This window comes from Kordiimonas laminariae (assembly GCF_023008165.1).
Lineage (GTDB): Bacteria > Pseudomonadota > Alphaproteobacteria > Sphingomonadales > Kordiimonadaceae > Kordiimonas > Kordiimonas laminariae.
This window is the reverse complement of record NZ_JAKQZA010000001.1, coordinates 173,014-286,812: the sequence shown is the minus strand read 5'-3', so window position 1 is coordinate 286,812 and position 113,799 is coordinate 173,014. Positions and strand designations below refer to the sequence as shown.

The 113,799-nt window shown below is 46.3% G+C and carries 116 protein-coding genes (2 of these 116 cut by a window edge); 85 read left to right on the top strand and 31 right to left on the bottom strand.

Annotated features, from left to right (window positions below; all coding sequences use genetic code 11):
• Positions 1-205 carry the 5' end (the start) of an alkene reductase gene (locus MF542_RS01360; protein WP_247015156.1) on the bottom strand. It extends 926 nt beyond the left edge of the window, so only the first 205 of its 1,131 coding nucleotides appear in the window; its start codon is at positions 203-205; its stop codon lies off the left edge, out of view.
• 31 nt (positions 206-236) lie between these two features.
• Between MF542_RS01360 and MF542_RS01355 the strand changes: the two genes are divergently transcribed.
• The 10 genes from MF542_RS01355 (at position 237) to MF542_RS01310 (ending at position 7,546) form a co-directional block, all read left to right on the top strand.
• On the top strand, positions 237-527 hold the full coding sequence (locus tag MF542_RS01355; RefSeq protein ID WP_247015154.1) for a hypothetical protein: 291 nt from the start codon (positions 237-239) through the stop codon (positions 525-527).
• Positions 528-625: 98 nt separating this feature from the next.
• Positions 626-1,576, top strand: coding sequence for a LysR family transcriptional regulator (locus tag MF542_RS01350; protein WP_247015152.1), 951 nt, complete (start codon positions 626-628; stop codon positions 1,574-1,576).
• Between the two features lie 109 nt (positions 1,577-1,685).
• Positions 1,686-2,195 (top strand): hypothetical protein, encoded by a 510-nt coding sequence (locus MF542_RS01345; protein WP_247015150.1) that lies wholly within the window; start codon positions 1,686-1,688, stop codon positions 2,193-2,195.
• A 33-nt stretch (positions 2,196-2,228) separates the two neighbouring features.
• Positions 2,229-2,885: a PspA/IM30 family protein gene (locus tag MF542_RS01340; RefSeq protein WP_247015148.1), complete on the top strand. Its 657-nt coding sequence runs from the start codon at positions 2,229-2,231 to the stop codon at positions 2,883-2,885.
• Positions 2,886-3,041: 156 nt separating this feature from the next.
• Positions 3,042-3,683 carry a YqiJ family protein gene (locus tag MF542_RS01335; RefSeq protein ID WP_247015146.1) on the top strand — a complete coding sequence of 214 codons (642 nt, stop codon included), beginning with the start codon at positions 3,042-3,044 and terminating at the stop codon, positions 3,681-3,683.
• A 64-nt stretch (positions 3,684-3,747) separates the two neighbouring features.
• Positions 3,748-5,499 (top strand): flotillin family protein, encoded by a 1,752-nt coding sequence (locus MF542_RS01330; RefSeq protein ID WP_247015144.1) that lies wholly within the window; start codon positions 3,748-3,750, stop codon positions 5,497-5,499.
• 49 nt (positions 5,500-5,548) lie between these two features.
• Positions 5,549-5,704, top strand: a complete 156-nt coding sequence (locus tag MF542_RS01325) for a hypothetical protein (RefSeq protein ID WP_247015142.1) — start codon at positions 5,549-5,551, stop codon at positions 5,702-5,704.
• Positions 5,705-6,085: 381 nt separating this feature from the next.
• On the top strand, positions 6,086-6,463 hold the full coding sequence (locus MF542_RS01320; protein WP_247015140.1) for a DUF6404 family protein: 378 nt from the start codon (positions 6,086-6,088) through the stop codon (positions 6,461-6,463).
• A gap of 9 nt (positions 6,464-6,472) precedes the next feature.
• Positions 6,473-6,844 carry a DUF6404 family protein gene (locus tag MF542_RS01315; RefSeq protein WP_247015138.1) on the top strand — a complete coding sequence of 124 codons (372 nt, stop codon included), beginning with the start codon at positions 6,473-6,475 and terminating at the stop codon, positions 6,842-6,844.
• A gap of 78 nt (positions 6,845-6,922) precedes the next feature.
• Entirely contained in the window at positions 6,923-7,546 is a 624-nt protein-coding gene (locus MF542_RS01310) for a LysE family translocator (protein WP_247015136.1), read from the top strand.
• 6 nt (positions 7,547-7,552) lie between these two features.
• Here the strand turns inward: MF542_RS01310 and MF542_RS01305 are convergent, their stop codons facing one another.
• Positions 7,553-8,446, bottom strand: coding sequence for a LysR family transcriptional regulator (locus MF542_RS01305; protein ID WP_247015134.1), 894 nt, complete (start codon positions 8,444-8,446; stop codon positions 7,553-7,555).
• A gap of 113 nt (positions 8,447-8,559) precedes the next feature.
• Here MF542_RS01305 and MF542_RS01300 point away from each other — a divergent pair, with 113 nt between their 5' ends.
• From MF542_RS01300 to MF542_RS01290, 3 genes are read left to right on the top strand one after another with little or no spacing between them, the layout of a single operon-like run.
• Complete coding sequence (locus MF542_RS01300; protein ID WP_247015132.1) at positions 8,560-9,168, top strand: glutathione S-transferase N-terminal domain-containing protein; 609 nt, start codon at positions 8,560-8,562, stop codon at positions 9,166-9,168.
• Positions 9,165-9,548, top strand: a complete 384-nt coding sequence (locus tag MF542_RS01295; RefSeq protein ID WP_247015130.1) for a nuclear transport factor 2 family protein — start codon at positions 9,165-9,167, stop codon at positions 9,546-9,548. Before MF542_RS01300 ends, MF542_RS01295 begins: the two co-directional genes overlap by 4 nt.
• Positions 9,548-9,772, top strand: a complete 225-nt coding sequence (locus MF542_RS01290) for a tautomerase family protein (RefSeq protein ID WP_247015128.1) — start codon at positions 9,548-9,550, stop codon at positions 9,770-9,772. The genes MF542_RS01295 and MF542_RS01290 overlap by 1 nt, the downstream gene beginning before the upstream one ends.
• 14 nt (positions 9,773-9,786) lie before the next feature.
• Here MF542_RS01290 and MF542_RS01285 read toward each other — a convergent pair whose 3' ends face one another.
• Complete coding sequence (locus MF542_RS01285) at positions 9,787-10,422, bottom strand: hypothetical protein (protein ID WP_247015126.1); 636 nt, start codon at positions 10,420-10,422, stop codon at positions 9,787-9,789.
• Between the two features lie 63 nt (positions 10,423-10,485).
• Here MF542_RS01285 and MF542_RS01280 point away from each other — a divergent pair, with 63 nt between their 5' ends.
• Complete coding sequence (locus tag MF542_RS01280; protein WP_247015124.1) at positions 10,486-11,157, top strand: substrate-binding periplasmic protein; 672 nt, start codon at positions 10,486-10,488, stop codon at positions 11,155-11,157.
• A 64-nt stretch (positions 11,158-11,221) separates the two neighbouring features.
• Here MF542_RS01280 and MF542_RS01275 read toward each other — a convergent pair whose 3' ends face one another.
• From MF542_RS01275 to MF542_RS01265, 3 genes are all read right to left on the bottom strand, one after another.
• Complete coding sequence (locus tag MF542_RS01275; RefSeq protein WP_247015122.1) at positions 11,222-12,448, bottom strand: multidrug effflux MFS transporter; 1,227 nt, start codon at positions 12,446-12,448, stop codon at positions 11,222-11,224.
• Between the two features lie 119 nt (positions 12,449-12,567).
• Positions 12,568-13,038: a nuclear transport factor 2 family protein gene (locus MF542_RS01270; protein WP_247015120.1), complete on the bottom strand. Its 471-nt coding sequence runs from the start codon at positions 13,036-13,038 to the stop codon at positions 12,568-12,570.
• Between the two features lie 62 nt (positions 13,039-13,100).
• On the bottom strand, positions 13,101-14,033 hold the full coding sequence (locus MF542_RS01265) for a TIGR01777 family oxidoreductase (RefSeq protein WP_247015118.1): 933 nt from the start codon (positions 14,031-14,033) through the stop codon (positions 13,101-13,103).
• Positions 14,034-14,209: 176 nt separating this feature from the next.
• On the opposite strand from MF542_RS01265, the gene MF542_RS01260 reads away from it, so the two are divergent.
• A complete protein-coding gene (locus tag MF542_RS01260; RefSeq protein ID WP_247015116.1) occupies positions 14,210-14,530 on the top strand; it encodes a hypothetical protein in 321 nt (106 codons plus the stop codon).
• 268 nt (positions 14,531-14,798) lie between these two features.
• Here MF542_RS01260 and MF542_RS01255 read toward each other — a convergent pair whose 3' ends face one another.
• Both MF542_RS01255 and MF542_RS01250 read right to left on the bottom strand, forming a co-directional pair.
• The gene (locus tag MF542_RS01255; protein WP_247015114.1) at positions 14,799-15,818 is read right to left on the bottom strand and encodes a tetratricopeptide repeat protein; all 1,020 of its coding nucleotides are present in this window, start codon (positions 15,816-15,818) and stop codon (positions 14,799-14,801) included.
• Positions 15,819-17,064: 1,246 nt separating this feature from the next.
• Positions 17,065-17,787, bottom strand: a complete 723-nt coding sequence (locus MF542_RS01250) for a helix-turn-helix domain-containing protein (protein ID WP_247015112.1) — start codon at positions 17,785-17,787, stop codon at positions 17,065-17,067.
• Positions 17,788-17,937: 150 nt separating this feature from the next.
• Here MF542_RS01250 and MF542_RS01245 point away from each other — a divergent pair, with 150 nt between their 5' ends.
• The 6 genes from MF542_RS01245 to MF542_RS01220 all read left to right on the top strand — a co-directional run bounded on the left by MF542_RS01245 (position 17,938) and on the right by MF542_RS01220 (position 23,167).
• Positions 17,938-18,918, top strand: coding sequence for a DUF1376 domain-containing protein (locus MF542_RS01245; RefSeq protein ID WP_247015111.1), 981 nt, complete (start codon positions 17,938-17,940; stop codon positions 18,916-18,918).
• A gap of 35 nt (positions 18,919-18,953) precedes the next feature.
• On the top strand, positions 18,954-19,508 hold the full coding sequence (locus tag MF542_RS01240; protein WP_247015108.1) for a hypothetical protein: 555 nt from the start codon (positions 18,954-18,956) through the stop codon (positions 19,506-19,508).
• 136 nt (positions 19,509-19,644) lie between these two features.
• Positions 19,645-20,322, top strand: a complete 678-nt coding sequence (locus tag MF542_RS01235) for a PAS domain-containing protein (protein WP_343264610.1) — start codon at positions 19,645-19,647, stop codon at positions 20,320-20,322.
• Positions 20,323-21,033: 711 nt separating this feature from the next.
• A complete protein-coding gene (locus tag MF542_RS01230; RefSeq protein WP_247015106.1) occupies positions 21,034-21,573 on the top strand; it encodes a PAS domain-containing protein in 540 nt (179 codons plus the stop codon).
• 133 nt (positions 21,574-21,706) lie between these two features.
• Entirely contained in the window at positions 21,707-22,258 is a 552-nt protein-coding gene (locus MF542_RS01225) for a hypothetical protein (RefSeq protein WP_247015104.1), read from the top strand.
• 177 nt (positions 22,259-22,435) lie between these two features.
• Positions 22,436-23,167: a hypothetical protein gene (locus MF542_RS01220; protein ID WP_247015102.1), complete on the top strand. Its 732-nt coding sequence runs from the start codon at positions 22,436-22,438 to the stop codon at positions 23,165-23,167.
• 2 nt (positions 23,168-23,169) lie between these two features.
• Here the strand turns inward: MF542_RS01220 and MF542_RS01215 are convergent, their stop codons facing one another.
• Positions 23,170-23,538: a VOC family protein gene (locus MF542_RS01215; RefSeq protein WP_247015100.1), complete on the bottom strand. Its 369-nt coding sequence runs from the start codon at positions 23,536-23,538 to the stop codon at positions 23,170-23,172.
• Between the two features lie 321 nt (positions 23,539-23,859).
• Between MF542_RS01215 and MF542_RS01210 the strand changes: the two genes are divergently transcribed.
• From MF542_RS01210 to MF542_RS01190, 5 genes are all read left to right on the top strand, one after another.
• Positions 23,860-24,306, top strand: a complete 447-nt coding sequence (locus tag MF542_RS01210) for a helix-turn-helix domain-containing protein (RefSeq protein WP_247015098.1) — start codon at positions 23,860-23,862, stop codon at positions 24,304-24,306.
• Positions 24,254-25,558, top strand: coding sequence for a DNA-packaging protein (locus MF542_RS01205; protein ID WP_247015096.1), 1,305 nt, complete (start codon positions 24,254-24,256; stop codon positions 25,556-25,558). Before MF542_RS01210 ends, MF542_RS01205 begins: the two co-directional genes overlap by 53 nt.
• Positions 25,558-26,727, top strand: coding sequence for a phage portal protein (locus tag MF542_RS01200; protein WP_247015094.1), 1,170 nt, complete (start codon positions 25,558-25,560; stop codon positions 26,725-26,727). The genes MF542_RS01205 and MF542_RS01200 overlap by 1 nt, the downstream gene beginning before the upstream one ends.
• Before the next feature lie 75 nt (positions 26,728-26,802).
• Positions 26,803-27,312, top strand: coding sequence for a hypothetical protein (locus MF542_RS01195; protein WP_247015092.1), 510 nt, complete (start codon positions 26,803-26,805; stop codon positions 27,310-27,312).
• Positions 27,313-27,453: 141 nt separating this feature from the next.
• Positions 27,454-28,398 (top strand): HK97 family phage prohead protease, encoded by a 945-nt coding sequence (locus MF542_RS01190; protein WP_247015091.1) that lies wholly within the window; start codon positions 27,454-27,456, stop codon positions 28,396-28,398.
• A 16-nt stretch (positions 28,399-28,414) separates the two neighbouring features.
• On the opposite strand, the gene MF542_RS01185 is transcribed toward MF542_RS01190, so the two are convergent.
• Positions 28,415-29,089, bottom strand: a complete 675-nt coding sequence (locus tag MF542_RS01185) for a hypothetical protein (RefSeq protein WP_247015089.1) — start codon at positions 29,087-29,089, stop codon at positions 28,415-28,417.
• Between the two features lie 331 nt (positions 29,090-29,420).
• On the opposite strand from MF542_RS01185, the gene MF542_RS01180 reads away from it, so the two are divergent.
• From MF542_RS01180 to MF542_RS01140, 9 genes are all read left to right on the top strand, one after another.
• The gene (locus MF542_RS01180) at positions 29,421-30,512 is read left to right on the top strand and encodes a phage major capsid protein (RefSeq protein WP_247015087.1); all 1,092 of its coding nucleotides are present in this window, start codon (positions 29,421-29,423) and stop codon (positions 30,510-30,512) included.
• Positions 30,475-34,287: a hypothetical protein gene (locus tag MF542_RS01175; RefSeq protein WP_247015085.1), complete on the top strand. Its 3,813-nt coding sequence runs from the start codon at positions 30,475-30,477 to the stop codon at positions 34,285-34,287. The genes MF542_RS01180 and MF542_RS01175 overlap by 38 nt, the downstream gene beginning before the upstream one ends.
• A 116-nt stretch (positions 34,288-34,403) precedes the next feature.
• Complete coding sequence (locus MF542_RS01170) at positions 34,404-34,598, top strand: hypothetical protein (protein ID WP_247015083.1); 195 nt, start codon at positions 34,404-34,406, stop codon at positions 34,596-34,598.
• 3 nt (positions 34,599-34,601) lie between these two features.
• Positions 34,602-34,829, top strand: coding sequence for a hypothetical protein (locus MF542_RS01165; protein WP_247015081.1), 228 nt, complete (start codon positions 34,602-34,604; stop codon positions 34,827-34,829).
• Positions 34,826-35,263 (top strand): hypothetical protein, encoded by a 438-nt coding sequence (locus tag MF542_RS01160; RefSeq protein ID WP_247015079.1) that lies wholly within the window; start codon positions 34,826-34,828, stop codon positions 35,261-35,263. Before MF542_RS01165 ends, MF542_RS01160 begins: the two co-directional genes overlap by 4 nt.
• Positions 35,264-35,275: 12 nt before the next feature.
• Entirely contained in the window at positions 35,276-35,557 is a 282-nt protein-coding gene (locus MF542_RS01155) for a phage fiber-tail adaptor protein (protein WP_247015077.1), read from the top strand.
• 1 nt (position 35,558) lies between these two features.
• Positions 35,559-36,197: a head-tail connector protein gene (locus MF542_RS01150; protein WP_247015075.1), complete on the top strand. Its 639-nt coding sequence runs from the start codon at positions 35,559-35,561 to the stop codon at positions 36,195-36,197.
• On the top strand, positions 36,194-36,526 hold the full coding sequence (locus MF542_RS01145) for a phage head closure protein (RefSeq protein WP_247015073.1): 333 nt from the start codon (positions 36,194-36,196) through the stop codon (positions 36,524-36,526). Before MF542_RS01150 ends, MF542_RS01145 begins: the two co-directional genes overlap by 4 nt.
• A complete protein-coding gene (locus tag MF542_RS01140) occupies positions 36,523-36,933 on the top strand; it encodes a DUF3168 domain-containing protein (protein WP_247015071.1) in 411 nt (136 codons plus the stop codon). Before MF542_RS01145 ends, MF542_RS01140 begins: the two co-directional genes overlap by 4 nt.
• Here the strand turns inward: MF542_RS01140 and MF542_RS01135 are convergent.
• The 4 genes from MF542_RS01135 to MF542_RS01120 form a co-directional block, all read right to left on the bottom strand.
• Positions 36,921-37,265, bottom strand: coding sequence for a hypothetical protein (locus MF542_RS01135; protein WP_247015069.1), 345 nt, complete (start codon positions 37,263-37,265; stop codon positions 36,921-36,923). The two genes, MF542_RS01140 and MF542_RS01135, sit on opposite strands and share 13 nt — an antisense overlap.
• Before the next feature lie 123 nt (positions 37,266-37,388).
• Positions 37,389-37,856 (bottom strand): hypothetical protein, encoded by a 468-nt coding sequence (locus MF542_RS01130; RefSeq protein ID WP_247015067.1) that lies wholly within the window; start codon positions 37,854-37,856, stop codon positions 37,389-37,391.
• Between the two features lie 97 nt (positions 37,857-37,953).
• Entirely contained in the window at positions 37,954-38,376 is a 423-nt protein-coding gene (arfB, locus tag MF542_RS01125) for an alternative ribosome rescue aminoacyl-tRNA hydrolase ArfB (protein ID WP_247015065.1), read from the bottom strand.
• A gap of 21 nt (positions 38,377-38,397) precedes the next feature.
• On the bottom strand, positions 38,398-38,907 hold the full coding sequence (locus MF542_RS01120) for a hypothetical protein (RefSeq protein WP_247015064.1): 510 nt from the start codon (positions 38,905-38,907) through the stop codon (positions 38,398-38,400).
• Positions 38,908-39,051: 144 nt separating this feature from the next.
• Here MF542_RS01120 and MF542_RS01115 point away from each other — a divergent pair, with 144 nt between their 5' ends.
• The 13 genes from MF542_RS01115 to MF542_RS01060 all read left to right on the top strand — a co-directional run bounded on the left by MF542_RS01115 (position 39,052) and on the right by MF542_RS01060 (position 48,979).
• Positions 39,052-39,456, top strand: coding sequence for a phage major tail protein, TP901-1 family (locus tag MF542_RS01115; RefSeq protein WP_247015062.1), 405 nt, complete (start codon positions 39,052-39,054; stop codon positions 39,454-39,456).
• Between the two features lie 10 nt (positions 39,457-39,466).
• Positions 39,467-39,814 carry a GTA-gp10 family protein gene (locus tag MF542_RS01110; RefSeq protein WP_247015060.1) on the top strand — a complete coding sequence of 116 codons (348 nt, stop codon included), beginning with the start codon at positions 39,467-39,469 and terminating at the stop codon, positions 39,812-39,814.
• 71 nt (positions 39,815-39,885) lie between these two features.
• Complete coding sequence (locus tag MF542_RS01105) at positions 39,886-40,026, top strand: hypothetical protein (RefSeq protein ID WP_247015058.1); 141 nt, start codon at positions 39,886-39,888, stop codon at positions 40,024-40,026.
• Entirely contained in the window at positions 40,023-40,916 is an 894-nt protein-coding gene (locus MF542_RS01100) for a hypothetical protein (protein ID WP_247015056.1), read from the top strand. Before MF542_RS01105 ends, MF542_RS01100 begins: the two co-directional genes overlap by 4 nt.
• A gap of 25 nt (positions 40,917-40,941) precedes the next feature.
• On the top strand, positions 40,942-41,451 hold the full coding sequence (locus MF542_RS01095) for a hypothetical protein (protein WP_247015055.1): 510 nt from the start codon (positions 40,942-40,944) through the stop codon (positions 41,449-41,451).
• 1 nt (position 41,452) lies between these two features.
• Positions 41,453-42,043: a DUF2163 domain-containing protein gene (locus tag MF542_RS01090; RefSeq protein WP_247015053.1), complete on the top strand. Its 591-nt coding sequence runs from the start codon at positions 41,453-41,455 to the stop codon at positions 42,041-42,043.
• On the top strand, positions 42,043-45,411 hold the full coding sequence (locus MF542_RS01085; RefSeq protein ID WP_247015051.1) for a phage tail protein: 3,369 nt from the start codon (positions 42,043-42,045) through the stop codon (positions 45,409-45,411). The genes MF542_RS01090 and MF542_RS01085 overlap by 1 nt, the downstream gene beginning before the upstream one ends.
• Entirely contained in the window at positions 45,411-45,953 is a 543-nt protein-coding gene (locus MF542_RS01080; protein ID WP_247015049.1) for a hypothetical protein, read from the top strand. The genes MF542_RS01085 and MF542_RS01080 overlap by 1 nt, the downstream gene beginning before the upstream one ends.
• A gap of 24 nt (positions 45,954-45,977) precedes the next feature.
• Entirely contained in the window at positions 45,978-46,160 is a 183-nt protein-coding gene (locus MF542_RS17875; RefSeq protein WP_425531239.1) for an OapA N-terminal domain-containing protein, read from the top strand.
• Positions 46,115-46,417 (top strand): hypothetical protein, encoded by a 303-nt coding sequence (locus MF542_RS01075; protein ID WP_247015047.1) that lies wholly within the window; start codon positions 46,115-46,117, stop codon positions 46,415-46,417. The genes MF542_RS17875 and MF542_RS01075 overlap by 46 nt, the downstream gene beginning before the upstream one ends.
• On the top strand, positions 46,414-46,941 hold the full coding sequence (locus tag MF542_RS01070) for a D-Ala-D-Ala carboxypeptidase family metallohydrolase (RefSeq protein ID WP_247015045.1): 528 nt from the start codon (positions 46,414-46,416) through the stop codon (positions 46,939-46,941). Before MF542_RS01075 ends, MF542_RS01070 begins: the two co-directional genes overlap by 4 nt.
• A 13-nt stretch (positions 46,942-46,954) precedes the next feature.
• Positions 46,955-47,359: a 3TM-type holin gene (locus MF542_RS01065; RefSeq protein WP_247015043.1), complete on the top strand. Its 405-nt coding sequence runs from the start codon at positions 46,955-46,957 to the stop codon at positions 47,357-47,359.
• Between the two features lie 51 nt (positions 47,360-47,410).
• Positions 47,411-48,979 carry a hypothetical protein gene (locus tag MF542_RS01060; RefSeq protein ID WP_247015041.1) on the top strand — a complete coding sequence of 523 codons (1,569 nt, stop codon included), beginning with the start codon at positions 47,411-47,413 and terminating at the stop codon, positions 48,977-48,979.
• A gap of 177 nt (positions 48,980-49,156) precedes the next feature.
• Here the strand turns inward: MF542_RS01060 and MF542_RS01055 are convergent, their stop codons facing one another.
• Together MF542_RS01055 and MF542_RS01050 are read right to left on the bottom strand one after the other, a co-directional pair.
• Positions 49,157-49,984 carry a response regulator gene (locus MF542_RS01055; protein ID WP_247015039.1) on the bottom strand — a complete coding sequence of 276 codons (828 nt, stop codon included), beginning with the start codon at positions 49,982-49,984 and terminating at the stop codon, positions 49,157-49,159.
• A gap of 194 nt (positions 49,985-50,178) precedes the next feature.
• Complete coding sequence (locus MF542_RS01050) at positions 50,179-50,883, bottom strand: hypothetical protein (RefSeq protein WP_247015037.1); 705 nt, start codon at positions 50,881-50,883, stop codon at positions 50,179-50,181.
• Positions 50,884-51,034: 151 nt separating this feature from the next.
• Between MF542_RS01050 and MF542_RS01045 the strand changes: the two genes are divergently transcribed.
• Complete coding sequence (locus MF542_RS01045; protein WP_247015035.1) at positions 51,035-52,135, top strand: calcium-binding protein; 1,101 nt, start codon at positions 51,035-51,037, stop codon at positions 52,133-52,135.
• A gap of 276 nt (positions 52,136-52,411) precedes the next feature.
• Positions 52,412-53,161, top strand: a complete 750-nt coding sequence (locus MF542_RS01040; protein ID WP_247015033.1) for a 4'-phosphopantetheinyl transferase family protein — start codon at positions 52,412-52,414, stop codon at positions 53,159-53,161.
• Here MF542_RS01040 and MF542_RS01035 read toward each other — a convergent pair whose 3' ends face one another.
• Positions 53,162-53,809 carry a suppressor of fused domain protein gene (locus tag MF542_RS01035; RefSeq protein WP_247015031.1) on the bottom strand — a complete coding sequence of 216 codons (648 nt, stop codon included), beginning with the start codon at positions 53,807-53,809 and terminating at the stop codon, positions 53,162-53,164. It abuts the gene before it with no gap.
• A gap of 154 nt (positions 53,810-53,963) precedes the next feature.
• Between MF542_RS01035 and MF542_RS01030 the strand changes: the two genes are divergently transcribed.
• The 6 genes from MF542_RS01030 (at position 53,964) to MF542_RS01005 (ending at position 60,997) form a co-directional block, all read left to right on the top strand.
• The gene (locus tag MF542_RS01030; protein ID WP_247015029.1) at positions 53,964-54,791 is read left to right on the top strand and encodes a flagellin; all 828 of its coding nucleotides are present in this window, start codon (positions 53,964-53,966) and stop codon (positions 54,789-54,791) included.
• A 104-nt stretch (positions 54,792-54,895) separates the two neighbouring features.
• Complete coding sequence (locus MF542_RS01025) at positions 54,896-56,680, top strand: CIA30 family protein (RefSeq protein ID WP_247015027.1); 1,785 nt, start codon at positions 54,896-54,898, stop codon at positions 56,678-56,680.
• 146 nt (positions 56,681-56,826) lie between these two features.
• The gene (gene kdsA, locus MF542_RS01020; RefSeq protein ID WP_247015025.1) at positions 56,827-57,669 is read left to right on the top strand and encodes a 3-deoxy-8-phosphooctulonate synthase; all 843 of its coding nucleotides are present in this window, start codon (positions 56,827-56,829) and stop codon (positions 57,667-57,669) included.
• Positions 57,670-57,678: 9 nt separating this feature from the next.
• Positions 57,679-58,188 carry a KdsC family phosphatase gene (locus MF542_RS01015; RefSeq protein WP_247015023.1) on the top strand — a complete coding sequence of 170 codons (510 nt, stop codon included), beginning with the start codon at positions 57,679-57,681 and terminating at the stop codon, positions 58,186-58,188.
• Positions 58,185-58,934 (top strand): 3-deoxy-manno-octulosonate cytidylyltransferase, encoded by a 750-nt coding sequence (kdsB, locus tag MF542_RS01010; protein ID WP_247015021.1) that lies wholly within the window; start codon positions 58,185-58,187, stop codon positions 58,932-58,934. Before MF542_RS01015 ends, kdsB begins: the two co-directional genes overlap by 4 nt.
• Positions 58,934-60,997 carry a capsular polysaccharide biosynthesis protein gene (locus MF542_RS01005; RefSeq protein WP_247015019.1) on the top strand — a complete coding sequence of 688 codons (2,064 nt, stop codon included), beginning with the start codon at positions 58,934-58,936 and terminating at the stop codon, positions 60,995-60,997. Before kdsB ends, MF542_RS01005 begins: the two co-directional genes overlap by 1 nt.
• A gap of 3 nt (positions 60,998-61,000) precedes the next feature.
• Here the strand turns inward: MF542_RS01005 and MF542_RS01000 are convergent, their stop codons facing one another.
• Positions 61,001-62,083: a hypothetical protein gene (locus tag MF542_RS01000; RefSeq protein ID WP_247015017.1), complete on the bottom strand. Its 1,083-nt coding sequence runs from the start codon at positions 62,081-62,083 to the stop codon at positions 61,001-61,003.
• A 104-nt stretch (positions 62,084-62,187) separates the two neighbouring features.
• Entirely contained in the window at positions 62,188-62,583 is a 396-nt protein-coding gene (locus MF542_RS00995; RefSeq protein ID WP_247015015.1) for an FAD synthase family protein, read from the bottom strand.
• Positions 62,584-62,720: 137 nt separating this feature from the next.
• On the opposite strand from MF542_RS00995, the gene MF542_RS00990 reads away from it, so the two are divergent.
• The 13 genes from MF542_RS00990 (at position 62,721) to MF542_RS00930 (ending at position 74,562) form a co-directional block, all read left to right on the top strand.
• Positions 62,721-64,682 carry a LicD family protein gene (locus tag MF542_RS00990; protein WP_247015013.1) on the top strand — a complete coding sequence of 654 codons (1,962 nt, stop codon included), beginning with the start codon at positions 62,721-62,723 and terminating at the stop codon, positions 64,680-64,682.
• Between the two features lie 259 nt (positions 64,683-64,941).
• Positions 64,942-65,847, top strand: coding sequence for a sulfate adenylyltransferase subunit CysD (cysD, locus tag MF542_RS00985; protein ID WP_247015011.1), 906 nt, complete (start codon positions 64,942-64,944; stop codon positions 65,845-65,847).
• The gene (gene cysN, locus MF542_RS00980) at positions 65,847-67,769 is read left to right on the top strand and encodes a sulfate adenylyltransferase subunit CysN (RefSeq protein ID WP_247015009.1); all 1,923 of its coding nucleotides are present in this window, start codon (positions 65,847-65,849) and stop codon (positions 67,767-67,769) included. The genes cysD and cysN overlap by 1 nt, the downstream gene beginning before the upstream one ends.
• Positions 67,770-67,860: 91 nt before the next feature.
• Positions 67,861-68,358 (top strand): DinB family protein, encoded by a 498-nt coding sequence (locus tag MF542_RS00975; protein ID WP_247015007.1) that lies wholly within the window; start codon positions 67,861-67,863, stop codon positions 68,356-68,358.
• 120 nt (positions 68,359-68,478) lie between these two features.
• Positions 68,479-69,087, top strand: a complete 609-nt coding sequence (locus MF542_RS00970) for a hypothetical protein (protein WP_247015005.1) — start codon at positions 68,479-68,481, stop codon at positions 69,085-69,087.
• A 47-nt stretch (positions 69,088-69,134) separates the two neighbouring features.
• Entirely contained in the window at positions 69,135-69,746 is a 612-nt protein-coding gene (locus MF542_RS00965) for a hypothetical protein (RefSeq protein WP_247015002.1), read from the top strand.
• Positions 69,747-69,826: 80 nt separating this feature from the next.
• A complete protein-coding gene (locus MF542_RS00960; RefSeq protein WP_247015000.1) occupies positions 69,827-70,228 on the top strand; it encodes a DUF7684 family protein in 402 nt (133 codons plus the stop codon).
• Positions 70,229-70,269: 41 nt separating this feature from the next.
• Positions 70,270-70,614, top strand: a complete 345-nt coding sequence (locus MF542_RS00955) for a nuclear transport factor 2 family protein (RefSeq protein WP_247014998.1) — start codon at positions 70,270-70,272, stop codon at positions 70,612-70,614.
• Positions 70,615-70,836: 222 nt separating this feature from the next.
• Positions 70,837-71,472: a hypothetical protein gene (locus tag MF542_RS00950; protein ID WP_247014996.1), complete on the top strand. Its 636-nt coding sequence runs from the start codon at positions 70,837-70,839 to the stop codon at positions 71,470-71,472.
• A 185-nt stretch (positions 71,473-71,657) separates the two neighbouring features.
• Positions 71,658-72,821: a Na/Pi symporter gene (locus MF542_RS00945; protein WP_247014994.1), complete on the top strand. Its 1,164-nt coding sequence runs from the start codon at positions 71,658-71,660 to the stop codon at positions 72,819-72,821.
• 3 nt (positions 72,822-72,824) lie between these two features.
• On the top strand, positions 72,825-73,034 hold the full coding sequence (locus MF542_RS00940; RefSeq protein WP_247014992.1) for a hypothetical protein: 210 nt from the start codon (positions 72,825-72,827) through the stop codon (positions 73,032-73,034).
• A gap of 127 nt (positions 73,035-73,161) precedes the next feature.
• A complete protein-coding gene (locus tag MF542_RS00935; protein WP_247014990.1) occupies positions 73,162-74,058 on the top strand; it encodes an alpha/beta hydrolase fold domain-containing protein in 897 nt (298 codons plus the stop codon).
• A gap of 60 nt (positions 74,059-74,118) precedes the next feature.
• Positions 74,119-74,562: a DUF805 domain-containing protein gene (locus MF542_RS00930; protein WP_247014988.1), complete on the top strand. Its 444-nt coding sequence runs from the start codon at positions 74,119-74,121 to the stop codon at positions 74,560-74,562.
• Here the strand turns inward: MF542_RS00930 and MF542_RS00925 are convergent.
• Positions 74,559-76,124: an LTA synthase family protein gene (locus MF542_RS00925; protein WP_247014986.1), complete on the bottom strand. Its 1,566-nt coding sequence runs from the start codon at positions 76,122-76,124 to the stop codon at positions 74,559-74,561. The two genes, MF542_RS00930 and MF542_RS00925, sit on opposite strands and share 4 nt — an antisense overlap.
• Positions 76,124-77,395, bottom strand: coding sequence for a capsule biosynthesis protein (locus MF542_RS00920; protein ID WP_247014984.1), 1,272 nt, complete (start codon positions 77,393-77,395; stop codon positions 76,124-76,126). Before MF542_RS00920 ends, MF542_RS00925 begins: the two co-directional genes overlap by 1 nt.
• Before the next feature lie 493 nt (positions 77,396-77,888).
• Here MF542_RS00920 and MF542_RS00915 point away from each other — a divergent pair, with 493 nt between their 5' ends.
• The 7 genes from MF542_RS00915 to MF542_RS00885 are packed head-to-tail and all read left to right on the top strand — an operon-like array spanning position 77,889 to position 85,232.
• Positions 77,889-78,908: a KpsF/GutQ family sugar-phosphate isomerase gene (locus MF542_RS00915; RefSeq protein ID WP_247014982.1), complete on the top strand. Its 1,020-nt coding sequence runs from the start codon at positions 77,889-77,891 to the stop codon at positions 78,906-78,908.
• Between the two features lie 28 nt (positions 78,909-78,936).
• A complete protein-coding gene (locus tag MF542_RS00910; RefSeq protein WP_247014980.1) occupies positions 78,937-79,719 on the top strand; it encodes an ABC transporter permease in 783 nt (260 codons plus the stop codon).
• On the top strand, positions 79,716-80,366 hold the full coding sequence (locus tag MF542_RS00905; protein ID WP_247014978.1) for an ABC transporter ATP-binding protein: 651 nt from the start codon (positions 79,716-79,718) through the stop codon (positions 80,364-80,366). Before MF542_RS00910 ends, MF542_RS00905 begins: the two co-directional genes overlap by 4 nt.
• 24 nt (positions 80,367-80,390) lie before the next feature.
• A complete protein-coding gene (locus MF542_RS00900) occupies positions 80,391-81,560 on the top strand; it encodes a KpsE/RkpR family capsule polysaccharide export protein (protein WP_247014976.1) in 1,170 nt (389 codons plus the stop codon).
• Positions 81,553-83,187: a polysaccharide biosynthesis/export family protein gene (locus tag MF542_RS00895; protein ID WP_247014974.1), complete on the top strand. Its 1,635-nt coding sequence runs from the start codon at positions 81,553-81,555 to the stop codon at positions 83,185-83,187. Before MF542_RS00900 ends, MF542_RS00895 begins: the two co-directional genes overlap by 8 nt.
• Before the next feature lie 6 nt (positions 83,188-83,193).
• Positions 83,194-84,189, top strand: a complete 996-nt coding sequence (locus MF542_RS00890; RefSeq protein WP_247014972.1) for a glycosyltransferase family 2 protein — start codon at positions 83,194-83,196, stop codon at positions 84,187-84,189.
• Positions 84,186-85,232: a hypothetical protein gene (locus tag MF542_RS00885; protein WP_247014970.1), complete on the top strand. Its 1,047-nt coding sequence runs from the start codon at positions 84,186-84,188 to the stop codon at positions 85,230-85,232. Before MF542_RS00890 ends, MF542_RS00885 begins: the two co-directional genes overlap by 4 nt.
• On the opposite strand, the gene MF542_RS00880 is transcribed toward MF542_RS00885, so the two are convergent.
• The 4 genes from MF542_RS00880 to galE all read right to left on the bottom strand — a co-directional run bounded on the left by MF542_RS00880 (position 85,222) and on the right by galE (position 89,830).
• Positions 85,222-85,806, bottom strand: a complete 585-nt coding sequence (locus MF542_RS00880) for a hypothetical protein (RefSeq protein ID WP_247014968.1) — start codon at positions 85,804-85,806, stop codon at positions 85,222-85,224. The genes MF542_RS00885 and MF542_RS00880 overlap by 11 nt on opposite strands.
• On the bottom strand, positions 85,799-87,607 hold the full coding sequence (locus MF542_RS00875; RefSeq protein ID WP_247014966.1) for a hypothetical protein: 1,809 nt from the start codon (positions 87,605-87,607) through the stop codon (positions 85,799-85,801). The genes MF542_RS00880 and MF542_RS00875 overlap by 8 nt, the downstream gene beginning before the upstream one ends.
• Positions 87,600-88,742 (bottom strand): glycosyltransferase, encoded by a 1,143-nt coding sequence (locus tag MF542_RS00870; RefSeq protein ID WP_247014964.1) that lies wholly within the window; start codon positions 88,740-88,742, stop codon positions 87,600-87,602. The genes MF542_RS00875 and MF542_RS00870 overlap by 8 nt, the downstream gene beginning before the upstream one ends.
• Before the next feature lie 98 nt (positions 88,743-88,840).
• Positions 88,841-89,830 carry a UDP-glucose 4-epimerase GalE gene (gene galE, locus MF542_RS00865; protein WP_247014962.1) on the bottom strand — a complete coding sequence of 330 codons (990 nt, stop codon included), beginning with the start codon at positions 89,828-89,830 and terminating at the stop codon, positions 88,841-88,843.
• A gap of 187 nt (positions 89,831-90,017) precedes the next feature.
• Between galE and MF542_RS00860 the strand changes: the two genes are divergently transcribed.
• The 9 genes from MF542_RS00860 (at position 90,018) to MF542_RS00820 (ending at position 105,328) form a co-directional block, all read left to right on the top strand.
• Positions 90,018-91,247 (top strand): glycosyltransferase, encoded by a 1,230-nt coding sequence (locus MF542_RS00860; RefSeq protein WP_247014960.1) that lies wholly within the window; start codon positions 90,018-90,020, stop codon positions 91,245-91,247.
• Positions 91,248-91,494: 247 nt separating this feature from the next.
• Positions 91,495-93,849 (top strand): calcium-binding protein, encoded by a 2,355-nt coding sequence (locus tag MF542_RS00855; RefSeq protein WP_247014958.1) that lies wholly within the window; start codon positions 91,495-91,497, stop codon positions 93,847-93,849.
• Positions 93,850-94,126: 277 nt separating this feature from the next.
• Entirely contained in the window at positions 94,127-95,959 is a 1,833-nt protein-coding gene (locus MF542_RS00850; protein WP_247014957.1) for a type I secretion system permease/ATPase, read from the top strand.
• A 1-nt stretch (position 95,960) separates the two neighbouring features.
• Positions 95,961-97,328: an HlyD family type I secretion periplasmic adaptor subunit gene (locus MF542_RS00845; RefSeq protein WP_247014955.1), complete on the top strand. Its 1,368-nt coding sequence runs from the start codon at positions 95,961-95,963 to the stop codon at positions 97,326-97,328.
• A gap of 66 nt (positions 97,329-97,394) precedes the next feature.
• On the top strand, positions 97,395-99,551 hold the full coding sequence (locus MF542_RS00840) for a DUF6212 domain-containing protein (RefSeq protein WP_247014953.1): 2,157 nt from the start codon (positions 97,395-97,397) through the stop codon (positions 99,549-99,551).
• A gap of 1 nt (position 99,552) precedes the next feature.
• Entirely contained in the window at positions 99,553-101,553 is a 2,001-nt protein-coding gene (locus MF542_RS00835) for a glycosyltransferase family A protein (protein ID WP_247014951.1), read from the top strand.
• Between the two features lie 112 nt (positions 101,554-101,665).
• A complete protein-coding gene (locus MF542_RS00830; protein ID WP_247014949.1) occupies positions 101,666-102,727 on the top strand; it encodes a DegT/DnrJ/EryC1/StrS family aminotransferase in 1,062 nt (353 codons plus the stop codon).
• Positions 102,724-104,613, top strand: a complete 1,890-nt coding sequence (locus MF542_RS00825) for a hypothetical protein (protein WP_247014947.1) — start codon at positions 102,724-102,726, stop codon at positions 104,611-104,613. Before MF542_RS00830 ends, MF542_RS00825 begins: the two co-directional genes overlap by 4 nt.
• Positions 104,614-104,647: 34 nt before the next feature.
• Positions 104,648-105,328, top strand: a complete 681-nt coding sequence (locus MF542_RS00820) for a sulfotransferase (RefSeq protein WP_247014945.1) — start codon at positions 104,648-104,650, stop codon at positions 105,326-105,328.
• A gap of 16 nt (positions 105,329-105,344) precedes the next feature.
• On the opposite strand, the gene MF542_RS00815 is transcribed toward MF542_RS00820, so the two are convergent.
• The 6 genes in view from MF542_RS00815 to rfbC are tightly spaced (at most 42 nt apart) and all read right to left on the bottom strand, a layout consistent with a single transcriptional unit that may run on beyond the window.
• Entirely contained in the window at positions 105,345-108,278 is a 2,934-nt protein-coding gene (locus tag MF542_RS00815) for a rhamnosyltransferase WsaF family glycosyltransferase (RefSeq protein ID WP_247014943.1), read from the bottom strand.
• A gap of 42 nt (positions 108,279-108,320) precedes the next feature.
• Complete coding sequence (locus tag MF542_RS00810) at positions 108,321-110,588, bottom strand: glycosyltransferase family 2 protein (protein ID WP_247014941.1); 2,268 nt, start codon at positions 110,586-110,588, stop codon at positions 108,321-108,323.
• 15 nt (positions 110,589-110,603) lie between these two features.
• Entirely contained in the window at positions 110,604-111,482 is an 879-nt protein-coding gene (gene rfbA, locus MF542_RS00805) for a glucose-1-phosphate thymidylyltransferase RfbA (RefSeq protein WP_247014939.1), read from the bottom strand.
• 42 nt (positions 111,483-111,524) lie between these two features.
• Positions 111,525-112,424 carry a dTDP-4-dehydrorhamnose reductase gene (rfbD, locus tag MF542_RS00800; protein WP_247014937.1) on the bottom strand — a complete coding sequence of 300 codons (900 nt, stop codon included), beginning with the start codon at positions 112,422-112,424 and terminating at the stop codon, positions 111,525-111,527.
• Position 112,425: 1 nt separating this feature from the next.
• A complete protein-coding gene (rfbB, locus tag MF542_RS00795; protein ID WP_247014935.1) occupies positions 112,426-113,475 on the bottom strand; it encodes a dTDP-glucose 4,6-dehydratase in 1,050 nt (349 codons plus the stop codon).
• Between the two features lie 15 nt (positions 113,476-113,490).
• On the bottom strand, positions 113,491-113,799 hold the 3' portion of the coding sequence (gene rfbC, locus MF542_RS00790; RefSeq protein WP_247014933.1) for a dTDP-4-dehydrorhamnose 3,5-epimerase. It continues 255 nt past the right edge of the window; only the last 309 of its 564 coding nucleotides appear in the window; its start codon lies beyond the right edge, outside the window; the stop codon is at positions 113,491-113,493.

Here is a 113,799-nt window from a genome sequence, read left to right as displayed (position 1 = left end):
TAATGGTTGCTTCGGAAATAATCATCGCAGCACTGGAGCGCTGTTCATAATATTCGCGCATTAAATCTGTTGGAACACGGTCACTTCCGGTGCGGGAGCGGGTTAGAGGTGCCATTACCACACGGTGGTTCAATTCAAGGCTTCCTGCCTTGAAAGGGGTGAACAAAGTATCTGTATTTGCTTCAAATGTTGTTTCTGAAGTCATGTCCTATCTCCGGATTCTGGGGGGATTCACAATGGTTTTTGTCAAAGAAGAATCTTCTGTGCGTTTCAGGATTGTCTCTATTAACGGGCTGATCACAAAACTGATCAATGGAATGATGACGGCTGCTGAAATCGCGCTCCTGAATAGGATCGAGGTTTCAGGAAACAGCGCAGCATTTGTGCTGGCAAGCAGTGCAACGGTTGGTGTTACAAACACCCACATCAACATAAGGACTGCGGTACGCGGCGGTTTTTGCTGTGCTTTTTTACCAGACATTGTTTTTCTCTCTGACGAGTGGATCAAATCAATATCTGCTAGATAGGGTAGGTTTATTAATGTTATAATAGGCAATAATTTGATATTTGTATTGCGTTTTGTGCAATAATAGATTTTTGCAGTTTATGAAAAGCGAGCCATAGTATGGATCAGTTTGCAGCCCTGAAGGCGTTTGTCATTGTTGGTGAAGAAGGCAGCTTTGTGAAAGCTGGCGCGGTGCTCGGTGTGGCAACATCTTCTGTTACGCGTCAGGTGAATAATCTCGAAGAGCATTTGGGGGTGAAGCTCTTACATCGTTCTACGCGCAGCGTAACGCTTACAGATGTGGGGGAGAAATATCTGGCTGATGTAAGCCGTGTTCTTGAAGATCTGGATCAGGCGAACCGCAGCGTTATGGATGCAGGCACCGGGCCAAGGGGGTTATTGCGGGTAAGCGCGCCGCTTGAGTTTGCGAGAGTGCATATTGCACCATTTTTAAAGGAATTTGGTGACCTGTACCCGGATCTTGAGCTTGAACTGGACCTATCCAACCGAGTGATTAATCTCGCGGAAGAGCGCATTGATGTAGCGATAAGGGTTGGGCAAATTGAATCCATGTCTCTTATCGCGCGCAGGCTTGCAGGGCATAGACGTATTCTTTGTGCCTCTGAAGACTATTTCCAGCAGTATGGTATCCCTGAGCAGCCGCAGGACCTGAAGCGGCATAACTGTATTTCTTTTGTCAGCAAGGCTGGCGGCAGAAACTGGCATTTTGAACGGGATGGTGAGCGGCACACTGTAAAAGTAAAAGGGAATATGCGGGCCAATAATTCCGAAATCTTGCGGCAATCAGCCCTTTTAGGAGGCGGGCTTATTCTGGCACCAGATTGGCTGGTTGGGTGTGATGTAACCTGTGGGCAGTTAAAACAGGTGCTGGCGGATTGGGAAGTTACCACGAATACCAAGAACGGGGACGTAAGTGCGGTTTACCTACCACATCACCGTGGATCACAGAAGATCAACGCTTTCGTTGATTTTCTTAAGGCGAAATATGAACCCACACCTTATTGGCTTAAAAGTGTACAGGGCTGCGATTTATTGTCCTCATCTGAATAAAATCTCAAAAATTGTATTTTGACCTCTTGAAAGCGTGTATGCAAATGCATACATATAACCTATAAGTTTTGTTAATGCGCACTAAGGGTGCATGACGAAGGGGGTTGAGATGGGGGCGAAATCCGTTCCATTAAGTGTACGTCTGCCGCAGGCAGATGCCGAATATATCGCCGGGCTTAAAGCGGGTGATGCCGTTACCATGAGCGAAAAAGTCCGCTTTTTGGTGGGGGAGGCCCGGCGGTATGCCGAAGAAGGTAAATCATTTGAGGGGCTGGTGAAGCAGCAGCACGGTATGCTGGAGCCGCTTGAAGATGCTATCGCAAAACAAGAAGGGGAAACTGGTGAGACATCAGCGCTTTTAAAGGCACTTATCCAGTATATTCCTACCCTTGTTGCTTCCCTTGAAGCCGTTGAATTTAATGGAAATATAGATTTGAAGGCAACGCTTTCTAACGTTGAAGCTGAAGCTGCAAATCTTACCAAAGCTTTTCTTGATCAACTGGCGCGATTAGCTGTGACCGAGGAGGCGCCTTGTATGAACCCGAGCGTTGCACGGGATATAATAGAACCGCTCGACGAGTTGTTCACACTTAAGAATTCCGCGCCATCTGGCGCTTGATTAACACTCTGGAAATAAAGAAAGGATCGGGATATGGCAAATCTTGCTTCCCGTGTGGGGCGACTGATTTCTGGTAGCATTAATGCAGCTGTGGATGCAGTTGAAGATATGTCACCTCTTATGGTGATGGAACAATCTGTACGTGAAGTGGATGAGGCAATTGCCGAAGTTCGTACAGAAATGGGAAAAGCAACCGCAGATAGGCATTTGGCGAATAAGAAGCTTGCTGAAAATAGTGGTAAACATGAAGAATTAGCGTCTCATATTGAAGTCGCTATCAAAGAAGGCCGGGATGATCTGGCAGAAGCCGCTATCAGCCGGCAGATGGATATTGAAGCGCAGATACCTGTGCTTGAAGAAGCGGTTTCAGAAGCGTCTGACCGTGAAGGTGAGCTTGAGAAATATATTGATGCTCTGAGAGGGAAAAAAGCAGAAATGCTTGAAGAGCTTCAAGTTTTCAAAACCCGGATGGCGGAACAGCCGGAAAATACAGTTATTGATGCTGGTGGTAACCCTTCTGCAGCCCACGATGTAAATCGGAAGGTGGATAATGCGTCGAGTGCCTTTGATAGGATTTCTGGTGCTTTAAGCACGGGCGATGTGAAAAACGGTGCTGATATTGCGGAGCTGGCACAGCTTGCTCGCAAATCTGAAATAGAGAAGCGACTGGCTGCTCTCAAGAACGAATAAGCCTCAAGGGGGCTTGAAGTCGCCGTCACTGTGGTGAGTATCTGCGGCTTCCAATCAACCCAATGCTCAGAGAGGGTTGGTTATGGGTACCCAATATTCAGGGGATTTATGGGTACCCAATCATCTTCATGATCATATAAATGAATAGGCTAATGAATGATCGATTTTGTTTTACAGGCTGAAAATCTACCATTTGCTGTAGCACTTGCACTTCTTGTTTTGATCGGTTTGATCGAGGGCGTAGGCATGCTTTTGGGCTTCGCGGTTTCTGGCCTTTTGGATAATCTGTTTCCGGATGCTGACCTGGATATGGACGCCGATATCGGTGATCACGGTGCCTTTGGCGAACTTCTTACATGGCTTCGTGTGAAGGAAGTTCCAGTGATTGCAATATTGATCGCGTTTCTAACCAGCTTTTCGATTGTGGGTTTTGCCATTCAGCAGGTGCTGTTCAGTATAACAAGTTGGATGCTGCCTGCGGTTGTCGCTGCTGTGATTGCGGTGTTTGCAAGTCTACCTGGTGTAAGGCTGTTCGCTGGTGTGCTTGCGAAGATTATGCCCCGGGATGAAACATCTGCGATCTCTCGTAATGAATTTATTGGCCATACTGCAACCATCACACTTGGTGTAGCAGCAACTGGTTCACCTGCGGAAGCAAAGTTCCGCGATAAACACGGCACCACTCATTATTTAATGGTGGAGCCAGATAATAAGGGCGAAGAATTTTCGCAGGGATCAGATGTACTGATCGTGCGGGAAGAAGGAGCCCGTTTCTTTGCGATCCCTGCAGAGAAATAAAAACACACATGAATAAAGCACTGCTGTGGCAGTGAACCTTCTCACTCTTTTTTGGGGAATATATATGCTTGAGAATCTAACAAATATTGGCATTTATGCAGCTATTGGTCTGTTTGGCCTTCTAACTATCGGTATCATCTTCGCTCGTCTTTATAAACGCGCTAGCAAAGAGGTAAGCTACGTTCGAACAGGTATGGGCGGGCAGAAGGTTTTCATGGATAAAGGTGGCCTTGTGTTTCCGGTGCTCCATGAAACAATTCCGGTAAATATGAATACACTCCGTCTAGCGGTTCAGCGTGCGAATGAGCAAGCGCTTATCACCCGTGACCGTATGCGTGTTGATGTGATCGCAGAATTTTATGTGCGGGTTCAACCCACACAGGAAGCTATTGGAAACGCAGCTCAAACCCTTGGTGCTCGTACCATGTACCCAGAACAACTTAAGGACTTGATTGAAGGTAAGTTTGTGGATGCGCTTCGCTCGGTTGCTGCTGAAATGTCCATGGAAGAATTGCACGAGAAACGCGTTGAGTTTGTACAGAAAGTACAACAGGCGGTTTCGGAAGACCTCCTGAAAAATGGTTTGGAGCTTGAATCTGTATCTCTGACTGGTCTTGATCAGACAGGTATGGAGTTTTTTAATCCGAACAATGCGTTTGATGCTGAAGGTTTAACACGCCTTACAGAGGAAATCGAACAGCGCAAGAAGATCCGCAACGATATTGAACAGGATACGGCGGTTCAAATCCGTAACAAGAACCTACAGGCGGAGAAGGAAACGCTTGAGATCGCAAAGGAAGAAGAATACGCGAAACTTGCGCAGGAACGTGAAGTGGAAATCCGCCGTGCAGCTCAAATGGCAGAAATTGCTAAAGAGCAAGCTGATAAAGAGCGTGATGCTCAGCAGGCGAAAATTGTTGCTGAACGTTCTGTCGAAGAAGAGCGCATCGAAAAAGAACGTGTGGTGAAAGAAAAAGATATCGCCAAAGCACGAGCTGTTGAAACGCAGGATATTGAACGCCGTAAAGCTGTTGAGCTGGCTGAACAGGAACGCGATATTGCTATTAGTCAGAAATCTCGTGAACAGTCTGAAGCTGCTGCGGAAGCAGATGCTGCCCGCGCAATCGCAGTGAAAGCGGAAGAGCAGGTATCCACCGCCCGCGATACTGAAGTCGCTGACCGTATGAAGCAGATAGAGCTGATTGAGGCTGCAAAAGAAGCGGAACGTGAAGCGCTTGCGATCACCATCGCTGCGGAAGCTGAGAAGAACGCTGCGAAAGATACAGCAGAAGCCAAGCGTGAAAAAGCACGTGGTGATGCTGACCAGGCGCGGATTACAGCAGAGGGTGAAGCTGAAGCTGAGAAGATGCGCGCGCAAGCTGCTGAGGTGAGTTACGCCGTGGAAGCTGCGGGTACCCAAGCGCTTAATGAAGCGGCGAACCTATTGTCGAATGATCAGATTGATATGAAGGTGAAGCTTGAGCTAATCGATAACCTGGAAAGTATCATTCGTGAGAGCGCGAAGCCGATGGAAAACATCGATGATATTAAGATCATCCAGCTCGATGGCCTGAATGGCGCGACAGCTGCTGGTGCTGCAAACATTGGTGGCGGTGAAAGTGCCCCGTCTGGTGGCGGTAATCTAGCCGATCAGGTTGTATCATCAGCGCTGAAATACCGTGCGCAGGCCCCCCTTGTAGATAGCCTGATGAAAGAAGTTGGCTTGAATGCTGGGGACTTAAACGGCTTAACCGATGGTTTTAAGGAAGCTCCTGCTTCATCCGATACACCAAAACGTATTGATGCTGCGGAGTAACCATTAACCTTCCCCGCCCCCTTTGGGCGGGGAAATATAAGAGGGATGTATGGCAGATGTTTTAGGTGAGGCAGTTAAAGGCCTTTTGGAGTTCTTATTACAGCTCGTCGTAGAGTGGCTGTTTAACTTTAGGGAACGCCCAGTTATCTCAACGGTCCTGATGCTTATGGTTATCACCTCTATTGGATATGTAATCTGGGTTTAGTGGCACGAAAAACTTAGGGTTTCATGGTGTTTTGAATAAGTTTCAATTTTTTGCATCTGTGATTTGACATATCGAAAAAACCGGATGAAAGTCTCGCATGTGAATTATCGCTCAGGTTTAGGGAGCTTGAGAGTTCAGTTTCGAAAATCGTGCGTAGTATTGAGTTTGATTTTCGTATTGCAGCCGCTGTTTTGAGGGGGCTGCCGGGGGTGCTCATCGGTGGGAATTGGTTGTCTTTGAGCACCTCCAACTATTTTGGTTGGTATTCATTCTCTTTCTTTTAGCAGGTGTACCCAAGAAGAACTTTCACTTGGCTGTGATTTGCTTATTGATCTCAATAATTTACAGCTTAGGCGTTATTTATGCGCCTTTGAGAAATTTATGAAACAAGATCCATATGATGCACGTGTGCAAGTTGCTATTGAACTCCTTCAGGCTAAAGGGGTGAAGCCTTATGAAAGCTATAGTTTGCCACAGCGCCTCTTGAGGTTTTATGGGTATCCAACACGGCCAATGTATTTCTTGCATCCGGTATGGGTTGGGGTGCAAGTGGGGATATTGTACGCTTTATTGATGACGTTGGCATACGCTATTCTTAGTCAGGAGATTAGCTACGGAATTGCTGTGCCTATCTGGAGTATCTTCTTTGGTACCTTTATGGCTATATTTTTCAAAAGAAGGCGCGAAAAGCTCAATTTACCTGCATGGGAAGATATCCCTGTCAAAGACCCTGTTTCAACGGATGTTGTGAATAAGTAAGTATTCTGAATGACAAATAAAGAAGTTTATGACGCGAGAATTGCTGTAGCTATCAAGCTATTGGAAGAAAAAGGGCTTCCCTCATATCAAGCTTATTCTCCATTGCGGCGCTTGCTTCGAAAGACGGGGGTTATCTTTCGTCCCTTTTATTTTCTAAGTAAACAGCAAATGACGTGGTTGATGTGCTTATATTCTGTTGTTTTGAGCGCTATTGCCAACATACTTAACGGTCGTCCTCCTGAGAGGGTTTTTACCACAGCTGTGCTTTTAACGGTTATTGGATATTTTATATTTCGCAGCTATTTTGGCTGGCGTTTAAAGCAGCTTGATTTGCCTGCTTGGGAAGATATTCAAGCTCACGATGTTTCTCAGCCCAAATAAGGATACGTTCTTTGTTGAAGGCTTGACAGATCGTGATGAGCACGGCTGAATGGCTTTCGCTGTTGAAGGAGTTGCCTTATGCCTATTGAAACCATTCTTGCTTTTACTCTTGCTTCTGTGCTTCTCGCATTCGCGCCAGGGCCGGATAATCTTTTTGTGCTTACACAGTCTGCGCTCAAAGGTGTTAAGGCGGGTATTTTTGTTACCTTTGGTTTGGCAACGGGGCTTATTGTTCACACAGCAGCCGTTGTGCTGGGCTTGGCGGCGCTCATTCAGGTGTCGGTGGTTGCTTTTACGGTGTTGAAGCTTGTGGGTGCTGCTTATCTTTTATATCTGGCGTGGGGGGCATTTCGTGCAAAGCCTGAAATTGCAGGCGAAGGCGAAGATACAGGGCTTACTGGTTTTCAGTATTATCGCCGCGGTATTATTATGAATGTTACGAACCCGAAAGTATCAATATTTTTCTTGGCATTTTTACCTCAATTTGTTGACCCTTCGGTAGGCAGCCTTACCATGCAGATGCTTACGCTCGCCTTTGTATTTTTCCTTGTGACAATTGTGGTTTTCTCGCTTTTTGCTCTGCTTTCAGGGTTTCTGGGTTCTCGGCTTGCCAGATCAGAGAAGGCGCAAAATATTATGAATAAAATCGCTGCATTTGTTTTTGCGGGATTGGCAGCCAAGCTTCTGGTTTCTAAAGCCTGAACCGTTTTAGAAACCTTTTTCTCTAATTTCAGTGAGGCGTTCCCACAGCGTGCGCGCCACAGTGCCGGGGCTTTTGTCCCGCCACCGCAACAGGTGTAACTGTGAACGCCTGGGCGGATAGCCTTCTATGTTCAGTGGAACCAGAGCTCCTGTTTTGAGTTCGTCCCTGATGAGGTATTCAGGGATGCCGCCCCATCCCATCTTTTCCAACAGTATTTCTTTTTTGGATGCAAAGTCAGATACAGTCCAGCGCAGGCCACCGGGTAGTAAATCCCGGCTTTGTTCTTCTTTGTCGCTATGGCTGCTATCGGAAACAATCACCTGTGTATAAGGCTGCATATCTTGAATGGTTTTAAAGCCCTGTTCTCTTATTGGTGCATAATCTGGGTGAGCAACGGGTATGATTGTCATGGATGCAAAAGGAATGGTTTCGACCAAGCTGGTATCCACATTATCCAGTGTGGAAAGAATGATATCGGCTTCATCCATTTTCAGTCGCTCAAGTGCACCGCCCATATTTTCTCGAAACAGTCTGATATGAGTGCTTGGGAAAACATCGGATATTTCTCTGATAACCTTAAGGAACGGCGCCAGCGGATAGGTGGCGGTGACAGCCAGTGAAACCTCTGCTTCCTGTTCTGCGCTTAGCTGTTTTACGGTGTCTCCGAGCTGTTGCATTTGTTGGAGCACTCGAGTTGCCTGGCGGTAAAAAACAGCACCTTCTGCTGTGAGTTTGGGCCGGTATTCTTCTCTTGAAAGCAGAGTAATCCCTATTTCATCCTCAAGTTTTTTCAGCATATGGCTGATAGCGGATTGGGATTTGTTCAGCTTGTTGGCGGCCGCGCGAAAGGTGCCTTCCGTTACAATGGCGTGCAATATTTGAAGTTGATCGTGTTTCATTACATATGATCTATTTTATTAATCATTTATATGAAAACATAATATTATTAATTAATCAAACCCCTTCCTATCTCTTGTCGTGATCCGATTATTGATAAGAGAAGGACCCTCTGATGAAACTCTATATTAAACCCGCCAGCTGTTCACTTGCACCGCATATCATTCTCAAAGAACTAGGGGTGCCGTTTGAAACAGATGTTGTAGATTTTAAATCCGGCCTTACCGCTTCAGGGAAAAGGTTTACAGACATAAACCCCAAAAATGTCGTGCCAGTACTCGAGCTGGAAGATGGAGAGCTTATCACTGAAAATGCTGCTATTTTGCAGTATCTTGCAGATTTGAAGCCGGAAGCCTCGCTTGCAGGTGCATCTGTCGCTTTGGGCCGTGCACGGTTGCAGGAATATCTCAGCTATATTGGGGCTGACCTGCATAAATCCTTTGGGCCGCTGTTTAGCGATGCTAGCTCAGATGAAATGAACGCAGATGCTAAAGCAAAAGTTAGAAGCAGGTTTGACTATCTGAACAGTTTGTTTGCTGATGGCAGAACTTATCTGATGGGACAGTATTCTGTCGCTGATGCTTATTTGTTCGTTGTGTGCAATTGGGCAAATTTTGTCGATATCCCGCTCGGCAATTGGCCAGACCTCTCTGCCTTTATGGAACGTGCCCAAGCCCGTGCTGCGACGCAGGATGCTATGCGTGCTGAAGGTTTGGTGAAATGACGAAAGACTATGAAGCGGTACATCAGGTAATCTCTCGGTATCTGGATGGTCTTTATGAAGCTGACAGCACGCAACTGCGTACGGTTTTTCACCCCGGTGCCTGTTATCTGAATACAGTTGAAGGTGATGAGGTCTGCCTTTCAATTGATGAATATCTACGGCAGGTAGATCAGAGAGTTCCGCCCGCGCAAACCAAAGATATTCGGGTGGAGAATATTCTGTCAGTGGAATTCGGTAGCGACACCATGGCTTTTGTGAAATTGCAGATGCAGATGTTTGAGCGTCGTTATACTGATTTTCTCACTTTTATTCGGTGGGAAGGTGCGTGGGTAATAGCCGCGAAAGTGTTCAGTTATTGTCCCCTGGAAAGGAATGAATAATGCCGTATGTAAACATTCAGGTAACCAAAGAAGGTGGTCCAGAAGGTACAGGGCCATCCGCTGAACAAAAGGCCGCCCTTATCAAGGGTACCACTGACCTATTGGTTGACGTCTTGGGTAAAAGCCCGGCGACAACATTTGTAGTGGTTGAGGAAGTTGCGCTCGAGAATTGGGGCGTAGGCGGTTTGCCTGTTACTGATTATAGATCAAGCCTAACTGAGTAGCCCCATATGAGTTGCTAACGAGGTTGTCTGGACCTCATAAAATCCTGTGTCTGCTGCTCCCTGAGGTTGGAGATTTCCTTCAGCGCCAGAAGGGCGGCAGCATATCCTGTCAGATCTTCTGTTATAGCTTTGAGCCAGGCCTTCAAGGGAGGGGCATCACAAGGGATTTCAGCAATTAACTGCTGGCCTTGTTTTTGATAGTGTTTTCTCACCTGATCATACAGTTGGTGATTAAAGTCTGGATAATTATTGCTATCTGCTTCCAGAACCAGAAGTTGCCACCGCGTAGCTGGATAGACAGTTGGCTGCCAACCGCACTTTTCGGTAATTTTTTCCTGAAAATGAGGAAGTAAGGTCCGGTAGGCGGTAAGCTGTTCACTATTGTAGTTTTTATAATTTCTTAAAATATAAGGCTCAAAGCCATTTTGCGTGTTTAATGAATGTGCAGGATAGGTGGTAAGCGCTGTGAGTGTAGTTAATATAATAAGAATATATTTTTTACTAAATTGCATAACTAAACTTAATAACATTTTGTTTTTGTAAATATTTAAAAATGTATACTTAATATTTTCTTTTGTTGAACCCGTGTCTTTTACTACATATAGTTCACTCAATTTTGTGGGAGCAAAAGAGTAGTGGGGCTTATGCATCAGGGACTCCGCGGCCTGTTTGGCCAAATAGTATTATTGTTAGCTTTTTTAAGCGGTTTTAGTGTGCAAGCGGATCAGCCACAAAAGCAAGCTGAAAAAGACCTTAACCCTGTGATTATGGGGTACATGAATTTTCCACCTTTGATGGAAGACGTTGAAGGTATGCCCAAAGGTTCCATGATTGATCTGGTTCGTAAGCTGGCGCTTGATCAAAAACTGGATGTAACCTTTGTTCACCCTCCAACTACTCGGCTCTATCAGGCAATTGTACTTGGTGAAGTGCATATGTGGGTGGGCAGCCCTTATACCAAACCCTTACAGGGTAATATTCTTTACACTGAAAAACCTATCACAAAGGCAAGCCTTTATCTGTTCGCGCGTAAGGGGCAAATCGTGCCTGAGCTGAACAAGTTAAGTGGTAAACCTCTTATCGTGTTAGCGGGATACCAATATGGTGAATTGCTGAAACGCATTACCAGCATGCATGAAAATATGCTTGTTTTGCCAGCTAGGAACCGGGCTACGGCTTTTGATTTGCTCGAAAAGGGGCGAGCAGATTATTTTCTGGATTACCGAAGGCCAAATCTCGGTGTGCTTAGGGATTACAGCACTCGGGCAATTCAGTCTTTTGATATTCACCTCATCGTTTCAAAAAAAGCGCCGCAGCCAGAATTGCTGCTTGAGAAGCTTGAGCGAGGACTTGTAAATATCGGGTATCAGACGCATGCAGAATAGAAGCGTTTAGGCGTATTTCTATTTAAAAAGCAGCTCCACCAGTATGGGAAGCTGCTTTGTTTGTTTATGCTTCAGCTTGTTTTTCTTTTCTTTCGCCACCTAACAGCATCACAATAATGCACGTAGCGATACCGCCACCCGCGAGCATGAGCGTAAGGGCTTCATAACCGTGTTCAAAAACAGGGCTGCTGGCAAGCGCTGCGCCAGCAGCTGCACCGATGGTGGGCAGGGCGCTTAGAAGCGAACTTGCTGTACCGGCTGCATGTGCTGCTGGTTCAAGGGCAATAGCATTTGCCACAGGCATCATGATGGAAAACGCCAGGCAGTATAGGAACACAAGAGACCACAAAATATAAAGCGGTACTTGTTCTTGTGCGCATAAAAGCATGGCTACACCGATGATGCCTGATAGTGCCGCGCCAAGTTTAAGCGGCGCGCGTACGCTACGTGTACCGAGAATTTTGCGACTGATAGCGGGGCCAATCATCACGCTACTGGCACTTAAGGCAAACAGCACACCGAACTGTTCCGGTGTTACACCGTAGTGTGCGTTTGTCATGGCAGCACCGATACCAAGAATGGCTGCATAGCCGCCGAACACGGTTGTCATGGCCAGCGTTCCCATCAGGAAATCTCTGTGGGTGAAAAGTTCAATAACCAGGCCGAAGGTAAGCGGTACTCGTTTTTGCACCACGCGTTCAGCGCCTTCACGGGACGGTGCGATAAAGAACTTGGCAACAAACATTAAAGCTACTGTAAATACTGCAAGGAACCAGAAGATACCGTGCCATGTGGTGAACAGTAGAATGCCACTACCTACAAGCGGGGCGAGCAGAGGTGCCGCACCAAAAATCATCAAGATGGTGGCCATCAGTTTGGCAGTGTCTTTGCCGCCGCCCTGATCGCGGGCAATGGCACGGGCAATCACAGGCCCACTACCACCAAAGATGCCCTGGATAAGGCGGTAGAGCGAGATGCTTTCAAGGCTGTCTGCTGTTGCGCAGAGAATGCTTGTAATAAGAAAGCCTGTAAGCCCGATATAAAGCGGGATCATGCGGCCGTATTTATCTGCAAGTGGCCCCCACAATAGTTGGCCGGGGCCGTAGCCGATAAAGTAGGCGGCGATAATCACGCCAGCTTCTTCAGCGCGCTGGCCAAATTCAACCGCCATGGCAGGCTGGCCGGGCAGGGATATATCAATGGCTGTTGCGGTCATTGCGGATATCGCAGCGAGCGCAAAAATAAAAGAAGGCCGCTGTACAAAGGGCCTTACATCAGGGGAGGCTGTCATTTTTAAATTCTTTTCATTTCTGCTTCAATGATAGCCTTATCCTGAAATAATCATAAAGAAAAGCACGTAAATTGCGCAGGAGCTATGCACAACTGAATGGTCAACCTGCGCGGTATATTTTACTGTTTATCCGTGGGCCAGCTTTGCCAGATAATGTTGTGAATAATCCATTTTCCGTCTTCTTTGGCTAGGTGGATATAATCAATTCCCCACATGGCTTCGGCCTTTGCGCTGGCAGTTTTTCCCATTACATCCAGTACCACTGCCCTGCGGAAGGCGTCTTCGGGCAGGTTCTGTTCTTTATGAAATTTAGGGGCAAGCTTTAAGGCAGCTTCTTTGGTCATTGGGTAAGGGCCTTTGAACTCAGTTGTGCCTTCACCACGCCACCATCCGAGTTTTCGCATATCAGGCGCCAAAACTTTCTCAAGGCGTTCAAGTTCACCTCTATAGAAGCCGAGAATATAATCATTCACGGCTGCCTCAACAGCCTTACGTTCTGCTTCTTCCGCTTCTGGTGAGGCGAGTGCCGCTGGTGTGAAAATTAGGCTTAAAGCAAGCAGGCAAACAGTTGGTAGAGATAACATACGCATGGGTAACCTCCCTCGTGTGATGAGGTAAGAGTGTGCGCTTCATTCAGTTCGCTGTCAAACCACTATAGGATGGCCTTGAAAGCTGCCTTCAGTGTTGGGTGATTGAACCGGAAATCATTTTCCTGAGCAACCTGAGGCACAACCCGCTGGCCTGTAAGGAAAAGGTCTGACAGATCCTGTAGAAACAGTTTCAGGATAAAAGCAGGGGCCCACATAAATTGAGGGCGGTTTAATTTCTTGCTTAGCTGCTTTTGGAAATCTTTCTGGCGTACGGGTTCAGCAGCCGTTGCGTTCACAGGGCCTGAAATATCTGTATCATAGACAGAGAAAAGGATCAGTCTGATGATATCCTCAAGGGTAATCCAGCTCATCCACTGTTCACCGCTGCCGAGCGTGGCACCAAGCCCAAATTTTGAGGCCATGGTCATGGGCTCCATAAAGCCCCCTTTTTCAGACAGTACAATACCGGTTCTGAGTTTTATAAGGCGATCAACATAATCCCTTGCGCCTTCTGCTTCAGCTTCCCAGCTTGAGCAGATGGTTGCCATAAAATCTTCACCGGCAGGGGAATGCTCATCTGCGGTGCCGCGTACCATATCACCATAATAACCAATAGCACTGCCACTTAGCAGTACTTGGGGCTTCTTGGTCTGACGCTTCAGGAAATCATTAATCTGTTTTGAAATGCCAGCGCGGCTATCAAAAAAGCTTTGTTTGCGGGCCTTGGTCCAGCAACCGCCAGCAAGTGGGCTGCCAGCCAGGTGGGCGATATGGCTGAAGCCGGCATCATCAGGCAGGCTGTTAAGGTCTGTAATAGCGGTAATGGTATCACCAAACAGCTTATGCGCCTTTTCTGCATCGCGGGTATAAATTGATACCTTTGCCCCGCGGCTGAGAAGTTCAAAGGCAAGCGCGCTGCCAATTAAGCCAGTGCCGCCCGCTATAAGCCAATGATCACCTTCATGAAGTCCCGAAGTTGCTGGGTTTTCTGTCATAAGAACAAACCGCCTTTCTAGCCTTCGTACGTATCTGATTTTACGATGGATTTTAGAGGTTTGTCTATGGCGGTTTGAAATAAACAGTTTAAAGCTTGTTGGGGGAAGGTAGTTGGCAAAAACCTGTGATGCTGCTAAATGCCATATAGTGATTTTCTATACATAAAGGTGCCTTCATGCGTTATTGCCTTGTCTCCGTTATTAATGGCGGGCCAGATGAACCCCAGAAACATTATTATGAAGTTGATGGCTCTGATAATGTACTGCGTGCGGTGGAAGATTTTGGCGATGATAGCTACGCCTGGGATGCGGTAAGCGAATATAAAGACGGACAAAATAGCCTGCTGGAAATGCCGTACAGTGATATTGAGTGGGATGCAGAACCCGCTGAAATACCTGAAGAAGAACAGTTGATGATTGAAAGCACTGTGGATGCCGAAGCGTTTGAAACTGTTTTTAAAGAAGCGCAGGAAAAAGGCGAGCGCGTCGAATGGTAGCCAAAACAAAATTTCGGTTTAAATGAAAAAAGGGCAACCAAAGCCAGATGGTTGCCCTTTTGACTTTTCTCCCCAGGGAGGAACGGGAGAATAATCTGGTGCGAGGCTACCATTGCAGCAGCCTCGCGTGCCTCAGGAATGAAGCAACTGGAAGAATTTTGTGTGTGGGAATTCTTCCAGCAGGGCTAATTGCCTTATGTTCCATTACGGTTTAATGACGGTTTGAAGAAAATTTCAAAAAGACAATAATTGTTGCCTTCGTGCACACTTATGCGCGTTTGATATCTTTCTTTAGCTGCTTCAATAGTTTCTTGAGATTTTTCTCGCTCGACAGTTTTTTCGCCGTAATCATATGTTCCGTGGCGGCTTTCTTGTCGCCCTTCATCAGGTAAAGTGTTGCCATATAATAGTTGGCGTAAGCCTCTCTGAATTTGTTATCGAAAACGCCGTCGTTCAAATATTCTTCAAGGTTGCGGATGCCTGTATCTGGGTCCATTTTGCTTTTACTAGCAACAGCGCCTAAGTAGTAATTGGCTGTGTAAGCGGCATAACGCTCAGGCCCTGTATTTTTTGTTTTTTCAGATCCACGCTGTGTTTTTAGATACTCAAAGTCTTCAAGGGCTCTGGCATATTGTTTGTTGCCGTAGGTGCTTAAAGCGCGCGTGTAACGAGCTTGAATATGATCGGGTGCTGCCACGATTATGTCATCGTACAGCTTCATGGCTGCCTCAGGCTGCTTTGTACCCATAAAAACTGAAGCTTCAAGCAGTTGGCCTTCAATCAGGTTATGCTTTTGCAGTTCTTTTGCCTGAAGAGCAGCTTTTTCCTTACTGCCGCCAAGGAAGCTTGGTGCGCTAAGGTAATAGGTGATTAAGCCACGGTTGGCCCCCACGTGTGCAGGATCCAGCTTAACAGCATGTTCAAATGCTTTGCGGCATGCCTTCGCGTATCCCGGTGCAGAAAAAATAGAAGCCTGACCAGCGAGTTCACCATTAGCTGCGCCAATCAGGTACTGCAACTGTGCATCATCAGCATTAATGGCTTCGGCGGCTTCAAGATACTCAAGTGCTTTTTTCTGTTCTGCAAGCAGTCGGTATGCCTCACCAGTGCGCAAGTTAGCTTCGAAAGCGGTATCGCTTGCTTTCAGGTCTTCCGCGAAAAATTCAATAGCGGCTTTGTAATCGCCCTTTTCAAAGGCTTGGTTGCCTGCCGTAATATCTGCTGCCGCTGGAAGGCTTAAGCTTAAAACAGCAGCAAGAATAGTTCCCCTCAGTAGTGTGTGTCGCACAATATATTCCCAAAAATTGTTAAGCGATGCGGCATCATACTTTTGGAAATGTGGCATTAATGCGAAAAGTTTATGCTCTAAGTTTGGAGGAACAGAGTGAACGGTGAAAATGAGAAGGCCACAGCTGAGGAAACATGCTGTGGCCTTAACTACTACCGAGAGCGGTACTGTAGGGGTATATGCCTACGGTGATTGAGGGGGAATGAGGCATATCATACCGCTCGAGACCATATTTGGACTGTTTCGGTGTATTTTACTAATCAACTGGTGTGCACGTGTTTGTGAGGCATCTGTGACGCTGTGGACATGAGGTGGTTTTAAGGGGAAGGGCGAGGCCAGCGAGTATATTCGATGGGGACCGCTGGCCTCTTGAGCTGAAAACAATCACGCTCGGGGCGATAGGTTGCAAAGCGTGTGTGCGGCGCTTGTGCAGGCTATCATTACTTAAGACGAACATTGCGCATGGTTTGGGAATAAAAAATCCAATTATTTTATATTTTTTATCTCGCACACTTCTTTCCATATGGCGGCATCCACTAAAAAGTGGGCGTTGCTGAGGTGTATGGCCTTAAGGCTGTGGCGAACTTCTACGAGCCATATCAACCTGCGTGTGGGGCACTCTGGTATGGGGTCAGGTGCAAATGCGGCTGAAAACCAACCGCTGATATCTTGTGTCTTCAAGGAAGAGGAGAGCCGCTTGGCGATATACCACTTATGCCTGATCCCTGCCATTCGCCTGGTACGCAGCAAACGGCAGTTGTTACCCTGCATCATGGGCAGCTACGGGGAGGGGCAGATGCTGCGCCAGCGGGAAACTGCAGGGCAATAAACCTTCGGGCGTTAGCGGCATGAATGCGACTCTCCTTTCCAGAAGCTGGCTTTAAAAGCCAATTAACCCATTCCGGCTTTAGCGCGCGGAATATTGGGGCCAACTGCCAAAAGATCACGAAGCCTAAGCGCTGCTTAACCGCAAACCACACAGGATGGGGATTTTGTATACTCGAGGAATATACTGGCACCTTTTCTTCGGTGTTGGTGAATATATATTACGAATAATGTAATTAAATGTAAAGGTAAAAAATTACGAATAACGAAATATTTGAATGAAGCATAAAAGTGATGCGCTTGATGGCTCCCATCCCTCTGGATGAGGCATGTTGAATTGGTGAGCGATTAGGGGTGACAGAGTAGATAATCGGGTACTTGCAGCTATAACCGCGAAATATATAGTTAAGCGTGAAGCGTATTATTTAGCGGCTTGCGGCATGTAGCTTCGGTGTACCCACTGAACAGCGGCAAAAATATCGTCGGTATACACAGTGGGTGACAGAGAATTTTCTGTGCCTTTAGAAGTGGTGGCTTCCAGAACTTGTGGGAGCGCACTGAAGCGCCAGCTTTCAAAGGCCGGGTTCGGTTGCTCTGGTACTGGCGCTAACCAAGCTTCACCACCTTCAGCTGTCACCATTTGCCTGAGAGCCAGCTTATCTTTTCCGCGTTTCACAAGAAAAATACCGCCCGGTGTCATGGGGTAAAAGTGTGTGCGCGGATCAGCTGTGATGATAATATCACCTTGCTTGATCTCTTTTGCCATGCTGTTGTCCCCCATAATGAAACAGTGAAGACCTTCATTAGAGGTTAAGCCCGGCGGAACGGGAACTTCCTGCACACTTTCATTAGCGGGGTTTGCAACCAGACGACCATCGCCAAACAAAAGCCCTGTAACAGGGATGGTGGTGACAGTTTCATCCGCGAGGATAGTACGCTTGCCTTCTTCAAGGCTTTTCAGAAGTGATTTAGCGGAAAGATTTAAAAGTTCAGCAAGTGGGATAATTTCATCTGCCTGAACTTCGCGTTTACCCTTAATAATATCGGTTACCCTAGGAGGCGTGATGCCTAGAGCTTCCGCAACATCCTTGAGCTTGCAGCCTTGATCCTTAAGGGACGCCTTTATCCATTCCTGTGTTCGCATAATTACATTATTTCGATAAACGTAAAACAAAGCAAGGAAAATCGTAATTTTTTCTCTTGCATAAATTACGATAATCGTAAAATAATATAAAGAGAGACCTCAAACTCTCGCTTAACGCTCAAATGATCATAAATGATGGAGGAGAGAGGCGTGGCAGAATTTCCCGCTTTGCCGCTTTATACAGATGCCTATCTGGCAGATACACGGCATCTGACCACTGAAGAGCATGGTGCTTATCTTCTGCTTCTGATGTGCATGTGGCGAACCCGCGGCTGTGCGTTGAGGGATGATGATAAACTGCTCGCCAGAATAGTTGGGGTTTCTTCGCGGCGGTGGATGAAGCTCCGTTTGGTCCTCGAGGATTTCTTTTTGGTCGCTGATGGTCAGTGGCAACAAAAGAAACTGAACCTGGTTTATGAAGCTGTTGCTGCTAAAGTGGAGAAGAACCGCTCAAATGGTGCTAAAGGTGGTAAAGTGCGGGCGGCGCGTGCTAAAGCTTTGAAAAATAAAGAAAGCTTACAAGCACCTGCTCCTAGTTTGGTTGAAGCAAAAGCCAGCCAAACTGGTAGCAAAAAGCAAGCAACCAAAGCCAAAACGGAATCCAAAGAATCTTCTGGCAGCAGAGAGATGGAAGCACTTTATAGTGAGGTTACTGCTGCTTCCGGCCTTCTTATTGGGCGGCTTGAAAAGGCCCTAATCAAAGCATGGCTGGATGGTGGTTGTGATCCTCAGCAGGATATTCTTGCCACCATTACTCGCTTGAAAGAAAGGGAGGAAATCCGACAGGGGAAAGCGCCTCTGCATCTAGCTTATTATAATGCGGCCGTTGAAGAGGCAAAAGGAAGTAAAAAGCCTGTGCACCGTATATCTGATGCGGAGGCGAGGCTCAAAAATCAGCGACTGTTCGACCGGAAAAACCCTGAGCATTGGCGCACTTTTTTGGGGAATGCCTCAAGCCGATACCGGGGTGATTATATGAGCCAGAATTGGATTATTCCTTCTGGTCATCCTGTTTTTATACCTGCCGATATTGGGCCGGATCCCCGTGTCAGATTTAACCGTTCCATTCCCAGTGAAGTTTACAGCGAATATGCGGCCTTTTGGGGGTGGCAACAGCCACGCAAACGATAAATTCAAGACATACTCATATGAAAGAAAGGCTTTATATGAAGCACAGCAGAAAGATATATAAAACGGTGACATCCGTTCAGGAACGTAGCTTACGGGAAACTTGCCTTGCCGTGAAAGCTGAGGAGCAAGTGGGTGATGTCCGCCATTCTAAAGAAAGCATAGCCATAAAGCTGGAAGCAAGATTGATAACAGCAGCATGGACTTTACGGCGTATGCCCGACAGAGAGCAGAGCTTTTTGAAAATGCGAGGCGCGCTTTGGCCGGAAATGATGGCAGAACCGGGACAGTATCCCCGAGAGCGCATCAGCAATTTTGAAGCACGACGCCGGATGCGTATTTCAGCTAAAGAAATTGATGAAATGCAGCCCACGCTTGATTTGTTGTTATTGTTGCCGGATCTTATCGATCGGCAGATCCTTTTCTGGGCAGCCTGGCATCAGGATGGTGAAAAGCGGGACCGGCTTCCTTGGGCAAAGGTGAGACGTGCTCTGTTGGCTGCGAACGGTAAAAACTATTCACGTTGGACACTTAAACGTAGATATGAAGCGGGGTTATTGTGGCTTTCGGCACTTGTGCTTTTGCAAAATTAAAGTGTGAGTCGTTCATCTGTGGTGCGTTTATTGGGGCAAAAAAACATGAATAGTTTTTCTTAAGTTTAATGACAATAAAACTAAAAATGCTGAATTTCTGCGCTTTTTTCGTTCTATAGGCGAAATATCTCTATGGATGGTTATGCATTTAATTAGGGTTAATGGAAAATTTACGCTATACTCTGTGGATAACCGTTCAGAGTTCCTTCTTTCAATGGAGGTGCTTATGTATATCAGTAAAAGAGAGTTTCTCGAGCTGTTGAAATGTTGGCAGGATATGCCAAAAACCCTTTCACACACGCCCGCTAAAACCGCTTTTACACCATCATCTATCTCAAAACTATTACCCCATGTTTTCCTGATGAAACAAAGCCGTGATGGGGAATTTCAGCTTAGGCTTATTGGTACAGAGCTGGAGAGCATGCTGGGGGGCAAAGAAGCAAGTCGATCCCGGTTTCAGCAGCTTGCTCGTGATGAAAATGATTTTTTTGGGGAGTTTGTAGGCCGCAGTATGAAGGAACCTGTCGGAGGGTTGCTGAGCCAAAAAATAAAGTTAGGCGAGGAAGGATATATAAGATTTGAAACCTTTACTGTTCCACTTGCTGATCAAGACGGCATTCCCCGCTATGTGTTAGGAGCTGTTTCTGCAGAACGGCATTTTCTTAATCCGCCTTTACAGGGAGGTGTTTATGAGAAACCTCGAATGGAATTTTTTGATCTAAATGAAGCGAATTTGGAACTGGGCATTAAAACCTATTTCGCTCGACATGAAGAAATGACAGTGGAAACGGTTTCTCAATATATTGTCCATTAGGGGATTCATACTCAAGAATGCTAATGCTCTTCGGAAAGATTTTTCGATCTTCCGCTGCGGTTACAGTTTTAATGATAAAACAAGAGCTTAAAACAATTTTAAGAAAAGACTTGAAGTTCATAAAATTTTCAGGATAAAATGGCCGCAGCCATAGTGACTATAGATGCGCCCGTTCCCGAGACCTGAAACTTGGGGCGGGCATTTCTGTTTCTGGGGATTGTTACTGTTTTTCTTCTGGCGTTGTTTCTTAACTATTTTATTCCTACCTATAAAAATCAAAAGTACCGTAGCGGCAGATAGCTAAACTCGTTTGAAATGCTGCATATTTTCTTCTGCCGTAGTGAATATAGCGATATTTGCTGAGATATGTTGGTGATGCCTATCCCATCTGGTGGAATATACAGCATTTTAGTGATCTTTTATCTGCGCCGTCTGTATTGATTTTCTGCAAGAGAAGGTAACGGGTTGAATAGTATTATTTGGGTCTGTGCTCGTAAATGTTTAAAGCCATATCCTTGCGCTCGCGTAAAATTTACAACAGCTTCATCGCGGATTGATTGCATTCTTTGCAAGGGTACATAGAATTGAATTCTACACGTTCTATGAAGGTTTTAACTCTTTGTTTAGGTATTGGCTCTTAGGTGGGTGATGGGGTCGAATTATAGTATTGTGTAATTTACAGCTTTAGGCTGTATCAATGAGGGTAATGTAGTGCTCTTAGATCAAATGCCAATGGCGGGCCTCTCCGAAGCTACCAGAAAGTTGGTAACTTATTGGCAAAGCTTACCTCAAACCGGTGAATTCAGGGTGCCTGAACGCCGTGTTTTCCAAAGCGGGCCTGTGGTTGCTCCCTATTTGTCAGAACTATTTATCATTGAATGGAAATCCGTCGATGAAATTTTCATTCGGCTTTCCGGTACTAAGCTTGATCGTATTCTTGGCCGTGAAGTAACAGGCGAAAACCTGTTCGATTTATTGCCTCCGGAATTATGTGAAGAAGAAAAAAGCTATTACCAGCACATGAAAGATAGTGGGTGCGCGGGTATGCTTACTCGAGCAGCACAAAATCTAAATAATTTTCCGATTGTCTATAGAACAGTACATCTTCCGCTTGCGGATAAAGAAGGTAACCTCAAATACTGGATTGGCACAGGCAGTATGCTCTCGGAAGAACAGGTGCGTTCAGAATATGCAGGCATTGATTTCACGACTGTTTTTGAATTAGGTCGTGAATTTTTTCAGTGTCACTAAGTCTAAACCAAGTCTTTCAAATAAATCTGCAAATAAATAACTACTGACCTTTTCTTTTTTCAGGAAAAGAATACACTTATCCACTAATGAAGCCATGTTTATTGCAAAAAATTGATGGATAGTGGGGTTTCGAATGTATTCGAGAAACAGCCCAACTTATGAGGCTGCTGCAAAAATTGCATCATATGGCACTCTTCTTTTAGGGGAAGATGTGCTTTCCCTGTCTCCTGCAGCCAGAAAGCTTTATGAGCTTTATCAGTCTGCTGCAGTAGACGGCCTTGCTGACCGCAAGAAAATTAGCCTGCCAACCCTCGGCCGTATGGCTGCCCAGGTTACTATTTTTGAACCTGTTCCTCTTAATCCTGATGATCTGGAAAATGAAGCGGAAGATGATGCCCGTATCAGGCTTCTCGGTTCTGCAACTGCGCAGTTTTATGGGGAAATCACTGGCACACTGATATCCGAATATAAAAATGCCACGATTGCGGGGCGTATTTTAAAGGCTATCCGGCTTTGCCAGATGGAACGTAACATTCTGGCAGCAGCCACCAAAATTGATGGGGCTGAAACTCCACTTGAACTGCGGGCGATATATTTCCCTATGACAACAGACGGCAAAAACGCCAACCAGATTTTCTGTCATCTCGCTATCAGTGAAATGGTAGAAGATAGCATTCAGCTTTAATTTACGAAAAACGTAAAAAAATAACTTGCACCTTCATGCATAATATTGCACCATAGGGATAGTTAAGATCTGCAAATATGTGTGACGTCGGCGATTAAATTCGTGTGATAGCGTTCACAAATATTTCTCTTCATGGTAGCAGCTATATTGTTTTATATATTATTGCGTGTGGGGGCTATGAATACTCTTTCAATTTTGCTTATGGCTACGTCAGGTTTCTTGAATTCTGAAACAGCGGAGCCAATCGAAAACGCACCTTTTGTTTTTTACTTGTCTGAAAAGAATTTAAGCGCAGTCACAAAATCTAAACTTGGCGTACATGGTGCGCCCTCTGTTTATTTGGATAAAGATACTGAGTTTTCTGTTTGTTCGGTGTCGTCTGGTACAGATATTATACCTTTGGAACGATTTCTTGAATTTTCTTATGAAAGTAAAAAACAAGTACCAGTAGCGGGTGTTTGCCAACAGTTTATGCCCGGACGCCGGATGTTGAGTTTATCACCCTCAAGTGAGTTTAATGCTCGTAAAGCAGCAGGGGTTAAGCTCTCTTTTACGCCAAAGAACTATGAGATAAACATTTTACATCTCTCTGTCTTTAGTAAGGACAAAGAACCTATCCGTTTTGAGGTGAAAGATAACGTTTCTGTTTCGGTTGGGGAAGCAGGGCACACAATTGAGTATGTAGGCCCCAAACCACGTTGGAAGCCAGATGTCGGTTGCAGAGTGGTGGTAAAGCATGAACCGGGTAGGCCTTCTAAGTCGGTGTCATGTTCAAATTTAAGGCCTGGGCATTATGAGCTTTACTATAATGGCCCAAGAGAAAACGTGATTGCCGAAGTGAATGTGATGGTTTCCTTCGAGAAATTTGATCCTAATTTACAGACACGTCCTGAGAGTGAACTGGATTAAGCTTAACGGTGCTGGTCAATCAGTACAGGGTATCCGTCAGGATCAATCACCATAAAGCTGCCGGGGCCACTATCGCCGCCGCCTTCGTTTTGAATGTCTAGGCCAGCTGCTTTCAGTTTGGCTTTAATATCTCGAACATCTTCAAAGGATGGCAGTTCGCCCGCTGATTGGTCCCAGCCAGGGTTGAAGGTAAGCATGGGGCCTTCGAACATGCCTTCAAACAGGCCAACGAGCGTTTCACCATTTTTCATGATCAGATATTTATGGTCTTCGTTTCCGGCGAACTGGCTGAAGCCAAGGGCTTCATAAAAGGTCTTTGATTTTGCCAGGTCTTTCACGCCGAGACTGATAGAGAAAGCACCAAGTTCCATGGGTATTGCTCCTGCGAGTATGAATGCGAACTCTGAAACTACCATATACACTGTTTGGGCTTTTGAGCTGGATGTCAATCGCAGAACGATAGGCATATCTGGTATTTAGAAATTAATTTACGAAAAACGTAAAAAAATAACTTGCACCCTAATGCATAATATTGCACCATAGGGATAGTTAAGTTCTGCAGTTGTGTGCGTCTGGGTGGGCAGCCCGGTTTCACGCTTACTATAGAAGATCATATAAAGATTATTATCAAAGCACGCGGTATTTGCTCGCGTGCTTTTCTCGTTTTTACCTTTGTATATAGGAAGGGCTTCATGAAACTGGGATGCGAAAAGCTGGAACAGCAAAAAGCTATCAAAGCCAAGTTTCTGGATTTTCTTTCTGAAGGCTATTCTGTGGTGAAAGCGGCTGAAGCCGCAGGTGTTTCGGGGCGCACTGTTTATAAATGGCGACGAGTGGATATCGCCTTCGCTGTTGAATGGGAGCAGGCGCTCGATATCGCCACTGACCTTATTGAGGAAGAAGCAATGCGCCGCGCCGTGAAAGGGGTTGCAAAACCCGTTTACCGTGGCGGTGAAGTGGTTGGCCACGTGCAGGATTATTCCGATAGCATGCTTATGTTCCTTCTCAAGGCGCGCAGGCCTGAAAAATATAATGATAAAGCAGGGAAAGCTGAACAGCAGACCTTTGACACAGTTGGGGTGAAAGATGCGCTTCTCCGCAAGTTCCGTGCGGTCGCTCAGCCGCCCAAAAAGAGCTGAGTTCCTTGAAAACTTAACCGACGAAGAAGCAGCGCTCCTTTTTTATGATTGGTCCTTCTGGGCAAGGCGTAGCCAATTGCCGCCAAAAGGCGCTTGGGTGCACTGGCTTGTACTCGCGGGGCGCGGCTTCGGGAAAACACGCGCAGGTGCCGAATGGGTTAGGGGGCTGGTGGAAATAGCGGAAGCGGAAAAAGATCCGGTCCGTATAGCACTGGTCGCCCCCACACTCCATGATGGTCGCGCGGTGATGATTGAGGGCGATAGCGGCCTTATGCGGGTTTGCCCGCCTTGGGCAATGCCGAAGTTTGAAAGCAGTAAACGTACACTTACGTGGCCCGGTGGCTCGGTTGCTACCCTGTTTAGTGCTGAAGAGCCTGAACGCCTTCGCGGTCCGCAGCATCATGCCGCCTGGTGTGATGAGCTGTGCGCGTGGCGGCATCAGGAAAGCATGTGGGATAACTTGCTGTTTGGGCTTCGGCTTGGCAGTAACCCGCGCTCCATGATTACGACAACACCAAAGCCAACGGCGCTTTTGAAAGCACTTCTTAAAGCTGATGATGTTGCTGTCACACGGGGCAGTACATTTGATAATATGGATAATCTGGCCCGCAGTTTTAAAAGCCAGATTTTAAAAAAATACGAAGGCACGCGTCTGGGGCGTCAGGAACTGATGGCAGAGGTGCTGGAGGATGTGGCTGGCGCTTTGTGGCAACGGGCGCATCTTGATACGCTCAGGGTGCATAAAGCCCCTGAGATGGACCGCCTTGTGGTGGCCATTGACCCACCGGCCACAGCCGGAGAAAACGCCGATGAATGCGGTATTGTTGCGGCTGGTACTGCTGGCGAGCAAGCCTATGTGCTGGCGGATAGCAGTGTTCAGGGCTTGTCTCCAAATGGCTGGGCGCGGCGGGCAGTGGCGCTTTATCATACATTGAAGGCAGACCGTATCGTGATTGAGGTAAATCAGGGTGGTGCGATGGCGGAAAGTGTGATCCGGCAGGTGGATGCCGCAGTACCTATCACCGCGGTGCATGCTACGCGCGGCAAACGTACACGGGCTGAACCTGTTGCCAGTCTTTATGAACTATCCCGAGTGCATCATGTGGGTGCATTCCCGCAGCTCGAAGACCAGATGTGCAGTTTTACCGGTGCGGGATCCGGCAGCAGTCCAGACAGGCTGGATGCTCTTGTTTATGCCATCTCTGATTTAATGCTCGGGCACAGTGCCTCACCGCAAATAAGGAAACTTTGATGTCAGTATTCGACATGCTTTTTAAACGAAAACAGGCCCCAAAGGGTACGGCAAAAGGTGGTGAAGCATATACAGCCAAACGCCCAATTTACAGCCGTGTTGGCCCAGGCCAGGCAATTGCAACCCCGCGCCGATACGATAAGCTGGCGAGGGAAGGTTACCAGCAGAATGTGATTGCATACCGGGCGATTAATCTGGTGGCGAAAGCGGTGGCCAGTATTCCGTTTGTGGTGGAAGAGGACGGTAAGCGCATGAGCGAACATCCGCTTGCCAAGCTGATTATGCGGCCGAACCCAAAACTGCGCGGTGAAAACTTTCTCTATAACCTTGTGGGCTATTATATGATTGCGGGCAACGCTTATGCGTTTGCCGCTGGCCCAAAGGAAGGCGCGCCAAAAGAATTATGGCTCCTGCGGCCAGATACCATGAGTGTAGTTGAAGGTACAGACGGTCTGCCAGCTGGCTATGAACAGCAAGTGATGGGCAAAAAACAACGTTTTGAGGTGCCCAGTGTGTTACACTGGAAAACATTTAATCCGCTTTCTGATTGGTACGGTATGGCACCCTTAGAGGCTGCCGCAACATCTGTGGATGCCCATAATGACGGTAGCCGCTGGAACCTGGCGCTTATCCAGAATGGCGGCACACCTTCAGGTGTTCTCTATCAGGAAGATGTCGATCACCCGCTTACGGAAGCGCAGTTTGATGCCCTGAAAACGCAGGTGGAAACCCAGTATACAGGTGCTTTAAACGCAGGCCGTCCGCTACTCCTTGAAGGGGGGCTTAAGTGGCAGGATATGGGCATGAGCCCGAAGGATATGGATTGGTCCTCTTCAAAGAATATGAGCGCACGCGAGATTGCGCTGGCATTTGGTGTGCCGCCACAAATGGTGGGCGTGCCGGATAGCATGACATATTCAAACTATAGAGAAGCGCGGCAGAGCCTGTGGGAGGACACAATCATCCCGCTGGCAAGCGATATCGCCGCCGAGCTGACAGCATGGCTCGCCCCCAAGTTTGGTGGTGCAGAGACAAAGCTGGTGCTTGAGCTGGATGATATCCCCGCGCTCGCCGATAAACGCGCGCGCCGGTTCGACCGTATCGCGAATGCAAGCTTCCTGAAGGATGAAGAAAAGCGGGAAATGCTGGGGTTTAGTACCAAAAACTAGCAATCTTGACGTGTTCTGGAAAATTTAACCTTTTTGCGCTATACTCTTTCTACAGATACAGAAAGGGCGTTCTCAGTGAAACACGTTGTGTGCCCTTGTTGTAATAAGGGCGTTCAAAATCGACATCTCTATATGGCGCATCTGCCCGCCACCGTTGTGTGCACGGGCTGCGGAACCTGGCTTACCATCGATGTAAAATCAACTGGCAGTATGCCTGCACTTGTGGTTTTCCTCGGAGTAGTGGTTGCCAGCCTGTTCTGGTTGCCGATCCTAGTGCTTGCACCGCTTACACTGGTGCTTACCTTAAGAGACAGGCAGCGTTTCACCGTGGAAACAGCTAAGCGCTGTAAGCCCAAATTATGGACGGTTACCGAAGAAAATGGTGAATTGTGCCAGAAAGATATGCCTGTGAAGATGGAAAAGATCAGGGCAGGGCGCGAAAATCTGAGACGCCAGCTTTCCCAATCTCATAAAATGGTACATCTCTCAAGCTTCAGGGATGTACCGCCGCATATTAAATCAAAACAGGAAAAAAAATACGGAACGCCGAGTGATGAAGATAAACCACCAGGCTTGCCGCATTAGCCTGATTTAAAAGTTTCCTCCCAGATGAGTGTGAGGCATAGCCTTATTGCTCAGCTCATTAACCCGCATACATCCCCAATGTATGCGGGTTCTTTTTATCTGAATACGGCTGCAAAGCCCAAACGAACCAAGAGAATTTGCATGACACCACAAACAACTATCTTCCCGCTCGAACTGAAGCAGGAAAGCGAAGACGGCACTTTTGAAGGTTACGGCGCTATCTTTGGTAATGTGGACCGTGATGGTGATATTGTTGAACGTGGGGCGTTTGATGCAAGCTTGAAGAAACGCACGCCCGCACTTCTGTGGCAACATGATCAAAAACAACCGATCGGTCGGTTTGAAATAATCCGTGAAGATGAAAAAGGCCTGTATGTGAAGGCTCGCATCGCGGTGAAGGGCGACGGTGAACGTGTTCATGAGCTTTTAAAAATGGGGGCCCTTAACGGGCTTTCCATTGGCTTTGTTGCCAAACGCGCGAGCCGAAGCGCCACAACAGGTGTTCGTACTATTCACGAGGCAGATTTGATGGAGGTATCCTTGGTTACCTTCCCTGCCAATGAAATGGCCCGTGTTGAAAACGTTAAATCCCGCCAACAGGATATGAATATGCCCCATACACCTCGTTCTTTTGAAACGCTCCTCAGAGATAACGGTTTCTCCCGCACACAGGCAAAAGCCATTACGGCAAAAGGCTTTAAAGCCATAGATTTGGGCGCTTCGGAGGAAGTAGAAATCGCAGATCTGATCCGCGAAGTGAAAAATCGCACTTTGGTACTTGAGGGAAAGGGAGCAGTCGAGAAGTTTGATTTGTGGGCGGCACCACAGTTTTATGGCGGTTGGCACAGGCTAAGAACTGTAGTTGGGCCAGAAAATGGTGCTTCAACCTTTGAGATGAAATTTGAATCTATTTCCGATGTTCAAGGGCCTTTTGAAATTGAGGTGCGGTACGGGAACTACAAAAAGAAATTGTTGTCGCCTTCGTCAGCGAAATTTCCCATTGAAGCTAATACCTGGCAAGAACCCGAAGTACGGGCGAAAAGCCTGTCTATCACCGGGCAAGTTATTCGCGTCATTAAATCTTAGGCTTACTGAAAAGTATTTAATTCCAAAAACGTTCTTCGAGTTGTTGCCAATAAGGGAAAGATTCATCGCTTTTCAGCGTGTAACACTTTTTTGGTAACGCTTCGGGCGACAGCATTTTTACCAAGCGCATAAAGCTGGCTATGTTTTCAGTGGTGGCGGCGATAGCGAAATCCGGTTGGTCATAGGAAGCTTCATCAAAGTTAAATGTTTTCCCTTGGTTGTTTTTGTAATTCTTCACTGATTGTTCGGTTACCTTAAAATCTTTGATCTGGAAAAAGGCGTAGTTGAACGATAGCGTTTCCCCGGCATTGTTGGATAAGAGTTTGGTAAAACTTTTTTGTGCTTCAGAAGTGAGATAGATGCTGAGTGACATATTGGTAATAATGTCTTCTTCAGTGAAAGCGCTTTGAAAACATGTGCGCTCCACATTTTCGCTGGTGAGTTTAAATACTGGTTCTTTGCGAGCGATTTCTATTGGACTGTCAAACGAATATTGACGGCCGCCATCACCTATAAAATCACCATTGATTTGCATGTGGAAATCAATTTTCTGCCAGTCATTTTTTGCTGACTTAGCCATTTGTTGTTCAGCTTTACCGTTGGTGTAAGTGAAGGTGAAAGCTCCAGCTGCGCCCGTTAGACAGATAATTGGTAAAAGGCAAAAACTACAAAACTTTGTAAATGAGCGCATGATCCCCTCCGTTCGCTAATAAGCTTGTTTTACATCTATAAGCATAAAAATGCACTTAAGGCAATGTTCATCATTTGTTCATGATGGTGTTGAGGTGGAAAAAGTGGTGTTGGTGTATGCAGTTCTTGTACAGATTGAGTGAACCGATAAGACGTAAGCTGTATCAATAAGGAGCTGTCAGCGAGAGGCTGGCGGCTGTTCTATTAGCTGATATCAGTGACATTTGGCCCCCATTCTGTGTGATGCAGGCTGGATATCGCGGCCTTTTAAACCGCTCATTACCTAGTATGGGGATGGGCTTTTTTTATACCTGAAATTAAGGAGTGATGTCATGGATATGACAGACCTGAAGTCCGCGATTGATGATCATATGGATGCGGCAGAAAACAGTATTATGGGCCTGAAAGGCCGGCTTGATAACCTTGAAACAGAGCTTGCACGCCCTGGTTCAAATGGCGCATTCGGTTTTGCCGCTGATGATGCAGAGCATAAAACTGCTTTTCTCGGTGGCTTTATCCAGAAAGGCGATGATACGGCGCTGAAAGCATTTGAAGCCAAAGCTCTTTCAACGGGCACTGGTGGTGATGGTGGTTTTGCTGTGCCAACAGTGATTGATGAAGAAATTGAAAAGCAGCTTGTTGACCTTTCTCCTCTGCGCAAGATCGTGAAGGTGAAAACAATTGAAACAAGCGATTATAAGCGCCTTGTGAACACTGGTGGTACTGGCTCTGGCTGGGTTGGTGAAACTGGTGGCCGTACTGAAACGGATACACCTTCTTTGAAGGAAGTGTCGATTGTGCCAGGTGAGGTTTATGCAAATGCTGCGGCAACCCAGCGCGCTCTGGATGATATGCAGTTTGATGCGGAAGCATGGCTGCAAGAAGAAGTGGCAGAAGAATTTGCTGTGAAAGAAGCGGCTGCAATTGTGAATGGTTCAGGCACTGATCAACCAAAAGGTTTTCTGCATGCTGATTACACGGCAACAATCGGCAAAGTGAAAACCGGTGCTGCTGGTGCGCTGCAAGATGCAGATGTACTGATTGATGCCATTCATGCGCTTAAATCCCGCTACCGCCAGGGGGCATATTTTGTGATGAACAGTGCAACCCTCGCTGCAGTTCGCAAACTTAAGGATGCTGACGGCAATTTCATTTGGCGTGCGGGCTTGATTGAAGGCCAGCCAGATATGCTGCTGGGTTATCCGGTTACCGAAGTTGAGGACATGCCTGATATGGCTGATGGTGCTTTCGCGATTGCATTTGGTAATTTTGAGCGTGCCTACACGCTTGTAGAACGGGCAGGTGTGCGTGTGCTGCGCGATCCATATTCTAACAAGCCGTATGTGAATTTTTATGCCACCAAACGTGTGGGCGGCGCGCTTGTGAATGAAGATGCCATTAAACTGGTGGAATTCTCAGCGTAAAGCCACGCTTTTAATACTCTGCCATTTTGCCGTTTGTGTTCGCATCACTATTGGCGAATGGCTTTTTCGGGCAGTGCTTCTGGCGCTGCCCTTTTTCTTTTCAGCCATACAAAAATCAGGAATTATTATCATGCTGGCGAACCGGGTGCGCGAACATTCTACAACAACAGGTATAGGTGATATCACTCTTTCTGGTGCAATGGCAGGCCATGTGCGTTTTGTCGATGGTTTCAGTGTTGGTGACAGTGTGATTTATGTGCTCGAGGATGGTGCTAATTACGAAATTGGTACGGGTACATTAACAACAGTGGACACGCTTGAACGTACCGAAATACAGGAAAGCTTGACTGATGGTGAGCTGAAGAAAGGTGTTGAAGCAGAGCCGATTCCTCTTTCAGGGCAAGCTAGAGTTTATTGTGCAGCGACAACGGAGTTTCTTACAAAACGACCAGAGATTACGACAGATGTCATTCGTGAGGTAACGCCAGATGCGGGTGTGACAATTGATGGTGTATCGGTGCAGGATGGAAATCTAAAGACGCCCGGGGAGGTTAATGTTGGTGGCAGAACCACGTTTGGTAATCGTTTCCAAAACGGTGAATATGCGCTGACTTTACTTCCTGATACTCAAGGGAAAAGTATCTTTCATGTGAAGAATGATGAAAACGCTATTCGTTGGGGACATGGCGGTGATGCATATAGTGGATTTCAAGAACTAGCAACCCTTTCAAATCAAGGAACTTTTGTAGCTCAAAGGCTCGCTCACCCTACGATGGCTCTTGGAATGGCTTCAGGTGAAAGAAGTTGGTTTGCACCTATTTTAAGCGGTGTTACAGATTTTGGAAAAGAGTTTGGCTATAGCCCGGCTTTACAAAATGGTGCTGGTGCCTGGTATTTTGAGCATGATTTGCAGACAGCTAGTATTTTTGCTAACGGCGATGGTCATGTTTTTAGTCGGCATGGCAGGCATGTTTCCTCGCCTAACCAATTCGATGGTACAGTTTTACGGCTCGAGCAATCCGATCCTTCATACGGAACAAACCTGGAACTTGTCTCCACACCAGGTCAGCAAGCAAGTATTGTGTTGGGGGACGTGAACAATCTGGATGGTTTTATTATACAGTATGGTGCAAGTGACAGCATTTTTATGATGCGCCACCAGAACGATCCTGTTCTTTCTTATAGCTCTAATAGTTGGGATATTCGCCAAAAAGGTATAGCCAATCTCCGTTCTCTTGTTGCAAATGTGGGTGAAGGCGGAGCTCAGATACGCTGGACACGAAGTAGTAACGACAGAAACCTTACTCAAGCATTTGTACCAGCGGGAGATGTATCAGCGACTAATGTTCAGTATAATTTCGGCATTGGCGCAAATGCGCACTCCATGAAGCTTAGCAAATATGATGGCGAACAAACCGTTTCCTTACAAACATGGAATACAGATGGCTCTGTTTCTCTTTATCATAAAGGTGTTGAGGCGCTAAAAACCACTTTTGACGGTGTGATTATACGTGATCCGGATACACCGGATGGTGTGAACACTAAAGCGCCGGTACTCAGGTTTGAAAATCAAAATGGAACGGGTACGGCTGGATTTATTCAGTCATACCATTCAGGTCCTTTTGTTTTAAGAAACCAGAATTTGGGCGCCTCTATGCTTTTTCAGGGCATCGATACAGAAGGAACAGTTCGGACTTTACTACAAGCTGATCCCGAGGATGGCATTGCCTTAAACTATAAAGATGAAACAAAGTTAGTTACTACCAATGCGGGCGTGCGAATTTCTCTTCCCTCAGGGACTATTGCGGGAACAGATATCGGGCAAGCTGGATTATTGATCGGGAATACAGATTTAGGGCTTGGTTTTGATACCAATGAAATCGTGTCTGCCGGGAGTGATTTATATTTAGGTGCGCTAGAAGGTGCTACTCACATCCGTAGTGGAAATGCAGATATCGTGTCTGTAGGCACAGAAGCAATCAGATTCAAACGAAGAATTATTATAGAACATAATGAAATTGCTCGAGGGTCTTTAACTGACCGTTTGGTGCTTTCAGGTAACTCAAGTAGCAATGCTGGAGCATCTATACAGCTTTTTGGTGAAAGTCATACAACGCAAGCAAATGATATCCTTTTTCAAGCTGGAACAAATGTACGTTTGTTGTGGGATGATAGTGCGGGGCATTGGAGTTTCGAGAATACCTGGATCAATGGTGTTGCAGATTTAACGAGAGGTATAGGTGCAGATAATTTATACCTCTCGGGGGGGACTAATACAGGGTTGGGGGCCAATATTATTCTTTATGGTCAAGAGCATCCAACCAATGCGGATGATGTGTTGTTTCGCAGTGGTTCTAACTCTGTCGCACAATATGATGCATCAGCTTCGGCTTGGGATTTCAAGCAAAAACCTTTAAGAGCCGCGGAGTATATAACTAGAGGCGTAAATGATGAAGTTTTTAGTTTAAGTGGGGGGAGCGAAACGGATTTTGGTGCAAATATAAATCTATATGGGCCATCACATACTACCCAAGCAAATGACATAATTTTTAGAACCGGTACGTCTCCTAGATTACATTGGCAAAATGCCTCTGCGGTATGGGATTTTAAAGACACAAGAATCAATAACTTATCTGAGCTAATTTTCTCTACTGGTGTTATCGCGAATAACTCCTCGGATAGTATTTTGATTGTCTCAGGAAGCAACAGTGGTGATACGGGGGCTAATATTGCCTTGTATGGTTCAGAGCACCCTACAAAGGCAAATGATATAGAGTTCCGCCAAGGTACAGCCGTGCGCTTACACTATGATTATAGTCAGGGTGTGTTTGACTTTCGAGGTAATAAAATAAGAAATATGGGCCGAATTGAACGCTCTACAAATACCGATATATTGCAGATATCTGGCGGGACAGATGTATTTAATGGCGCAAATATATTGCTGTATGGCGGAGCGCATAATTCTCAGGCTAACGATTTCAGATTTCGCGCGGGCACGAATGATAAGCTTAGTTATAGTGACGCTGTTGCGACATGGAATTTTCAGGCCAACAGCCTGATTGGAGTAGCTAATCTACGTCTAGATAGTGAAACGAGTAGTATACACTTTTCAGAAATTTCTGCGGGCGACGGTTTTTCTATTGTTCATGATGGAACGGGTTTTGCGGATACTAACTTGCTGGAAATTCGCGGTGGGGCAGGCGCACCGACACTACATAATACTCATATTTCAATTGCGAGAGATAGTGGTTCTACCACATTTAACGGAAGAATATATGCAGAAGGCGGATTAAGATTCCCAAGTTTAGGTGATCTATCTCTTTCCTCATCAGATCATGCCGTCCAGATAGGTGATACATCGTCTTTTAATTTGGCGATGGATGCGAATGAAATCATGGCACGGAATAACGGTGCCAATTCTAAGTTATTGATCCAGAATAATGGAGGCACAACTCAATTTGGTGGCTTAGTTTCCTATGGATCTCCTACCAGATTAACTATTGCCTCAGGGATTGTTACGGTCACTAAATCATTCCACGTAATTGATACGGAAGCAGATAGTGCATCAGATGATTTGGATACCATTCACGGTGGTTCAGACGGTGATATATTGATTCTGCAAATCTCAGAGAACAGCAGAGCAGTTACTGTTAAAGATAATACTGGCAACATTAGGCTCTCCAGTGATTTCACCATGGATGTTACTTCCGACAAACTGGTCCTCATTCATGTTGGCTCTAACTGGCACGAACTGAGCCGCTCCAACAATGCCTGACTAGGTATTTAAAACCGATTTTTCGTACTGGTTGAATGCATTGAAAGCAGGCCAGTTACATAGACGGTTTAACAGTAAAATTTTACCACAACTCACTTTAAATAATGGAGAGACATATGTCTGACCTTGCAGCTACGCATATCCAAAATCCAGAAATTAATCCAAAGCAAGCGGCGGTTATTCTGCAACTTTTGCAGCGAACACAAATGCAAGGTGCCGAAATGCCAGCTTATGTGGATGTTTTCAATACGCTTTCGGCAATTGTTGCAACAGCTCCTCAGGAAATGACTGAAGGTCAAGCGGGAGTATAACTTATGGAAATCGCAGCCTCAGCCCCTGGGGCTGCTCCAATCGGTGCAGGCCCATTCTTTACTGTTTCAACCCATTTCACGGAAGAGGCCCCAAAAATCATTACATATGGCTTTCAGTATTCGGTTGTGGAGTTTTCTGGCAACTCAAGTCGACAGATAAAACAGCTGCGACCACTGCCAAAGCGGTTACTTGCGGTATCTGCTGGCTCACTTCTAGGGGTGGACAAATGACCAATGTTTCCATGAAACTCACTCAAGCCTGCATGAAGGCAATTCTGTCGGGTGATTGTCATCTGCTTGATGACCCCATCACCGCTGTGTTGCTTTCACCAGCCTATAGTTTTGAGAACACTCATCGTCAGTATGTAGACATTAAAGCTTTTTCCCTGAGGTCTAGCGATTATCAGCCAACACAATTGAATGGGAAGCGGGTCTTTGACCCTGCCAGTTTTATCTCAGACCCAATTAATTTCGGCAATCCTGTAACCATAGGGCCTGTTGGTGCAGTCGCGCTTGTAAAGGCTTTTCCAAAAGCCTTGAAGGATACATCTTTATTATTGGCAGTTGGTAATTTCATAAACTCAGGTTCCCCTGTTGAAAGTATCAGGGGGCCTTTCATTCTTACACCATCCCCTTCAGGCTGGTTCACGTTTTCTCAGCCATAAGGCACATCTAACATGACAGTTTATGCAAAAGATCCGTCCTCTGAGGTGGATTACAGCTTTGATTGGGCCAACTGGCTCACGGCTGATGAAACAATTACATCTACAAGCTGGTCTGTTGAACCAATCGCGGCTAGCGCATTGGTGCTGGGGGCAGATATTGCGGCAGGTACTGTGCGCGGGAAATATGTCTCAGCTGGCGAAGTTGGCTGCCGGTACCGGCTTTCATGCCAAATTACAACATCCGCGGGACGTGTTGGCGAACGCAGTGTCATTATTAGAATAGTGGAGCGGTAATATGCGGGTCGTGGATATAGAGAAAACAGATATTCTGCCGGTCCTGCTTGAAGAATTTAAAGATCACCTACGTATTGATGGTGCGGACGAAGATGCAAGCCTCAGTAGTTTTCTTTCTGTTGCAGTACAGCTTGTTGAACAGCGTTATGATATGGCAATTATCGCTCGTTCAGCACATGTATTTCTTGATCGGTGGGATATTCCTGGAAAGGTAAAAGAGCGTTGGTGGCAAGGTGTTGCCGAAGGCTCTGTTGAGAGCTTGTTTTGTGCCGGAAAGTTTGCATTGCTGCCTGTAAAACCGCTTATTTCAATTTCTCAGATTGATACACAGGATGCAACGGGAGATTGGCAACTTTGGCCAGCGGCAAACTATACAGTGGTTCAAGGTCTTGAAGGCGGTGTTAATCGAAAGTCGGGCAACAGTTGGCCCGTGCCAGAGTGCGCGAAAGACGGTATCCGTTTGGCTGTTACATATGGCTTCTCTGATACATGGAATGGTATCCCCGGATCTTTGCAGCAGGCTGTGCTTATGCTTGCGGCTTTCCTCTATACCAATCGTGGTACCAGCCAGACGGGCGATGTCTTTATGGCGTCTGGCGTAAAGCCAATCCTCTCGCCATATGAAAGGAAACGCCTATGAATATGCTTAGTAATATGCGTAGGCGGGTCACACTCCTTTCTGAGGCAACTCATATCGGTGCAGGGGGCAGACAGCAGAAAACGCATCCATTGATCGCTGATGTATGGGCCAAAGTGGAAGAAGATGGCAACCAGTTGGAAACCCGTGCAGATGGTGAAATCTTCCCTGCGAAAGCGAAGTTTACCGTGCGTTACAGTTACCGCTTTGCAAAAGCCAAAGCAATTGAATGGCGGCAGCAACATTACCGAGTGACAGGGATGGTTATCGACCGAAGCTTTGAACCCATGATCAACTTTACAGCGGTCACAAAAATGGGAGAACAGGTATGACGGCAATGGCAAGCCACCGGTTGCAGGAAGCTGTTTTCCACGCACTTAAGCATGATGAAACTGTTAGTGCGCAGATGTGCGGCATTTATGATGAACCACCTACCGGGGCAAGGTTCCCTTATCTCGTGATGGGGGATACTAATATTGCGGTTCAGGATTTAAAAGATCGTGAAGGCGTACAGATCACTTTTGATGTCACCCTATGGTCTGATGAACCGTCACAAATGCAGGTGAAGGAACTTATGGCGCATACGGACGCTGTTCTTCATGAAGCAGATCTGGCGCTCGTTGGGTTTGATCTTGTCTATCTACGTTTAGCAAATGGGGGGGTTATCAGGCAGTGGAATGAACAAGGTAGTTTGTATCGTGGTAGGCTAAGTTACAGCGCGCTTGTTTACGCTTTGTGATTTTCCCAGTAATTTTTAACCTGGGCAAAAACGTTATCTACATAGGATTCTGGTAGTAAATCCAGTATCACAAACTGGGCTAAGCCCATTGCATATTCGCTGTCTTTTTGCTTCAGATAGATACAGTCTTGGCCTGTATGGGGGTGGATATCTTTTTTAACCAGCTCTATGTCGCCCCAGAAAAGATTGATATCAGGCTCTACAAGTGTATTGCCGGAATAACCGAAAATACCTTTGGAGTTCACCTGCCAAACGGGCCACCTTCGTATACGAGTGAGAAACGCATTCAGCGCTCCCGAAAAAGCAAAGAAGATAATGATCCAGTTGGTCATTAACCAAGTGTCTGAATATATTTGATACCCAAGCAGAAATATAATCAGAAGCACTCCTGCTAAAGCTAGCAGTGCTCGAATATTCGAATGCTTTTTGTAGAGATAGAACTCATGCATACAGGATTAGCTGTGCTGGCTAGCTTCATCCCAGCGGTGATGGATCATACATGCAGGGCGGCGACCATCTGCAATCAGTTCATCAATAGCAAGCTTAACGCATTTGCCTTTGCCGTATGTGATCTTAAGGCAGCTTACACCAGTACAATCATCGCTTGGCGCATTGATCATAGAGATATCCGACCAAGGGATTGTTTTTGTGGAAAACAGCTCGTTGATAACTAGAGCATCATCTGTGAGGCGGATATAGGGTGTGCTGGATAGAAGAGCGGCGCTAACACGAATAATACCTAATATGGCTAGGACAAGAACAACACCTGCCATGATTTCGAGCGCCATGAAGGACCCATTAAGAATCTTCTCTGCGCTAAATGCTGCGGCGATAACGAGCCCGGCAAGTGCTAGCTGATAGTGGCGTTTCTTCCTGTGGAAGATAACGATTTCATTTGGCCCAGTCATTGTGTTCGCGTTCATGAACACCCCCTATGTATACTCTTACAGCCCCCGCTGAGTAAGAAAATGATATGCTTATAATTTAGGCTCTGCAAGCATTTCGCTTAAGTACTTGTAATCATTCATCAGTTCTTACTTTTGCCCTGTTTTTCTTCAGGGTGCTGGCATGGGATTTTGCCTGCAAACGGCGCTCTTTCGAAGCTCTGGTTGGTTTTGTACTAACACGTCTTTTAGGCTTTTTTGCGGCAGCAGTTATAAGGTCGAACAAGCGTTTCTCAGCATCCAGTCTGTTCATGTGTTGGCTTTTATGCACTTCTGCACGAAGTGTGATGGTGCCGTCATCTGCCATGCGGCGTCCGGCCAATTTGCGTAGGCGCTCAAGCACACTTGGGGTGATGCTGGCGTTATAGGCAGCATTAAATTTCAGCTGCACCGCGCTGTTTGTAGTGTTCACATGTTGTCCACCAGGGCCGGAGGAACGTACAGCAGTGATATGAAGCTCATGCGGATAAAGGGTAATATTCGGTGTAACCTGTATCATGCAAACCGCTATATCACGGTTTTAGCCTAGAGGCTTACATTCATTTTGAACAACTTCTATCTGTCGGGATGTGTTTATTACATCCGGGTGGCTCTCTTTAAAACCCAAACCGATAAGCTGATCTTTTTTCTTGGCAAGTTCTGTCACACGGTCTGTGCATGTAAGTTCAGCGGTTTTAGTGGAGGCAAGAGTATCGGCACAGCTAGATGAAACCGCTTGAATTTGTTTGTTAAGGTTAATGATATCAGGGTGTTTGGCGCTGGCGCCTATTGTTATCAAATGATCTTTGTCTTTATACAAACTCAGGAGCCGTTGGTTGCAGCTGGAGGTTTCCGATTGTTGCCTGCGCGCGATCGATGTGACGAGTTCAAGCAGTTTTTGATTTTCTGTCCTTAAGGCTTTGAGTTCCTCCTTAAGGCTTAAGATAGTTTGGGTGATTTCATTTTGTGTGAAACTCCCATCAGATGTTTCCTGCGCCAAAGCAGGAGCTGTTAGCATCACCGTACATATTGCTGGAATGATAAAGCGCATCTGGGGCTCTCCCTTTAACTTTGCCTTGAGATGAAAACGGTATCAGTCGATCTGTAACGGTGCAAGTTTTGCGGGTTATTTCAAACCTATATTATTCGACGGCGGGCCTTGTGCTCGCTTTTTTTATTCCTGAAGGAGATTAAAATGGCTGCACAAAAAGGTCGTGAATTACTTTTGAAAATTGACACGGGCAGCGGCTTTGAAACTGTAGGTGGTTTTAAGACCAACGAATTAGATATCAATAGCGATACAGTGGATATCACCAGCAAAGATAGCGCAGGCTTCAAGGAATTGCTGGCAGGCGCGGGCACAACGTCCTTTAGCGTTAGTGGTGATGGTGTTTTTGTATCTGATAATGCTTTTAATATTGTCCATACTCATATGTTAAACCGTACGCATCCAGATTGTCAGATCATTATTCCGGGGTTGGCTACATATGAGGGGCCATTCGCTATCAGTAGCCTGCGTCTTACGGGGGCTGAAGGTGACGCTATCACTTATAACATTTCGCTTGAAAGCGCTGGTTCAATATCTGTAACGCCAGTTTAAGGAATAGCAGATGGCAAGAAAGATTTTTGGCGAAGCCAGCCTGAAAGTTGGCGCACGTAAAGTACGTTTGAGGCTGGGTATTGGAACCATGATGGATTTGGAAGATCATTTTGGTATGGGCCTTGTACCCTTTCTTTCAGGGAGGTTTCCGGAATTTCGTCTAAAAGATATGGCAGTGCTTTATCTGGCTATGACAAAAGGCGATTTTTCTGATGCAGAGGCTTGCAGGAAAGCAGCTGAAACAATTGTGAAAACCGGCTTAGCCGAAGTGGCAACTGCGATTTCCAATTGTCTTGAACAAACACTTAACCCGGATGTGGCTGCTGAAAGTACAGAAGGTGCGAAGCCGGGAAAGTAGAAAGTGCCGATAAAGCAGAAATGCTTGATTGGCAGATAATTATTTCAACGGGTCTTACCTTAGGGTGGCCTTTGAGTGATGTACTGGCTGCCACTCTGCCTGAATTAATGCTGGGCGTGGGTGTGTGGAAACGTACCAATGGTATTGAAAGCACTCCTTCCCAATCAATGACTAAAGAACGTTTGTTCTCACTCATGGAGACATATTCATGACATCTGATGTTGCAGCTTTACCAGCACTCGGTGGGGCTGGTTTGAATTTGCAAGAAATACAAAGCTTGCTTGCAAAAGTTGGAGAGAAGTTTGGTGGCCTGGCAAGCGGGCTTTCTGCTGTTCCGGGTTTAACTAATATTTCGAACTCCCTTATGGAGGCGGCAAATACGGCCCTTGGTGCAAGCACCCGAATAGGGGAAATGGTCTCGGGCGGTGCGGGTTCAGCTCCTGCACAAGGGGGCGAAGTAGAAGAGGAGGGGGAAGAAGCAAACCCTCTCGATAAAACCAAAACCACGATTAATGAGCTCGCAGGTTTATGGGATTCTTATTATCAGGACTTGTTCGATAAGGACGGTAAACTGAACACGGAAAAGGCTAAAAATCTGGCGCTTGAAGTGGGCGATACCATTCTGGGGACCAAGAAAATGGCTAAGGTGAGAAAGGCTCTCGCTGTTGGGAATGTGGTCCGTAGTACAGCAGAGGCTGTTATGGTGGCCGCAAAATCAGCGCCGTTTCCTGCAAACCTGTTACCGATTGGTAAGGCGGTGGCGCTTGGCGCAAAACAGCTCTCTGCTGTGAAGGGGCAGGCGCACGACGGTATCAATAATATTCCGTCTACAGGTACTTATCTTCTTGAAAAGGGCGAACGAGTTGTTGATAGTCGCTTGAATACCGATCTTACAGGTTACCTTAAGGCGCAACGTGCATTAAATGGTACGAACAGCGTCCCCAATTCAAATCATACGGTGAATAATAGCCCTGTTTTGAACCTCAGTTTCTCTGGTGATGTAAGCGGTGATGCTGTGCGCAGCAACCGCGGTGAAATTGAAAGCATGATCCGGGAAGTATTTGCGGATCACGCAATGGTTGCTCCGTTTGATGCTGCATAATCTGCTGTAAATATAGAGACATCTTATGACAGATATTTTTCTACCTGGTGCAGGGCTTGTGCCGGATGACAATATTCCTGCGCCTGCTGCCGTTCGCGTGCGAACGCGACAACGTACTAAGGTTTCCGTTGCTGAAAGCGGCAGAATGCTTAGCAGAATGCACGGCGGGCAAACCTTTGAAATCGGGCTTACTTATAATCCGATGCTGAAGGAGCAGGCAGGACCTATCATTGCCTTCTTACAAGCACAGCAAGGTCGTAACGGTATTTTTAAAGTTAGGCTGCCGCAACTAACGGGTATTGTTGGTGTGCGGCTTGGTAATTTTGTCAATTTCATTGATAGCGATAAGCTTCATCTGATCACGGATTATACCAGCACGAGCCAGTTTTCTGTAACACCCGATGTTATTGGTACGCCAGTTGTTGATGCGGATGGACCGTTTGTTCGCTGTTCGCTTGTTGGGGACGTGCAGGAAATTCGCCTCGACCGTGACCGCCTTATCCGCCTTCAGATTGATGTTGTGGAAAGGCTTTAGCATGATTTTTTCAAAAGCAACTGCAGGACCCGCCCTAAATGCTCTTGGCGCGAATGGTTTTCGTTTCGCGTGGCTGGTGAATTTGGGGGGTGAATTTCTTTTTACAGACAATGAAACTGATCTCACCTTTGGTGGTAATGAGTATCTGAGCGGCGGTGAATTGCTTGGCTTGTCTTCTATCACTCGGGAAAAAGGCATTAAGCTTCAAAGCTATAGTTTTACTCTGTCCGGTGTTCATCAGGAAACTGCCAGCCGATTGTTGTTCTCACTAAATGAGGCAGGTGAGCCAGTTAGCGCTCGCAATGTTGCGGGTATGAATGGTGAGGTATGGTTGGCGCTGCTTGATGATGGCGGCAGGTATATCACCCAAACTATTAAAATGTATCAGGGCACGCTGCAAAGCTGGAAAGAAAGCGATAGCGGTTCATCTGTTCGTATCAGCATCACACTTGCGAGCCCGTGGTCTAAGCCCACCCTCACCAAGGGGCGGTTTACCAGCGACGATAATCAACAGCAGCTTTATCCGGGGGATGGCTTTTTTGCTCATGCTCACAGAGAAATTAAAAGCTTGGGATGGGGAGCAGACGGCTAATGGGGTTCTTCAGTTTTATTGGCGGTCTGTTAGGGCTTGGTGGGCCAACGCAAACCATTGAAATTTCCAAGGCTGCTGCCGCGAGAGGTTTGCCTGTTGTTTACGGAAAAAAACGCCTTGAGGCGATTACCATCTTCAAGGATGTAAACGGCAAAATCTATAACTTCAACAACAGCGATTATGATCATGTTGCAGCGTTTGGTTCAATAGAAAAACACCGCAAAGATAAGGCAGACCATGATTATCTGCACCGTGTGGATGTATGGTGCCTTGGGCCTATTGAAGGTATTGAAAAGTTTTGGGTGGATGGGTATCTGTCGACTGAACCTCGTTTCAGCAGGCGTATGTATTTTCGGGGTGCCAGTAAATATGGTGGTAGCAAAAACAGCACGGCTGCAGGCGGGCTGACAGCTAATCCACGCTGGCGTTCTAACTATCTTGGTAAAGGGGTGGCCTATACCTACAGCCGTTTTTACCATAGCTGGAAGCGCCCACAGTTTGATTCAGAACCTGAACTCACGGCCCTTATCAAAGGCGTTCGGGTGTATGACCCGCGTGAGAGCAGCCAATCTGCCAGTAATTCTGATAGTTGGGCATATTCCAACAATTTGGCACTTGTTGTGTTGAATTATTTGATGGCGGATTATGGATACGGGGCAAACGCGAGCGAGATTGATTTTGATAGCTTTAAGGTCGCCGCCGATATCTGTGACGGTACAGATGTGCGCCCCAGTGCTGTTGGCGCTTCACTTGCGAATGTAAAACTACATGTCAATATCGCTCTTGATCCGAAAGATGGGGTCGTCAAAAACATCAAGAAACTGCTGGAAGGTACCGGCTGGTCACTTCCCTGGTCAAACGGAAAATTTAAGCTGATCCTTGAACGCGCTATCGATAATGATGAAATCGCTATGCGGTTTGATGCTGATAGCATTATCGGCAATTGGAATATCGAGCGCGGAATGCGTGCTGACCGCCTTAACCGTATCACGATTGAATATAAAGAAGCCGCCAAAGATTATGAAAAACTGACTGTAAGCTGGCCGAAGAAGCTTTATGTGGGTGGCGCTGAAAGCGGCGTGATTGATCCAAACAGCCAGTACGGTCAGTTTCTTTCTGAAGATTTCGGCCGTGAGCTGCATACCAACATCAGTATCGATACGATAACAGACAGAAATGCCGCTATTAAGCTGGCTAAATATAAAGTGCTGAAAAGCCGAGTGCGTACTCGCATTACGGGCTTAGAACTTGCGCCAAAAGCTATGCTGCTTGAACCGGGTGATATTATCGAGCTGGATTTCCCGGATAAAATCCCTGCAGCAACCAGTAATATTTCAGAGCCAGATCTAGGGCCGGATAACGATCCTTCAGATGATGACCGCGCCAATAAATTTATTGTTGAGCGTGTAACCGTTTCGCCCAAACTGGATGTGAAAGTTGACCTTCTCGAGTATGCGCCTGAGGTCTACGGTGAAGAACCGCTTGAGGATTTACCTGAAGTAGATAGCCCTTTTAACCCGGAACGTTGGGATAGTCCGCCAGCGGTAGAAAATGCACAGGCTACTGTGATTGATGAACTGCATGCGGATGGTTCTATCATGCGGTCGATAGAGCTTACATGGGATCAGCCAGACGGCGCTATCAGCCTTTCACATTATGATATTGAATGGCGAAAACGTACGCCAGCATCACCGCCGCTTGAGGTAAGCAGTGATGGTGATGTGGTGCTTTCCGGGCAGTATGATGACGAAGGCAGTCTTGTTGAATATGAAGATTTTCCCAATCACATGCAGGTACTTGGGAATTCCGTGTCTGCACGCATTGAAAATGTGCTTAATGAGGATGTGATTTATGATGTAGCGATCACATACCGCACTCAGCGCAGGCAAACATCAGATGCTGTTCTTTTGCAGGTGGATACATCGGCGGCGAAAACCCGGCTTGATGAAATTCCGGTTTATGTTGGGGTGTATAGCGCCTCAGCGACCTACCAGATTGGTAATCTGGTTACCTTTGAAGGCAGCAGCTATGTCTATATCGGGCAGTCGTCAGGGAATGGCGGACAACCGCCTTCGTCCAATTGGGCGCTCCTTGCAAGTGTTGGCGGATACAGAGATACGGTTTTCCGGCGCGCGGCAAGCAGGCCTTCAACCCCTTCGGGCACGAACCCTAGTGGCTGGAGCGATGGCCCACCCGCTGCGAACGGCCAACCGCTTTGGATGTCCACTGCCCTTAGAGGTGCTGACAACAGCATCGTCAAAAACTGGACTGTGCCGCAGGAAGTAGGCGGTTCCGGGCTCGAGGTACAATATTCATCGAACGGCTCCAATTGGCATGAACCTCCATTTATCAGCGGGGTTGATTTGTTTATGCAGCAACGCCTTTCAGGCGGTAGCTGGTCACCCCCATACCGGATCGTTGGTGAAGCCGGCGCACGTGGTTCTCAAGGGGCACAGGGACCTCAAGGCCCTCAGGGAGTACCCGGTATATCGTCGTTGCAGGTCGCTTGGTCTCTCAATGAACGACCTTCAAGCCAAAGTTATCATGCTTCCTGGTGTCGTTTTTACGGGTTTAATGATGACGGCACACCAAATAAATCTAGGCCTGCGCGTATAATTAAGCAGGATGGAACGGTATTTGAATTTGGTGGTGGCACTAGCAACCAATCAGGGCTCTATGGCGCTAATCTTATAAGAAATCAGGCGTTTTATGTGGTGATTGATGTAAGTGGAAATCATTTTTCTCGCAGTGGGGATGTCCCCGGTAATGTTGTTGTGGCGCGTAAAGTTGGGGATGCTTGGCAATATTATGCTGCTAATGCCGGTTGGCAGCCGCTTACACCGAATTCTAACCGGTTCATCATTGCTACTGGCTCCAAAACGTCGAGTTTTCAAACTGTTTCAAATGGGTTGATGGCTCTTGATGCTGCTCCTGAACTTGGTGCTGTCAGAATTAGCGGCGCGGAACATATACAGGATGGTGCCACTAGTATTATCGCCTGTGATGAAGAAACAGCCACTCTTTCTTCAAATAGTACATCGAGTTGGAGAGAGGTGGCACGAGTTACTGTTTCGGATTCAAGTGGTAAAGATATATTCGTTGCGTTCAATTTCCATGCAGTGAGTACGCAGTCCAGTACGACACGGGGCAGATTGCGTATTAGACGCGGGAATAGTTATGTTTGGGGGGGGAGTTCAGGTGCCCAGCTTGAGCATAACGATGGTGGCGATACTTTCACAGCGAGCTTTACGGAAGCTGTCACAGCCCACAGTTCAGTTACATATATCTGTGAGCACCGAAAAAATACCAATAATGAAAACGTGAATATCTCACACAGAACTGTATATGCGCATGAGGCTAAGAACTGATGAAAACTATTATTGATCAGACATCTGCTGTGATTGTGAGTTATTGCGACAGTAAAACGGCAGAAAGATATCTGGAAGATGAAAACCTCATTGCGCTTGAAGGCCGGGTATTGGCAGGAAGCGATTGGAATGGTGTTACATTACGGCTTCCTGAACCACCAGAAGAAGATCTATCTATTACCATTGCCAGAGGGTGCCGTGAGATTGACCGGAGAGCAGGCGAAGTTCGGCAAAAGGTTATTACCACCTATCCCGGACAGGCTGAAACCTACCGAGCGAAAGAAATTGAGGCACGAACTTATCTCGCAGATATAGCGCCGGTTGATGAAAATTACCCGATGCTGGCTGCAGAGGTAGGGTTATCCGGTGACACACTTTTGGGTGTTGCTGAAGCTGTTATCCAGAAAGCTGCAGAGTGGCGTGCTACTGCTGCGCAAATTGAGCAAGTCCGATTATCGGCCAAACAGCAGTTGGCTATGGTCGAAACGGTAGATGAGATTGAACCTATCATTACAGCCCTTGTTTGGCCTGTAGTTTCCTAGCTTCCGTCAAGAAAGAAAATTAAAATGAAAAAACTTATCCTCGGGTGGTGTGATGCCATTCGGTTCAAAACCCGTGTGCGGCTAGCGAAAGTTAGTCGCTTTTTTTATGTCCAGAAAACCGCTTTTAAAGCGCTTCCAAAATGGCATAAGGCGCTAATTCTTTGCGCAGCACTGATCACCCTGATGATCTTATGGTGGTGCCTGTGATGACAGAAGCGCCTTTTAAGAAAGAATATGCAGATCATTGGTTGAATGGCAGTAATACCAGAGCATCAGGCGATGGCAGCGAAACTGCTAATGCGGCCCTTATGCGGGCAACGTTGGCCTTGGACCGTATGGAACGGCATGAAGCCGAATGTGGCAGGCGGTGGGGCATTGTAATGAAGATGATGTTCCTTGTGCTCACGAAGCTCGGTGGGCTTCTTAGTTTTCTGGTGGCGGATAAACTTGGATGGTTCGTATGATCCGCATTCATCCAAAAGAGCAACTGACAGAACATTTCTCGCTTGGCGAGATGTGCCGTAGTGCCACAGCAAAGAAATATGGTTTGCCCAATCTGCCAAGGGAAGAATGCGAGTTAGCGAACTTGCGGGCGCTTTGCCGAAACGTACTTGAACCCGCTCGACAAATTCTTTCAAGCCCGCTGCGTATTACGTCTGGGTTTCGTTCCACTACCCTTAACCGACTGGTGGGAGGCTCGAAATCCAGCCAGCATATGCTGGGGGAAGCTGCTGATTTTTGTCCTTATAAACTGCCAGTGCGAGATGCAGCCTTCACGCTTTCTCATCAAGAGCACCTTCCTTTTGATCAGCTCATTTATGAGCGGCGGAAGACAAAAGGAGGTTGGCAGGAATGGATACATATTTCCCATTGTCGTGTCGGGTTGAACAGGCATCAGGCGCTGTCGATTGCCGTGGACGGCAATACACGAATGGTGGAAGAGGGCATTAAAGCGCCCCCTGAATTTATCTTGGAACCAGCTGAATAAGCGGAGATTAGCTATGGGAATACCCATTCTGGATACCATTCTGGATGTTGTGAAAGGCCCGCTGGACAAACTTATTCCAGATAAAGGTAAAAAGGCCGAATTTCGGCATGCGCTTGAGATGGAAATTCTGCGTACAGGTCTTGCACAGATGGAAATCAACAAGACCGAAGCGAAACATCTTTCAGTATTTGTTGCCGGTTGGCGGCCTTTTATTGGTTGGGTCTGTGGTTTTGCCCTTATGTGGCACTTCATGGGGTTTGATATTCTGAACTGGGTGCGTGTCGCCTTTTTCCCCGAAGCACCAGAGCCGCCTGCACTGGGGGGCAGCGAAACATTAGTTACCGTGCTTCTTTCCATGTTGGGCTTGGGCGGGCTTAGAACCGTTGAGAAGCTCAAAGGTGTAAGCCGAGAGCGTTGATCGCGCCGCTGTTTGCAATTTTCTAATTTATCGAAACGAAGGGGCAGAAATATGCTGCAGGCAACAGCGTCTGTTGGTCCAAAGGGCAAAAATGCAGTTAAAGATATTTTTGTACTTCAGCTTGCATTGAAGGTTATGAAAAACAAACGGGGCAGACCATATTTCACAGGCCCGATTAATGGGCGAATGTCTCGAAAATTAAGCTTTGCTATTGAGGCTTACTATGACGAAAATAATATTTCATCCATGTCACTGGCGCAGTCGGGGTATGTTACAGCGCATAGTATTAATCAACTTGTTAAGAAACTGCCCGCAAAGTTTCAGAAAACTGAGTTTTTGTTTGATGCCACGCATCTAAGGAATAAAAAACTATGGGTAATAAATGCCCGCAATGTCAGAAATTTTAAGGCGGCACGCAATAAGTTTCCTCTGCCAAAACGGCTTGAAAACCAGCTGGAAAACATCATTCAAAGCGCTGTACGTTTTGATAACCTGACAGTAGAAGTTGTTGATATCGATATTACCAGTGACGGTCGTTTTGTGGCGGAATTAGCTGTTTTGAAAGGTGAATGCCTTGATCTTGAGAAGGCTGAATTTTGCAAGGTTACCAACAAGCTGGAACTGAAGGCGTTTTTACAGCAACGCATTTTGGCCCGGTCTCATGTTTTATGGAAAATTCAGTCAGGTAATGGCAGTAATTTGTTTCTGCAGTCTCGGGTTTTTCCGGAAATGGTTTTATCAACCGCAGATCAGCGTGAAATTCTTGAAGCTTTGGGCGGCGTGCAAGCTTTTCACTTTAAATCAATAACCAAGTGCCTGCTGGCTTATGAAAATAAACGCAGACATAAGAAGCTTTCTGGTAGAGAGATGGGCAGGTTTCAAGAATGTTTTGGCCCCGCTAGGAAGCAAATTCTGGACGCCCAAGTTACACGAAAATTAAGATGCAAAGCCTTCCTGAAAAAACTGGATAAGGAGGTAGAGACATTAGCAAGTTTGCTTAAACAGGCAGCGATGGCTCATACGGAAATAACACGTGCTTTAGAGCGTTATGTGACCCTGCTGGATGAAGAATTTCAGAAGAAATTAATCGCTGTGATACTGACGTTTGTGGAAATTGGCGCTTCTGTTTTCGGATTAGGTGCTGCTGTTCGTGGCTCCTCGCGATTAGCCAGTAAGGCTGAAGACGTTGAAGTAGCAGCTTTTGCAGCAGGTACCGCCTATTCTGCCAGTCTGTCTGAGCCTCAAGATACGGACCTTTTACTAACAGCTTTGGGCGGCGCAGCTATGATTGCCGCGGCTATAGCTTCGGGCCCGGCACTAATATTAGCGGTTCTGGTTGGTGTTGCAGTTTCCATTGCAAGTTTGGTTAGAACACTGACTGGTATTGATGATGAAATAGACATTGCACATAGAGTTTATCAGGACGCTAAATTCCGTCTTTATGAGCTTGAGCAGCAGATCCCGAAAACCATCAATTCCATATCTGTCTTGATTGATGCTATGTCAGCAGGTAACTGCCTGGTTTCCCTTGCAGATTTTGATCTGAATCCCGAAGAAGATTACAGCGCAGGTATGCGTGCATTACTCACGCGGGTTAACGCTTCAAAATCATTTGAATGATATATCGCCCCAGCGGGGGTGGCCTTTGGGCCGGAGACGCCAATCACCCAGCTTAAGTTAAACCCCGCCAGCGCGACCAATCGAGCACGCTTTGCAGCAAAACAACTATAGCGGAAAAATATAAACAATTGGTAATCAATTTTCAGGATATAGCTGTAAAATTCATATTTAGCTGTATCAGATTGCCATTTTCATCATGGCTAGTTTTTTCCTGAGAACAGGTTGCACGCGCTCAAAAGACATATGCAGTTCTTTGAAAAACTGCCCCGCGTGAGTTAGATCGTTTTCTTTGCCTAGAATCTCCAGCTGCGCCGCTAAGTTTGAAACATCATCGGCGCCGAAAATAATACTGGTGGATTTCAGCTTGTGGGCCAGATATTCCACTTTTTCCGAGTTGCCATCGATCACGGCTTCCCCAATTTCCCCTAGATGATCTGGTGATACAGTAAGATAATCATGCATCAGGCGCTTGTATTCGCCTTTCAACATGATGCTGTATTCTTTAAGCGTATCCCAGTTCAGGAGCTCCATTTCATCACGGTCGAGGATGGCATAAATCTCATCATCTTCCTGTGGTTTGCGAGTAGCTGCAGAAAGACAAACGCCAAGGTTTTTGTGAAGTTCTTTCCAGAGGTTCAGCTCATTTACAGGTTTCGCTAATGTACCGTTAGCTCCCGCCGCTAGATACCGTTTGATATCTTCTTTGCTGAGTTTCGCAGAAACCGCGATAATGGGAATCTGGTTATAATGATCAGATAGAGCTCGAATATGTTTAATCGCATCAACGCCTTGCGCCTTGCCCATTCCTGCTTCAATCAGTGCCATATCATACTGTTTGGTTTTACAGAATTCGACGCCTTCTGGTCCGGTTACTGCGACGGCGTAACCCAATCCCGCCTTTTCAATGATTTTCCCTAAAATACGCCCCATCACATGATTGCTGTCCACGATCAGCACTTGTTTCTTTTGTTTGGCTTTTTGAGCGTTTGCGGGATGGTTTGTCACGTAATCTGTCCTGGGGCTTTTATTTTTTCCTGTTTATCTCGTGAACATATTAACAAGGGGTTAAGTATTTATGAGCTTTTTTCATGTTTTTCGTGAAGCTTGGATATCTCCGGGCGAGAAAAGCTTGAAAAAGTCAGCTTTTCTCTTCCGTCATACATGTTGTGTATAGAAAAAATATATAAAAGGTCAGTTAGTTAGCTTGTGCTCTCAGCTTGCTGCCATTCTTTCGCAAATTGCCATAATTTTTGCCGGATAGCAGCTGCATGCCATGCTAGTTCTCTATTGTAGTGAGCCCGTATGAGCATACCGTCAATCACAAAATGAGTGCTGCAGCGCCCGGCAGGACCAGAAAGACTCACTGTTCTGAAATCTACACAATGAGAGAAGGCCGGGTCTGTTGTGAATGTCGCTGAAGGGCGGAGCCGGCTTGTGCTGTAATTGCGATCATCTTCTGTGTTAGCTTTATATATGAATAAGCCGGATTGAGGTTCAGCAGTTACGGTACGTTTTGTGTGTTGTCCTGATCCAGTGAAAAGCATGATATCGCTGTTTAGAACGCGATCTGTGTGGGCGGCGTTGCCTAGTGGCTCAATAGTCCAGATAATTTCTGATGCGCTGTTTTTTTTGTCCAGCGGCGTGCCGCTCAGAATTTCATCAGCATAACCGGAAAGTTGAATGCGACCAGCAGTGGAAACCAGGTATTCTTTCACCATTTCATTCAGATCTTGCTGGCCATCCGGTAAATAAATGCGGGGCACACTTAGCCGGATATCACCTATTTCCTTGGTTTGGTAGGGTTTGCCTGCCTCGGTACTGATCCATAGATACAGTGCCCCCATACCGATACCTAAAATACAAAAGCCAATAAACAGTCTGCGCAACTTTTCTGCTCGTGACATATTTTTCCTCGCAAGATTTTTTATTATTTCCTTCTATATAAGAGTAAATATCCGGAATTTCCATATCTTACAAAGCCGTTCATTTTCCGTTCAGCGCACTTCCACATACTGAGTTTCAAGAACAGAAACATAATGAAAGAAAGACAGTGCGATGGGTGAGTATGTAAGAACAATCTTCGGCGAGATACTTTTTGATGGTTCTGGCGAAAACAGTTTTTTCCGCAGCGAAGGTGGGGACGATATCCTCGTTGGTGGCAGCGGTAACGATTATATCCATGGCGGAGGGGGTGATGACATTATTGTCGGAGGCGGTTTTGATGACGGCAATAATGTGCATCACCCCTGGTTCAATGATCCTCGCACAGATGGCCCAGAGTGGGATGGCTCAGATACTCTGATTGGTGGTTCGGGCAATGATACCATCATTGGTGCTGGCTGGCAGGATGGTGATGTAGCAGATAACGGCCTGTTTGATGTGGGTGAAGAAGTATCAGGTGAAGTGTTTGCGGGGTTTGCTCCTGAGAATGTTATCTGGGCTGGAACAGGTGATGATCTTGCGGTTGGCGGTAATGCCAATGATATCATCGGCGGTGGGGATGGTGATGATGATCTTTACGGTCTTGGTGGCGATGATGTGATCTATGGTGGTTTTGGAAACGATAACATCTTTGGTGAAGATGGTTGGGATGAAATTTGGTCTGGTTACGGTGATGACCTCGTAGAAGGCGGTTTCGGTGATGATGTTATAGGCGGCGGAGTCGGTAACGATACTATTCATGGCGGTGACGGTGATGATCTGGCCTATGGCGGTGATTTTAATGATACTCTCACTGGTGGCGCTGGTGATGATGAATTGTGGGGTGGCCGGGGCGCAGATGACATTGAAGGTGGTACCGGTAGTGATACGTTAGGCGGTGGTTCCGGTGATGATCTTATCTGGGGTGATGCAGGTGATGATGATCTTTTCGGCGGTCAGGGTAGCGATACACTTCATGGCGGTGCAGGTGAAGATTATTTCTATTTCTCTGATGGTTCAGGAGATGATGATGTTGCTGACTTTGAACTGGATGAAGACAGGCTTGTATTCACTAATGTAACCCGTATCGAAGACTTCGATGATGTGCTTTTCTATTCAGAAGATGTGGTGTTTAACGGACAAACTGGTGTGCTGATTGAAACCAGCTCGGAAGACAGTGTTTTCCTCGTGGGTATCAGCAGGTCAGATCTGATTGCAGATGATTTCATCTTTTAGGAGATCAGGCCCGTATAAAGAACCCTTTAGTGGTTGTACTGTTCCTCGCTCTTAGGTGCAGCCACGTTCCTTCACATTATGCGATCAAGTGAAGGATAGCCCCTTGTGCCCCCTGCACAAGGGGCCCTCTCTTTTTTACCTTACGGAATCTAGCGTGTTGGATATTTTCGTTTCGCCTCCGTTCTTTTTATGTAAAAGCTGTTTGCATCTTCTCTCGCGATGCCATAAGCCTGTTGTGTGGGGGCGAGCCAAACTTTGTTGGCAATTGGATGTGTAATGGTTAATGCAGCGCTGGAAATCGAGATGGTAACGCTGAAAATTCGTGCAGCGGATCCAGCGCTTGGCGCGCAGAATATGCTTTCGAAAGCTGAGCATGAACGCTTGGCAGGCATGCATGAAGGCGCGAGACCAGCATTTGTAACTGCTCGCGGTATGCTCCGGCAGGCACTCGGAGATAATATGGGGCTACTTGCTTCCTCTGTGCCGCTTGTTCAGGAAGGTACCGGCCGTATCTTCCTTGACGGTTTTGCTGATGATGAACCGCCTTTTTACAGTGTTTCACACACAGGCGGCGCGGAAGATGGTATTGCAGCCGTTGCAGTTTCTGAAACCAGCCCGATAGGCATTGATATCCAGCAGCTTGATCCGGTGGCTGACTGGATGCGCATTGCGGAACGCCGTTTTCCTGAAGAAGAATGGCTCCTTCTTGCTGCGATGCCTGAGGCAGAAGCTCGTATGTTGTTCTTCACTCTTTGGGCTATAAAAGAAAGTTTTGTGAAGATGGAAGACGGCAAGCTAATGCCTTACTTGCGCGGTGTGGAGCTTGATCTTTCCTCTGGAAAACCGGTGCTGAAAGCCCCAACACCGGGCGGCACGGAAGATGCCACTATATATTTCCACTTTATCCCAGAACACCAGCTTGTTGTATCACTTGTCGCGACCAAACCGGTGAAGGTGGTACTGGACAGTGATATTCGCCCACCAAGCCGCCGTGCTGACCCACTTAATAACCGTGGTGCTGACTAGCTAGAGCTTTTTCCAGTATGCTTCCGCGCCCATTTCTTCAGCCTTTTGGGCTTCTTCTTCACTGAGTGCGTAAATCTGCAAAAGCTCACTTCTGCCTGTTATCAAGTTAATCTCGGCAGGGAAATTCCTTGGTGATGCAAGCATAATATGGCTGCTACCAACTAGGTCTGCCTGTTCTTCAAGTGGCATGATATCCCACAGCGCAAGGGATGCTTTATCCTTATAATGCCCCATAGCGAGCAATAGGTTATAGGCCATCAATTTGGCCATGAATTCCTTGGCACTGGGGTTTGGCGCATCACATTCCATAATGAATTCAATCCCCAGCCCTGAATATTCGTCCGTCAGGCCATCCCATGCGTTAGACATGCCGCTTGTGGCATATATCCATGTGGCCCGATCTTCTGTTGGTGGGAAGGTCAAAACGCTGTGATGCAGCCAGAAGGGATGAATGTTTTGACGGCCAAATTCTTCTTTGAACAGCTCTTCCGTCAGTACTAAATGCTCGGTCTCTGCTTTGCCGAAAAGTTCCACATACAGCTCTTCATCCCTTTGTTTCCAACATTTTTCCAGCATGCCTGCCTGTTCCTGAACGCGTTTTTCGGCACGTGCTGAAAGCTTATCAGTGAAAAAGGAAAGGAGAGACATGATCAGGTTCCGTAGAAATGGCGGCTTATCTTGAAAAACAGCCGAAAATTATATATACTGAGGCTAGTTCGAGTGGTTAGAAATAGCATGCCAGAACGGTATGTGAAAGATGTTTGAAAGAAGCATCTGAAGCCCAAGAAGAGGGGAAGCTAAAATGGCTTTTTCAGTTTTAACAAATGCTGGTGCTTTTGCGGCCCTCCAAAACCTGCGCTCAGTGAACACTGATCTGGCGAACACCCAACAAAGAATAGCAACTGGCCTGCGTGTTAGCAGCGCAAAGGATGACGCAGCAACCTTCGCTATTGCGCAAAACCTGCGCAGTGATATCGCAGGGCTTGATGCAGTGCAGGCATCTCTCTCGCGGGCATCTTCATCGGCTGACGTTGCGCTTGCGGCGGGTGAAGCGGTTTCCGACCTCCTGATCGAACTGAAGGAAAAAGCGGTTGCAGCGAAAGACAGCGGCCTTGATACCGCAAGCCGGCAATCGCTTAATGACGATTTTGAGCAGTTACGCGATCAGATCACCTCGATTGTGGAAAATGCTGAATTCAACGGTACAAATATCCTTTCTGGTGCTGGGGATATTATTTCAGCCATTACGGACAGTGTTGGGGATAACACCGTACAGATTGCGGAACAGAACCTCACGCTAGGTGGTGGTAATGTGCTTATTACCGCAACACAGGGCATTGCAACAGCGGCGGCGGCTTCCGCAGCGGTGGATGCCATTGAGCAATCAATTGCCAATGTAAATAGCGCGCTTTCTTCTATTGGTTCTGGCGCGAGGCGCATTGAACTGCAAACTAACTTTACCCAGAAACTTTCTGATACCATAGAAGTTGGCATTGGTAATCTTGTGGATGCTGATTTGGCGGCAGAAGCGGCGAACCTGCAAGCGCTGCAGGTACGACAACAGTTGGCTATTCAGGCGCTTAGCATTGCTAATAGTGCGCCGTCCTCAATCCTGCAGCTGTTTAGATAAATCCCATACCATGACATTTGTCATGGCCTTCCTATGACACCTCTAACTTGCTGGTGAACCCTTCCGCTTCCATATTTTAGGAAGCGACAGAAAGAGGGGTTCTTATGAAACAGAAATTTATTGCCGTTGGTGCCGTAGCTGCCATTGCCTTGATGGCAACCTTCGGTATGAAGGAAAAAACTGAGGAAACAGTAACAACGACGAAAGCAGAAGGCCGGAACAGTTTCGCCATCACAGATGTTCGAGCATTTGATGGTGAAAGGGTGATTGAAAAAGCAACGGTGGTAGTGCGCGGCGGCAGGATTGCAGCTATTGGTAGGCAAGTTGAAACACCAGAAGGCCTAACGAAAGTAGATGGAACAGGTAAAACCCTTCTGCCGGGGTTGATAGATGCTCATACTCATACGTACGGGGATGCACTTGTTGATAGCCTGAGGTTTGGGGTAACAACCAACCTGGATATGTTCACTGACCCATCCTTGTTCCGCGAAGAAAAACCACAGCGCGAAAGCCGCAAATTTACCAATAAAGCAGATATGTTCTCTGCAGGTATGCTGGCGACTATTGAGGGCGGTCACGGCACGGAATATCCGGTGAAGGTGGAAGCACTTTCTGCACCTGAAGAAGCCGATGGCTGGGTTGAACGCCGAGTGGCAGAGGGCTCAGATTATATCAAACTGGTTTATATGCCCTATCAGCCTGTATTCCCAAGCCTTGATAAAGCAACGGCAGCTGCCCTCATTGAAGCCGCCCACAAGCGCGGGCTTTTGGCCGTAACTCATGTGTTCAGCATGAAGGGTGCTGAAGATATGCTTGAAGCGGGTACTGACGGCCTTGTGCATGTATTTGCGGATAAAGTTGTAACGCCTGAGTTTGCAAAGCGTGCGGCAGATGCGGGTATGTTTGTCATTCCCACCACCACCGTGATTGGGGCGATTGGTGCGGAAGGTACAGGCAAAACCCTTGTGAAAGACAAGGCTATTGAACCGTTCCTTACTGAAGAGCAGAAAATTAACCTGAATGGCAGTTTTGGGCAGGAAATTCCCGGTTTTAACATAGAGTATGCCATTGAGAATGTTCGCAGGCTTCATGAAGCAGGTGTGGTTATTCTCGCAGGTACAGATGCGCCCAATATGGGCACGACCCACGGTGCCAGCCTGCATCAGGAACTAGGCTTTCTTGTTGATGCGGGGATGACACCGATTGAAGCATTAAAAGCTGCAACATCTTCTGTGGCGAAGCATTTCAGATTGGAAGGCCGAGGAGTGTTGAAGGAAGGCACAACGGCCGATATGCTGCTGGTAAACGGAAACCCGTTTGAAAATATTGCATCCACCAAAGATATCGCTCTTGTTTATAAAAATGGGTTTGTAATCAGCCGTACACCGAAGAAATCAGGCCTTGAGGTTAAAACCGATCTGCCATCAAACTTGATGGATTTCTCTGAGGGACTAATGCTTAAGACTGGTTTTAAATGGGTGGCAACTGACGATAGTATGATTGGCGGCAAATCTGAAGCAGCGATCAAGCGCGAAGGGGAAGGCATCCGCGTTGATGGCAGTATTAATCCCGGGTTCGCTTATCCTTGGTCTGGCGCGATGCTGAGCTTTTCAGAAGCTTTTAATCAGCCTTATGATTTTACCTCTAAAGCTAAGATCAGTTTCCAGATCAGGGGTGCTGAAGGAACATACCGCGCTATGTTATTCCGCCCGGCTGGCGCTGGTATCCCGCCTATGCAGGCATTTAAAGTGACGGGTGAATGGCAAACAGTTGAACTGGATATTAGAGCTTTCCGCGATATTAATCTCTCGAAAATTGCGGGGCTTTCTATTGTAGCTGGCAAGGAAGGTAGCTTCTGGATTGAAGTGAAAGACATGCGGATCAACTAAAGGAACATACCTGAGTAGTGAAAAATGGCACCGTATGATCCTCTTCATGCGGTGTTGTTTTTTCGGCGTCAACCAAACAGTTTTCTTGCGATTTTTAGCTGTGATTGGTAGCCATAGCTAACTACCAATTTCTGCTTGAGGGAACTATGATCCAATCTGTTCAGATTACAGACAATATTACTGTGGCGAATGATATGCCGTTTGTGCTTTTTGGGGGGCTCAACGTGCTGGAAAGCCGCGACCTTGCTTTTGATGTGGCAGGCCACTTTGTGGAAGTAACATCAAAGCTTGGCATCCCCTTTGTATTTAAAGCCAGTTTTGATAAAGCGAACAGATCAAGCGTGCATTCTTTCCGTGGTCCGGGCCTTGAAAAAGGTATGGAGATTTTCGCCGACCTTAAGAAAGAGTATGGTTTCCCGATTATCACAGATGTGCACGAACCACATCAGGCCGCACCAGCCGCAGAAGTTGTTGATATTATCCAGCTCCCTGCTTTCCTCGCGCGCCAGACAGATCTGGTAACTGCGATGGCGGAAACAGGTGCGCCGGTGAATGTGAAAAAACCGCAGTTCCTTGCGCCTGAAGAAATGAAACACATCATCAAGAAATTTGCTGAATCCGGCAATGAGCAGGTGATGCTGTGTGAGCGCGGCAGTTGCTACGGCTACAATAACCTGATTGTTGATATGCTGGGTATGGACGTAATGCGTGCCCAAGCACCAGTGATTTTTGATGCAACACATGCGCTTCAACGCCCCGGTGGCCGCAGTGATAGCGCAGGCGGCAGGCGTGCGCAGGCTGCAGCGCTCGCGCGTTCAGGCATGGCGCTTGGTATCGCAGGCCTCTTTATCGAAAGCCACCCGAACCCTGAGGAAGCTCTGTGTGACGGCCCGTGTGCGCTGCCACTGCATGCGCTTGAAGGTTATCTTACACAGATGAAAGCTGTTGATGATATGGTGAAATCTTTCGATCCACTGGTAACGGAATAGGCAGGATATATGCGGCTACTCGTGCTTGATGTTGATGGGGTGCTGACAGATGGCACAATTTTCTACACTGCGAATGGTGAAGATTTGAAAGCCTTCCATGCGCAGGATGGGCTTGGCATGAAGCTCTTGCAGAAATTGGGGGTGGAAGTGGCAGTTATTTCAGGCCGTACCAGTGCGCCGCTCGAACGTCGCCTTGATGATCTGGGCATCACACGCCGTGTGCTTAAGTGTGCGAACAAGATTGAAGCACTGAAAGATATGGCCGCTGATCTCGGGATTGAGTTCAGAGATATCTGCTTTATGGGTGATGATCTCATTGATATTGAAGCGATGGAAGCGTGTGGTTATTCTGTTGCACCTGCCAATGCGGTGGAAAACGTTCGCATTATCGCGGATTTTGTTACCAAGAAAGGAGGCGGCCACGGCGCGGTGCGTGAAGCGTGTGAGCATCTGGCTTTCCGTATGGGGCATAATCTCGAGGCCGTTGCTCGCAACACAACAAAGGTACTTGTGCAGTGAAAATTGTAATCCCCGCACGATACGGCAGTAGCCGTCTTCCTGGTAAACCGCTCGCGGATATTGCTGGCAAGCCAATGATCCAGCATGTGTGGGAGCGTGCGCTGGAAGCTGCTCATGAGGGCGATGAGGTTGTGATCGCCGCAGACGATGACCGCATTCTTACGGCCGCTAAAGCATTCGGCGCTAAAGCTGTGAAAACCAAGGATACCCACGAAAGCGGTACTGACCGTATCGCAGAGGTGGCTGAGATTATGGGCTGGGATGTGGGTGAGATTGTTGTGAATGTGCAGGGTGATGAACCCTTGATGCCGCCAGTGCTTGCACGCACAGTGGGTGAGCTTCTTGCCGCAGATGATTATGCAGATATTGCCACGGCCAGCTGCGCTATCAGGCGGGCTGAAGATGTGCTGAACCCAAACATTGTGAAAGTGGTAACGGATAACCACGGTATTGCGATGTACTTCTCCCGCTCACCCATTCCTTATAACCGGGATGGCGATATTGATGTGGAGGCATTCAACTACCAGCGTCATATCGGGCTTTATGCTTACCGGGTTGGAGTGTTGAAAGGCTTAACAGCGATGCCGCAGGGCCGCACCGAAAGGCTGGAGCAACTAGAACAGCTCCGCGCTATGGAAGCAGGGATGAAAATCGCCGTAGCCGAGATTGCAGAAGCACCGCCCCACGGTGTGGATACGCAGGCTGATCTGGATGCTGTGCGGAACCATTTTGAGGCGCAGAACTGATGGCGGAAACCTCTCCAAAAGCTATCACTGCATCACGCGGCATTGCCAGTGGTGTTGGGCTAGAAGCGCTTCTCGGTATGCCGATTAAGCACGGCCTTAGCGCCGATGAAGGTGATATTGTTATCGGCTGGGGCGAAAAGGATAACACTGAGAAAGCCAAAGCCTACGCCAAGAAAAAAGAACTGGAATACTGGCGGCTTGAGGATGGTTTTCTTGGTTATATGACCCACCCAGCGCTTGATAAACGCAGGCTTTCGCTGATTGTGGATAAATCCGGCATTTATTATGATGCCCATATGCCAAGCGATCTCGAGAAACTACTGAACCGGGATGACTGGATCACCGATGAACTTCTAGAGCGTGCGGAAAGCGCAATGGCTCGTATCCGCAAGTGGCGGCTTTCCAAATATAATCAGGCACCCTTTGAAATCTCAGATGAGCTTGATGAGAAACTGAAGGCCTATAAGGGCCCAAAAGTGCTGGTGGTGGACCAAACTTACGGTGATAAATCCATCGTACAAGGCATGGCTGATGACAAGATGTTCATGCAGATGCTTGAAGACGCGCTTGAGGAAAACCCAACAGCGCTCATCTTAGCCAAAGTGCACCCGGATGTGCTGTTGGGTACCAAGCGTGGGCATTTTGATGTTGAACGTAAGATAGACCGTGTGATGTTTGTGGCAGAAGACGTAGCCCCGCAAGCGCTGATGGAACGAGTTGATCAGGTTTATGTGGTTACGAGCCAGATGGGCCTTGAAGGGCTGATTGCTGGTAAAAAGGTAAGCTGTTACGGCCTGCCGTTTTATGCAGGCTGGGGCTTAACCCATGATAAACAGCTCTGCGAAGCGCGGATTGCAAACCGCACACTGCCAGAGCTGTTTGCAGGCGCTTTTATTCTCTACACACGCTATATCGATCCATATAGTGGTGAACGCTGCGAGATTGAGCATGTGCTGGATATTCTGGTAGCCGAACGCAAGATCACACGGCCAGAAGCGAAGCGGGCGGTGGCTGTTGGCTTTAGTGTGTGGAAGCGCGGCTTTATCCCTGAATTTTTCGGTGCGGGAGTTGAGAACACTAAGTTTATCAAGCCAAACCAGCTTGAAGGGTTTAAATTCCAGGAAGGTGACTGTGTGGTTCTCTGGGGGCGTAAGCATGATGGCTTGTCTGCCCAGCATGTGCCTGAGCATATCCCCGTTTGGCGTATGGAAGATGGTTTCCTGCGTTCTGTGGGGCTTGGTTCCGATTTGCGCCGGCCGTCCTCACTTGTGATGGACAGGGTTGGTATATATTATGATGGTCAGCGTCCGTCTGATCTTGAGAAGTTCCTAGCGACCCATGATTTTGATGAGCATGACGCGAAACGTGGTAAAGCGCTCCGGGAGCAAATCCTTGCATCCAAAGTCAGCAAATATAATGTTGGTGAGAAGGGGGGGCTTGATTTCCGCACTGAGGCTGCAGGCAAGGAAATTATCCTTGTGCCTGGGCAGGTGGAAGCAGATGCCAGCATTCAGTTTGGCTCCCCGCATTTGAAATCAAATGGTGCACTTCTTGAAGCCGTGAAGGCTGATAAGCCTGATGCCTATATCATTTTTAAGCCGCATCCTGATGTGGCTTCAGGCAACCGCGAAGGATCAGTGTCTGAAGATGTGCTGAAAGCGTGTGCTGATAAAGTGATTACAGACGCTGATATCATTGATGTGCTGGTGGCGGTGGATAGTGTTCATACCATGACTAGCCTGACAGGCTTTGAAGCCCTGATGCGCGGCAAAGATGTTACCTGTTACGGTATGCCGTTTTATGCTGGGTGGGGATTGACGGATGACAAGTGCGAGATGCTGCGCCGGGGTCGGGAGCTTTCCCTTGATGTGCTTGTGTATGCGCTTCTCTGCGTTTATGCGCGCTACTGCGATTGGCCGAGCGGTTTGAGCTACGGCCCGGAAGCGCTCGTGCAGGATATTGCAAAAGCCTCAACCGGCGGGAAAATCACACCGGGAGCCTTTGCTGGTGTGAAGCGGTTCGGCCGGAAAGCCAAATATTTCTATGATGCTCTAAAACGCTAGAGATTAAAGGCCCAGACTATCAATCATATATCTGCGAACAGCGTCTCCATCTACAGATAAGCCGTTGATTTCTTTAAGACCGTTTTCATAATCTTTAATGGCTAATTTTGATGGAACAGACTTATCTATGAAGGCAGCGATCTCTTTCGTTTTGCCTTCTTGATCTTCTATAAAGTCTTCGGTGTATAGCTTCATATGATCCAGGCCTGAAGCTGCGATTTTATCAAGTATCACTTCATGATCCGGGATTTGTTGTTGCCGGGAAAGAGTTCCAGCAACAGTGCCTGCGTTAATTTTGGCCTGAATTCTCTGTGCGGATTTCTTTGTCCAAACCGAGCGCTCTGGCGTAGCGTGCATCACGCTACCCATAACCGCCTGAGCGAAATGATCTTTCCGGTTTACCAAAATAACTTTAGCGTTTTTGGACTTAAGGAATTTGATAAAGTGGTTAAACGAGAAATGTGTATTTTCAAAGAGACTGCTTAATACATCTGTTTGGAGTAAAGCGTATAGAGATTGGTCGTCTTGTGTTGCAGCTGTTTCCACGCGATTATAAAAACGACTGATCTGGAAATCCTTCTGATAGTTCAGCCAGGTCCCTGTAGCTCGGCTCAGGAACTCGTATGGCATGGGCAAGTTATTTGCATCCATAACTCGGGCAATGAACTCTGCATCCGCGTACGGGGTAGAGATCATAAACACCGGTCTTGCATCTTTGCTTTTTTGAGCGGATGTGAATTGCTTGAAGGATGGGTGCCTTTTAGGGCCAGTACATGAATAATGATAGGTGCCGGATGTGATGGTTTTATCCGGATACTGTGCTTGAAGCTTTCTTATAAGAGGTACTTCATTTTTTGAGCAGAAAACGAGAATTTTTCTGGTTTCTTCGGAAACAACGGATTCATATGTTTCTGGTGTGGCTGTCTTGTAGTTCATTTTCTCACGTTTTGCAGATTGAATAGCTCTTACAAAAAAGGCGTCTGCGATCAACAAATGTGAACTGTCGTAGTTATAAAAGAAGTGCAGCCACGAGAAGTAGCGCAAGTGCATTAGTAGGTCATCTGCCGATTGTTTGTTACTAATCATGCCAATTCTATACGCTGTTGAGCCTGCTTTATGTGGTGTTATCCGGTGTTATTGCCATCTTCAGCCAACTATATTCAGACAGTCTTGCTGATAGATGAATAAAATTAAAGCCTCTCTGAAATGTCGCCAATCAATTGAGTTGTAGAGATACCGTCTGTTCGCTTCAGATATACCACATCGCAAAGTGATTTAAACTCATCAAACTTGCCTTCCCAATCATCCCCCATAACAAGAATGTCGGCGTTAAATTTCTGAATATACTCGCCTTTTTTCTCCAGAGACTCTTCTACGAAGACTTCATTTACACATTTTAGGGCTTTGATGATTTCTACGCGATCCTGAGTGCTATAAACAGGAGCTCTGTCTTTTTTTGACATGTTTAGCTCATCACTTGAAACACCGACAATAAGATGATTGCCCAGTTTTGCAGCTCGTTCCAGTAGCCTAATGTGGCCAATATGCAGTAGATCATATGTGCCAAACGTAATAATTCGCTTCATCAAAAACTCAATATGTAGTCGTTTACTTGAATATCGGAATGTGCAATATACGCGGGGTTTTGCGTTTGTAAAGCGCTTAGAAAACCAACGAATTTTAACGATAATCCAGATACGGCGCGTAGAAAGTTTTTGCGGTAATGTCAGCAGCTCAACAAAAAGAAATAGAGAAGTTAAAATCCAGTTTTAAAAGGCTGCTTGAACAACAAGATGAAACGCAGGTAAGAACATTTTTGCCATCACTCGCCTGGTCTGCTGCTGTGGCCATGCGCGCTGTTCGTATTCCCGCTACGAAACGTTATAAAACAGTTCGTTTGGAAGTGGATGCAGAGACTGCAGCATCACTATGCTTTTCCCATATCACCTTTTCTGGATTGATAGGTGATGATAATATGCCCGCAGATTTGGCGGAACATACCATCACAAGCCAAAGCAGCTATTTCCGTGATGGTGATGACAGTCATAAAGCGCTGACAGGCCCTGTTTTCTACAACAATATGCATACTCGAAAAGAAGAACGTGCTTGGTGGCGTGCTGATTTCAGTGATGATGTGTTACTGCAAAATATTTATCTGTGGATGCGTGCTGATCTGCAAGGTGTGAATAACAGCAAGATCAGGGTTGTTGGCCTGGATGAAAAAGGTCGGGAAGAAGTTATTTTCCGTAATTTCCAGAACGAGTTTTTTGCCCCCCAACTGGAAGATTTGATCACGAACACATCCTCAGCGATTGAGAAATTGCGTGCCTATATCAAATCGGAGCAGGAAGAAGTATTTGATGCGCTAGCTGGGTTGATAGCTGCCGATATAGAAAGCGCCCTTGTGAAAATGGAGGAAGGCAATCTTTCTTCAGATGCGCTTTGGCATCAGGCTCTGGCTCGGAAATTGATCAAGTTGGTGGACCTTGTGCTTCACTCGCCGAGGGATTTCGGGCTATCGCCGGAAGATGGATATGATATCAAATTCCCCAAGGTAAAAGCGCGCTATGTGAGAGTGAGAGCTTATGGCGCAACGCCGGTTGCTTTGGGCGGCTTTGAATTGAAGGACAGTGAAAAACTGGAAGCAGATTTGCCTTCCTTAACTGGTAAAGCGACTAAATTTGCATATAAAGTTCACCCTTCTATAGAGCCGGATTATTTTGCGCTGGGTTTCCGTTCTACGACACCATCCAGAATTATGTTTGTTTCAGACGAGAACGATAATCCTGTTGAGTTCGACGGCATTCGTATTTGGAATAAGTCTGTTATGGATGCGGCAAATACTTTATTCCTTGATTTTGATGTGAGTGAAGACCGTAAGACCTGGACAAAGGTTCACCGCAAAGGCTTTGAATATAAACTCATACAGGATGTACTTGCTTTTGTGGGTGCGCTGGGTTCATCAAAGATGTTGCCTGAATATGCACATATCTATGCGAAACTGGCCACTATGTATCGCCGCCGAAACCTGATTAAGCCACTTTCAAATCTCACTAAGAAATGGCCAGAGGTGGAGGCAGAGGTTTTCAGTGGGGCGAATTCTGTATTTGCGCCTAATCGTTATGCGGCACCGCTTCGGCTAGGGAAGCACGGGTTAAGGGTGCCACTGGCTTTCCGCGATGAAGAGAAAACCATGATGCATCTTTGTAAGGTACGTGATGAAGTGCGGGCACTGGGATATACACCAATGTTCATGTACGGTACGCTTCTTGGTGCGATCAGGGAGAAAGATTTCATCCCACATGACGATGATCTGGATTTGGCGGTTATTCTGGAAGATGTTCATCCTGATCGTTTGATTGAAGAGACAGATAAGCTTTTGGATGTTTTGAATGAGGCTGGCATTAAAACCAGCCGCGGGCCAAAGCATTCGCCGTTACTGCACTGTCAGCGCCCTCCACTTACGATCGACATCTTCGTGCTGTCCTCTTATGAGGGTAAGGTTTATTGGCCGCACACCCGCTTAGCGGTAGTGGAAGAACGGGCAGATATATTCCTGCCGGCAAGTACCATTGAATTTAAAGGTGAGATATTTGATGCCCCGAGGGATCCCGAAGCCGTAAGCGAAGCTAGATATGGCGCTGATTGGCGGATTCCAAATGCTGCTTTTGAGTGGACCGGGTAAATCAGCTCTATTGAATGTGGTTTGTTCAGGGCGTTTCATCTAAAATTCGATATTTTTTGGAATATATTTCCTTTTTGACGATGTTTTTGGTTATTTATTGTAAATAACTTCCAGTATTCGCCGTGAAAAGAAAAAATAATTTTTCTTCGTGCTTGCACATAGGTTAGATGCTAACCACGTTATGCGAAGGTTTTTTGCATGGGATAGTTGCCGTGTGGAATGATGTTAAACCGCACGTATTAAGTTTGGACGGATTTTAATGACAAAAACGCTTACTCATTTGAAGCGACTGGAAGCGGAAAGCATCCAGATTATGCGGGAAGTTGCAGCGGAAGCTGAAAACCCTGTAATGCTTTATTCTATAGGTAAGGACAGCAGTGTAATGCTGCATCTTGCCATGAAGGCATTCTACCCTTCCAAACCGCCTTTCCCGGTAATGCATGTAGATACTACATGGAAATTCCGTGAAATGATCGAATTCCGTGACCGTATCTGTAAAGAAAACGGCCTTGATCTGATTGTGCACATTAATGAAGAAGGTGTGAAAGAAGGCGTTGGCCCGTTCACCCATGGTTCCGCAACCCACACGGATGTGATGAAAACACAGGCGCTTAAGCAGGCGATTGATAAATACAAGTTTGATGCGGCCTTTGGTGGCGCACGCCGGGATGAAGAGAAATCCCGTGCGAAAGAACGTGTGTTTTCTTTCCGCTCTGCCCAGCACCGTTGGGACCCAAAGAACCAGCGTCCTGAGCTGTGGAGTGTGTATAACACCCGCAAAGCGCAAGGCGAAAGCATCCGTGTGTTCCCACTTTCCAACTGGACCGAGCTTGATATCTGGCAATATATCCACTTGGAAAATATCGAAATCCCAAGCCTTTACCTTTCTGAAAAACGCCCGGTTGTTGAGCGTGATGGCCAGCTCTTTATGGTGGATGATGACCGCATGCCTCTCCGTGATGGTGAAACACCAGAGATGAAGATGGTGCGCTTCCGCACGCTTGGCTGTTATCCGCTAACGGGTGCTGTGGAATCTGAAGCCAGCACGCTTACAGATGTTATTCAGGAAATGCTCCTGACCACCACATCTGAACGCCAGGGCCGGGTGATTGATCATGATAGCGCTGCCTCGATGGAAAAGAAAAAGCAAGAGGGGTATTTCTAATGGCTCATCAAGATGACCTCATTGCAACAGATATTGATGCATACCTGAAAGCGCAGGAAGAGAAATCCATGCTGCGTTTCATCACCTGCGGTAGTGTGGATGATGGTAAATCAACGCTGATTGGTCGCCTGCTTTATGATAGCAAGATGATCTTTGAAGATCAGCTGAATGCGCTTGAATCTGATAGTAAGAAAATGGGCACGCAGGGCGAGGAAATTGATTTCGCACTGCTTGTTGATGGCCTCGCTGCCGAGCGTGAGCAGGGCATCACCATTGATGTGGCCTACCGTTTCTTCTCAACAGATAAGCGCAAATTTATTGTGGCAGATACCCCAGGCCACGAACAGTATACGCGCAATATGGCAACAGGTGCTTCCACGGCGGATGTAGCCATTCTGCTGATTGATGCACGCAAAGGTGTGCTTACACAAACCCGCCGTCACAGCTTTATCGCCAGCCTGCTTGGTATCAAGCATGTAGTGCTTGCGGTGAACAAGATGGACCTTGTGGATTATGACCAGAAGGTACTGACAGATATCGAGCTGGAATACCGAGAATTTGCGAAAAACTTCGGCTTCAAGCAGATTGTATCCATTCCGGTTTCCGCGCTCAAAGGCGATAATATCCTGAACCACAGTGAGAACACACCGTGGTATAACGGCCCGTGCCTTCTTGAGTATCTGGAAACTGTTGAAGTGGATGATGACCGCCAGACGGCTGATTTCCGTATGCCGGTGCAGTGGGTGAACCGCCCGAACCTTGATTTCCGTGGCTTCTCTGGTTCCATCGCATCGGGTACTGTGCGTGTTGGTGATAGCGTAAAAGCTCTGCCAAGCGCGAAAGAAAGCAAGATTAAATCCATCGTTACCTATGATGGTGAACTTGATTACGCGGTGGCAGGTGAAGCGGTAACGCTTACCCTTGAGGATGAGATTGATATCTCCCGCGGTGATGTGATCGCAGGTAAGGATAACCCGCCAGAGGTGGCAGACCAGTTCGAAGCAAAAATCATCTGGATGTCAGATGAGGCGATGCTGCCGGGCCGACCATATCTTTTCAAAACATCAAATAAGATGATGCCAGGTGTGGTAACGGACCTGAAGAACAAGGTGAATGTAAACACGCTTGAAGAAACAGCTGCCAAAAAGCTTGAGCTGAATGAAATTGGCCGCTGTAACATTAATCTGGATAGCCAGATCGCGTTTGATCCATACGATACAAACCGCGAAATGGGCAGCTTCATCATCATTGACCGCATGACCAACAACACAGTTGGTGTGGGCATGATTGATTTTGCCCTTCGCCGTGCCTCCAACATTCACTGGCAAGCTATGGATGTGGATAAAGAAGCACGTGCTGAGCAGAAGCACCAGAAACCAGCAGTTCTTTGGTTCACGGGGCTTTCAGGTTCCGGTAAATCAACGGTTGCCAACATTGTTGAAAAGCGCCTGTTTGCGCGCGGCCGCCACACTTATGTGCTGGATGGTGATAATGTACGCCACGGCCTCAATAAAGATCTTGGCTTCACGGATGCTGACCGTGTGGAAAACATCCGCCGTGTGGGTGAAGTATCCAAACTGATGGTAGATGCAGGCCTTATGGTGATGACCAGCTTCATCTCACCCTTCAAAACCGAGCGCCGCATGGTGCGCGAGATGATGGGCGAAGGTGAGTTCATTGAAGTGTTTGTGGATACACCAATTGAGGTGTGTGCCGAGCGTGATCCGAAAGGCCTTTATAAGAAAGCAAAAGCGGGTGAAATTAAAAACTTCACAGGCTTTGATAGCCCGTATGAAGAACCGGAACGCGCTGATATCCACGTAAAAACTGCCGAGTTCGCCGCAGAAAAATGCGCAGACCAGATTATCGAATATCTGGAAGAAAATGGTTATCTGAACGCGAACGGAAACGGGCAGCGATAAGCCAGATGAAAAGCGATTTATAAAATATTGAAAGGCTGGGATTTCTCCCGGCCTTTTTTGTAACTGAATGCCAGATAAGGGAGAGTGTATTATGCTCAAAGAGACAGTTGTTAAACTTATGGATTTCAAGCGCTGGGCCAATAAGCGCACATTCGGGTTTGCTATGTCTTTAACGGAAGAAGAGTTGCTTAAGCATCGGAGCACCCATTTTGGTAACATCGTTCACACACTTAACCATGTGTATGTGGTGGACGATATTTTCAGGGCCCACCTTGAAGGGCGTGCGCATGGCTATACGGGCAGAAATACAGATACATCCCCACCTCTTGCAAGAGTGTTTGAAGCACAGCAGGCGATGGATGATTGGTGGTGTACCTATGCAGAAAGCATGACCGAAGAATTGCTTTCAGAGGTTATCAATTTTACCTTCGTGGATGGCGGTGAAGGCGCGATGACCCGCGGCGATATTTTCATGCATATTGTAAACCACGGCAATTATCACCGGGGGTTTGTGGGCGCGATGCTCAATCAGGCTGGTGTAACACCAGATGCCACTGATTATCCCGTTTATCTGCGTGATACAATTTAAATGTAAAGGTTGCCGTTAAGGTAAAAATCACATTGTGTTGAAAGACTTAAGAAAGGCTGCCATGGGCGGTAGCCTTTTTTATTCTGGTGTGTATAGTTCCCTCATTGGTTGGGAGGATGTATGCAAACACTACTGGATGATGCGAAGAAGGAATTGGCAGAGGGCGAAGAAATTCTCTGGCACGGGCAAGGAACTTCGCGGTTTTTACTATCAGGCAATGAATGGTTGTGCTTAGGCGTGGTGTTGTATCAGGTTTGGAGCTTTTTCTTCCTGACAGGGAATGTGGAATATGCTGATCTGAAAGAAATGCCGGATAAAGTATTCTATCTTCTTAACTGGTTAGCTTATGCCCTTGTACCAATCCTGTTGTTTTTTGGCTTAGGTGTTCCTCGCATTAGGATGAATTGGCGAAAGAATTCTCTGTATGTCCTCACCAATGAGCGTGTTCTGCTGCTTCACGGGAAAGGCACAGAGACGGTTTCCTATAAAGGATTGAAAGCGGTACATTTAGTGCGTCATTGGGGTGGCCGGGAATCTATAATTTTTGAACCCTTGCAAAGCAATATTCCGGTCAGCTATGGAATGCTGTTGACGACATATCGTTATATGGGTGGTAGTGGCCAGATAGTACATTTTCCAATGCTCGAAGATGCCGCAGAAGCAAAGGCAGTGTTAAGCCAGATTGCGCCGGGTAAGCTGGATAATGAACTCGTTGGTGAAGCTGCATAGCCTGGTGATTTCAGTGTGAAATATGTTGTGATGAACAAAGGAAATAGATGCTGGATTTGTTAGCTAAAGCCAAAGATGAACTTGTTGAAGGTGAAGAAATCCTTTGGCACGGGCAGGGCAGTTCGAAAATACATTTTACCGGGCTACAAATCACACTATTTGCATTTGCTGTGTTTTTGGTGATGTGGGTTTTGGTTGGCGGATTGGTTCAGTTAGGTGGTTCTGATTTAGATACTGCACTTGAGTATGCGACTGACACCACTAAGCTCGTACTTCTCGGGCAGGCTATAGCACTATTTACTATAGGATATGGTGCGGCCGAAAGTGCAACGAACGAGAGGAAAGCATCCCTATATGTGCTTACTAATAAAGGGGCCATCTGGTGCATGCATAAGGGTGTGCTTTGCTATAACTATAATGAGCTGAAAACTATTCACTTGAAGAGGCACAGGAACGGTGCAGAAGCCATTATTTTTGAACCAAAACAAACACAAGCGGTGCTCGGCTATAAAGGATACCGCTTCTTCGGGAATGGCGGGCTTGTGTCTTTTTCAGTACTTGAAGATGCGGCGGGAGCGAAGGCTGTGCTAAGCCGGATAGTGCCGGAAAAATTGGATGGTATTGCTCCATTATTTCGGAAAGAGCAAATTACGCTTTAAGAGTTTTCAGTATAGACAGGATATAAGTGCTTTGTTGTCATATATTGCTGACAGAGCTAATCAAATTGAAAATGCATTTGATGGATAACATGGTTCAGCGAATTTCAGTGGTAGAAGTTGAAAGTATTACAGCTGATATGCTGCCTTCATCACCTTATTGTATAGCAATTGAGGCAGATTTCGAAATGTGCGGAAATGAAGCAAGGTGGGCGCTTGCTGAGCTGCTTGTGAAAACAGATGTGATGTGGGTTGCGGGTGTAGGAAATCAATCTAGTCTGCTTGATGACGATGTGGACATGGTTTGTGTTAACCGACAAACGGTAGTCGATAACGATTATATTAGGTTTCCTGATGTCATGACCACTTGGCATGACGATGAACCTCTTGAGGATGTGTTAGAGTTTATGGCTATTACTGAGTTTGATTTTAAAGAGGTATGGGGCGTTTCCAAGTGGGATATTATCGCTATTAAGGTAGGATAGCCTGTCAAGCTGATTTGAAGTTTTAATAAGGAACTTTAACCATGACCAATCACCCGGATGCTAAAACACTTGCTCGGCTTTGGATTGAAGGCTGGATCGCAGGTAAGCCAGATGATATTCCACTGGCGGATGAGTTTACCCACACCAGCCCGTTTGGTCGTATGGAAGGACGGGAGAAATATCTCGCGTGGGTGAAGCCGATGGCGGCGGAAAATGTTGTCTCGCTGAAGATCGTGCGGATTATGGGCGAGGGGAATGAAGCGGCTATTCACTTTATCCACGAAACACCCAAAGGCCCACGGCCTGCTGTTGATTGGCTTGTGTGCAAAGACGGCAAAATTCTGGAAATTCAATCTTTCTATGATGCCATTGAATTGCGAGATTAATTCCTGACAGGTTTTGACACGCTGCCATCCCTATAGTCGTGCCCGTAGAGGGCCGTATAAACCAACTAATGAAACATTCCTTACAACTAAGGTTTTGTTGTTTTATATGCTACCCGCGCTATGTTTCGCCTACACGACGATAGCGAAAGTTAAAAAATGAAAAAATATCTAAAATATTGTTCCGCCACACTTTTGTGCGCGGCCCTGCTGGGGCATGCAGCTATGGCAGCTGAAGAGACGAACCCTTGGGATAATGCCTACAATAGTGAAACCAAAGAGCGTTTCATTCCTGTTGAACTGTTCACCGGCATCAAGTGGGACGGTAAGCACGAGCTGGTGTTGAAGGAAGCCATTACCACCACCTGTGTTTCAGTGAACGGCAGGCGGTGTAATGATTTTTACATTGAAGGCCCCTTTAAAACTGAAACGAACGATACGGAAATCAAATGGGCTGGCGAACAGATCCCCTATTATATCCGTACGTTCGATAATCCTTATACGGGCAAGGTGATATCCCATTTCACCATCAATGCATCACGGGATGGCCTGGTTCGCCTTTATGATAAGCGCAAAAAGTGGGGCGAGAGAATATATACTGGCCTTGGGATTAAATTCCCGCTCGGTAACTGGAAGCAGGGCGAAGTACGCACCTATCTTTCACCAAGGCCAATAAGGCTGGAAATTCTGGAACTGGATGGGCCTGATCACTGCCTTAAATTCCGCTGGACCATCGGTGATGGTTCGAAAAGAAATTCTGATAATATCTATACTTTCTGCCCAAACATTGGTTTCAAGGCCATGGAACACGCCAACCGCTCTCGTAAGCGAGACAGAAAAAAAGTGTTTAAAACACGATAGATTTCTAAAGTTTGTATCAGAGAGAAAGTGAGGCACCACTCGCTTTCTCTCTGTACGTTTTATGTGATGAAAGTCAATTCCCAAAGAGTCCCGGAACTGTAATGAAAATGTATTAAATTCATCATAGGGGAGTGGCTCTATACCTCGCGGAGTATAGGGTTGCGAGTATATGTGGGACAAATACGATGACTGATGTATTGCCGGGTCGGCACGGCCAAACTTCATCGGGCAGTTGGGGGCAATGGTTCGCTATTGCAGGCCTTGTTTATGTGCTGCTGGTTGCGGTGGCTACGATTGGAGGCGGCTTTAAACTGGCAACAGGAGATCAAGCGCGGGAGTTGTTTGCTTTTGCCAGCAATCCCATCACTGCACTTGTGATTGGCACGATCGCCACGGCGCTTATTCAATCATCCAGCACGGTTACATCTATTATTGTTGGCTTAGTTGCGGGCGGCTTGCCTGTTGAAATTGCCATTCCCATGGTGATGGGCAGCAATATTGGCACCACAATTACCAACACGATTGTAAGCCTTGGCCATGTAAGGCAAGGGGAAGAATTTAAGCGCGCGTTTGCTGCGGCCACCATCCATGATTTCTTCAATGTGATCTGTGTGATTATCTTCCTGCCGCTCGAGATTATGTTTGGTTTTCTGCAAAAGGTTGGTGCTTATCTTGCGAGCTTTCTGGTGGGCGGTGAGAATGTTTCCATGGGTGGGTTTAACTTTATTAAACCGCTGGTTTCCCCGCCGATTAATTTGGCGGAGGGAACGCTCGAACGCTTTGGCGCATCTGATGTGGTGGCTGGTATTTTGATGATCTTTATCGGGATCGGGATGATTTTCCTGTCCATCTCCTTCATTGGTCGCCTGCTTAAAGAACTGATGACCGGGCGCGCGAAGGATATTATGCATTATGCGGTGGGGCGCGGGCCTGTATCAGGCCTTGCATCCGGTACGCTTATTACGGTTCTTGTGCAGTCATCTTCCACGACCACCAGTCTTATTGTACCGCTTGCGGGTAGTGGGGTGTTTTCCCTAAGGCAGATATATCCGTTCACACTGGGGGCGAATATTGGCACCTGTATCACTGCGCTTCTTGCAGCAACCGCAGTTGTGGGCGGTAACGCTTATTTCGCGCTTCAGGTGGCGCTTGTGCATCTGGTTTATAACAGCCTTGGTGTGCTTGTTGTTTACGGTATCCCGTTTCTCAGGAATATTCCGCCGCAGCTCGCTGAATGGCTTTCCGGTCTTGCTGTAAAGAAAAAGATATATGTTGCTGCTTATATTGGCACTGTTTTCTTCCTTGTACCTTCTGCGCTGATTGCGCTCAGTGAAACAATGGGAATTTAGACTGTGACGGATATGGCTCTTCAAAAAGAACTGTTGCGAGAAAAAATTACGCAGGTGGAAGTTACACTCGCGAACCTGCAAGACAGATTCGAAATGCTCGAAGAGGAAGAACAGCATAATATGATCGATCATCTGGAAGATTATATCGATGAAGTTCACACAGAAGCATACGGTTTGAAAGAGTATTGGACAGCCCTGAAAACCGAGATTTAGGTAAAATTTTAGGTAAAAATGTACACTAATAGTTAGGCAGTTGTATTTTTTACTTGAGATTTACTATCAAAAAGTGCTTTATGCGCCCCGTCATTCAGGCAAATGATGTTAAGCGGGGGAGTTTGGCATGCCGAGTTTAGCGGCACAATTCTGGATCGCGGTGTTGAAGGTTACAGGCAGAAAGAAAACCTTCTTATCCGCAGAAGCTCTACATGGGATGATGGCGCAGCGCGCCAACAGCATCACCTATGATCCACCTGAGTATGTGGAGAAAAGGTGCCATGTGGATGAAGCCCTTGTGGGCGGTTATCCGGTTATTACACTCACACCAAAAACGGGTACAAGCGGTGATGCGTTTATGTATCTTCACGGCGGTGCGTATGTTTTCGAGATTATTGAACGCCAGTGGATGTTCGCAGCCGATATGGCGTGCAGGCTGGGGCGTACAGTTTACGTGCCAATTTACCCGCTAGCACCCACTTCAACGGCAGCAGATACATTGGCTTTTGCTGAAAAGGCGTATCTTTGGGCAGAAGAAAAGGTGGGGTACCGCAGGCTGGATGTGTTCGGTGATAGTGCGGGAGCTGGTATGGCAGTGGCCATTATGCAGGTACTGCAGGCCAAAGGCATTACGCCAAAGGCGAAAAGCTTGGCGCTTCTTTCCCCCTGGTTTGATATCACCCTTGAAACAGATGGTGTGCTTGAGGTGGATAGGGTTGACCCATGGATATCAAAACCGGGCCTTGTGGAAGCAGGAAAGCTTTATGCCGGTGATCTTCAATTCCATGACCCACGCGTAAGCCCTATTGAAGGGCCGCTTAATAATTTGCCGCCATGCCATATTTTTATTGGTACACGGGATATTATGCTGGCTGATTGCCGCAGGTTTGAAGAAAAAATGAAAGCCGAAGGCGGGGAAGTGTATCTCACGGAATATAAAGGCATGTTCCACTGCTGGCCGGTGGTGAAATCCCCTGAAGGTAGGAAGCTTAGAGAGCAGCTTGCAGATGTGCTAACAGCCTAGGTGCTGGATTCTTAAAGCGCTGCTGGTTATAAAGCGGGATCAATATATCTGGGGTCCGGCATGTTTAAGGCTTTGTTTCGCACTTTTAGTTTTACGCTCAAACGTATGTTTGAATATGGCGGACGTTCTTGCCGTGAGGAATATTGGTATTTCCTGATTGCCAGTTTTGTTTTCCATATCCCTGTGTGGATTGTGGCAGCAATTGCAGGCGAAGCTGCTGGGCCGTGGATTATCCTTGCATACCAGATTATTATTGGACTTGGTTTTCTGTCGCTTCAGTCTCGCAGGCTTCATGATCTGGGGTACCCGTCTTATTGGTTAGGGCTTTATCTTATCCCTGTCACCGTATGGCTTCTGCCGGTTGCAGGTGATTTCCTCAGCTTACAGTTTATGTATACCGCCCTTGTTGGGGCCTTTATGGGCATATGTCTGTGGCTTAAAGGCGTGTCTGGCGATAATGAGTTTGGGGAAGATCCGCTTAAGGAAGATAGCGCTGAAGACTAGCGTTTTAGTGAAACACCACTTTCCTTCATCACGAAAGCTGCAAAATCATTGATTGCCATTGTGTTTGGTGCTGTTACCTGCTTTTCACTGTTCCAGATTAGATAATCAGTAGGAATATCCGTGAAGCCATGTTCTTTAAAAAGCGGGCCGAGTGCGGGCATATGATCGCCGTATAGAGCAACAGTACGTGGGCGTTTGCTATTTGAGTTTGTGCTCAAGTTTTGAAACAAGCCCATCAGGTTTTCCATATGCTGCTGATAGAGGGTGAATTCCCTGTTATTTGTTGGGTTTTCAGCGATAAGATATGTTTCATTCACATGTTCATCAAGCCTGCCTGAAGCCCATGGTCCGTGGCTTTCAATGGTGATTGCAAAGATGAACAGTGGCTTGTCACTTGTGGTGTGATGTTCGGCAACAATCTCATCAATGCGCTTCCCTAGTGCGCTATCAGCAATATACTTCCCGAAGTAGGATGCATCATCAAATTCTTCGATGCCGATGAATTCTTCAAACCCCAGGTTAGGCATAACATCGGAACGGCGGAAAAATTCTTTTTTCGCGGGGTGGATGCAGATTGTGCGGTATCCAGCATCTTTAAGCAAACTTGCAATTGTTGTTACTGGTTTTTGAGCAAACCGCATATAGGGGTTTATACGGTCCACTCCCAGCTTGTTGTTTTCCATCATGGAAAGGAAGGAAAACTCTGTTTGCATGGTATAGGCGCCCCATGCAGGAACTTCGACTGTACCAGTGGTTACACCATCGGTTTCAAGGTTGCGAAGTGTTTGCCAGCTAGTGCGCTTAGCCTCAGGTAACAGGGTGAACAAACGCTCAAGATCGAAGTAGCTTTCCCCTTGTATAGCGATGATATCCTGAGGCTTATCTGTTTGGGCAGTTATCTGCTGCGTACGTAGTTCGGTTTTATCAACCGTCATCTTCAGAAGCATGCGGTACAGCATTACTGTTGGGAACAGACCAAAGCGGGTGATGTCTTCTTTTAGTTCCAGAGTAACACCGTGTTCGTTCATTGTTCTTTCATTGAAGGAAAGGCTGAAAATACCTCTGAAAACCCTAATGAACACAAGCCATAGCCCGATAAAGAGAAAATAGGAGAGAGTGGGAGGAAAGGGGGCAAGCCAGCTATATATTGGAAAGCTATCTTCAAAATTAAGGCTTAGGCCAATGATGCCTCCAAAAGCTGCAATCACAAGCGCAATGATAGGCCAGCCTACATAGGATAGATAAAATTCAGGATAGATATAAAGGTTCCTGAGGTTATCAAAATCATGGGCGTTAAAGGGGCTATCAAGTACTTCATATTTCTTGTTGGATACAGCGGTAAGACCCACATAAAACAGCGTTGAACCTGCTAAAGCCAAAATGGGGTGTGCAGCGAACACGGCAAAACTGCCATATACAAACGCTCCCATCAGCGGTGTAAGCAGATAGAAGCTGGTTGAACGTTTTATGCTCGTATTTTCTTCGTCAGGAATTTTTCTTGCGCATGCCTCAGCACCAAAGGGCAGCACAATGATGGCTGCAAACAGGATTAAACCCAGCATTATTGTTTTTTCCTGTTCATAAGGCGTGTAACGGCAGCGCTTGCCGCTAGTTCAATACCGGTTGGTGTGAAGAAATCACCATAAAGCTGGCTATCAGCGCGTACAACCCGAAGGAAATTATTGATGAAAAGTGTGTCTGGCGCTTTGGCATTAGGCCAAAAATCATCAAGTGGTCCCTGAAAGGTTAGCCCTTTCATATCGTATATCGCGCGGCCCATAACTTTGATCGGTGCATTTTGTTTGAGGGCAGCATACCCAACTGTACTGTTAATGAGCACAACACCTTCGGCACGTTTTAAAATCTTATCAAGGTCGCCGCCTTCAACGTAATCAATAAGGCCCGTCACACCGTGTCTGAGAGCCGCAAGTTCAATCAGGTTGCGGTAATCAATCATACCATTATCAAGCGGGTGGTTTTTGAACAGAAGGCGCATGCCATTTGGTGCAGCCTTCGCGAAGGAAGCTATTACTTCATCAATGAAATCAGGTACGCTTTCATAATCACTGTGATTTCTGATTTGGAAATCACTGTTCAATTGTAGCGGTACCATGAAATAACGATCAGTTGGCTTTGCATAATATGCCAAAGCCTGAGAATTTGCTTTTTTATAGGCTTGCTTGCGAATGAAGCGGTTTACCCAACCCTTTGCTTCTGCCGATACTTTTTCTGGGCGGTGCGTTTGGTAATTCCTGAAATGCATGCAGCATAAGATATTAGAAAGATGGAACATTAAATCCATTCTAACCCTGGCGCCCATTGGATTTGGAAGCGTTGGCCTGTCGGTCTGGTTATCCAGTGCGCCGGTTTCCTTAAGGGTTTTGGCTCTGGCCTCTACGGCTTCTTTGCTGTGTGGTAGAGGAGAGTTCGCGTTTGTCCCGCCAGTTTCAAGGGTCACATAGTTGGGTCTTGTATAGCCTTCTTCAAAAACATGGACCCGAACGTTTAATTTTTCAGCGATTGGAAATACCGGTTGATGAATTGGGCGGCAATCACCAAAAAGGATAACATCGGTGATGCGTTTTTCTTTGATGAGTTCTTCGTAGAATACAGGCAGATATTCATGTGGTTGCTGAAAACGCGTAGTTTCAATTTTGTGTCGCCCGAATTTCCCAAACCAAATATCACCGCCGCAATAATTCACTCTGTGGCAGGTTGCTCCCGCATCTGTAAGCTTGTCAGCCAGCACCTTATAAAAAGGTGATGCTAGCCCTTGTAAAAACAAGACCGACATTGGCTTAACTGCGTTGGATTTGCCAACAGGTTGTGACATGCGTTTCTTTCGTTACTGGAAATATGCCTAAAGGCGAGTGCTCGTCTTAACAAATGCACGGAACGCATTCAACTGTTTGCTAGGGTATATTGGTTGGTTTATGCACATAAACGTTTGTTCATGTTGAGTTCATGCTGATGCATTATGGAATAGAATTATGACGCTATACAAAACGTAATTCGTATAAAAATGTAATTAATAGTTGAGTTTTTGTACAGTGATGCATTAGGGAATAGGTTACAAACTTATTACGCCTAAGTGTTAGGGAAAAAGGTGTGAGCTGAGTTGCATATAACGCCTAGTATAGTTGGCTTTAACCGCAATAAGGAAAATCAAAACCTTCGGTTAAAGCGACTGATTAGTTGAGAATGCTAGGGTGTTATGATAGCGTGCGTCAAATTTGCTTCTGCAATTTGTTATTCACAGCGACTAGAACCAGCCGCACTTATGTATTTTGTTAGCTATTAAGTTAGTGTGGTATCGGGGGGTATATATGAAAAGTTCCGCGGATTTGGATGCTAATCAAGAAAATATTCTTGAGCTTCCGGTTAGTTTAAAAGCGGATATCGGACAAACTCTGAAGGATATTGGGTCTAATTTTCTAAAGCAGGGACAAGCTTTAGAACGTTTGTCGCAGACCTACGATGAGGATGCATTCCGTGATGCGATCATGACCATTATGAATACTCGTGGTCATTTGATTGTTATTGGAATGGGTAAATCCGGTCATGTAGCGCGTAAAATTTCAGCGACTTTAGCCTCTACTGGAACTCCTTCATTCTTTTTGCATCCTGCTGAGGCATCTCATGGCGATTTAGGCATGGTAACAGCTGATGATGCACTTTTGCTTATTAGTTATTCAGGCGAAACACCTGAAATTTCGCAACTGCTGCCTTCTTTGAAATCCTTTGGTAATAAGATTATTGCAATCACAGGCGCAAAGAATTCCACAATGGGCCGTGTAGCGGATGTTGTTCTTGAAATTCCAATTACGGAAGAAGCCTGCCCGATTAATCTGGCGCCAACCACGTCAATTATAGTTACGGCTGCTATCGGTGATGCCCTTGCTGTTTCACTTATGAAGCTACGTAATTTTCATGCACGTGATTTTGCACGCTATCATCCTGGTGGTTCGCTAGGACGTAGGCTGCTCACAAAGGTGGAAGAGGCCATGTTGGTGAACAATGTGCCTAAAGTTTCACCTGATATGGTGCTTCTTGAGCTTGCTGCCGAAATGGCAGGCGGATCAGCAGGGGTAGCTGTTGTTCTTGATAAAGCCGGTGCGCCGATTGGGGTTGTTACAAAGGGGCAGCTTGGTGTTGCTCTCCGGGTAACGCGCCGAGTACGTGAAGTGGCAGCACACCAGTGTATGAGTAAAGAATTTTCGACTATTCAGAAGGACGTTATTGTGGACGAAGCAGAATCCATGATGCGCTCAGATGAAGTGAAGTTCCTTGTTGTGGTTGATGAAAAAGGAAGGTATGCAGGCATCTATAAACATGAAGATGCTTAACCTTTTTGATTAATCTAGTGGTGCAACCATGAAAGCCAGAACGGCGTTATCCATTCAGCGGGACGTTATTTTTGCGATTTTTCTTCGCGAAATGAATGCCCGCTTTAGCCGTTATACATTTGGTAATGTATGGATTATTCTTGAACCGCTCGTGATGATTGGCATGTTCATGCTGTTATTTGGTTTGCGTGGGCGTGGCGAATTTGGTTTTGTTGAGCCACCAGTGTTTGTTTACACTGCTTTTCTTCCCTTCAGACTTCTTTGGAACAGTACTATGCGCTCAAACCTCAGGGCAGCAGGGGCTGTACGCGGCTTGATGGGGTTTAGGCAGGTTAAGCTGTTTGATGTATATCTCGCTAGATCTGTAGTTGAAGGCGGAGTGTTTCTGGTTTCCATGACAGTTGTTGGGGGGCTGTTGTGGTGGTGGGGATTTGATGTACTGCCAAATGATTTCCTGCTGGTGCTTTCATACTGCATTTTATTTTGGTTGTTCGCTATTTCATTTGGCATTTTAGCGTCTGTGGTGTCACGTTTTTCACCAGAAATTACGAAGCTTATTAATCTGATGACGATGCCTTTGTTGTTCTTGTCTGCTGTCTTTTTCCCAATGACTTTTGTTCCTAAGGAATTTCATAGCATTATGGCAAAGAACCCTATCCTTCATGCAATGGAACTTATAAGAGAGGCTTGGTTTGTCCAATATACCAGCCCTGTTGCAGATGTGGGTTATCTCGGGGCCTGGGTTTTAGGGTTAATGACACTGGCGATATCTGGTTACAGATTGAGCTGGCAGAGGATGAGCCAGCGATGATTAGGTTTGAGAATGTATCAAAATATTTTCCGACTCGTTTTGGTCCGAAATATGTTTTCAAAAATCTGAATGTAGAAATCCCGAGTGACAGGGATGTTGCCATTTTAGGGGTTAATGGCGCTGGCAAGTCTACCTTGGTAAGGCTTTTGGGAGGAACTGATTTCCCAAGTCTTGGCCGTATTGTGACTGACAGATTTATTAGTTGGCCTTTAGGGTTAGGCGCTGGCTTTCAGGCCTCTATGTCGGGCAGAGAGAATGTACGTTTCGTTTGCAGGATACACGGTATTCGAAATACGCGCGATTACGAAGATTTTGTGCTCGAGTTTTCGGAGATAGGCCGAAGTTTTGAATTGCCGGTTGGTAGTTATTCTTCAGGTATGCGTGCCAAGTTTGGGTTTGCAGTTTCTATGGCGTTTGATTTTGATACATACCTAATCGATGAGATTATGGCGGTGGGTGATCAGGCGTTTAAAAAGAAATGCTCCGCTACGCTAACTGAAAAAAGGGAAACGGCAAATATTGTTCTTGTTTCCCATGATGAGAAAATTGTGCGAGAACACTGTAATGCCGCAATCTTACTGGCTTATGGTGGCGCTGAATATTACGAAAGCGTGGATAGGGCGCTTTTCAGGTATAGAAATTTATAGATTCCAGTGGGTTAGTAACGACACATGAATAATATGTTACGTAAATTCAGGGAGAAAATGATCAATCGTGCACGCTTGGGCGGCCCCGCGATTGATGATGTACGTAGCCGTACTCTCAGTTTCTCCACATACCGTTGGGTGCTTTTGATAACGCTTATCGCTAGTGCTTATTATGCGTTTTTAGCATCAGACCGATATGTAACAATCGCGCGGGTTTATGTTAAATCAGCGAACGATCAGGGGTCAGCAAGTATTCCACAATTAGCCGCGCTGGCTGGTGGTGCAGGAAACGATACCCGTGAAGCACTTCTTGCGAATGCTTATATTAATTCCCGTGACATGCTTGAGTATCTCGAGGAAAAGATTCAGTTTTCTGAACACTTTTCTTCGGATGAGTGGGATTTTTATTCTCGCTTGTCGCCAAGTGCTTCAGATGAGAAAAAGCTGAGATTCTATAAAGACGTTATCAGTACCGATCTTGTAGGCGAGACAGGAATTCTTACCATTCGGGGACAAGGGTATAGTAAAGAGTTCTCACTGAAGCTTGTTGAAGCAATTGTTGAAGAAACAGAGCGTTACATCAATGGTGTGAGCCAAAGTATTGCCCTTCAGGAAATTAGCTTTGTTGAAAAGGAACTCCAGAACGCCCAGCGGCGAATGGAAGATGTTCGAGATACTTTTCTAAAGTTTCAGAATGAAAATGGTATTTTGAGTGCTGAAGCGGTGGGTAAATCTCTGCAGGGTGCTATCGTGCAAATGGAGAATATGCTCATCCAGCACAGAACTGATGAAAAGGTTCTGGCGAGTTATATGAACGCAGAAGCATCTGAGTTGGTAACAGTGCGGGCAAAAATCACGGCGCTCGAAGAGCAACTGCTTATCGAGAAAGCTAAGTTAGCAAGTCAGGATGCGACTTCACTCAATGATCAGGCTGCGGAATATAAACGGCTAGAGATGGAACTGACATTTGCCACTCAGCTTTATCAGGCTGCTCTTGTTGGTCTTGAAAAAGCGAGAATTGAAAGTTACCGCAAGCTAAAACACTTGGTTATCGTTCAGGCCCCAAGGTTGCCGGATGAAGCCGTATTACCTAGAAAACTCTATTCAGTAATTACTCTATTCGTAGCTTTGTCTTTGATCTACGGCGTAGGTGCCATGATCATTGCTACAATCCGGGAGCACCGCGATGTTTAATGTGAAATCTTGGAAATATATGCTTGTTGCTGGTTTGGCAGCGGTGAACTGTTCCTTTGCAGTATCTGCGCAGGTTGCACAATCTGTTGAGCCTGTAACCGAAGAAGAGATTGCTACGATTGAAGAGCAAACAGCTTTTGGTAATTTTATCTTTGCTGGTGAGTTCGCAAACCAAAGCTTTGTAGGGTTTAACCCAGACTATACTATTTCTGTTGGCGATAAAGTTAGTCTTCAGCTATGGGGCGGTTTTGAATTCAGCGGCAATTTCACTGTTGATGCGCAAGGCAATATCTTTGTTCCGAAGGTTGGGCCCGTTAAGTTGCTTGGTGTTCGGAATGCCGATGTAAATCAGGTTGTTAGTGAGGCTGTGAAACGTGTTTTTCGCAAGAATGTGAATGTGTATGCTAATTTGGGTGGTGCAGAACCAGTTAAGGTGCTGGTGACCGGCTTTGTTAGGCAGCCAGGTTTATTTGCAGGACACGCCTCAGATAGTGTTTTGTTTTTTCTGGATCAGGCTGGTGGTATTGACCCTGCACGTGGTAGTTTTTTAAACGTGAAGGTACTGCGTAACGGCAAGGAACATAAAACCGTAAACCTGTATGATTTTATCCTTAGTGGAAGCCTGCCTATCTTTCAGCTAAATGATGGCGATACAATTGTTGTTGCGCCAGTTCTTTCGCAGGCCGGCGTGTCGGGTGATGTGCAAAACGACAATCTGTTTGAATTTGCTGGTCCATCCGCTCGCGCAGAGCATCTTTTGGCTCTCGCGCGACCATTTCCGCAAGCAACTCATGTGCGTATCAGCCGAAATAACCAACCGCGTACAGAAGTAGAATATCTCCCTATTAAGGAACTCGCGGGCGTAGAGATTTATCGTGGTGATGTTCTTGAGGTGATGTCCGATAAAACTCAAGGCACAATCAGTGTTCGTATTGAAGGAGAACACATCGGAGCGCAGGAACTTGTGTTGCCATATGGTGCAACAATGGGCGACGTTCTTGGCCGTGTTCGGTTTGGCCCTAATGCTCAGCCAGAAGCCATCCAGCTTATGCGGGAGAGTGTGAAAAAACGTCAGAAAGAAACCTTGCAGGCACAACTTCGGGCTCTTGAAAGCAGTGTTCTAACGGCGCGTTCGAAAACTGCGGCAGAAGCTGACCTTCGCCAAAGGGAATCTGAAATGATTCTCCAGTGGGTGGAACGTGCACGTAAGATTGAGCCAAACGGTCAGGTCTCTCTTGCTGGTTCATCGCAGCGTGATGATATTCTTATGGAGCCTGGTGATATCATCCGTATTCCTCGTGTAAGTAAATTAGTGATGGTGCATGGCGATGTATTGTTCCCAAATGCCATGGCGTTCCGTGATAACAGCACGGTGCAGGATTATATTAATCTCGCAGGAGGGTTTACCCAAAGTCGTAGCGCCGCAAATGTGCTTTTGTTGCACCGGGATGGAACGTTCACAAAGTTGAAGAAGAGCCAGTTAAATAAACGATCACTGGTCATTCAGCCGGGTGATGAAATTTTTGTATTGCCAAAAGTACAAACCAAAAGTTTCCAGCTGGCATCTGATTTGATCAACATTTTTTACCAGTTAGCCCTTTCTGCGGGTGTGGTATTGCGTTTGTAGAAGATTATGGCATTTAAACCTTATAGAATGTGGCGTAAATTTCGCCGCGATCCCATTGCCTATTGTATCGACAGTAAACATGCGTTCCTAAGGAAAAAAGGCGCACGTATGTTTGAAGAGCAAACCCGTCGTTTTGAGGCGGTTGGAGCTAATCACGCAGATATAATGATAACTGTGGTTATGACAGCCTATAATACCAGCCATCTGGTAGAAGGTGCTGTGCGGTCAGTGCTAGCGCAGAGCCATAAGAATTTTGAACTTATGGTTATTGATGATGCAAGCACTGACGATACGCTTGATGTTTTAAAAAAACTTGCAGATGAAGATACTCGCGTACGTGTGTTCCATTCGCCCGCAAATCATGGGACATACTGGTCAAAAAATTGGTGTTTGTCGCATGCACGCGGCAAGTTTGTTGCCTTTCATGACAGTGATGACCTTTCCGATCCTATGCGGCTTCAAACGCAGCTTGGGGCTATCTTGTCTGGGAATAAAACAGCAGTTACATGTCGTTGGCGCCGGGTAGACGGCCAAGGTAAGCCGCTCAATATTGATGGCCTTTCAGAACGCATGGCTGCTATTAGCCTTATGATCCGGCGTGAAGAAGTGCTTGAGAAGACCGGGTTCTTTGATTCTGTACGTATTTCGGCGGATACCGAGTTTATCACGCGACTAACTCAGGTATTTGGCATGAAACAAATACATCATATGCGGCAAGTTCTTTATACAGGCCTCTTGAGGGATGGATCCCTTACGACAGGTGAAAATTCTGGCTTTAGCTGGAAGACAGATAATGGTGTAAGCTTTATTCGTGAACTCTCTGGAGACCGTGCTGACTACCATAAACATTTCCACGAATGGCATGACAGCAATATTGGCAATGAGGCAGTGCTGACTGTTGAATTCCCTCAGAGTGTTCGCAAATTTCCTGCACCAGATGGGATACGCCGTAATTGTGATGATATGAACACTGATCAGGTAATTGAGGTGAGCCATTCATGATGTCAGATTTCAGCATATTGGAAACGATAGGCATAGTTGGTTTTGTGGAAACATTACCAGCTAAAGCTGCGTTTGTTGCTGATGCTGAAATTATTGATTATCTGAAGAATGAAATTCAGATGCATGAAGTTGATTTCCAGAGTATCGATGCATTGGAAATAAATAAGCTTTCTCAACGTCAGAGCATTTATGTTTTATCCCGGCGAGGCGAGCTGGGCTTAGCTCGTCAGTTGAGACGGAAACTTGGTGATAAACAAGTTAGCTCTGTGACCTATCAAGTATTGCCCAGACTTACACTAAGTTCGAAAGGGCTTGGTGTGCGGGATGATGAAAGTCCCCCCCGATTAATGGTAGTGGCACAAGGGAGCGGTTTTGAAATTTTTGCTGATCTACTGCGTGATGCAGGCTTGGCAGATTATCAGGAGCATATGAGCCCTGATGTCCATGCCTGGATAAAAACCTATGCAGACTTTTCATTTTTAAGGTTTCTGAAAAATGTTGTTGAGGCAAGAGCGGATCAGCGGCTTGATACTATTTTAGGGATGGATGTACTTTTTTCCATGTTGGAACAGAGACAAATACGCATTCGTTACAGCAAAAACCTATATAAAAAGCTTGAAGGCTCCGTTCTATATTTCGCGAATCGAGACAAGTGTCGTGAAGCTGTGGTGAATGCATGTCTTGAGACGACGCCATACAGAACACAAGGAGAGGTGCCCAAAGATGCTCGGGCTAAGGTTTTTGGTGTTAAACCAGATGTGGAAGATGCTTTTTCCCAGCTAAATCAGATATTAGAAGCTGCATTTAAACTTGAAACCCATCTGGAGTTTTTCCCTCAATTCAAGTTTGTGACTGTTTGGGATATGCAACAGAATCACGATATGGTTGTTGAAAACATAGCTTTGTTTTTAGGTGAGCATGTAAGGCGTAAAGCAAAAGTAGGAAGTGATGAATGGCTTGATCAGATTCCTGCCTTTGCAGCAGCTTTGCAGGGATTGAAAGACAGAATGGCACAGCTTATCAAGCTTAAGTCTAGCAGTTAATTTTAATTTCGCTTACAGCAAGGCTTACGAAGGCATCAATCCCTTCGGCTAATCGAGAAATACCACTTGATTGCATGCGGATAATATAAAATGGCCGATCAGGCATCTCTGGTAAGGTACCCGAGAAAGTCCAGCGATTAAAACCTCTACGCGACAAACTAAATTCAATAGGCTTGTCATCAATCCATAAAGTAGTTTCTTTTAGAAAACGTCTTTTGGTGAACCCGCACCCTTTAATGGTGAAGTCTCTTGGTTTCGTGAGATCAACTGGGAGCATGATTGTACCAAGCTTACTCATCCACCGGAAGCTGGTGCCATCCCGGCGTTTGCCCAGTTTGCTCCAGCCAGAACCTATAAATTCATCTGATTCCGCCAGAATGTGTGCTGCAATAGCTTTTTCAGGAAGAGATGATGTTGAAGCTACTGGGTGATACGTTTCCAATTCTTTTTCAAACCGATTTCTTTGAACAGTAAGAAGGGCGTCCACAAAATCTGCCGCAGCTTTTGGGAAACGTGCTTCGGGTGATTTGAAGGAAAGAATATTTGTTCCAGCTATGTTGGTTTTTTCATTCATGATCCAACCATTCCAAATTCAAGGGGTAGTCTGCAAGTGATTTAGTTAAAATTTCACTACAGCTTTCCTGGTTTTTTGCATTGTTTTCTATTGAGAGCGTGAAAAATAACACTCCGGTAGAATCTGTTTCTAAACGTAAGGGTGTTTTTTGAGTGAGCCTATGTGTGGCAGTGGAAGTTGATATTGTTAGGCGTCCCGTCGAATTGAGGGATAGTTGGTAGATGCCTGGCAAACCCAAAATGAAGACACACGAAACTACGTCGCGTATAGGGTCCCGCTGCCAAAGTAATCCGGAAAGAGGTTCATATCCGCTGACGTTATCTTCTTTTATGGCAGAAGGGAATAATACCGATATGCTGCTTCTAGCCTTAGTCAGGTGATGGCTCACATGTCCGTTTGCGGATTCAGCATCTTGCACCACCGGGCCAAATGAAATTGCTTTATCAGCATGTTTGAGTTCGGCTAAAATCTTTGAAACTGTATGGTGGTTTTGTGAAGAAGAGGTCGAGATGATAGGCGCCTCATACCCCATTTGTGAAAGCAATATCGGCAGGGGAGAGGCACTATATAATTGCAATGTTTTACATAGATCTTCTGTGGCAAACTTTGGGCTATTTACGATATCTAGCTCAGGAAATGCATTCGATAAAATGGCCTTAGGTGGTACGGCTCCAATCAGAGCAACTTGTTCGTTGACCGATAGGATAGAATGCGATTCTTTGATTGGTGCAATTGGTTCTGTTTGCTGATTAGGTTTTATCTCAAGAGCTATGTCTGAGCGTTTAAGGATTCGGTTGACACAAGACGTGAAATTCAGACCTTTGATAGATTTCGCAAGGTGTTTGTTATAGTCGCGAAGCCAGTTGTGAATTTCAGGCTTGGCTATAATAGCGCCGAGTGCAGCGGTAAGGTGCTGCGCCGCAGATGCGTGAGGCATATTGAACGACGGTGCGGCGATATATCGTGCCCATCTTTGGCCTGATGTTATCAAAGGTTTTCCGCTGAGAAGTGCTATTGGCAGGTAAGCGGGTGCATCACGATCGTGTTCGGAAATGAAAACAATATCAGAACTGTATATATATTCGGATACATTCGTATCAGAACCGTGAACAATCTGGCATTCGGTATGATGACCAAGTTCATTCAGATTTTTGATTGCGGCTTCGGCGCCTTCTTTCGGGCCAATCACAAGTACTGAGGTTACCCCCCTGTCTTTTGGTGATGGCATGCTTGATGCAGCAATCGAATCGTAAAAGCATGTGGGTAAGCCAGGTGCAAACTCAGGCAGTGATAACCGATGCTGGTAAATGTTTGGGAATATAAGCTCAAGCGGCACTTCATCAGCGATTGCAGATGATTCCCTTCCTTGTCTCAGGAGAGCTTGGGCTATTATCTCTGCCTGATCGCCAAAACACTGATGAAGCCACTTGGTATAGGTAAAAGGCCACCCAGTTTTCGTTTTTAGATGCGAGATAAAAAGTCGGTAAAGCGATTTCGTTGGAACCAGTATTTCGCCGGGGAATTGTTCATATAATTTCAAGGTATCGAGGCTTTGTGCGCTATCCCCAATAATAAACAACCTTGCTGCCGTCTGTTCTGGCTTAGTTAGCTGGGATAGGTCCCGGTGTCGTTTAACTGTGATTTTTGCAGGAACCGGTAGAGGCACGGGAGCATGATCTGCAATAACAATTGTTACATCTGCGTACTGGCTCATAAATAGCGCAGTCTGAGCGGTGTACCCCGCTGCCACCGTGCTGATAGGAGCCAATTCCCCAAATATAAAAAGACGAGGCTTAGCCATGTTTGGCCTCATCGTATATCCTGTCTTGAGGGAATAGATCATCAAGTGTATCAAGCTGCGCTTTTTGATAGGCGCTGAAGACTTCCTGACTGGCAGTTGCTAAGGCCGATGTTTCGTCAGGCGAGCCATCCAATGCTTTAAGTGACTGCACTAAAGCATTAACATCAGCATGTTGGTGCAGATTGTAAGGGCTGGGAATGCCGATCATGGCATCATGGGTTGCAAGAAGAGGCTTGCCATATGCCAGTGCTTCCACTGATTTAATTTTGAGCCCTGTGCCGCCCAGGTTAGGGTTTAGTATGATATCCATTTCCGCATAAAAGCTCTCAGCACTTTCAACAAAGCCGTGTTTGGTGAAGGGGATGTCTTCCGCTACGCTACTGCTGCATATGGCGCCGGCTAGTTCGAACGTGAACCGGTCGTGAAGTGCTGGCTCTTTGCTCAATTCTTTCACAAGTTCGCTGAGCGCATGCTGGTTAATTGGGTTGTTGCTGGCAAGATAGCCAACTTTCAGCTTTTTTCTTGGTGTTGTTGGTTTGGGTAGATAGTTTGCAGGTACATAATGGCCCAGTGTGCGTACCGACGTTTTCGATAGTTTTTCAAAAAAGCTTGCTTCTGCAGATTGTATGGCAAGCACACAGTCAGCCCGTTTCAGTGCCTTGGCTTCTTCTCGTTTTGTAGTGTTGTACCAGCTGGGCTGCATACCATCTGCTTTCAGCCTTTTATGTCTATCGGCAAACATATCGTGAGTATCCAGATATTTAGGGATACCCGTTGGTACATCTTCAAGCCAACGGCTGAACCATACATAATTGGCCAGGCAGTAATCAATTTTCCAGGTCTTTAGGATGCGGGCTGTTATTTCGCTTACTTCAGGCACATACCAATCATCAATCAGATGATGTTTACGTCTGGATTGTTTACGTACACCTCTTTGAGGGCGAACAATATACACATGTTCCCAACAATTACGCATGGCCAGCTCTTGTTCCTGACTAAGGCCTTCAAGGCCACCATAGACAAAATGGATGCTGTAGCCGCGCTCCTGTAGTGTTCGGCAGAGGCTGAAAACACGCGCACGGTTCCCATGGTTCTGGGGATGCGACGGAATCGGCGATGTAACAAGAATCTGCATTCTATGTAACTTTCAGGCCCTGTGCATTGAGGTAGAGGTCATTAAATCCTCTGGTCACGATAGACCGGGAATTCAATTATGCCAACTGTTGCTTATGGTTACCGGTTTTTTAAGAAAGCCCATGCATGTTGAATCATCTCTTCAAGCTCGGGATATTCCGGTTGCCACTTAAGTATTTTGTTGGCTTTGTCAGCATTTGCTACCAGAAAAGCTGGATCACCAGGGCGGCGTTCCTCTTCGATAGCGTCGAAGTTCACCCCTGTTACACACCTCGCTGTTTCAATGACTTCACGCACAGAGAACCCCTGACCGGTACCCAGATTGAAAGCATCATAAAATCCATTCTTTTCTTCTACATTATCGAAAAGATAACTAAGTGCTTTTACATGTGCGTTTGCCAGGTCGCTTACATGAATGTAATCCCGAATGCAGGTGCCGTCCGGTGTAGGATAATCTGTACCAAACATCTTGATATTTTTACGTTTTCCGCTGGCGGCCTGCAGCACCAATGGGATGAGATGGGTTTCTGGCTCATGTAGTTCGCCAATGCGGCTTTCAGGGTCACATCCTGCGGCATTGAAATAACGAAGAGCAATAGATTTAAAATTGCTGGATGCCGCTATGTCTCTGAGCATACATTCCACAGCCCATTTGGTTTGACCATATGGATTGATGGGGAGTTTGGGTAAAGTTTCCACCAGTGCGTTATCGTTTTCCGGCTGGCCATAAACTGCAGCCGTTGAGGAAAACACGATTCGTTCCACTTTATGTCTTTGCATGGCTTGTAGCAGGTTAAGGGCTCCTGCCGTATTGTTGTCGTAGAAGGGAAGGGGGTTTACCACACTTTCGCCAGCTTCGATAAATGCCGCGAAGTGGATAACAGCATCAATTTCATACGTGTTGAAAATAGTATCAAGTAAAGCGGTATCTCTAATGTCACCGTCAATAATTTCGCCGTGTAGAACGCTTTCCTTATGGCCGTTTGAAAAGTTATCAAGAATAATGCTTTTGTAGCCATGTCGGTGAAGAGCCGCAACTGTATGGCTGCCTATAAAGCCTGCGCCGCCCGGAACCAAAATTGTTTTCATTGGTAAATGTCTCGTTGAGAAAACTTTTAATGTTTATCGCTTTTAGCCTCTGTGAACCGCATTGGGAAGCAGGCTTTTGGTTTTGTCTATTAATAAGGAAGTTGCAGTTAGGGATAATCTTCTGTAACTCCATAAGTTGATTTTATAGAGCGCTTTATGACGAAGAGTAAATTGGGGTATCTGATAGATGCGTATTTTGTTTGTTCACAATAATTTTCCGGGTCAGTATCGGCGTCTGCTGAAATATATTGAAGATAACCCGAAACTTGGTGTTGAGGTGAATGTTGCAACGCTCAAGAAAAATGAACAAAAATATAAAGCAAAGCGCGTTTTTAAGTTTCAGCCTCATAGAGACGCAACAAAAGGGATACACCCTTCTTTGGTCTCAACAGAACGAGCGGTGCTTCAGGGACAGGCGCTTTACGGCACTCTTCTGAAGAGCAAAGACAAATCTTTCAAGCCTGATCTAATCATGTCTCATTCGGGATGGGGGTCGAACATGTTTTTGAAAGATATGTTCCCCGAAGCGAAGCTGCTCACTTACTTTGAATGGTATTATCATGCACGCGGCGGGGATGCTGAGTTCCTTAGCGGTGAAAAAAATGATGCGAATGATGCCATGCGGATTCGGATGAAGAATACGCCAATCCTGCAAGATCTTGCTGCGATGGATCATGGACAGTGCCCCACTAATTTCCAGCACGGTCGTCTGCCTGAAATATTTCGGCCGAATGTAAGTGTTTTGCACGACGGTGTCGATACAGAATTCTTCCAGCCAAATCCGAAGGTGAAAGTTAAAGTTGGCGAACATGTTTTTTCAGCCGAAGACGAGGTTATCACTTATGTAGCTCGCGGTATGGAAGAATACCGGGGTTTTCCTGAATTCATGCGGATGGTGAATATTCTTCAGAAACGACGCCCCAATTTGCAGGTAGTGATTCTTGGTAATGATCGGGTGGCATATGGTGCCAAGCGGCAAGATGGTAAAACCTGGAAAGAGGCTATGCTTGAGGAATTAACTGACCTCGATCAAAGTCGTGTGCATTTCATGGGATTGCAACCGCTACCGGTGCTGCGTGGGCTGCTTCAAATTACACGGGCGCATGTGTATTTAACTGTACCATTTGTTCTATCTTGGTCGATGCTGGAAGCGATGGCGACGGGCACACTGGTTGTCGGATCAGATACCGAGCCAGTAAGGGAATTGATCAGGGATGGAGAAAATGGTGTTTTGGTGCCATTTTTTGATATTGAAAAGCAGGCAGATACCATTTGTCATATTTTGGACAATAAAGCGGATTATGAACCACTGAAACAAAAAGCAAGAGAGACAATCCTTAATAAATATGCAGTTAAGGATTTACTGCCTCAATATTGGCAGTTGATTGAATCTGTTGCAAATGGGTCACAGATTTAGCCTTAGGGCTGATTTTGTTTGGTGTAACAGCATCCTAGTGTTGAAAATATTTTTGTAGGATGCTGTTGTACTGTTTGGAAATGGAATGGACGTAAAAATTTATTTTCTTTGTGCATATTCGAAACTATTTCAATTATGCAGTTGACATTATTGGCATTCTCTAGGTAGAGAGTGTCAGTAGGGGGCTATAAGACCTAACGTCCGTGCCTCGTATTTAATACATAGTTGCTTTTTCAGGAGGAAAGCTATGGCTAATGAAAGATTTGGTACTCCACAGGCGGATACCATCCTCGGTACAGGCGCTGATGACCTATATCGTGGTGCTGGTGGAGATGACGTTCTAACAGGTGGTGACGGCGCTGACTCACTTTTCGGTGAGGCTGGTGATGATTCACTTCTTGGTGGTGACGGTAACGACGAGCTATCCGGTGGTGCAGGTCTAGACACTGTTACTGGTGGTAACGGTGATGACGTTATTACTGGTGATGACGGCAATGACTCACTTCTTGGTGATGCAGGTAACGATAACATCTCTGGTGGTAACGACGATGATACTATCGACGGTGGCGAGGGTGACGACACTCTAGCCGGCGGTGACGGTGAAGATGTAATCGACGGTGGTAATGGCGACGATAACATTACTGGTGGTAACGACGATGATACTATCGACGGTGGCGCAGGTAACGATGATATCGCTGGTGGTGCTGGTGATGACTCAATCGAAGCTGGTGCTGGTACAGATACTGTAACTATCGATGGCGAGTTTGATGATACAAACGTTGCGGGCTCAAGCTTCACAGCTGCTACAGCGACATTCGATGTTGAAGGTACAGACACAATCCTTAACGCTGAAACGATCGTTCTGGATAACGTAACGCTTACAGCTGGTCAGGATCAGACATTCTCATTCTCTGAAGATGCTTCTGTTGCAGACGCAGATGGTACAGCAAACGATGATATCGATATCACTGGTAACCTAGTTGATTTTGCTGGTGCTGGTGGTACTTTCGCTGCTAACACAGGTACTACTTTCACAATTGTATCTGTGAACGGTACAGCTGTTACAGCTGCTGCTCAGTCAGTTTCAGTTGATGATGAAGGTTCTACGATCACAGTAAACGATCTTACTTTCGTAACTGGTACACCTGAGAATAACCTAACATACGTTCCTGGTGCTGCACTTGGTCTAAGCGCTGCATTCGGTGATCGTGGTACAGTTGATGTTGTTGTTCGCGATGGTAGCGACAACGAATTCACAATCACACTGAACCTTGAAGTTACACACTCTGGTACGTACACAGCTCTATCTGCTGGTTCTACACTGGTTGGTGGTGAAACAGCCGAAACATTCAACGGTTCTGCTAACGATGACCGTATCCTGGGTAACGGCGGTAACGATGTTGTAACTGCTGGTGCTGGTAACGATACAGTTAACGGTGGTAACGGTGATGACCAAGCTGACCTAGGCGACGGCAATGACCAATTCTTTGCTGGTCCAGACGATGCTGGTAACGATGAAGTAACCGGTGGCGCTGGTAACGATGAAGCTTACGGTGGTGCTGGTAACGATACGATTGCTGGTGGTGCTGGCGCTGATACACTTGGCGGTGGCGACGGTGATGACTCACTAGTAGCTGGTGATGATGCTTCAACAAACGCTGCAACAGACGCTAATGACATTATCTGGGCAGGTGCTGGCGACGATACACTAATCGGTGCTGGTGGTGCAGACATTCTTGGCGGTGGTATCGGTGACGATAGCATTCAGGGCCAAGGTGGTAACGACACTGTGTTTGCTAACAACGGCGACGACAGAATCGAAGTTGGTGCTGGTGATGACCTTGTATTCGGTGGTAACAACACTGATGTAGTTGACGGTGGCGCAGGTAACGATGAGCTCTTCGGTGGTGCTGGCGACGATAGCGTTGTTGGCGGCGACGGTTTTGACACTATCTACGGTGGCGCTGGTGCTGACGACCTTGAAGGTGGCGCTAACGACGACGTAATCCGCGGTGGTACTGGTAACGATAACATCGAAGGTGACGACGGTGATGATCGTCTACTAGGTCAAGATGGTCACGATGTAATCAACGGCGGTGACGGCGATGATGAAATCGAAGGCGGCGCTGGTAACGATGATATCGACGGTGGCGACGGTAACAACGACATCGAAGGTGGCGACGGTAACGACGACATCACAGCTGGTACAGGCAACGATACAATCGACGGCGGCGACGGCAACGATACAATCGACTCTGGTGCTGGTAACGATGTGATCGACGGTGGTGCAGGTGATGACGAATTCACTCTAGCTGGCGAAACTGGTAACGATACGATTACTGGTGGCGAAGGCGACGATGAGTTCGATTACTCAGGTGCTACAACAGCTGATGTTGGTGACGATGTAATCACTGACTTCAACGTAGACGAAGATACAATCGACGTAACTGGCCAGGTAACTGGTGGTGTTCAGCTTTCAGACTTCGCTGCTGAAACTACACAAGACGGCGTATCTGGTGTACTTATCACTCTTGACGCTGGCGACAGCATCTTCGTTCAAGGTGTGACACTGGGTGACCTTGCTCCGGCAGTTACATTCTAATCACCGATTAGATTAAAGAATTGATTGAGGGAGGCCTTTTGGTCTCCCTTTTTCTTTGGAAGAATGAAGTTTCTCTAGACACTTTCCCCAAATTCCACCCAAATTACTAAAACGCCAGTATGAGTAGGGTATTCGGTATCGACACCTATTATACCGTGTGATACCAATCACTTTAATTTGGGCAAGAACAGGCTGATAAACGGCTGTTCATTTTGCAGACATAATTAAAAGATATATAGTGTCGCTCACCAATCTTTGTGGGGAAAAGTATTAAGTTATGGCGTTAATTGATGATTATAGGGAAGAAGAACAGGCAATCCGTCGCTCGTTCAAAGTGATTTCCTTCTATTCCATTATTGCAGCGATCTGTATGTTGGGTATGCCGATCTTTATGTTTCAGGTTTATGATAGAATCCTGAGATCTGGCAGTGTACCTACTTTGATGGTTATGCTTGCTTTCGCAATTTTCATCCTCATCTGTTATGGCTACTTTGATAGTGTGCGTCAGCGTCTTCTTGCAAAAAGTGCAGTGCGTCTTGAATCCAAGGTTGCTGGCTTTTTATTCGCAGGTGAACTCTCACGTCAAAGTGGCTCAAATACGCAGAGCCTTCGTGATTTAATGGTGATCCGCCAGACGCTAACTTCGCCGGCGATGTCAGCCATTTTTGATCTACCATTGCTACCGCTCTTTACCCTTATTATTTTCCTCATCCATTGGGGGTTGGGTTTTGTGGTACTTGCGGGTGCGGCGATTATCATGGGAGTTGGTGTTTGGGGTGACAGAGCCACAGGCCACGCCAACCATGAATATAATATGGCGGCTATGAAATCGAACCGGAATATGGAAGGTTATATGACCTCTCAGGAGTTAATCCGTTCGCAAGGTTTGTACAAAGAGGCAGTAACTGATTGGGGTGCAACACACGGTATAGCTCTTTCTCGCTATGTAGATAGTAATAACACATTAGCAAAATTCTCTGGCGCGACGAAAGCTGTGCGTCAGATAGTTCAGGTTCTGATGATTGCAGCCGGCGCCCTTCTTGTACTTCTTGATCTAGCTACAGCGGGTGTGATTTTTGCCTCCGCGATGATTGGTGGTAGAGCGCTTCAACCGATTGAAGCGATTATCAGTAGCTGGCGTACGCTGGTGCAGGCAAAAGAGGCGCGCGCGAGACTAATGCAACGGCTGGAAGATATGGACCTTCCAGTAGACCGCACACCGCTGCCGCGGCCTGAGGGTACTATTGGTTTAGACCGCGTGGTGTTTGTGCCGCGCCCTGGTATGCAGCCCATCATTAGAGGTGTTCAAGGTACAATTCGCGCTGGTGATAGCGTTGCAATGATTGGCCCTTCTGGTGCAGGTAAGTCCACATTGGCTAGGTTGATCGTAGGTTATTTAAAACCGAGTAGTGGTGTTATTTCACTAGACGGTCAGGATCTACATGTATGGGATCCAACGGCTCGCGGTTTGCACATTGGCTATATGCCGCAGCAGGTAACTTTCTTTGATGCGACAGTACGTGAAAACATCGCGCGGCTCCGTAAAGATGATCCACCAGAAATGGCGATTGATGCAGCGAAACGTGCTGGCGTACATGAGCTGCTTCTGAAGCTGCCGCAAGGATATGATACCAAAATTTCCGCTAATGAATTTATGCCATCCGGCGGGCAGGCACAGCTCATTGCTCTTGCTCGTGCGTTTTATGCTAATCCGGCAGTTCTCGTGCTTGATGAGCCAAATGCTGCACTGGATAAGCAGGGAGAGGAAATCTTCCACCGGGCTCTTGCTCAGGCCAAAAAAGATAAAGTTACGACAATTGTTGTTACACAACGACCGAGCGTGCTGAAGCATGTTGATAAGGTTATGCTCCTTCAGGATGGTGTTGTGAAAGACTTTGGCGACAAAGAAAAGGTTATGAACAGCGGTGCTGTGACAACGCGCAAGTCTGCACCAAACCCGGCAAATAAAATCGCCGCTGCAAAAACAGAACAATCAGCCAAACCAACGGCTGCGCAGCAGCAGGCTGCCGTAGAGGCTGCAAAGGCTGCTGCAGCAGCAAAAACGGCCACAACTGATACGCCCCAATCAGCAGAGAAGAAGGAGGCTTAATATGTCAAATGAACTTATTACACGCCCTTCTTCTGAACTGGCACAGATCAACACACGTTTTGAAACAAGAGATCTGGAGAGTTGGACCAAAAATCTTGATACAGATAAAAAACCAATTCTGCGTAATGCATTAATTGTTTTTGTTGCTGTATTTGTATTTGGTGGCATTTGGTCTGCAGTTGCTCCTTTAGGGGGAGCAATTTCAGCAACAGGTCGAGTTGTAGCAGCAGATAAGAACCGTATTATTCAGCATTTAGAAGGTGGTATTCTCAAGGACCTTTATGTACGTGAAGGTGATAAGGTTGAGAAAGGCCAGGTTCTCGCCAAGCTTGATGAAAGTCTGATTGAAGCACAATTAAAAGCAGCTAAGCTGACCCGTGCTACACTACGTATCCAGCTTGCGCGTTACCGTGCTGAGGTTGGCGAACAAGATAAGATACAGTTCCCCACAAACCTTGATCCGGCTGTTGCTAACCATCCTCGGGTGCTGGAGGCCATTGTTAGCCAGCAAGAAGAATTCCAATCTCAAAAACGTATTCAGGCGGCGACTATTGATATCCTCAATACCCGAATTGAAGGTGAGAAGATTCAGATGGAAGGCACGGAGCAGGTTTTTAAAGCCATGCAGCGACAGCACGCTCTATACAAAAAAGAGCTGGTTGATTTTCGTGACTTACTTGCCCAAGGCCTTATTCAGCGTACACGTGTTTATGCAACTGAACGTGCTGTTGTAGAGCTTGAGGCTAATATGCAGAATTCAGGCCTTTCAATTCAGGAAGCCAAGCATAATATCACTAACCTGGAAGCTGAAAAGAAACAGGCACGGTTGACAGCTGTAACAAATGCTAATGCGGAGCTGATCAACGCACAACAGAATCTGAGCCGGGTTGAGGCGCAAGCAGATCGGTTTGCGAACATGATGGAGCGAACTGATATTCGCTCGCCAGTAAATGGCACGGTGTTTCGTCTTAGCACAACATCAATTGGTGCTGTGCTAAGGCCGGGCGATGCGTTGATGGAAGTATTCCCGGATGAGGATCAGTTGACTATTGAGGTCAAGCTAGAGGTGTCTGATATCAATAAGGTTTATCTAGATCAGGATATTGATGTAGTATTCCCCGGTAACCGTTTGAAAGCGCTAACCCCTATACCTGGAAAGCTTACGTATATTTCTCGTGATGCAGTCGTGAACGAAGGCAACCCTACGGGCGCTTATATTCTGCGAGCATCAATTAATCCAGGAGAGGAAACGGAAGATTTAGTACCAGGTAATATGGCGGAGGTTTATATTAAAACCACCCCAACGACTTTCCTTGAAATCCTGGCAGGCCCGATTACGCGTTTTGGTTTGAAAGTGTTTAACGAGTAAATGATGCTGAGCCCTGGCAATTTGTTGCCGGGCGCTCTGATGACTATTTAAAAGGGGGCATCTCATTTGTTTACCTTCCGTGTAACACGTGAAGCGCTATCTTCATTTTATGCTGCGCCGGTTAGTTTACTTGTTAGCGCTGACCTGTTCGCGAACCTGAAATCTGTTTTCCCAAAAGACCTAACCGTTTTTTGTCTGGATGCTAATGGAAGAATTTCTTCCAAAGGATCCCGAAATGCGAAAACTACCTTCCAGTTAAGTGGTATGCCTACAGGAATGGTAGGGGTTGTTACATCTCCGAAACACCGGGCTTTAGGGGAAGAGGTATGCCGATTTGCGACATACCATGGTGCAGGTAAACCTTTGCATGGAGTGATTACCAGAAACCCTGTTAATGCTTTGCTGCCTGGCTTGGATAGCGCGAAGGTGCAGTTTACCAAATTTATTAACGGCCTTATGGCAAAAAACCTTGGTGATCTGAGAACAATCCTTGGCCAGAAAGAACAGCAGCTAGTTCATTTCAGACGCAGGAATGAACAACTTTGGCTAGGTGGTGAAAAAGCGCGCCGGATGATCGCAGGCATTGGATTCAGTTCCCGCAGTGTATCTTTTGAACTGTTGCCGAGTGAAGAATCTATAAAGCTGGATTCTTTGCCTGATAATAAATATTCACAGGTACTGCCAACAGATTTAGCAGGCTTTGCTGGATTATCTTTATATGTGAAGAATATTCCAGATGTTGAAGGACAATTTGTTGTAGCGGTCACCCGTAGCGCTGATAACGCAATGGTGGGTAACGTATCGGTTCCTTTCCATTCTTTGAAGGAAGGTTGGAATGATTTCAGCATGTCATACGCTATTCCTCTAACCTTTGGAAATGGCGTAATTACTGTCTCATCCAACTCCCGTGTAGCGCCGGAGATCATGCTAGCAGAAGGAGCTGTTGACCGTTTTGGGATTGACCATAGCTCAATTGCTTTGAGAGTTTACAAAGGGCTAGAAGACCCTTCAGCGGCTACTGGTGAAAATAAAGATTTGAACGAAGAAGTAGCCCGTTTTACTGCTAAATGTGGCCCAATGCTGGAGTTTGCGAAGTTTTCCACTGGCGATACAGCAGAAGCGGATTGTGCAGGAAAGATTGATGGGCCTCTTTATAGAGCGGACCTTAAAGAAGGTTGGCTGGCTGCACAGCTTGTTCAAAAGAAACTGGTCGGGCTTACGGTTCCTAAAAGGATACAAAAACATGTAAGCGGCGTTAGCTTGAGTTTAAGCCGCGTAAAAGCGGGAGATACTCCTGTTCTTGTGGCCGTTGTTGTTAGTTCTTCTCTTAGAACGCCAGAGGCAGTGCATGACTTTTTTGAAAGCTTAGGCAGTGAGCGTTCTATGTCGGGGCGTGAAGAAGGTACTGTCTGGTCAGCTCTAGTGATGTCTTCAAACGATTCAGCCGAGCTTTCAGTGCGTATTCGAGACAGCTTGTCCGAGACCGCAGATTTATTGCTGCTCGCAAAACCACTAGGCGATAGTAACCATCTTGGACGTCTCCGCTGGCATCAACTTACCACAGAGGTGAAGCTTAGCCCCGCTGATGTTATTCGTGAAATACCTGCTGAACAAAAATTAATGAGTGAAAATAGTAAGTTGCAGGTGCGTGCTTCCCGTTTTTCAGAAATTTTAGGGCAGGTGGAGTTCTATAATGGTTTAAACAAGCAGCAGGAACTTACTGACAAATATGGCTTCTCTCCGCTTATGGTTAGTGAAGGTACTGGAGCAATGCAGACCCACCCATTGTCGGAGGAGTTGTCAGCCACTGTTATGTCTGGAGGGGCAGTTGTTGGGGCTCGGCGTATTATGGCCGAAATTGGCACAGGCCATGAAAGTGCGCCTAACTTCACCTATATAATGATGGTTCTACCAACCGATGTTCAGAACCGCCGGGAAGTTATTGAGGAAATAGCAGAAAAAGTGAGAGACGGTGTTCACAATAGTAGTGAACCTGAAAGCGGAGTATTCTGGTCTTCTCTTACTGTGAAACCTATGTGCCGCTGCACTTTATCTATAGGTTTTGGCGCCCCTCGTGTGGAAGCAGGGGATGTTGTATTCGCAGTTATTTCATTGGATGGTAATATCAGTTTTGGGTGGTGTAACTGGTATCTTTTTGCCAACATTACTGAAGGTTATGAGCATCCAGTGAATATTTTGAGCGCACCAGAGGATAGCGATTAATATGGATGCGAAACCACCCATCGGTGTTGTTATTCCTGGATACGGGCATCCGCAGTTTTTAGCTGAGGCTATCATAAGTGCGTGTGAGCAAGACACTGACCGGGAAATCCATGTTGTTGTTGTTGATGACGGCTGTAAGTTCCCTGAAACGCGAGCGACAGTTGCCAATTTATTACCAGTTTATAACGGAAAACTACATTACGTCAGGCAGAAAAATACGCGACTGCCAGGTGCCAGAAACACCGGTATTCGATTTCTTCTGAATTTGTTGCCAGATCTGGATGCGATTTACTTTTTGGATGCAGATAACCGTATTTCTCCATACAGCATCGAAGCTTATCGGAAAACTATTGGGGATGATCCGGAAGTTGGCTGGGCGTACCCGGATATTTCTTTCTTCGGCTTAACACACGGCGAAAACGGTTTTGATACAAGAGAGACCGCCCCAGATTATAGCCTTCTCAAACATTTGATTGGGAACATATCGGAAGCTGGCTCAATGGTGCGAGCAGAGGTTTTCAGAAAAGGGGTGATGTACGACGAAACCATGATCTTCGGGTATGAAGACTGGGATTTTTGGTTATATGCTCTTGAGGCCGGCTTTAAAGGGCGCAGATGTGAAAATTCAGGCTTCCTGTATCGCCGTAGACCTGAGAGTATGCTGGCTGATAGCACCCGTATGGGGGATGAGCTGGTTTCGCGCATGCGCAGAACTCATAAAAAGCTTTTTAATCCTCAGCATGTTATGATGCTTGAGCATAGAGAAGCACCATATTTCGCTTTGTGTTTAAGCGATGCGAAAGATACGATATTATTATTCAGCGACCCTGCGATCGATCCAGAGAAAATTAGTTTCAAAGAGTTTAAAACTCGATTTCATCAATGGAATAATTCGCCACGTGAGTTTTTCTTTCCGCCGTTGCTTCTCTTTATGGAACAGAAGGCCTGGACAGCTCTTCAAGATAACCGAAAACTACTAAGGTGGTTGTTTTGGCAGCTCCGGGAAAAACCTGTTGAAAAACTATACCTGAGTCTTCGTCAGAATAACCACTCAGGTTTGTATCTTCATAGTGGTGAAGTTGGAGTAGATGCAGAATTTGCGATTTCGATCACTTCTATGGCTCATATTCGCGCCAAAATTATGGCGACATCAGAAACCGCTGAAGACTATCAGGAACCAAAGTTACATCACGGACTGATGGGATTGCTATATGCTGATGAAATAGAACACCGGTCGCCAACGTATTTTGACTGTCTGGAGCAAGAATTTATTAAAGAGTTGTCGCCGGCTCCCAAATATATTCTACATCAGAATCGGGCGTATGCGGGACCAGCTACTGGGCGTATCCGGAATGATTTGATCCGAGAAGTTTGCGCGTTGGAAGACCGACAGCCATTTCCTGCATGTGAACAAATTGAACGTACCCTCGTTGCGGTAAAGAGCGAATTCCTGCTTACAGATTCTATCCGATACCGTGTTGTTCAGCTACTTAATCAACTGAAACAGGAAAACCATGAGACAGTGTTACTTATTGAACATGCGTCGGGCTGTGATTTACTGGCTTGTAGATATGATGAATGGGAGCATTTGGTTGGGACTGTCGTCCCCTATCAGATAGGTGATAAAAGCGGTATCTATAAAATGTATCTGGGACGGGGAATTTCTGCGGAGTTAGCTTTTGGTACACCAGAGGATACAGCGCTGTTTGCTCGGCAGTGCACTAGAGTTATTGGATGCGGGGCTGTTGCAATGCTGGAAGCATTTGGCGAAGCTCGACTGCATGGTGCACCAGGGTATGTACTTCTGGAAAAAGAATTTGCTGTAGCAGAAACCAAGAACACAACTCAGCTTGGAAAATTACTCGCCTACGAGCATGCTATCGTAAATATTGCAACGGATGAGGACGCTTACAGCGTTGCATTGACAGCTGAAGGCTTTCCGCCCTCCAAGTTTATCAAAAAAGATGATTTTTATAGGAGTATACTTAAGCACGCTGGTTAAGCAGCGTTTGTATTAAGTACCCTAAGAACTATTGGTAGATATTTTGAAACAAGACCCAAAAATTTTCTGTCTTATCCCTGATATGCCCGATCCAGCGGAAGTGGGGAGTTATTTGTCTGAAATTCATGCAAACCGCTGGTATACCAACTTTGGCCCCTTGAATAGCCGCTTTGAAACCGAGATGGCGCGCTTTTTAAAGGAAACCGGGTCGGCAAAATTAGAAACAGGAACATTTTCATCAGCTACCACAGCCCTTGAACTGATGCTGCGGGCAAAACGTTTGGGCAAAGAGGCTAAGGTTTTAATTCCTGCGCTGACTTTCCCTGCGACGGCTCTCTCTGTACTTAACGCCAGTTATCAGCCAGTTTTTGCGGATGTAGATAGGCATAGTTGGTTATTGACGCCTGAGATTGCCCGAGCAGCACATGCGGTAGAGCCTCTTGACGCTGTCGTACCTGTGGCAACGTACGGTAAACCGCTAGACGGTGAAGCCTGGTTGAAATTCCAACAGGAAACTGGCGTACAGGTATTTTGGGATGCAGCTGCTGTTTTAGGACAGCAGGCGGTGCCTGAGGATATTACATCTGTTTTCTCGCTTCATGCTACTAAACCCTTTGGTGTTGGCGAAGGAGGACTTGTCGCTACCAGTGATCTGGAAACTTTGGAACGTGCTCGATCTCTTTCTAATTTCGGGTTTATTGGCCCTGGTGGTATGGTGCAGCAAACGGGAACCAACGCAAAGTTTGGTGAATATTATGCTGCGGTTGGCCTACAGCAAATTGCACGATGGGGTGAAGTTGTTGAACGGCGCAGGAAAATTTCAGAGTTTTACTGGAAAGAATTGAAAAAATTAGGCAACCGGATTGAATTACAGGCTGGTTGTGGTGAAGAGTACATACCAGCAACCTTGCAGATTTATGCAAAAGGAAAAGGGGGTGCTATCTTTGATGCTCTTGCTGAAGCAGGAATTCAAACACGTCGATGGTATTTACCTTTGCTGCATGAACATCCTGCACTTCATGATATACCGTTTATTGATAATATGCAGGCGGAAGAGGCTTTGCCTGTAAGCTTGGAACTAGCTGAAGGGTTGGTGGGCTTGCCGTTCCATGCCTTTTTATCAGAAGATAATATTAGAGAAATTTGTGACATAGTTGTTGGGGTTATTTCATGACAGACGATAAGAAGAAACAAGAGAAACTGATCACGTCTATTCATGAGTATCGGTCGCTGGTGAATGAAGAAAAGTTCGACGATACTGTTGGTGTTTTAGTCAGTATCTTTAATCGCCTCGAACGAAGCCAAACAACCTTTGGTGAAAACCTGACGACGCTAACGCCATTAAGTGAACAGGAAGCAACGATTTTTGCATCTGCATTCACGCAGATGATCACATCCCCTAATTTCGTTATGCGTCGCCGTATGTTTGAAATATTAGCGCGTAATAAGCGGGTAGTTAGCCAAGCATTTGAGATTAGCGGCTATAGGGGCACAAGCCATTTTATTGAGATGTTGGCCACTAAGAAAGAGAATGGTTCTCTGAGCATCACCAGAGCAAATGTTCCGAAACTCTTATGTGTAATATCAATCAATTCTATGAATGAATCGCTTCTGAAACTGTTGTTGAAACAAAATAAGGATATTGCGTGGCCAATTGCACGGGCCTTCTTGACAGAGCAGCTTGTCTACAACCCTAAAGCAGAAGAAATTCGTTCCGAACTTTTCTCCAACAGTCATCTATGGAGTGATTTAAAAGCTACGGATGCTGTGGCTCAAGCCATGGGCCCCGTTTACATGGGGTGTAGCTACGCAGATGCTCCTCACAAGCATGATATCAAAAAAACCGTTAATTCGATTGTGAGGGATTGGCTTTTAAGGAAAGGGCTGACTGATGTAGATTTTTCCAACAAGCCTAGGCCTATCAAAGAGAAGCCAACACTCATTGTAATGGCAGAACTTTATACGGCCATTCACGCAATGCATCGCTGTTATGGCCCTGCGATCCGTTCTCTGAGAGATCATTTTAAGATTATCTATATGTCTGCTGAAGGTAAGTGCGATCCGAAGCTTGAGTATATGTTTGATGAAATCGACACCGAAACATTGGATCACGCAAACCCTGCAGCATTTTTTGATAAGGTAAAGGCATATCAGCCAGATGTAATTTATTACCCGAGCGTGGGTATGCGCATGTTGAGTATTTATGGAACCAACCTAAGGCTTGCACCTGTTCAGGTTATGACATACGGCCACCCGGCAACAACACATTCGAAGTATATTGATTATTCGCTCCTCGTTGAAGGTTTGGTCGGGAGTGAAGACACTATCGCCGATAAAATCATTTATTGGCATGAAATAGCGCGCTATGAACATCGGCATGATGCTCAAAAGCCAAAGGCATTCATTAAAGAAAATGCTAAAAGCCTGAAAATTGCAGTGCCGGCTTGGTCACGGAAAATTACACCAAGGTTACTGACAATCTGTCAGAAGATCGAAATGCTCTCTACAAAGCCGGTAGAGTTTGTCTTTTTCCCAAATGGCGCAGGATCTCTCTACCAAGCGGTCAAGCGTCGGGTCGAGAGTATGTTCACAGCAACAGTGTTGCCGCGCACCAACTATAACAAGTATATCAGCGAGCTATCCAAGTGTGATATTTTCCTGAGTTCCATACCTTTTGGTGCGACCAATGGTATTCTTGATGCGTGTCCGCTCGGACTACCTATCGTGAACATGAAGGGGGACGAGATGCATGCGATGAACGATTCTGAGATGGTTTCTCACATGCCTCAGCCAAATTGGTTGTCCACCGATGATGAAGGGGATTATATCAGGGCTGTATTGCGTTTGATCGAAAATGATGAAGAACGTGTAGAAATTAGTAAAGCACTGGCTAACTTTGATTTTGATGAAGTAATGATGGTAAGCCCCGACGGCACATGCCCGTCATTCGGTCGGGCGGTACGTTTTGCGTATGAATATCATGAAGAACTTCAAGCTTCAGACCAAAAGTCTTTTTCTACTCAAGAGGTTGTAACAAAACTGGGTGAAAAGGCAGCATAACTGCCTGATACGCAGGATATCAGTTAGGTTTACTATGGAAAATCTACCTTTTGTTTGCATTGTAACATATGGCCGTTCCGGCTCTACGGTTTTGCAAACTGTTCTACAAACGATCCCAGGATACCATATTCGCGGAGAGAATATGAATGTACTATATTCTCTTTATAGGGCTGCTAATGCTGCCCATTCCACTCGTTATGATCATGGTAATAAAGACCACGGTATGGAAGAGCCCTGGTATGGAGCCGATAAAGTTGTACCGGAACGGTTTTCTAAAAAGCTGATAGATATTTTTGTTGAAGAGATTATTCAGCCACCTTCAGATGCTAGAGTAATCGGCTTTAAAGAGATTCGTTTTCATGAAGCCGGCCCCGAACAGTTTGAAGACTATCTGAATTTTATCCATGAAAACTTAGCGCCATGTAAATTCGTTTTTAATGTGCGAAATTGGCAAGATGTTTCTAAATCTGGATGGTGGGCTTCTATGGACCAGGAACTGGTCCGAGGAATTGTTGAAAGTTGTGACAGTATGTATGCTGCATATCAGCAAAAGTATCCTGAGCGTACACTCCAGCTCTCATATGATGAAACCAAAAATAATCCAGCAGCTTTCCAGCCACTCTTTGATTTCCTCGGAGAACCATTTGATTTGGAAAAAGTAACTGAAATCGTAGGCAGAAGATTAAAACATACCGGGTTACAAAAGGGGCAGTGATAAGCCCCTTTTTCCGTTAAAACATAGTAGAGGTATCTGCCTGCCATCCTTCCAGATAGCCTCTCAACCTTGCTTCGTTTTGCTGCATTCGGTCTTCAATGATATCCGCTTCGAGCCCTTGCTGTTTACCCCATTCGCGGTCAGCTTTGTTTAAATCGCTTAGAGTATTTTGAAGCTCTTCTTCATTACTGATCAGCTTATAACCAAAGAAGTGTTTGAAGAAGGCAGCTTCCACCATATTTCGCTCTTGATTTTCTTCTGGGGTAAAGTCGTGGCTATGGAACACGACAGAGCGAACAGCATACACTTTGCTATAACCGGCCTTAATAATATCATCAGCCCATATTTGATCTTCACCAAACTTAGTTTCGCGGTAAGGAAGTTTTTCCCAAACCTTACGGCGCATGCAGCTGTTATTATCGCTATAGAAATGCAGAAATTGGTGCCACTGCACATCCTCATCATTTTTGAAGCGCTTTTTGTTAGTGGTTTTACTAACGCACAGAGGGGCCTCAAGCATATTTTGAAAATGCGTGTTGAGATCGCGTTTAGTGAATTCCGAAGCATCTGGATATGGTAGATGTTTTCCGAAGGCTCCTGCCGCATCAGGGTACATTTCAATAGCGGACACCAGATTGTAGAGCCAGTCTTCGTTTGCGGGCAAAGCATCATGAGTGAGAAAGGCGATAAATTCGCCATCGGTTAATTCTGCCCCTAAATTACGTGTACCCCCATGATTGAAATCCTTCTTTTCGATTTGATGGAGCTTAACGGATGGGTATTTGGCGATGGCTTCCAGCGTGCCATCTGTTGAGCCACTGTCAATGACGAGTACTTCGTATGGCCAGGGAGTGTTTTGCTCTGTCACAGCCTTTAAAACGCTGTCTAGAATAGGACCAGCATTTAAGGTTGGAATAATGACAGATGCTTTGTTTTTACCTTTTTTGGAGCGCTCGCTTTTTGGTGCGATATCATTACCAATTTCGTTCAATCGGTCGAGGATAGCCTGTTCCACAAGTTCAGCGGACGCTTGCCAGCTAAAGCCCTGAACCCAATCCCGGGCAGCTAACGATTGTTTTCTTCGCTTTTTCTCATCTTTGATCAGACACTCCATAGCATCAGCAATTTTGCTTGGATGAGGCTCGGCTAGACTTACTGTTTCTTTGGGGAAAATACACTCTGTGCTTTCCCCTTTTAGTTCTACAATAGGCAGGCCACACGCCATCATTTCCTGAGGTACGAGTGAATAATTAGTTGCTGAAAAAACGACGCCGATATCGGCTTTTTGGAATAAAGCTGCTAGCTCTTCCGGCGAGGCAACCCCATGATCTTTAAACCGGAAGGGCGCTACCTGAAATTCCAGTTCAGCGCCGAAGAAATCAACTTCGAAATCAAGGCCACGTTTGGCAAGTTCCTCCAAAGCTAGCATACCAAGTTCTACAGCACGACGTGCTGTGAAGTGCCGCGCATAAAACGCAATACGAGGGCGCTTGTTAGGTTTCTTTTTAGACACTGGGTGATACAGCTTGGTGTCCGCGGCTAGCCAGAAGGGCCGTGCCCAGCGTCCGTATTTTTCTTCCATGAGTTTTGCAAGCCATGGACTAGCACAAATGCAGTCTAAATCTTCATAATAGGTTTGTTCAGCGGCCAAATAGTCGCTCCCCATAGCATGGAAGCTAGGTTCAAAATCCTGTACGAAGTAAAAACGGCGTTTGAAATTACTGGCCGAAAGCGCAGGCCATACTGTCCAGCAGTCTGTGGCGATAATGACATCACCTTTAGCTTTCTTAAAGCGTTTGTCCAAAAACTTTACTTTTCCGGTAAACTGCTGGAAATGCTTTAAAATATCATCCGCAGCCTGTTCTTCAGATGAATGCTGATTTGGTTCATTTATCCAGATAGTTTGTTTGTGACCTTGCTTTTCAAGAAAATTTGTCATGCGGAAAATGGTCATATGACCACCACCACCAGCCGCGAAATCTGGAATAATCCAATGAATATTCAGCTTGCTGCTTTTGAAATCCATCGTTTCTGGCGACAGATCTGTTTTAGGGTAATCAACCATGCCTCGAAGGCGATCGGGAACAGGGAGTTTAGCTTTTGCTCTCACTTTCCTTTTCGTGGTCTTCGGTTGTGTCTCACCAGATTTTATACCGATAGTAAGATAATGTAACAGTGGGTCATCTGTTTCTGGGTTTAACTCTTTGTGGCAGGCAAAGTAAGCGGTGTTGCTAAAATCAGGAGCAGGGTCAAACTTGTTTTTAGGCGCAGTGATATAATGAAGAAGTGGATTATCTTCTACCATGTATTCTTTATTGAACACCCTATACCAGTGGGTGTTGAAATAGGGATTTGGCTGAAGTTGATATTTGTGTCCGTATGAAACGAAATGGAAAAGCAAATTCCCCTCGTAATCCCACAAATTGGAATAATGATTACGATACCAGTCTTCCATAAACAGACCACTATCTTTTATGAGCAGCATATCTTTAAAAAGTTTTTTGCCGTCTTTACGGAACTGTAATGTGACAGGGAAAGTTAAGTTCCCCTGATGTTGGCCTAGTTTTAAAAAATGTTCCAATGCAGAACCATCATAATTCTGTGCCTCTGGGTATGCTTCATAATAAAGCTCAGAGGAAAACTGATTTGATGGGTTTTTGCCGCGTTTATGGCCAAACGTAATATATTGAGCAAGTGCATTAACACTAGGCTTACGAGCCCCGGGAGCATGTTCTCTGTACCAGTTGGGGTCGAAATAACGGTTGGGTTTATATCCTTCTGCATCACCCACTGAAATGTAGTGATCAAGAAGATCAATATCTTTTTGAAGTACGTCGGGATAATTGGCAGCATACCAATCGCTATTAAACAGCCCAGATTGAAGGATTACTTCTTTTGTACCCTTAGACTGTGCAAAAGGAGTGGCGATAGATTGAATAATCTTCTTCATGTAATTCCGCTTAGCGTATTCGATATGTGCCTGTAATATTAGTTAGCGGCAATCACGCTTCAATATAGAAGCATGAGTTGGCTCTTGCGCTAGTAGTACGGGAGAATAGTACCTATCTGCAACTAACAAATCACGCCATTTTTGGCGTATTTTCTCCCGCTCAGCTTTTTCGCGAACTTGCTTTACTTTATCTTGAGCATCATAGCCACGACTTTTAGATTCTAAGTGTTGAAAGGTAATGGCTGGCACATAAATATTTTTTAGTCCAATTTTGGAGACAGCCAGACTGAAATCCACATCATTAAAGGCGACAGGCAGGTTTTCTGCATCAAATCCACCAGCTTTTTCATAGGTATTTCGGTGACAGGCCAGAAAGGCTCCAATGAGCGCTGATGTTTGGTGCGGTAACTGTGACCGCTGATTATAGCTTTGGTTCGGGCTTTCGCCGTAAGCTTCTTTCAGTACAATGTTATCTGGGTTGAGAATGTACCCGCCATATTGCAGGGTACCATCTTCAAACAGTAGGCGCGCACCAACAGCGCCAACAGTCGGGCGGTTCAGATATCCACGTAATATATGATCCCAGCCGTAATCCAGTGCGATTGTATCGTTATTCAAAAACAACAGATATTCAGCTTCAGTAGCCTGTACGGCAAGATTGTTGAGCTCGGCCCAGTTGAATGGAGCATCGTGTAAAAGCACACGAATACCGTCCATTGCATCCACTCGTCTTAGCCAGTCTTTTGTGTCTTCTTCTACACTGCCGTTGTCCACAATGATGATTTCGGTGTCGTAGGAATGCTGCAAAGTGTTTCGGAGGCTTTTGATACAGTTCCGCGTGAGATCAAGCGCGTCTCGCATTGGAATGATAATCGCCATTAATGGGTTTTTCGCAGGCAATGGCCATTTTATATAGCCAGTTTCTGCTGCGACGCCTGCATATGGATCATTGGCTTCCAGTTCAAGTTTGGCGTCTGGAGTTGTTCTCGCGAAATGTGCTTCAACAGCTCGTTTGTATTCATTTACTGAAGCGATACATGTTTGTTTTGCTTCAAAGAGCATATGGGGAACATGGGAAAACGCCTGTTCGCCTAATTGTTCATAGGCTTTGAGCCACATATCATGAGGCTTCATACCTTCAGGGAAAACACCTTCTTTTACGGCAAATGCGTTGGCATAAGCTGCTCTTGTCAGGAGTTCTTCATAGTCAAAGCTGTGCTTAAAAATAGGGGTTATGGTGCCGTCTGTTTCCATCCATTCGTGGTCAGAAAAAAAGATAACAGCATTCGGATTTTTTAAGGCGGCTTCTTGGAAGAAATATTCAGCGCTATCGGTTGCTAAAAGGCCTTCGCCAGCATAAAGTTTTAACGCTATAACCTTTTGTGGCCTAGCGGTGGTTTCCTGCAATAAATGCTTTGATTGTGAATAAGCCGCAACTGGGATCGCAGCATAGTTTTTCAAGTCTGGTAATGCATTTTGAATACACTCGATCTGCTGCTGGATGTTTTCAGGGCTCTGTTGTGCTGCATGCTCAAGCGCATTTGTAAAGCGAACAATGTTAAGCGGATATGAGGCACCCATGTTAGGGATAGCGCGAGCAGGACATATTGGGGCACCGGTTGCGTGATCGAAGACCGCAAGAATTAAATGATCCAGCTTGGCTAGATGCCCAGGTATGGTTACCGTGAAGGTAAAACCTGTGTGTTTAAAGCCCGGGTGCTGCTCCTCAACATCACGGCGAAGACCGTCAGCCTCAGTAGTGCCAACATATGTACCGTTCAAATAGAAATCCAGTCGCAGGCTTTCCCCTTTACGGCTCAAATCCAGGGCATAGCCAAAACATTCATTGCCTCTAATATCTTCAATCACGCCAAGAACCGGAGCAGGTTGGTGACCAAAATAACTTTCAATGCGTGTGGCAAAATCTGCTGCTGAATAGCCTGAGGGGCCATTATCTATAATCTGTAAGAAACGCCAGTTGTTGCTTATGGCTAGCAATGCCTTTGTACGGTGTTCAACCGATTTTATTTTGGTGCCGAGATGCTTTTTTACAGTCTGAATAACCAGCTTTTGCTGTTCAGCAGAATAGGGCATCCAGGCGAGCGGTTTGCCGAGTGACAAGGGCTGTAGGACCCCATAGATAAACTCTTTTGAATTGATAAGGCCGCTTAGAACGCTGGCAACAGGCTTACCTTCTCTACGGCTAATATCGCTTTCATGCTTGGGTTCACGGCCCAGAAAGATGAGCAGGAAGCCTCTGGCATCATCCGCGCTACAGTATTTTTTCGCTTTTTTTCCAAGCCCAAACATAGCGTTTGCCGCAACCTACTGGCTGCGGCTTTCAAATTTCAACAGGTTGGAAAGGTATTCACCGTAGCTGTTTTTATATTTTGCAGCTTCTTCTTCAAGTTTGCTGTCATCAATAAAGCCTGAGCGCCAAGCTACTTCTTCCGGGCATGCAATCTTCAGGCTTTGGCGCGCTTCAATTGTTTGCACAAACTGGCTGGCCTGCAACAGGCTATCAACAGTACCGGTATCCAGCCATGCGGTACCACGCAGAAGTTTGATAACGTTTAAATCACCGCGCTGAAGGTAAGCATCATTTACGCTGGTAATTTCCAGTTCACCGCGTGCAGAAGGTTTAACTTCTTTCGCGATATCAACCACATCTTTATCATAAAAATAAAGGCCGGTTACCGCGAGGTTGCTTTTCGGATTAGTCGGTTTTTCTTCCACGCTCAATGCGCGGCCATTTTCGTCCATTTCCACGATACCGAAGGCTTCCGGGTTGCCAACAGGATAGGCAAACACGTACGCACCTTTTTCAACACTGCCAGCCTGCTGGAGATACTGAGTGAAACCTGCGGCATAGAAAATATTGTCGCCGAGCGCGAGCGCACAAGGTTGGCCGTCTATAAACTGTTCGCCAAGAAGGAAAGCTTGGGCAAGGCCTGCTGGTGTTTCCTGCACGACATAATCAAGCCTGATGCCCCACTGGCTACCATCGCCAAGAAGGTCACGGTAGAGTGGCAGGTGCTGTGGTGTGCTGATGATCAAGATTTCCCGGATACCCGCCAGCATAAGTGTGGTGAGCGGATAATAAATCATCGGCTTGTCGTAAATTGGCAACAGCTGCTTGCTGATTGATTTTGTAAGAGGGTAGAGGCGCGTGCCTAAGCCGCCAGCCAGAATGATACCCTTCATAGTGTTTCCCCGAATTCTAAAATAACTTGTTTAAATACTTCTTTAGCCTAGCTGACCTTCACCGAAAAGGCGTTTTACGCATTTTGCGGTGCTTTCGTACCAATCTGGCATTGTAATACTGAACGCTTCCTGAACTTTATCACAATTAAGCCGACTGTTCATTGGGCGTTTGGCAGGTGTTGGATATTCCGCTGTCGGTATTGCATTTGCCTTTGGTACGGGGTGTCCGTATTTGCGGCCTTCTTCAAAAATGAAGGAGGCAAAGCCATGCCAATTCGTATCTCCCGAACCAGCCAGATGATAAACACCCGCGACATTAGCAAGTGGTTTTCCAGCGTCTAACTGTTGTACTATTTCCAAAATGGTTTCAGCGATATCAATAGCATAGGTTGGATTGCCGCGTTGATCTGCAACTATGTTCAGTTCATCTCGGTTCTGAGCAAGCTTTAGCATTGTTTTTAGGAAGTTATTTCCAAAAGGGCTGTAAACCCAGGCTGTGCGCAGGATGATGCTATTCGGGTTTGATGCAGTTGCTGCTATCTCACCAGCAAGCTTGCTGCGCCCATAAGCCCCTTGCGGGGACACGGGATCAGTTTCCACATAAGCATCATCTTTATCTCCATCAAAAACATAGTCGGTGGAGATGTGAATGAAGGGCACCTCAAGGCTTGCTGCAATAGCTGCAAGAGCTCTCGGGCCTTCTATATTTACTGCGTTTGCAGTTTCTTCGTTATCTTCCGCGGCATCTACAGCAGTGTAGGCAGCCGCGTTAACAATCGCTGTTGGGTGAAACGCCGTTATGGCAGCACGCATACCTTCAGGGTCTGTAAGATCAAAATCCGGCCGACCCGCGGTGGCAAGCGTGATGGCTTTATGCTCTGCCGCTTCCTTGAGAGAAAGCGCAACTTGGCCAGATGAACCTGCAACAAAAATGCGGGTCATATTAATCTTCCTTCAGTACGCCTTTGCGTTCGGTCGCATGGCTGCGAAGCGGTGCCCACCACCATTCATTATCCAGATACCACTGGATTGTTTTTTTGATGCCAGTATCGAAGTTCTCTTCAGCTTTCCATCCAAGTTCGTCTTCAAGCTTTGTTGCATCAATGGCGTAGCGTGCATCATGACCCGGTCGGTCGGTTACATAAGTAATCTGTTCAGCGTATGGCTTGTTTTTCGGGCGTACTTCATCAAGGATTTCGCAGATACGTGTTACCACTTCAAGATTAGTTCGTTCGTTTCTGCCGCCCACGTTATATTTCTCGCCCAAACGGCCTTTGCTCATAATGGTGAAAAGCGCCTTCGCGTGATCTTCTACGTAGAGCCAGTCGCGAACATTCGAGCCATCGCCATAAATCGGAAGCGGGTGGCCATCAAGAGCATTCAGGATTACCAGCGGAATAAGCTTTTCCGGGAAGTGGTATGGGCCGTAGTTATTTGAGCAATTAGAAATTACAACAGGGAAACCGTATGTCTCGTGCCAGGCATTTGCCAGATGGTCTGCTGATGCTTTGGATGCAGAATAAGGTGAACTTGGATCATAAGGCGTTGTCTCATGGAATAAACCTTCGTCACCAAGGCTGCCGTACACTTCGTCAGTTGATACATGAAGGAAACGGAATGCCTTTTGGTCAACCTCCCGAAGGCCAAGCCAATAAGCACGGGCAGCCTCAAGCATATTGAATGTACCAACAATATTGGTTTGAATAAATTCACCAGCACCAGTGATAGAGCGGTCTACGTGGCTTTCAGCCGCTAGGTGCATTACCGCATCAGGTTGGTGCTTCGCAAATACTTCATCAAGGGCATTTCTGTCGCAGATATCTACTTTTTCAAAATGATAGAGTTCGCTGTCTTCAATTTCCTTGAGGGTTTCAAGGTTGCCTGCATAGGTTAGCTTATCAACGTTGATTGCTGTGTAGCCGAGGTCTTTTACCAAATAACGGCATACCGCTGAGCCAATAAATCCTGCACCGCCTGTTACAATAATTTTCATCGATAAATTCCTAAACTACCCTTCGAAAACGAACGGGTTTTCAATCTCTTTTAATTTTGGCTGAGCACGATCCTTATCTGAAAGGATTGCAGCAGTAATATCTATTGGCCATTCAATGCCTAGATCGGGATCATCAAACGCAATGCCTGCATCATGCTCGGGCTCGTAATAATCGTCTACTTTATAGCAGAATTCGGTATCTGGTTCGAGCGTACAAAAGCCGTGGGCAAAGCCTTTGGGAACCCAGAGCTGTTGCCAATTCTCAGCAGATAGTTCAACCCCGATATGTTTGCCGTATGTTGGGGAGCCTTTACGGATGTCAAC

What these genes read in the sequence shown, in the direction of transcription:
- MF542_RS01310 (WP_247015136.1), top strand. Translation starts at nt 6,923, where the DNA reads ATGCCTATTGAAACCATTCTTGCTTTTACTCTTGCTTCTGTGCTTCTC.
- MF542_RS01030 (WP_247015029.1), top strand. Translation starts at nt 53,964, where the DNA reads ATGGCTTTTTCAGTTTTAACAAATGCTGGTGCTTTTGCGGCCCTCCAA.
- MF542_RS01015 (WP_247015023.1), top strand. Translation starts at nt 57,679, where the DNA reads ATGCGGCTACTCGTGCTTGATGTTGATGGGGTGCTGACAGATGGCACA.
- MF542_RS01340 (WP_247015148.1), top strand. Translation starts at nt 2,229, where the DNA reads ATGGCAAATCTTGCTTCCCGTGTGGGGCGACTGATTTCTGGTAGCATT.
- MF542_RS01265 (WP_247015118.1), bottom strand. Translation starts at nt 14,033, where the DNA reads ATGACAGAAAACCCAGCAACTTCGGGACTTCATGAAGGTGATCATTGG.
- MF542_RS01035 (WP_247015031.1), bottom strand. Translation starts at nt 53,809, where the DNA reads ATGTCTCTCCTTTCCTTTTTCACTGATAAGCTTTCAGCACGTGCCGAA.
- MF542_RS01145 (WP_247015073.1), top strand. Translation starts at nt 36,194, where the DNA reads ATGAATATGCTTAGTAATATGCGTAGGCGGGTCACACTCCTTTCTGAG.
- MF542_RS00855 (WP_247014958.1), top strand. Translation starts at nt 91,495, where the DNA reads ATGGCTAATGAAAGATTTGGTACTCCACAGGCGGATACCATCCTCGGT.
- MF542_RS00820 (WP_247014945.1), top strand. Translation starts at nt 104,648, where the DNA reads ATGGAAAATCTACCTTTTGTTTGCATTGTAACATATGGCCGTTCCGGC.
- MF542_RS00960 (WP_247015000.1), top strand. Translation starts at nt 69,827, where the DNA reads ATGGATAACATGGTTCAGCGAATTTCAGTGGTAGAAGTTGAAAGTATT.
- rfbD (WP_247014937.1), bottom strand. Translation starts at nt 112,424, where the DNA reads ATGACCCGCATTTTTGTTGCAGGTTCATCTGGCCAAGTTGCGCTTTCT.
- MF542_RS01065 (WP_247015043.1), top strand. Translation starts at nt 46,955, where the DNA reads ATGGGAATACCCATTCTGGATACCATTCTGGATGTTGTGAAAGGCCCG.
- MF542_RS01325 (WP_247015142.1), top strand. Translation starts at nt 5,549, where the DNA reads ATGGCAGATGTTTTAGGTGAGGCAGTTAAAGGCCTTTTGGAGTTCTTA.
- MF542_RS01085 (WP_247015051.1), top strand. Translation starts at nt 42,043, where the DNA reads ATGGGGTTCTTCAGTTTTATTGGCGGTCTGTTAGGGCTTGGTGGGCCA.
- MF542_RS00950 (WP_247014996.1), top strand. Translation starts at nt 70,837, where the DNA reads ATGGCAGCTGAAGAGACGAACCCTTGGGATAATGCCTACAATAGTGAA.
- MF542_RS01115 (WP_247015062.1), top strand. Translation starts at nt 39,052, where the DNA reads ATGGCTGCACAAAAAGGTCGTGAATTACTTTTGAAAATTGACACGGGC.
- MF542_RS01090 (WP_247015053.1), top strand. Translation starts at nt 41,453, where the DNA reads ATGATTTTTTCAAAAGCAACTGCAGGACCCGCCCTAAATGCTCTTGGC.
- MF542_RS00825 (WP_247014947.1), top strand. Translation starts at nt 102,724, where the DNA reads ATGACAGACGATAAGAAGAAACAAGAGAAACTGATCACGTCTATTCAT.
- MF542_RS01120 (WP_247015064.1), bottom strand. Translation starts at nt 38,907, where the DNA reads ATGCGCTTTATCATTCCAGCAATATGTACGGTGATGCTAACAGCTCCT.
- cysD (WP_247015011.1), top strand. Translation starts at nt 64,942, where the DNA reads ATGACAAAAACGCTTACTCATTTGAAGCGACTGGAAGCGGAAAGCATC.
- MF542_RS01295 (WP_247015130.1), top strand. Translation starts at nt 9,165, where the DNA reads ATGACGAAAGACTATGAAGCGGTACATCAGGTAATCTCTCGGTATCTG.
- MF542_RS01330 (WP_247015144.1), top strand. Translation starts at nt 3,748, where the DNA reads ATGCTTGAGAATCTAACAAATATTGGCATTTATGCAGCTATTGGTCTG.
- arfB (WP_247015065.1), bottom strand. Translation starts at nt 38,376, where the DNA reads ATGATACAGGTTACACCGAATATTACCCTTTATCCGCATGAGCTTCAT.
- MF542_RS00995 (WP_247015015.1), bottom strand. Translation starts at nt 62,583, where the DNA reads ATGAAGCGAATTATTACGTTTGGCACATATGATCTACTGCATATTGGC.
- MF542_RS01040 (WP_247015033.1), top strand. Translation starts at nt 52,412, where the DNA reads ATGGTTAATGCAGCGCTGGAAATCGAGATGGTAACGCTGAAAATTCGT.
- MF542_RS00880 (WP_247014968.1), bottom strand. Translation starts at nt 85,806, where the DNA reads ATGAATGAAAAAACCAACATAGCTGGAACAAATATTCTTTCCTTCAAA.
- MF542_RS01185 (WP_247015089.1), bottom strand. Translation starts at nt 29,089, where the DNA reads ATGCGCTCATTTACAAAGTTTTGTAGTTTTTGCCTTTTACCAATTATC.
- MF542_RS01080 (WP_247015049.1), top strand. Translation starts at nt 45,411, where the DNA reads ATGAAAACTATTATTGATCAGACATCTGCTGTGATTGTGAGTTATTGC.
- MF542_RS00970 (WP_247015005.1), top strand. Translation starts at nt 68,479, where the DNA reads ATGCAAACACTACTGGATGATGCGAAGAAGGAATTGGCAGAGGGCGAA.
- MF542_RS01210 (WP_247015098.1), top strand. Translation starts at nt 23,860, where the DNA reads ATGAAACTGGGATGCGAAAAGCTGGAACAGCAAAAAGCTATCAAAGCC.
- MF542_RS01235 (WP_343264610.1), top strand. Translation starts at nt 19,645, where the DNA reads ATGGTTATGCATTTAATTAGGGTTAATGGAAAATTTACGCTATACTCT.
- MF542_RS01305 (WP_247015134.1), bottom strand. Translation starts at nt 8,446, where the DNA reads ATGAAACACGATCAACTTCAAATATTGCACGCCATTGTAACGGAAGGC.
- MF542_RS00885 (WP_247014970.1), top strand. Translation starts at nt 84,186, where the DNA reads ATGATGTCAGATTTCAGCATATTGGAAACGATAGGCATAGTTGGTTTT.
- MF542_RS01060 (WP_247015041.1), top strand. Translation starts at nt 47,411, where the DNA reads ATGCTGCAGGCAACAGCGTCTGTTGGTCCAAAGGGCAAAAATGCAGTT.
- MF542_RS00955 (WP_247014998.1), top strand. Translation starts at nt 70,270, where the DNA reads ATGACCAATCACCCGGATGCTAAAACACTTGCTCGGCTTTGGATTGAA.
- MF542_RS01220 (WP_247015102.1), top strand. Translation starts at nt 22,436, where the DNA reads ATGAATACTCTTTCAATTTTGCTTATGGCTACGTCAGGTTTCTTGAAT.
- MF542_RS00850 (WP_247014957.1), top strand. Translation starts at nt 94,127, where the DNA reads ATGGCGTTAATTGATGATTATAGGGAAGAAGAACAGGCAATCCGTCGC.
- MF542_RS01225 (WP_247015104.1), top strand. Translation starts at nt 21,707, where the DNA reads ATGTATTCGAGAAACAGCCCAACTTATGAGGCTGCTGCAAAAATTGCA.
- MF542_RS01320 (WP_247015140.1), top strand. Translation starts at nt 6,086, where the DNA reads ATGAAACAAGATCCATATGATGCACGTGTGCAAGTTGCTATTGAACTC.
- MF542_RS00935 (WP_247014990.1), top strand. Translation starts at nt 73,162, where the DNA reads ATGCCGAGTTTAGCGGCACAATTCTGGATCGCGGTGTTGAAGGTTACA.
- MF542_RS01345 (WP_247015150.1), top strand. Translation starts at nt 1,686, where the DNA reads ATGGGGGCGAAATCCGTTCCATTAAGTGTACGTCTGCCGCAGGCAGAT.
- MF542_RS00975 (WP_247015007.1), top strand. Translation starts at nt 67,861, where the DNA reads ATGCTCAAAGAGACAGTTGTTAAACTTATGGATTTCAAGCGCTGGGCC.
- MF542_RS00835 (WP_247014951.1), top strand. Translation starts at nt 99,553, where the DNA reads ATGGATGCGAAACCACCCATCGGTGTTGTTATTCCTGGATACGGGCAT.
- MF542_RS01285 (WP_247015126.1), bottom strand. Translation starts at nt 10,422, where the DNA reads ATGCATAAGCCCCACTACTCTTTTGCTCCCACAAAATTGAGTGAACTA.
- MF542_RS01095 (WP_247015055.1), top strand. Translation starts at nt 40,942, where the DNA reads ATGACAGATATTTTTCTACCTGGTGCAGGGCTTGTGCCGGATGACAAT.
- MF542_RS01275 (WP_247015122.1), bottom strand. Translation starts at nt 12,448, where the DNA reads ATGACAGCCTCCCCTGATGTAAGGCCCTTTGTACAGCGGCCTTCTTTT.
- MF542_RS01000 (WP_247015017.1), bottom strand. Translation starts at nt 62,083, where the DNA reads ATGATTAGTAACAAACAATCGGCAGATGACCTACTAATGCACTTGCGC.
- MF542_RS00965 (WP_247015002.1), top strand. Translation starts at nt 69,135, where the DNA reads ATGCTGGATTTGTTAGCTAAAGCCAAAGATGAACTTGTTGAAGGTGAA.
- MF542_RS01140 (WP_247015071.1), top strand. Translation starts at nt 36,523, where the DNA reads ATGACGGCAATGGCAAGCCACCGGTTGCAGGAAGCTGTTTTCCACGCA.
- MF542_RS00920 (WP_247014984.1), bottom strand. Translation starts at nt 77,395, where the DNA reads ATGTCACAACCTGTTGGCAAATCCAACGCAGTTAAGCCAATGTCGGTC.
- MF542_RS01315 (WP_247015138.1), top strand. Translation starts at nt 6,473, where the DNA reads ATGACAAATAAAGAAGTTTATGACGCGAGAATTGCTGTAGCTATCAAG.
- MF542_RS01250 (WP_247015112.1), bottom strand. Translation starts at nt 17,787, where the DNA reads ATGCGAACACAGGAATGGATAAAGGCGTCCCTTAAGGATCAAGGCTGC.
- MF542_RS00930 (WP_247014988.1), top strand. Translation starts at nt 74,119, where the DNA reads ATGTTTAAGGCTTTGTTTCGCACTTTTAGTTTTACGCTCAAACGTATG.
- MF542_RS00870 (WP_247014964.1), bottom strand. Translation starts at nt 88,742, where the DNA reads ATGCAGATTCTTGTTACATCGCCGATTCCGTCGCATCCCCAGAACCAT.
- MF542_RS00810 (WP_247014941.1), bottom strand. Translation starts at nt 110,588, where the DNA reads ATGTTTGGGCTTGGAAAAAAAGCGAAAAAATACTGTAGCGCGGATGAT.
- MF542_RS01155 (WP_247015077.1), top strand. Translation starts at nt 35,276, where the DNA reads ATGACAGTTTATGCAAAAGATCCGTCCTCTGAGGTGGATTACAGCTTT.
- MF542_RS01260 (WP_247015116.1), top strand. Translation starts at nt 14,210, where the DNA reads ATGCGTTATTGCCTTGTCTCCGTTATTAATGGCGGGCCAGATGAACCC.
- MF542_RS00945 (WP_247014994.1), top strand. Translation starts at nt 71,658, where the DNA reads ATGACTGATGTATTGCCGGGTCGGCACGGCCAAACTTCATCGGGCAGT.
- rfbB (WP_247014935.1), bottom strand. Translation starts at nt 113,475, where the DNA reads ATGAAAATTATTGTAACAGGCGGTGCAGGATTTATTGGCTCAGCGGTA.
- MF542_RS01005 (WP_247015019.1), top strand. Translation starts at nt 58,934, where the DNA reads ATGGCGGAAACCTCTCCAAAAGCTATCACTGCATCACGCGGCATTGCC.
- MF542_RS01190 (WP_247015091.1), top strand. Translation starts at nt 27,454, where the DNA reads ATGACACCACAAACAACTATCTTCCCGCTCGAACTGAAGCAGGAAAGC.
- cysN (WP_247015009.1), top strand. Translation starts at nt 65,847, where the DNA reads ATGGCTCATCAAGATGACCTCATTGCAACAGATATTGATGCATACCTG.
- kdsA (WP_247015025.1), top strand. Translation starts at nt 56,827, where the DNA reads ATGATCCAATCTGTTCAGATTACAGACAATATTACTGTGGCGAATGAT.
- MF542_RS01110 (WP_247015060.1), top strand. Translation starts at nt 39,467, where the DNA reads ATGGCAAGAAAGATTTTTGGCGAAGCCAGCCTGAAAGTTGGCGCACGT.
- MF542_RS01290 (WP_247015128.1), top strand. Translation starts at nt 9,548, where the DNA reads ATGCCGTATGTAAACATTCAGGTAACCAAAGAAGGTGGTCCAGAAGGT.
- MF542_RS17875 (WP_425531239.1), top strand. Translation starts at nt 45,978, where the DNA reads ATGAAAAAACTTATCCTCGGGTGGTGTGATGCCATTCGGTTCAAAACC.
- MF542_RS01215 (WP_247015100.1), bottom strand. Translation starts at nt 23,538, where the DNA reads ATGGAACTTGGTGCTTTCTCTATCAGTCTCGGCGTGAAAGACCTGGCA.
- MF542_RS00860 (WP_247014960.1), top strand. Translation starts at nt 90,018, where the DNA reads ATGCGTATTTTGTTTGTTCACAATAATTTTCCGGGTCAGTATCGGCGT.
- MF542_RS01045 (WP_247015035.1), top strand. Translation starts at nt 51,035, where the DNA reads ATGGGTGAGTATGTAAGAACAATCTTCGGCGAGATACTTTTTGATGGT.
- galE (WP_247014962.1), bottom strand. Translation starts at nt 89,830, where the DNA reads ATGAAAACAATTTTGGTTCCGGGCGGCGCAGGCTTTATAGGCAGCCAT.
- MF542_RS01135 (WP_247015069.1), bottom strand. Translation starts at nt 37,265, where the DNA reads ATGACCAACTGGATCATTATCTTCTTTGCTTTTTCGGGAGCGCTGAAT.
- MF542_RS01025 (WP_247015027.1), top strand. Translation starts at nt 54,896, where the DNA reads ATGAAACAGAAATTTATTGCCGTTGGTGCCGTAGCTGCCATTGCCTTG.
- MF542_RS01050 (WP_247015037.1), bottom strand. Translation starts at nt 50,883, where the DNA reads ATGTCACGAGCAGAAAAGTTGCGCAGACTGTTTATTGGCTTTTGTATT.
- MF542_RS00890 (WP_247014972.1), top strand. Translation starts at nt 83,194, where the DNA reads ATGGCATTTAAACCTTATAGAATGTGGCGTAAATTTCGCCGCGATCCC.
- MF542_RS01355 (WP_247015154.1), top strand. Translation starts at nt 237, where the DNA reads ATGGTTTTTGTCAAAGAAGAATCTTCTGTGCGTTTCAGGATTGTCTCT.
- MF542_RS01300 (WP_247015132.1), top strand. Translation starts at nt 8,560, where the DNA reads ATGAAACTCTATATTAAACCCGCCAGCTGTTCACTTGCACCGCATATC.
- MF542_RS00815 (WP_247014943.1), bottom strand. Translation starts at nt 108,278, where the DNA reads ATGAAGAAGATTATTCAATCTATCGCCACTCCTTTTGCACAGTCTAAG.
- MF542_RS01205 (WP_247015096.1), top strand. Translation starts at nt 24,254, where the DNA reads ATGCGCTTCTCCGCAAGTTCCGTGCGGTCGCTCAGCCGCCCAAAAAGA.
- MF542_RS01350 (WP_247015152.1), top strand. Translation starts at nt 626, where the DNA reads ATGGATCAGTTTGCAGCCCTGAAGGCGTTTGTCATTGTTGGTGAAGAA.
- MF542_RS01150 (WP_247015075.1), top strand. Translation starts at nt 35,559, where the DNA reads ATGCGGGTCGTGGATATAGAGAAAACAGATATTCTGCCGGTCCTGCTT.
- MF542_RS00910 (WP_247014980.1), top strand. Translation starts at nt 78,937, where the DNA reads ATGAAAGCCAGAACGGCGTTATCCATTCAGCGGGACGTTATTTTTGCG.
- MF542_RS01170 (WP_247015083.1), top strand. Translation starts at nt 34,404, where the DNA reads ATGTCTGACCTTGCAGCTACGCATATCCAAAATCCAGAAATTAATCCA.
- MF542_RS01100 (WP_247015056.1), top strand. Translation starts at nt 40,023, where the DNA reads ATGACATCTGATGTTGCAGCTTTACCAGCACTCGGTGGGGCTGGTTTG.
- MF542_RS00915 (WP_247014982.1), top strand. Translation starts at nt 77,889, where the DNA reads ATGAAAAGTTCCGCGGATTTGGATGCTAATCAAGAAAATATTCTTGAG.
- MF542_RS01070 (WP_247015045.1), top strand. Translation starts at nt 46,414, where the DNA reads ATGATCCGCATTCATCCAAAAGAGCAACTGACAGAACATTTCTCGCTT.
- MF542_RS00895 (WP_247014974.1), top strand. Translation starts at nt 81,553, where the DNA reads ATGTTTAATGTGAAATCTTGGAAATATATGCTTGTTGCTGGTTTGGCA.
- MF542_RS01175 (WP_247015085.1), top strand. Translation starts at nt 30,475, where the DNA reads ATGAAGATGCCATTAAACTGGTGGAATTCTCAGCGTAAAGCCACGCTT.
- rfbA (WP_247014939.1), bottom strand. Translation starts at nt 111,482, where the DNA reads ATGAAGGGTATCATTCTGGCTGGCGGCTTAGGCACGCGCCTCTACCCT.
- MF542_RS00905 (WP_247014978.1), top strand. Translation starts at nt 79,716, where the DNA reads ATGATTAGGTTTGAGAATGTATCAAAATATTTTCCGACTCGTTTTGGT.
- MF542_RS00875 (WP_247014966.1), bottom strand. Translation starts at nt 87,607, where the DNA reads ATGGCTAAGCCTCGTCTTTTTATATTTGGGGAATTGGCTCCTATCAGC.
- MF542_RS01130 (WP_247015067.1), bottom strand. Translation starts at nt 37,856, where the DNA reads ATGAACGCGAACACAATGACTGGGCCAAATGAAATCGTTATCTTCCAC.
- MF542_RS01200 (WP_247015094.1), top strand. Translation starts at nt 25,558, where the DNA reads ATGTCAGTATTCGACATGCTTTTTAAACGAAAACAGGCCCCAAAGGGT.
- MF542_RS01270 (WP_247015120.1), bottom strand. Translation starts at nt 13,038, where the DNA reads ATGCGTATGTTATCTCTACCAACTGTTTGCCTGCTTGCTTTAAGCCTA.
- MF542_RS00990 (WP_247015013.1), top strand. Translation starts at nt 62,721, where the DNA reads ATGTCAGCAGCTCAACAAAAAGAAATAGAGAAGTTAAAATCCAGTTTT.
- MF542_RS01165 (WP_247015081.1), top strand. Translation starts at nt 34,602, where the DNA reads ATGGAAATCGCAGCCTCAGCCCCTGGGGCTGCTCCAATCGGTGCAGGC.
- MF542_RS01160 (WP_247015079.1), top strand. Translation starts at nt 34,826, where the DNA reads ATGACCAATGTTTCCATGAAACTCACTCAAGCCTGCATGAAGGCAATT.
- MF542_RS00900 (WP_247014976.1), top strand. Translation starts at nt 80,391, where the DNA reads ATGAATAATATGTTACGTAAATTCAGGGAGAAAATGATCAATCGTGCA.
- MF542_RS00845 (WP_247014955.1), top strand. Translation starts at nt 95,961, where the DNA reads ATGTCAAATGAACTTATTACACGCCCTTCTTCTGAACTGGCACAGATC.
- MF542_RS00925 (WP_247014986.1), bottom strand. Translation starts at nt 76,124, where the DNA reads ATGCTGGGTTTAATCCTGTTTGCAGCCATCATTGTGCTGCCCTTTGGT.
- MF542_RS01240 (WP_247015108.1), top strand. Translation starts at nt 18,954, where the DNA reads ATGAAGCACAGCAGAAAGATATATAAAACGGTGACATCCGTTCAGGAA.
- MF542_RS01335 (WP_247015146.1), top strand. Translation starts at nt 3,042, where the DNA reads ATGATCGATTTTGTTTTACAGGCTGAAAATCTACCATTTGCTGTAGCA.
- MF542_RS01180 (WP_247015087.1), top strand. Translation starts at nt 29,421, where the DNA reads ATGGATATGACAGACCTGAAGTCCGCGATTGATGATCATATGGATGCG.